This window comes from Actinomadura miaoliensis (assembly GCF_039536785.1).
In the GTDB taxonomy this organism is placed as follows: domain Bacteria; phylum Actinomycetota; class Actinomycetes; order Streptosporangiales; family Streptosporangiaceae; genus Spirillospora; species Spirillospora miaoliensis.
This window is the reverse complement of sequence record NZ_BAAAZG010000010.1, coordinates 1-107,730: the sequence shown is the minus strand read 5'-3', so window position 1 is coordinate 107,730 and position 107,730 is coordinate 1. Positions and strand designations below refer to the sequence as shown.

Annotated in this window: 101 protein-coding genes and 2 pseudogenes; 30 read left to right on the top strand and 73 right to left on the bottom strand. The window is 72.6% G+C overall.

The features are described from left to right. Positions 1-60: 60 nt before the first annotated feature. Complete coding sequence (locus ABD811_RS10380) at positions 61-2,649, top strand: FtsX-like permease family protein (protein WP_344944477.1); 2,589 nt, start codon at positions 61-63, stop codon at positions 2,647-2,649. Positions 2,650-2,661: 12 nt separating this feature from the next. On the opposite strand, the gene ABD811_RS10375 is transcribed toward ABD811_RS10380, so the two are convergent. The 3 genes from ABD811_RS10375 to ABD811_RS10365 form a co-directional block, all read right to left on the bottom strand. Continuing rightward, on the bottom strand, positions 2,662-3,237 hold the full coding sequence (locus ABD811_RS10375; protein ID WP_344944475.1) for a DNA-3-methyladenine glycosylase I: 576 nt from the start codon (positions 3,235-3,237) through the stop codon (positions 2,662-2,664). A gap of 74 nt (positions 3,238-3,311) precedes the next feature. After that, the gene (locus ABD811_RS10370; protein ID WP_344944472.1) at positions 3,312-3,758 is read right to left on the bottom strand and encodes an SRPBCC family protein; all 447 of its coding nucleotides are present in this window, start codon (positions 3,756-3,758) and stop codon (positions 3,312-3,314) included. After that, positions 3,755-4,261, bottom strand: a complete 507-nt coding sequence (locus tag ABD811_RS10365; RefSeq protein ID WP_344944469.1) for a hypothetical protein — start codon at positions 4,259-4,261, stop codon at positions 3,755-3,757. Before ABD811_RS10365 ends, ABD811_RS10370 begins: the two co-directional genes overlap by 4 nt. Before the next feature lie 55 nt (positions 4,262-4,316). Between ABD811_RS10365 and ABD811_RS10360 the strand changes: the two genes are divergently transcribed. Next, positions 4,317-4,643 carry a hypothetical protein gene (locus ABD811_RS10360; protein WP_344944468.1) on the top strand — a complete coding sequence of 109 codons (327 nt, stop codon included), beginning with the start codon at positions 4,317-4,319 and terminating at the stop codon, positions 4,641-4,643. A 59-nt stretch (positions 4,644-4,702) separates the two neighbouring features. On the opposite strand, the gene ABD811_RS10355 is transcribed toward ABD811_RS10360, so the two are convergent. The 3 genes from ABD811_RS10355 to ABD811_RS10345 form a co-directional block, all read right to left on the bottom strand. Next, positions 4,703-6,016, bottom strand: coding sequence for an alkaline phosphatase PhoX (locus ABD811_RS10355; protein ID WP_344944466.1), 1,314 nt, complete (start codon positions 6,014-6,016; stop codon positions 4,703-4,705). A gap of 189 nt (positions 6,017-6,205) precedes the next feature. Further along, positions 6,206-6,820: an LOG family protein gene (locus ABD811_RS10350; protein WP_344944463.1), complete on the bottom strand. Its 615-nt coding sequence runs from the start codon at positions 6,818-6,820 to the stop codon at positions 6,206-6,208. After that, a complete protein-coding gene (locus ABD811_RS10345; RefSeq protein ID WP_344944460.1) occupies positions 6,820-7,629 on the bottom strand; it encodes an LOG family protein in 810 nt (269 codons plus the stop codon). The genes ABD811_RS10350 and ABD811_RS10345 overlap by 1 nt, the downstream gene beginning before the upstream one ends. Positions 7,630-7,816: 187 nt before the next feature. On the opposite strand from ABD811_RS10345, the gene ABD811_RS10340 reads away from it, so the two are divergent. Both ABD811_RS10340 and ABD811_RS10335 read left to right on the top strand, forming a co-directional pair. After that, positions 7,817-8,269, top strand: a complete 453-nt coding sequence (locus ABD811_RS10340; protein ID WP_344944457.1) for a hypothetical protein — start codon at positions 7,817-7,819, stop codon at positions 8,267-8,269. Positions 8,270-8,273: 4 nt separating this feature from the next. Continuing rightward, the gene (locus ABD811_RS10335) at positions 8,274-10,442 is read left to right on the top strand and encodes a bifunctional polysaccharide deacetylase/glycosyltransferase family 2 protein (protein WP_344944455.1); all 2,169 of its coding nucleotides are present in this window, start codon (positions 8,274-8,276) and stop codon (positions 10,440-10,442) included. On the opposite strand, the gene dapE is transcribed toward ABD811_RS10335, so the two are convergent. Beyond that, on the bottom strand, positions 10,432-11,490 hold the full coding sequence (gene dapE / locus ABD811_RS10330) for a succinyl-diaminopimelate desuccinylase (protein WP_344944453.1): 1,059 nt from the start codon (positions 11,488-11,490) through the stop codon (positions 10,432-10,434). The two genes, ABD811_RS10335 and dapE, sit on opposite strands and share 11 nt — an antisense overlap. A 10-nt stretch (positions 11,491-11,500) precedes the next feature. Then, on the bottom strand, positions 11,501-12,337 hold the full coding sequence (locus tag ABD811_RS10325; protein WP_344944451.1) for a 2,3,4,5-tetrahydropyridine-2,6-dicarboxylate N-succinyltransferase: 837 nt from the start codon (positions 12,335-12,337) through the stop codon (positions 11,501-11,503). Between the two features lie 44 nt (positions 12,338-12,381). Between ABD811_RS10325 and ABD811_RS10320 the strand changes: the two genes are divergently transcribed. The 3 genes from ABD811_RS10320 to ABD811_RS10310 all read left to right on the top strand — a co-directional run bounded on the left by ABD811_RS10320 (position 12,382) and on the right by ABD811_RS10310 (position 16,162). Beyond that, entirely contained in the window at positions 12,382-13,281 is a 900-nt protein-coding gene (locus ABD811_RS10320) for a hypothetical protein (RefSeq protein WP_344944448.1), read from the top strand. A 74-nt stretch (positions 13,282-13,355) separates the two neighbouring features. Continuing rightward, positions 13,356-15,224, top strand: a complete 1,869-nt coding sequence (locus ABD811_RS10315; RefSeq protein WP_344944490.1) for a protein kinase domain-containing protein — start codon at positions 13,356-13,358, stop codon at positions 15,222-15,224. Between the two features lie 113 nt (positions 15,225-15,337). Next, positions 15,338-16,162: an SAM-dependent methyltransferase gene (locus ABD811_RS10310; protein WP_344944445.1), complete on the top strand. Its 825-nt coding sequence runs from the start codon at positions 15,338-15,340 to the stop codon at positions 16,160-16,162. On the opposite strand, the gene ABD811_RS10305 is transcribed toward ABD811_RS10310, so the two are convergent. Next, positions 16,163-17,302 carry an acyl-CoA dehydrogenase family protein gene (locus ABD811_RS10305; RefSeq protein ID WP_344944443.1) on the bottom strand — a complete coding sequence of 380 codons (1,140 nt, stop codon included), beginning with the start codon at positions 17,300-17,302 and terminating at the stop codon, positions 16,163-16,165. It abuts the gene before it with no gap. An 88-nt stretch (positions 17,303-17,390) separates the two neighbouring features. Between ABD811_RS10305 and ABD811_RS10300 the strand changes: the two genes are divergently transcribed. Next, positions 17,391-18,188: a MerR family transcriptional regulator gene (locus ABD811_RS10300; protein WP_344944440.1), complete on the top strand. Its 798-nt coding sequence runs from the start codon at positions 17,391-17,393 to the stop codon at positions 18,186-18,188. 108 nt (positions 18,189-18,296) lie between these two features. Here ABD811_RS10300 and ABD811_RS10295 read toward each other — a convergent pair whose 3' ends face one another. The 7 genes from ABD811_RS10295 to fdxA form a co-directional block, all read right to left on the bottom strand. Further along, positions 18,297-19,841 carry a polyamine aminopropyltransferase gene (locus tag ABD811_RS10295; RefSeq protein WP_344944487.1) on the bottom strand — a complete coding sequence of 515 codons (1,545 nt, stop codon included), beginning with the start codon at positions 19,839-19,841 and terminating at the stop codon, positions 18,297-18,299. A gap of 41 nt (positions 19,842-19,882) precedes the next feature. Then, positions 19,883-20,308, bottom strand: a complete 426-nt coding sequence (locus ABD811_RS10290) for a DUF350 domain-containing protein (RefSeq protein ID WP_344944437.1) — start codon at positions 20,306-20,308, stop codon at positions 19,883-19,885. A gap of 10 nt (positions 20,309-20,318) precedes the next feature. Continuing rightward, positions 20,319-20,762 (bottom strand): DUF4247 domain-containing protein, encoded by a 444-nt coding sequence (locus tag ABD811_RS10285; RefSeq protein WP_344944434.1) that lies wholly within the window; start codon positions 20,760-20,762, stop codon positions 20,319-20,321. Continuing rightward, positions 20,759-21,268 carry a DUF2617 family protein gene (locus ABD811_RS10280; protein ID WP_344944431.1) on the bottom strand — a complete coding sequence of 170 codons (510 nt, stop codon included), beginning with the start codon at positions 21,266-21,268 and terminating at the stop codon, positions 20,759-20,761. Before ABD811_RS10280 ends, ABD811_RS10285 begins: the two co-directional genes overlap by 4 nt. A 4-nt stretch (positions 21,269-21,272) precedes the next feature. Continuing rightward, the gene (locus ABD811_RS10275; RefSeq protein WP_344944429.1) at positions 21,273-21,899 is read right to left on the bottom strand and encodes a DUF4178 domain-containing protein; all 627 of its coding nucleotides are present in this window, start codon (positions 21,897-21,899) and stop codon (positions 21,273-21,275) included. Between the two features lie 213 nt (positions 21,900-22,112). Further along, positions 22,113-23,204 carry a succinyldiaminopimelate transaminase gene (gene dapC, locus ABD811_RS10270; RefSeq protein WP_344944482.1) on the bottom strand — a complete coding sequence of 364 codons (1,092 nt, stop codon included), beginning with the start codon at positions 23,202-23,204 and terminating at the stop codon, positions 22,113-22,115. Positions 23,205-23,508: 304 nt separating this feature from the next. Beyond that, positions 23,509-23,832, bottom strand: a complete 324-nt coding sequence (gene fdxA, locus ABD811_RS10265) for a ferredoxin (protein WP_344944426.1) — start codon at positions 23,830-23,832, stop codon at positions 23,509-23,511. Positions 23,833-23,945: 113 nt separating this feature from the next. Between fdxA and ABD811_RS10260 the strand changes: the two genes are divergently transcribed. After that, complete coding sequence (locus ABD811_RS10260; protein ID WP_344944422.1) at positions 23,946-24,194, top strand: putative acetyltransferase; 249 nt, start codon at positions 23,946-23,948, stop codon at positions 24,192-24,194. 79 nt (positions 24,195-24,273) lie between these two features. Here the strand turns inward: ABD811_RS10260 and ABD811_RS10255 are convergent, their stop codons facing one another. From ABD811_RS10255 to ABD811_RS10245, 3 genes are all read right to left on the bottom strand, one after another. Beyond that, positions 24,274-25,146, bottom strand: a complete 873-nt coding sequence (locus ABD811_RS10255) for a polysaccharide deacetylase family protein (protein ID WP_344944419.1) — start codon at positions 25,144-25,146, stop codon at positions 24,274-24,276. Positions 25,147-25,216: 70 nt separating this feature from the next. Continuing rightward, positions 25,217-26,092: a crotonase/enoyl-CoA hydratase family protein gene (locus ABD811_RS10250; protein WP_344944417.1), complete on the bottom strand. Its 876-nt coding sequence runs from the start codon at positions 26,090-26,092 to the stop codon at positions 25,217-25,219. A gap of 71 nt (positions 26,093-26,163) precedes the next feature. Beyond that, positions 26,164-26,520 (bottom strand): hypothetical protein, encoded by a 357-nt coding sequence (locus ABD811_RS10245; protein ID WP_344944414.1) that lies wholly within the window; start codon positions 26,518-26,520, stop codon positions 26,164-26,166. A 136-nt stretch (positions 26,521-26,656) separates the two neighbouring features. Between ABD811_RS10245 and ABD811_RS10240 the strand changes: the two genes are divergently transcribed. Both ABD811_RS10240 and ABD811_RS10235 read left to right on the top strand, forming a co-directional pair. Beyond that, positions 26,657-27,451, top strand: coding sequence for a class I SAM-dependent methyltransferase (locus tag ABD811_RS10240; protein ID WP_344944411.1), 795 nt, complete (start codon positions 26,657-26,659; stop codon positions 27,449-27,451). A 9-nt stretch (positions 27,452-27,460) separates the two neighbouring features. After that, positions 27,461-28,114, top strand: coding sequence for a hypothetical protein (locus ABD811_RS10235; RefSeq protein ID WP_344944408.1), 654 nt, complete (start codon positions 27,461-27,463; stop codon positions 28,112-28,114). A gap of 8 nt (positions 28,115-28,122) precedes the next feature. On the opposite strand, the gene ABD811_RS10230 is transcribed toward ABD811_RS10235, so the two are convergent. Beyond that, positions 28,123-30,498 (bottom strand): TNT domain-containing protein, encoded by a 2,376-nt coding sequence (locus ABD811_RS10230; protein ID WP_344944405.1) that lies wholly within the window; start codon positions 30,496-30,498, stop codon positions 28,123-28,125. A 114-nt stretch (positions 30,499-30,612) separates the two neighbouring features. Here ABD811_RS10230 and ybiA point away from each other — a divergent pair, with 114 nt between their 5' ends. Together ybiA and ABD811_RS10220 are read left to right on the top strand one after the other, a co-directional pair. Continuing rightward, positions 30,613-31,146 (top strand): riboflavin biosynthesis intermediates N-glycosidase, encoded by a 534-nt coding sequence (gene ybiA / locus ABD811_RS10225; RefSeq protein ID WP_344944402.1) that lies wholly within the window; start codon positions 30,613-30,615, stop codon positions 31,144-31,146. Positions 31,147-31,165: 19 nt separating this feature from the next. Then, entirely contained in the window at positions 31,166-32,344 is a 1,179-nt protein-coding gene (locus ABD811_RS10220; protein WP_344944400.1) for an alpha/beta hydrolase, read from the top strand. Here the strand turns inward: ABD811_RS10220 and ABD811_RS10215 are convergent. The 4 genes from ABD811_RS10215 to ABD811_RS10200 all read right to left on the bottom strand — a co-directional run bounded on the left by ABD811_RS10215 (position 32,334) and on the right by ABD811_RS10200 (position 35,906). Further along, positions 32,334-33,230, bottom strand: a complete 897-nt coding sequence (locus ABD811_RS10215) for an LLM class flavin-dependent oxidoreductase (protein ID WP_344944397.1) — start codon at positions 33,228-33,230, stop codon at positions 32,334-32,336. The two genes, ABD811_RS10220 and ABD811_RS10215, sit on opposite strands and share 11 nt — an antisense overlap. Continuing rightward, positions 33,230-34,165 carry a zinc-binding dehydrogenase gene (locus ABD811_RS10210; RefSeq protein ID WP_344944394.1) on the bottom strand — a complete coding sequence of 312 codons (936 nt, stop codon included), beginning with the start codon at positions 34,163-34,165 and terminating at the stop codon, positions 33,230-33,232. The genes ABD811_RS10215 and ABD811_RS10210 overlap by 1 nt, the downstream gene beginning before the upstream one ends. 77 nt (positions 34,166-34,242) lie before the next feature. Beyond that, positions 34,243-35,022 carry an ABC transporter permease gene (locus ABD811_RS10205; RefSeq protein ID WP_344944391.1) on the bottom strand — a complete coding sequence of 260 codons (780 nt, stop codon included), beginning with the start codon at positions 35,020-35,022 and terminating at the stop codon, positions 34,243-34,245. Then, positions 35,019-35,906 carry an ABC transporter ATP-binding protein gene (locus ABD811_RS10200; protein WP_344944388.1) on the bottom strand — a complete coding sequence of 296 codons (888 nt, stop codon included), beginning with the start codon at positions 35,904-35,906 and terminating at the stop codon, positions 35,019-35,021. The genes ABD811_RS10205 and ABD811_RS10200 overlap by 4 nt, the downstream gene beginning before the upstream one ends. Positions 35,907-36,068: 162 nt before the next feature. Here ABD811_RS10200 and ABD811_RS10195 point away from each other — a divergent pair, with 162 nt between their 5' ends. Further along, positions 36,069-36,662, top strand: a complete 594-nt coding sequence (locus ABD811_RS10195; protein WP_344944385.1) for a hypothetical protein — start codon at positions 36,069-36,071, stop codon at positions 36,660-36,662. Then, positions 36,656-37,420 (top strand): hypothetical protein, encoded by a 765-nt coding sequence (locus ABD811_RS10190; RefSeq protein WP_344944382.1) that lies wholly within the window; start codon positions 36,656-36,658, stop codon positions 37,418-37,420. Before ABD811_RS10195 ends, ABD811_RS10190 begins: the two co-directional genes overlap by 7 nt. A gap of 123 nt (positions 37,421-37,543) precedes the next feature. On the opposite strand, the gene ABD811_RS10185 is transcribed toward ABD811_RS10190, so the two are convergent. From ABD811_RS10185 to ABD811_RS10165, 5 genes are all read right to left on the bottom strand, one after another. Continuing rightward, complete coding sequence (locus tag ABD811_RS10185; protein ID WP_344944379.1) at positions 37,544-38,140, bottom strand: HDIG domain-containing metalloprotein; 597 nt, start codon at positions 38,138-38,140, stop codon at positions 37,544-37,546. 10 nt (positions 38,141-38,150) lie between these two features. Then, complete coding sequence (locus tag ABD811_RS10180) at positions 38,151-38,441, bottom strand: VOC family protein (protein WP_344944376.1); 291 nt, start codon at positions 38,439-38,441, stop codon at positions 38,151-38,153. Between the two features lie 65 nt (positions 38,442-38,506). Further along, positions 38,507-40,546 carry a M6 family metalloprotease domain-containing protein gene (locus ABD811_RS10175; protein WP_344944373.1) on the bottom strand — a complete coding sequence of 680 codons (2,040 nt, stop codon included), beginning with the start codon at positions 40,544-40,546 and terminating at the stop codon, positions 38,507-38,509. Positions 40,547-40,854: 308 nt separating this feature from the next. Continuing rightward, a complete protein-coding gene (rraA, locus tag ABD811_RS10170) occupies positions 40,855-41,337 on the bottom strand; it encodes a ribonuclease E activity regulator RraA (RefSeq protein ID WP_344944371.1) in 483 nt (160 codons plus the stop codon). A gap of 16 nt (positions 41,338-41,353) precedes the next feature. Next, a complete protein-coding gene (locus tag ABD811_RS10165; protein WP_344944368.1) occupies positions 41,354-41,833 on the bottom strand; it encodes an Lrp/AsnC family transcriptional regulator in 480 nt (159 codons plus the stop codon). A gap of 163 nt (positions 41,834-41,996) precedes the next feature. Between ABD811_RS10165 and rocD the strand changes: the two genes are divergently transcribed. From rocD to ABD811_RS10150, 3 genes are all read left to right on the top strand, one after another. Further along, the gene (gene rocD, locus ABD811_RS10160) at positions 41,997-43,208 is read left to right on the top strand and encodes an ornithine--oxo-acid transaminase (protein ID WP_344944479.1); all 1,212 of its coding nucleotides are present in this window, start codon (positions 41,997-41,999) and stop codon (positions 43,206-43,208) included. Positions 43,209-43,385: 177 nt separating this feature from the next. Beyond that, entirely contained in the window at positions 43,386-44,009 is a 624-nt protein-coding gene (locus ABD811_RS10155) for a PadR family transcriptional regulator (RefSeq protein WP_344944364.1), read from the top strand. After that, positions 44,006-45,619 (top strand): DHA2 family efflux MFS transporter permease subunit, encoded by a 1,614-nt coding sequence (locus ABD811_RS10150; protein WP_344944362.1) that lies wholly within the window; start codon positions 44,006-44,008, stop codon positions 45,617-45,619. Before ABD811_RS10155 ends, ABD811_RS10150 begins: the two co-directional genes overlap by 4 nt. A 49-nt stretch (positions 45,620-45,668) precedes the next feature. On the opposite strand, the gene ABD811_RS10145 is transcribed toward ABD811_RS10150, so the two are convergent. The 4 genes from ABD811_RS10145 to ABD811_RS10130 form a co-directional block, all read right to left on the bottom strand. Next, the gene (locus tag ABD811_RS10145; protein WP_344944360.1) at positions 45,669-46,214 is read right to left on the bottom strand and encodes a flavin reductase family protein; all 546 of its coding nucleotides are present in this window, start codon (positions 46,212-46,214) and stop codon (positions 45,669-45,671) included. A gap of 12 nt (positions 46,215-46,226) precedes the next feature. Next, positions 46,227-46,874 carry a DUF6113 family protein gene (locus tag ABD811_RS10140; protein WP_344944357.1) on the bottom strand — a complete coding sequence of 216 codons (648 nt, stop codon included), beginning with the start codon at positions 46,872-46,874 and terminating at the stop codon, positions 46,227-46,229. Positions 46,875-46,954: 80 nt separating this feature from the next. Then, entirely contained in the window at positions 46,955-47,860 is a 906-nt protein-coding gene (mshB, locus tag ABD811_RS10135; RefSeq protein ID WP_344944354.1) for an N-acetyl-1-D-myo-inositol-2-amino-2-deoxy-alpha-D-glucopyranoside deacetylase, read from the bottom strand. 136 nt (positions 47,861-47,996) lie between these two features. Continuing rightward, positions 47,997-49,508: a serine/threonine-protein kinase gene (locus ABD811_RS10130; RefSeq protein WP_344944352.1), complete on the bottom strand. Its 1,512-nt coding sequence runs from the start codon at positions 49,506-49,508 to the stop codon at positions 47,997-47,999. Positions 49,509-49,863: 355 nt separating this feature from the next. Between ABD811_RS10130 and ABD811_RS10125 the strand changes: the two genes are divergently transcribed. Continuing rightward, positions 49,864-51,957: a S9 family peptidase gene (locus ABD811_RS10125; RefSeq protein WP_344944350.1), complete on the top strand. Its 2,094-nt coding sequence runs from the start codon at positions 49,864-49,866 to the stop codon at positions 51,955-51,957. 1 nt (position 51,958) lies between these two features. Here the strand turns inward: ABD811_RS10125 and ABD811_RS10120 are convergent, their stop codons facing one another. Together ABD811_RS10120 and ABD811_RS10115 are read right to left on the bottom strand one after the other, a co-directional pair. Continuing rightward, the gene (locus ABD811_RS10120) at positions 51,959-53,737 is read right to left on the bottom strand and encodes an ABC transporter ATP-binding protein (RefSeq protein ID WP_344944348.1); all 1,779 of its coding nucleotides are present in this window, start codon (positions 53,735-53,737) and stop codon (positions 51,959-51,961) included. Positions 53,738-53,802: 65 nt separating this feature from the next. Then, entirely contained in the window at positions 53,803-55,500 is a 1,698-nt protein-coding gene (locus ABD811_RS10115; protein WP_344944345.1) for an ABC transporter transmembrane domain-containing protein, read from the bottom strand. A gap of 298 nt (positions 55,501-55,798) precedes the next feature. Here ABD811_RS10115 and ABD811_RS10110 point away from each other — a divergent pair, with 298 nt between their 5' ends. From ABD811_RS10110 to ABD811_RS10085, 6 genes are all read left to right on the top strand, one after another. Then, a complete protein-coding gene (locus ABD811_RS10110; RefSeq protein ID WP_344944343.1) occupies positions 55,799-57,043 on the top strand; it encodes a PP2C family protein-serine/threonine phosphatase in 1,245 nt (414 codons plus the stop codon). Between the two features lie 214 nt (positions 57,044-57,257). Further along, positions 57,258-57,947, top strand: coding sequence for a succinate dehydrogenase cytochrome b subunit (locus tag ABD811_RS10105; RefSeq protein WP_344944340.1), 690 nt, complete (start codon positions 57,258-57,260; stop codon positions 57,945-57,947). A gap of 1 nt (position 57,948) precedes the next feature. After that, on the top strand, positions 57,949-59,892 hold the full coding sequence (locus tag ABD811_RS10100) for a fumarate reductase/succinate dehydrogenase flavoprotein subunit (RefSeq protein WP_344944339.1): 1,944 nt from the start codon (positions 57,949-57,951) through the stop codon (positions 59,890-59,892). Between the two features lie 2 nt (positions 59,893-59,894). Then, complete coding sequence (locus ABD811_RS10095) at positions 59,895-60,647, top strand: succinate dehydrogenase/fumarate reductase iron-sulfur subunit (protein WP_344944336.1); 753 nt, start codon at positions 59,895-59,897, stop codon at positions 60,645-60,647. A 425-nt stretch (positions 60,648-61,072) separates the two neighbouring features. After that, the gene (locus tag ABD811_RS10090) at positions 61,073-61,924 is read left to right on the top strand and encodes a methyltransferase domain-containing protein (protein ID WP_344944334.1); all 852 of its coding nucleotides are present in this window, start codon (positions 61,073-61,075) and stop codon (positions 61,922-61,924) included. A gap of 220 nt (positions 61,925-62,144) precedes the next feature. Beyond that, positions 62,145-62,762, top strand: a complete 618-nt coding sequence (locus tag ABD811_RS10085) for a hypothetical protein (protein ID WP_344944331.1) — start codon at positions 62,145-62,147, stop codon at positions 62,760-62,762. A 44-nt stretch (positions 62,763-62,806) separates the two neighbouring features. Here ABD811_RS10085 and ABD811_RS10080 read toward each other — a convergent pair whose 3' ends face one another. The 7 genes from ABD811_RS10080 to ABD811_RS10050 form a co-directional block, all read right to left on the bottom strand. Beyond that, positions 62,807-64,051, bottom strand: a complete 1,245-nt coding sequence (locus ABD811_RS10080) for a M14 family zinc carboxypeptidase (protein ID WP_344944329.1) — start codon at positions 64,049-64,051, stop codon at positions 62,807-62,809. A gap of 170 nt (positions 64,052-64,221) precedes the next feature. Beyond that, positions 64,222-65,220 (bottom strand): LysR family transcriptional regulator, encoded by a 999-nt coding sequence (locus ABD811_RS10075; protein WP_344944327.1) that lies wholly within the window; start codon positions 65,218-65,220, stop codon positions 64,222-64,224. Positions 65,221-65,299: 79 nt separating this feature from the next. After that, positions 65,300-66,880 carry an FG-GAP repeat protein gene (locus ABD811_RS10070; protein WP_344944325.1) on the bottom strand — a complete coding sequence of 527 codons (1,581 nt, stop codon included), beginning with the start codon at positions 66,878-66,880 and terminating at the stop codon, positions 65,300-65,302. Positions 66,881-66,997: 117 nt separating this feature from the next. Next, the gene (locus tag ABD811_RS10065) at positions 66,998-67,729 is read right to left on the bottom strand and encodes a Crp/Fnr family transcriptional regulator (RefSeq protein ID WP_344944323.1); all 732 of its coding nucleotides are present in this window, start codon (positions 67,727-67,729) and stop codon (positions 66,998-67,000) included. Positions 67,730-67,991: 262 nt separating this feature from the next. Beyond that, the gene (locus ABD811_RS10060) at positions 67,992-68,762 is read right to left on the bottom strand and encodes a succinate dehydrogenase/fumarate reductase iron-sulfur subunit (RefSeq protein ID WP_344944320.1); all 771 of its coding nucleotides are present in this window, start codon (positions 68,760-68,762) and stop codon (positions 67,992-67,994) included. Further along, the gene (locus tag ABD811_RS10055; protein ID WP_344944317.1) at positions 68,759-70,708 is read right to left on the bottom strand and encodes a fumarate reductase/succinate dehydrogenase flavoprotein subunit; all 1,950 of its coding nucleotides are present in this window, start codon (positions 70,706-70,708) and stop codon (positions 68,759-68,761) included. Before ABD811_RS10055 ends, ABD811_RS10060 begins: the two co-directional genes overlap by 4 nt. A 139-nt stretch (positions 70,709-70,847) precedes the next feature. Continuing rightward, a complete protein-coding gene (locus tag ABD811_RS10050) occupies positions 70,848-71,678 on the bottom strand; it encodes a hypothetical protein (RefSeq protein WP_344944314.1) in 831 nt (276 codons plus the stop codon). A gap of 462 nt (positions 71,679-72,140) precedes the next feature. Between ABD811_RS10050 and ABD811_RS10045 the strand changes: the two genes are divergently transcribed. Further along, a complete protein-coding gene (locus tag ABD811_RS10045) occupies positions 72,141-73,949 on the top strand; it encodes an LCP family protein (protein ID WP_344944312.1) in 1,809 nt (602 codons plus the stop codon). A gap of 29 nt (positions 73,950-73,978) precedes the next feature. On the opposite strand, the gene ABD811_RS10040 is transcribed toward ABD811_RS10045, so the two are convergent. Next, positions 73,979-74,587, bottom strand: coding sequence for a prepilin peptidase (locus ABD811_RS10040; RefSeq protein WP_344944309.1), 609 nt, complete (start codon positions 74,585-74,587; stop codon positions 73,979-73,981). Between the two features lie 274 nt (positions 74,588-74,861). Between ABD811_RS10040 and ABD811_RS10035 the strand changes: the two genes are divergently transcribed. Beyond that, a complete protein-coding gene (locus ABD811_RS10035) occupies positions 74,862-76,310 on the top strand; it encodes a DUF2079 domain-containing protein (protein WP_344944306.1) in 1,449 nt (482 codons plus the stop codon). On the opposite strand, the gene ABD811_RS10030 is transcribed toward ABD811_RS10035, so the two are convergent. The 11 genes from ABD811_RS10030 to ABD811_RS09980 all read right to left on the bottom strand — a co-directional run bounded on the left by ABD811_RS10030 (position 76,283) and on the right by ABD811_RS09980 (position 86,493). Next, positions 76,283-77,581 carry a glycosyltransferase 87 family protein gene (locus tag ABD811_RS10030; RefSeq protein WP_344944303.1) on the bottom strand — a complete coding sequence of 433 codons (1,299 nt, stop codon included), beginning with the start codon at positions 77,579-77,581 and terminating at the stop codon, positions 76,283-76,285. The genes ABD811_RS10035 and ABD811_RS10030 overlap by 28 nt on opposite strands. After that, on the bottom strand, positions 77,578-78,588 hold the full coding sequence (locus ABD811_RS10025) for a phosphatase PAP2 family protein (protein WP_344944300.1): 1,011 nt from the start codon (positions 78,586-78,588) through the stop codon (positions 77,578-77,580). Before ABD811_RS10025 ends, ABD811_RS10030 begins: the two co-directional genes overlap by 4 nt. A gap of 109 nt (positions 78,589-78,697) precedes the next feature. Further along, positions 78,698-80,173, bottom strand: coding sequence for a hypothetical protein (locus ABD811_RS10020; protein ID WP_344944297.1), 1,476 nt, complete (start codon positions 80,171-80,173; stop codon positions 78,698-78,700). Positions 80,174-80,300: 127 nt separating this feature from the next. Beyond that, positions 80,301-80,699: a hypothetical protein gene (locus ABD811_RS10015; RefSeq protein ID WP_344944294.1), complete on the bottom strand. Its 399-nt coding sequence runs from the start codon at positions 80,697-80,699 to the stop codon at positions 80,301-80,303. 65 nt (positions 80,700-80,764) lie between these two features. Beyond that, positions 80,765-81,406, bottom strand: coding sequence for a hypothetical protein (locus ABD811_RS10010; protein ID WP_344944291.1), 642 nt, complete (start codon positions 81,404-81,406; stop codon positions 80,765-80,767). Between the two features lie 13 nt (positions 81,407-81,419). Then, a complete protein-coding gene (locus ABD811_RS10005; RefSeq protein WP_344944288.1) occupies positions 81,420-81,818 on the bottom strand; it encodes a DUF3592 domain-containing protein in 399 nt (132 codons plus the stop codon). 27 nt (positions 81,819-81,845) lie between these two features. Further along, entirely contained in the window at positions 81,846-83,297 is a 1,452-nt protein-coding gene (locus ABD811_RS10000; RefSeq protein ID WP_344944286.1) for a hypothetical protein, read from the bottom strand. A gap of 93 nt (positions 83,298-83,390) precedes the next feature. Further along, positions 83,391-83,897 carry a DUF3592 domain-containing protein gene (locus ABD811_RS09995; protein WP_344944283.1) on the bottom strand — a complete coding sequence of 169 codons (507 nt, stop codon included), beginning with the start codon at positions 83,895-83,897 and terminating at the stop codon, positions 83,391-83,393. Further along, complete coding sequence (locus ABD811_RS09990) at positions 83,894-84,304, bottom strand: hypothetical protein (protein ID WP_344944280.1); 411 nt, start codon at positions 84,302-84,304, stop codon at positions 83,894-83,896. The genes ABD811_RS09995 and ABD811_RS09990 overlap by 4 nt, the downstream gene beginning before the upstream one ends. A 42-nt stretch (positions 84,305-84,346) precedes the next feature. Continuing rightward, positions 84,347-84,919, bottom strand: a complete 573-nt coding sequence (locus ABD811_RS09985) for a hypothetical protein (protein WP_344944278.1) — start codon at positions 84,917-84,919, stop codon at positions 84,347-84,349. Continuing rightward, positions 84,892-86,493 carry a hypothetical protein gene (locus ABD811_RS09980; RefSeq protein WP_344944276.1) on the bottom strand — a complete coding sequence of 534 codons (1,602 nt, stop codon included), beginning with the start codon at positions 86,491-86,493 and terminating at the stop codon, positions 84,892-84,894. Before ABD811_RS09980 ends, ABD811_RS09985 begins: the two co-directional genes overlap by 28 nt. 365 nt (positions 86,494-86,858) lie before the next feature. Here ABD811_RS09980 and ABD811_RS09975 point away from each other — a divergent pair, with 365 nt between their 5' ends. Further along, on the top strand, positions 86,859-88,073 hold the full coding sequence (locus ABD811_RS09975; protein WP_344944273.1) for a C40 family peptidase: 1,215 nt from the start codon (positions 86,859-86,861) through the stop codon (positions 88,071-88,073). Positions 88,074-88,209: 136 nt separating this feature from the next. Here the strand turns inward: ABD811_RS09975 and ABD811_RS09970 are convergent, their stop codons facing one another. The 6 genes from ABD811_RS09970 to ABD811_RS09945 form a co-directional block, all read right to left on the bottom strand. Beyond that, positions 88,210-88,758 carry a hypothetical protein gene (locus tag ABD811_RS09970; RefSeq protein ID WP_344944270.1) on the bottom strand — a complete coding sequence of 183 codons (549 nt, stop codon included), beginning with the start codon at positions 88,756-88,758 and terminating at the stop codon, positions 88,210-88,212. A gap of 103 nt (positions 88,759-88,861) precedes the next feature. Further along, complete coding sequence (locus tag ABD811_RS09965) at positions 88,862-89,257, bottom strand: hypothetical protein (RefSeq protein WP_344944267.1); 396 nt, start codon at positions 89,255-89,257, stop codon at positions 88,862-88,864. Positions 89,258-89,271: 14 nt separating this feature from the next. Beyond that, positions 89,272-90,732 carry a hypothetical protein gene (locus ABD811_RS09960; protein ID WP_344944264.1) on the bottom strand — a complete coding sequence of 487 codons (1,461 nt, stop codon included), beginning with the start codon at positions 90,730-90,732 and terminating at the stop codon, positions 89,272-89,274. A gap of 335 nt (positions 90,733-91,067) precedes the next feature. Then, positions 91,068-91,403, bottom strand: coding sequence for a DUF3592 domain-containing protein (locus ABD811_RS09955; RefSeq protein WP_425549389.1), 336 nt, complete (start codon positions 91,401-91,403; stop codon positions 91,068-91,070). Between the two features lie 75 nt (positions 91,404-91,478). Then, entirely contained in the window at positions 91,479-91,874 is a 396-nt protein-coding gene (locus tag ABD811_RS09950; RefSeq protein ID WP_344944258.1) for a hypothetical protein, read from the bottom strand. A gap of 13 nt (positions 91,875-91,887) precedes the next feature. Further along, positions 91,888-93,162 carry a hypothetical protein gene (locus ABD811_RS09945; RefSeq protein WP_344944255.1) on the bottom strand — a complete coding sequence of 425 codons (1,275 nt, stop codon included), beginning with the start codon at positions 93,160-93,162 and terminating at the stop codon, positions 91,888-91,890. Positions 93,163-94,145: 983 nt separating this feature from the next. Here ABD811_RS09945 and ABD811_RS09940 point away from each other — a divergent pair. Together ABD811_RS09940 and ABD811_RS09935 are read left to right on the top strand one after the other, a co-directional pair. Beyond that, positions 94,146-95,687 (top strand): RNase A-like domain-containing protein, encoded by a 1,542-nt coding sequence (locus ABD811_RS09940; RefSeq protein WP_344944253.1) that lies wholly within the window; start codon positions 94,146-94,148, stop codon positions 95,685-95,687. Between the two features lie 20 nt (positions 95,688-95,707). Beyond that, positions 95,708-96,337, top strand: a complete 630-nt coding sequence (locus ABD811_RS09935) for a hypothetical protein (RefSeq protein ID WP_344944251.1) — start codon at positions 95,708-95,710, stop codon at positions 96,335-96,337. Positions 96,338-96,414: 77 nt separating this feature from the next. On the opposite strand, the gene ABD811_RS09930 is transcribed toward ABD811_RS09935, so the two are convergent. From ABD811_RS09930 to ABD811_RS09870, 13 genes and pseudogenes are all read right to left on the bottom strand, one after another. Continuing rightward, on the bottom strand, positions 96,415-97,032 hold the full coding sequence (locus tag ABD811_RS09930) for a hypothetical protein (protein ID WP_344944248.1): 618 nt from the start codon (positions 97,030-97,032) through the stop codon (positions 96,415-96,417). 144 nt (positions 97,033-97,176) lie between these two features. Further along, on the bottom strand, positions 97,177-98,694 hold the full coding sequence (locus tag ABD811_RS09925; RefSeq protein WP_344944245.1) for an OmpA family protein: 1,518 nt from the start codon (positions 98,692-98,694) through the stop codon (positions 97,177-97,179). Positions 98,695-98,818: 124 nt separating this feature from the next. Further along, entirely contained in the window at positions 98,819-99,055 is a 237-nt protein-coding gene (locus tag ABD811_RS09920; protein ID WP_344944242.1) for a hypothetical protein, read from the bottom strand. Positions 99,056-99,199: 144 nt separating this feature from the next. Beyond that, positions 99,200-99,946, bottom strand: coding sequence for a response regulator transcription factor (locus ABD811_RS09915; RefSeq protein ID WP_344944239.1), 747 nt, complete (start codon positions 99,944-99,946; stop codon positions 99,200-99,202). Further along, entirely contained in the window at positions 99,947-101,152 is a 1,206-nt protein-coding gene (locus ABD811_RS09910; protein WP_344944236.1) for a sensor histidine kinase, read from the bottom strand. Further along, on the bottom strand, positions 101,152-102,030 hold the full coding sequence (locus ABD811_RS09905) for a type II secretion system F family protein (RefSeq protein ID WP_344944233.1): 879 nt from the start codon (positions 102,028-102,030) through the stop codon (positions 101,152-101,154). The genes ABD811_RS09910 and ABD811_RS09905 overlap by 1 nt, the downstream gene beginning before the upstream one ends. Then, positions 102,030-102,956, bottom strand: coding sequence for a type II secretion system F family protein (locus ABD811_RS09900; protein WP_344944230.1), 927 nt, complete (start codon positions 102,954-102,956; stop codon positions 102,030-102,032). Before ABD811_RS09900 ends, ABD811_RS09905 begins: the two co-directional genes overlap by 1 nt. Before the next feature lie 302 nt (positions 102,957-103,258). Further along, positions 103,259-104,575, bottom strand: a pseudogene (locus ABD811_RS09895) (TadA family conjugal transfer-associated ATPase); the annotation flags it as partial. Between the two features lie 4 nt (positions 104,576-104,579). Beyond that, a complete protein-coding gene (locus ABD811_RS09890; protein ID WP_344944227.1) occupies positions 104,580-104,927 on the bottom strand; it encodes a TadE/TadG family type IV pilus assembly protein in 348 nt (115 codons plus the stop codon). After that, positions 104,924-105,358, bottom strand: coding sequence for a TadE/TadG family type IV pilus assembly protein (locus ABD811_RS09885; RefSeq protein WP_344944224.1), 435 nt, complete (start codon positions 105,356-105,358; stop codon positions 104,924-104,926). The genes ABD811_RS09890 and ABD811_RS09885 overlap by 4 nt, the downstream gene beginning before the upstream one ends. After that, positions 105,355-106,569 carry an AAA family ATPase gene (locus tag ABD811_RS09880; RefSeq protein ID WP_344944221.1) on the bottom strand — a complete coding sequence of 405 codons (1,215 nt, stop codon included), beginning with the start codon at positions 106,567-106,569 and terminating at the stop codon, positions 105,355-105,357. Before ABD811_RS09880 ends, ABD811_RS09885 begins: the two co-directional genes overlap by 4 nt. After that, complete coding sequence (gene cpaB, locus ABD811_RS09875) at positions 106,566-107,318, bottom strand: Flp pilus assembly protein CpaB (RefSeq protein ID WP_344944218.1); 753 nt, start codon at positions 107,316-107,318, stop codon at positions 106,566-106,568. The genes ABD811_RS09880 and cpaB overlap by 4 nt, the downstream gene beginning before the upstream one ends. A 34-nt stretch (positions 107,319-107,352) precedes the next feature. Continuing rightward, positions 107,353-107,730 (bottom strand): annotated as a pseudogene (locus ABD811_RS09870) (hypothetical protein); the annotation flags it as partial.

The window sequence follows — 107,730 nt, the reverse complement described above, 5'->3', positions numbered from 1 at the left end:
CTGGCCGCCCCGACCATCGACGCCGTGCACGCCCGCATGCGCGCGATGGAGGGCTGAGCCGTGTGGCTGATCGCGCGGCGCTCGTTCGCCGAGGGCTGGATGCGGCTGGCCGCCACCCTGCTGGCCGCGCTCGGCGCCATCGCGCTGATCGCGGGCTCGCTGCAGTTCACGCTGCGCGCGCAGGAGGCGGTCTCGGGCAGCGACGCCAGCGAGTACGCCCGCGCCGACGTGCTCGTGCAGGGCGGGACGATCGACGCCGACGACCTGTACACGCCGCCGGACGGCCGGGTGCGGCTGGACCGGGTCGCGTCCCGGCCCGGCGTCGCCGCCGCCGCCGGGGACGCCATGGTGCCGGTGACGGCCGCCCGGCCCGACGGGAAGGCGATCACCGCCCCGGTGGAGGGCGGCACGCTGCTGCGTCCGTGGATCTCCGACCGGCGGCTGAACCCGTACCACCTGGAGGCCGGACGCGCCCCGGCCGCCGACGGGGAGGTCGCCGTCTCCCGGCACGTCGCGCGCGCCGGAGAGCTGGACGTCGGCGACACCCTGACGCTGCTGCTGCCCCGCGAGACCCGGCGGGTGCGGATCGCGGGGATCGTCACCGTCCAGGGCCGCGGCTCCGTGGCCGCCGGCGACCTCGTGCTGGCGCCGCCCGCCACCGTCGCGCGCACCGCCGGGCTGCCCGCCGGGACGTGGCAGAGCGTCTGGGTGAAGACCGCCCCGGGCGTGCCCGCCGACCGGCTGCGCGCCGAGCTCGCCCGCGACCTGGGCGGCGAGGTGACCGTGCGGACGGGCGCGTCCGTGCGCGCCGCGATGCGCGCCGACACGCAGTCGGCCGGGGCCTCCATCGGCGGCGCGATCGGCATGCTCGCCTCCGTCGCGATCTTCGTCGGGCTGTTCGTCGTGGCCAACACGTTCGGCACGCTGGTGCGCCAGCGCACCCGGCGGCTGGCGCTGCTCAGCGCGATCGGCGCGACCCCGCGGCAGATCAAACGGCTGATCCGGTTCGAGGCCCTCGCGGTCGGCGCGGTCGCCTCGGCGGGCGGGGTGGCCGCGGGCTATCCGGTGTCGGCGCTGCTCACCCGGCTGTTCGCGCAGGACGGCTTCGACATCTCCGCCGCCGACGCCCAGTTCGGCTGGGTGGCGCTCCTCGTGCCCGCCGCGGCCGGGATCCTGGTCACCCAGCTCGCCGCGTGGCGGGCCGCGCGCCGCGCCGCCCGGATCTCGCCCATGCAGGCGCTGCGCACCACCGCCACCGAGACGCCGGGCCGCCGCTGGCCCCGGCTGCTGGGCGCGTTCGCGGTGTTCGCCCTGGCGGGCGGCTGGTACGCGCTGTCGTTCGCGGTGCGCCTGGAGGAGCCGCCCGGCCCCGAACGCACGGTCGGCACCGCATTGATGATCATGTTCGCGACGATGACGGGCGTGGCCGGCCTGGCGCTGCTCGCCCCGTTCTTCGTCGGCCCGCTGGGCGGCCTGGTCGGCCGCGTCGGGATGCTGGTCAGCGGCGAGACCGGGCGGTTGGCCCGCGCCACCATCACCCGCAGCCCGCGCCGCGTCTCCTCGGCCGCCTCGTCGCTGATGCTGGGCGTCGCGCTGGTCGCCTCCACGGCAATGGTCACGCTGTCGGTGCAGTCCCGGTTCGACGAGGCCGGACGGCAGGTGCTGGCCGCCGACCACGCCGTCACCGCCACCGGCGTGAGCTCCGACGGCGCCGCCGCACCGCTGCCGCGCGACGTCGCGGCCCGCGTGGCGGCCCTTCCCGGAGTGACCCGCGCGACGGCGCTCACCCAGACCGACGTCAAGCTCGTCTCGCCCGCGCCGCGCCGCCCGTCCCCCGAGGACCCGCCCGAGGCGTTCCACATCCTGGTCAGCGGCGCGGACCAGAACGGCCTGCGCGACGTGCTGCGGCTCGGCGGCCGGCTGCCCGCGCTGCGTCCCGGCGAGATCGGCCTGACGTCGGCCGTCATGGAGGCCCAGCGCCTGCACCGCGGCCAGCGCATCACCGTGCGCGGCTCGGCGGGCCGGGTCACGCTGACGGTGGCGGGCGCCTACCACGACCCGTCGCACCTGTTCGCCGACCAGGCCCTGGTGGCGCCCGCGACGATGGAAACGCTCGACCCGAACGCCGTGACGCAGGCCGTGCTGGTCCGCGGCGGCTCGGCCGACGCCCTGACCCGGACCGTGGCGGACGTGCCCGGCGCCGAGGTGTACGACCGCGCCGGCTACGTCGACGCCGTCGCCGGAAGCCTCACCCGGGGCCTGCGCGTGATGTACGGCTTCCTCGGCATGGCGCTGGTGCTGGCCCTGTTCGGCATGGCCACCACCGTGTCGATGAGCGTCGCCGAACGCACCCGCGAGTTCGGGCTGCTCGGCGCGGTCGGCACGACGATGACGCAGATCCGCTCGATCGTCCGCTGGGAGGCGGCCACCGTGGTGCTCCTCGGCACCCTGCTGGGCGTCGGCACCGCGCTCGGCACGATCGCCCTCCTGCACGTGACGACCGGCAGCTCGTTCCTGCGGCCGCAGTCGCCGTGGTGGCTGTTCCCGCTGGTGGCGGCCGGTGCCGCCGTGGTCACCCTGGCGACCTCGGCCTTCCCCGCCCGCCGCGCGGCCGACATCCCCATCCTGGAGGCCACCAAGGCGGAGTGATCCGCCTGGGGGCTAGCGGTAGGCGCCGCGGCGGTGGCAGCCGGTGAGGTGGTCGTCGACCAGCCCGCAGGCCTGCATGAGGGCGTACGCGGTGGTCGGGCCGACGAACCGGAAGCCGTGCCTCTTCAGCTCCTTGGCCAGGGCCTTGGAGCCGGGGGTGAACGCGGGGACGTCGGCGGTGGACTCCGGGGCGGGGGCCCCGGGGTCGGCGTACCGCCAGGCCGTCGCGGCCAGGCCGCCGGGCAGGTCCAGCGCGGCCCGGGCGTTGGCGATCGCGGCCTCGATCTTCGCCCGGTTGCGGACGATCGCCGCGTCGCCCATCAGGCGTTCGACGTCGGACGCGTCGAACGCCGCGACCTTCTCGGGGTCGAACCCGGCGAACGCGGCCCGGAAGCCCTCGCGTTTGCGCAGGATCGTCAGCCAGGACAGGCCCGACTGGAACGCCTCCAGGCACAGCCGCTCGTACAGCCCCCGGTCGTCGCGGACCGGGCGCCCCCATTCGTCATCGTGGTAGGCGACGTAGTCGGGCGCCGACACACCCCAGGGGCAGCGCGCCCGACCGTCCTCGCCGAGGATCGCCGTGCTCATCGCCCCCGTTTCTACCGCACGGCTCCGACAGTTCCGGCCGCCCCGAGGCCGTCAGGCCGATCCGGCGACGCCCGTCAGGCCGGCCGGGCGGTGCGCGAGGCGAGGCGGGCCAGGCGGCGCAGGGCGAGGGTCATGAAGCCGCGGACGACCGGGCCCGCCACCAGCCAGGCGGTGCGGCCCAGGGGCCCGAGAGGCAGGTCCAGGTGTTCGGCCCAGGTGACGCGGCTGCCGCCACCGGGCAGCGGGGCGACCGCGAAGAACGCCTCCCCGCGGACGATCCGGCCGGTGTGGCGGACGGTGACGCGGCGTCCCGGGCGCCATCCGGTGATGACCATGGTGTCGGTGAAGCCGACCGAGCCGACGCCCGTCCAGGCCTCCAGTTCGGCGCCTTCGCCGTGCCCGCCCCGGGCGCGCGTGAACGGCATCCACTCGTCGTGCCGGGGCCAGTCGGTGAGGACACCGAAGACGTCCTCGGCCGCCACGGGCGCGGCGGCCTCGGCGTGCACGGCGACACGGCTCACGGCTTGTCCTCGTCGTCGCGCCGTTTGGCCAGGTCGATCGGGTCGTCGACGGAGTCGTCGCCGGGCCGGACGGGGTCGTCGCCGGGGTGGGCGGCCTGCTCGGGGTCGTCCCAGGACACGCGCTCGCCCGGTCCGTAAAGTTTTGGTTCGATCTCGCGGTCATACGGGGCATACGGGTCGTCCACGGCGTCCACCTCCGCATCGCCGAGGCGGTTCCGCAGCACGTCGACCTGCCGTTCCAGTTCGGCCACGCGGACGTCCCGCTCCGACAGCGCGTACGCCAGCCGATGCAGCGTCTCGTCGGCGACCTCCACCTGGTAGCCCCACAGGCCGCGCGGCAGCCGCAGCAGCGCCACGTCCGGCGCGGTGAGGGCGTGCCCCGGCGGCAGCCGGAACGGCGCATGGTCGGGACGGGCCGGGGCCAGTTCGCCCCCGCGTCCCATGGCGAGGACCACGACGGCGCCCAGGACGGCCAGGCCGGCCAGGACGAGCACCACAACCACGATCTCGCTCCGATCTGTCTACGCCTCCGCATGACGATCGTGCCACGATCTGGGCATGGACGTGCAGGAGCAGCGTGTCGTGCCGCTCGCCGCGGCGGTCCCCGAGGACGTCGCCGACGCGGGCGTGGCGCCGCCCGCCGACCGGGTCGAGGCGCTGGTGGCGGCCGGACGGCCGATGCTGGTGACGCTCGTCCCCGACGACCCGGGCAGTCCCGAGCCGGACGCGGGACTGCTGGCGGCCGCCGCCGTGTACGCGTGGCTGGGCGTGCGGACGCTGCGGGTGCCCGAGACGCAGGAGGCGGCCGTCCGGCAGGTGGTCGACATGGTCGCCTCGATCCGGGGGACCCGCCCGCCCGCGCTCACCCGCCGCGGCCTCGCCTGAACGCACAAGCCGCGCCCCGCCGAGGATGCCGGCAGGGCGCGGCCCGGGAGGGTCTGGTCTCAGGCGCGCAGGCGGTGCCAGGGACCGGTGATGGCGAAGGTGACGCCGGGCTCCTGCCGGTTGGCGAACAGCGTCCGGCCGTCCGGGGAGAACGTCACGCCCGTCATCTCGCTGTCGTTGAAGGCGTTGCGGGCGAAGGCGAACGGCTTGCCCTTGCGGGTGGTGCCGACGAGGTACTGCTCGCCGTCGCCGTCCTCGGCCAGGATCACGCCGCCGCCGTACGGGGAGACGGTGATGTTGTCCGGGCCGTCGAACCGGCCGCCCGGCTTGAACACCAGCTCCAGTTCGATCGTCTGGCGGTGCGGGTCGTACTTCCACACCTGCCCGGCGTGGTCGGCGGCGGCGCCGTCACCGGTGCGGGAGTAGCTGGCGACGAAGTACGCCTTGCCGTGGCCCCACCAGGCGCCCTCCAGCTTCTGGCTGCGGGTGATCTTGTCGAACTGCTTGCGGGTGGAGGTGGCGGCCGCCGACGGGTCGGGCACCTTCACCCACGTGACGCGGAACGTGGCGCCCGGCTCCTGCACGACCGACAGGTCCGGCAGGTCGGGGACGTACATCGCCTCCAGCAGCCCGCCCGCCATGTAGCTGTGGTAGCCGCCCCGGTGCACCTTCGGGGTGAACCGGTAGAACAGGCCGAACGGCTTGCTCGCGTCCTCGGTGAGGTAGGCGATGTTGGTGCGCGGGTCGACCGCGACGGCCTCGTGCGCGAACCGGCCCATGCCCGTGATCGGCTCGGGCTTGGTGAGCCGGCCGGACGGGTCGACCTCGAAGACCCACCCGTGGGACTTGGTCTGCCCGCTGAAGCCCTCGGTCTCCTCGCAGGTCAGCCAGGTGCCCCAGGGGGTGCGGCCGCCGGCGCAGTTGGTGGACGTCCCGGCGAGGCTGATGTACTGCGAGACCAGCTTGCCGTCGCGGTCGACGTCCAGGGTGGTGGTGCCGCCGTAGGCGGCGGGGTCGTACACCAGCCCGGCGGGGGCGACCGGCTTGACGCCGCTGCCGGTCTGCTCGTGGTTGCGCACCAGGCGGGTGACCCCCGGGCGGGGGCCCTTGAACGTGGCGGTGCCGTCGTGCTTGCCGGGAACCAGCACGCCGTCCTTGATCGTGTCGCCCTGGGCGGAGATGGTCGTGTACGAGAAGCCCTTGGGCAGGTCGAGCTGCCCCTTGGGGTCGGGCACCAGCGGGCCGTAGCCGTACGCCTCACCGGCGTCGGCTCCCGCGGAGGTCTGGAAGATCGTGTCGAGGCTGCCGGCCAGGGCGATGGACAGCGCACCGGCGGCGCCGCCCTTCACCACCCCGCGACGGGACACGGACATGGGCTCTCCTTCGTGTCTGCTCAGGCCACGCGGGAGCCTGGTCGGCGCCGGTGAACCGGCGGTGAACCGGTGCGGACGGGCCCGGAAAAACCGCAGGACACCGTCCGCCCGGCGGGTCGCGACGGCCCCGCCGGGCGGATATGGATCACGGTTCCCGGGGGCGGCGCGGGCCGCCTGCCGGACCAGCGGTCACAGCTCGGCCTCGGCGTAGTCCTCCGGGGTGGCCTGGATGCGCGGCTGGGACCGCTCCAGCAGGTCGAACGCCTCGGCGACCGAGCCCGTCCAGCTGATCGCGTCGAAGATCTTCGGGCGGGCGAACCCCTGGTCGGCCAGGCCGCGCATGAGGTCGCGCAACGGCTCGTACACGCCGTACGGGTCGAGCAGCACCAGCGGCTTGTCGTGCATGCCGAGCACCCGGGCGGTCCAGATCTCGAACAGCTCCTCCAGCGTGCCGATGCCGCCGGGCAGCACCAGGAACGCGTCGCTGCGGCGGTCCATCTCGCCCTTGCGGCTGCGCATGTCCGGCGTGACGATCAGCTCGTCGCTGTCGTGGTCGGCTATCTCCAGACTGGCCAGGCCCTCGGGGATCACCCCGACGGTGCGGGCGCCGCCCGCCCGCGCGGCGCGGGCCACCGCGCCCATGCACGACACCTGGCCGCCGCCGCTGACCAGGCTGTGGCCGCGGCGGGCCAGCTCGGCGCCGACCTCGGCGGCCAGCTCGACGAACTTGCGGTCGATCCGGCCGCTGGAGGCGCAGAACACGCACACCGCCATGCCGGAGTCCGCGGACTGGGGCCGGCTCATCAGGTGCCGTCCACCCCCGCCTCGGCCGCCGCCGCGCGGGCCGCCTCCTCCTCCTGGATCCGCCGCTCCTGCAGCCGGTGCGCCTCGACGATGACGCGCACGACCTCGTCGGGGTCGTCGGTGAGGTGCACCAGGTCGAGGTCCTCGGGGGAGATCTTGCCGGACGGCAGCATGGTCGCCTTGATCCACTCCAGCAGGCCGCCCCAGAACTCGGTGCCGACCAGCACGATCGGGAACCGGGTGATCTTGCGGGTCTGGACCAGGGTGATGGCCTCGAACAGCTCGTCCAGCGTGCCGAACCCGCCGGGCAGGACGACGAATGCCTGTGAGTACTTCACGAACATCGTCTTGCGGACGAAGAAGTAACGGAACTCCAGCCCGATGTCGACGTGGTCGTTGAGCTTCTGCTCGAAGGGCAGCTCGATGCCCAGCCCCACCGACAGACCGCCCGCGTCGTCGCAGCCCTTGTTGGCCGCCTCCATGATCCCCGGCCCGCCGCCGGTGATCACCGCGTAGCCCGCCTCGTGCAGCCGGGCGCCGATGTCGACGGCCAGCTCGTACTCCTCCGAGCCGGGCTTGGTGCGGGCGCTGCCGAACACGCTGACCGCCTGCGGCAGCTCGGCCAGCAGCCCGAAGCCCTCCACGAACTCCGCCTGGATCCGCAGCACCCGCCACGGGTCCGCGTGGACCCAGTCGACCGGCCCGCGGCCGTCCAGCAGCCGCTGGTCGGTGGTCGTCTGTGGTACGGCGTTGCCCCGCAGCACCGCGGGCCCCTGCCGTCGCTTCCGGGGACTCACATCCGATGTCATGCCCTCACCGTAACCAAGGGCCCCGGGCGGGACCCCCCGATTAAAACCGAGGTGTGACGGCCGGGGCAGGCGCGACGCTTATGCAGAAGTGGCAAAGCATGCTCGTGTTCACCCCGGGGACCGGAAGGTCGCCGTCCGGCACGCCCGCGCGGAGCGCCCCGGCGGCCCGACCGCGACGACAGGGGAGGTGACGGCCCCGGCGAAGCCGGTGTTCCTCGACGTCTCCGGGCGCCGGGCGCGCCTGGTGCGGCGGCTCGGGCTGGTGGCCGGTGCCCTGCTCACCGCGTACCTGACGGTCCTCGGCGTGAACCTGGTGGCCGGGGCGGACGTTCCGTACACCCCGTGGCCGGCGGTCAAGCCCGGCACCAAGGCCCCTCAGACGGAGAACGAGCGGCACGGACGCGCCACCGTGCGGCCCACCGCCGTGCCGCAGGAGGCCGTAGCGACGCCGCCCAGTGGACGGCCCGCGCCCGGCACCGGCGCCTCGCCCGCCTCCGACGGCGGCGCGGCACGACCGGCGACCTCGACGACGTCGCCCCCCACCGCACGGACGCCCGGCGGGTCCCCGCCGGCCTCCGCGCCGGGCCGGGCGCCGAGCGCGCCCCCCGCCAAGGGCCGCGACAAGCGCGTGGACGGGTGACGTGGTGCGAACTCGCACACCCCGAGGCCATTGGGTTCTGTTCCTGCTGAGCGGTCTGGTCCTCGCCGCGGCGCTGCTGCTGAACGGATTCGCCCACGGGGCGATGGGCGAGGGCCATGGAAGCCATTCCAAGGCCGCCGGACTTCCTCCCGAGGAGGCCACCCGGGCCGGTCCCGTGCTCAGGCCCGGCCCCGGGCCCGTCCGCAGTGCCCGTCCGGCGAGCGGCACGATCGCGCTGACGTTCGACGACGGCCCCGACCCCACGTGGACGCCACGACTCCTGGACGTGCTGCGCAGGCACCACGCGCAGGCCACGTTCTTCACCGTCGGGGCACGCGTCGCCGAGCACCCCGAACTGGCCCGCCGGATGGTGCGCGAGGGCCACGAGATCGGGTCGCACACCTACACCCATGCCGACATGGGCGCGGTCCCCGGATGGCGCCTGCGGCTGGAACTGGACCTCACCCAGCGCGCGCTCGCGGGCGCCACCGGACGCACCACCAACCTGGTGCGCCAGCCGTTCTCGGCCACGCCCGCGTCCCTCACCGGCGCCCAGTGGGCGGCCGCCGAGGCGGCGGCGCGCCACGGTTACGTCACGGTGCTCGCCGACAGGGACACCGGGGACTGGCGGCGGCCCGGCGTGGAGCGGATCGTCGAACGGGCGATCGGCCCGGCCCCGGGCAAGGGGGCGTCCCCCGGCGGCCGTGCCCGTCCCGGCGCGATCGTGATGCTGCACGACTCGGGCGGCGACCGGGCCCAGACGGTCGCGGCCGTGGACCGGCTGCTGACCCGGCTGTCGGCCCGGGGCTACCGGTTCACCACGGTGTCGCGGGCGGTGGGGCTGCCCCCGGGCGACGTGCCCGCGTCCGCGACCGACAGGGCCGTCGGCGGGGCCCTGATCATGAGCCAGCGCCTGGCGGGCTGGCTCGTCGGCGCGATGACCGTGCTGTTCGGCGTGGTGACCGCGCTGACGCTGCTGCGGCTGGCGTTGATGGTCCTGGCCGCCCGCGTCCACGTGCGGCGCACGCGCCGGGGACGGCGCGGGCGAGGCCGGCCCCCGACGCGCCGGACGCCCTTCACCCCGCCGGTGTCGATCGTCGTGCCCGCCTACAACGAGGAGGCGGGCCTGGCCGCGACGGTCCGTTCGCTGCTCGACACCGACTACCCGGCCCCGGTCGAAGTGATCGTCGTGGACGACGGCTCCACCGACGGCACCCCGCGGATCGCCCGGGAGCTCGCGCGGCACCCGGCCGTCCGGGTGGTGCACCAGGTCAACGGGGGCAAGCCGAGCGCGCTCAACACCGGCCTCTCCCACGCCCGCGCCGAGATCGTCGTGCTGGTCGACGGCGACACCGTCTTCCAGCGCGACACGCTGCGCCGGCTGGTCGCCCCGCTGGCCGACCCGCGGGTGGGCGCGGTGAGCGGCAACACCAAGGTCGCCAACCGGGGCGGCGTGCTGGGCCGCTGGCAGCACCTGGAGTACGTCATCGGGTTCAACCTGGACCGGCGCCTGTTCGACGTGCTGCAGTGCATGCCCACCATCCCCGGCGCGATCGGCGCGTTCCGCCGGCAGGTCCTCGCCTCGGTCGGCGGCGTGCCCGCCGACACCCTCGCCGAGGACACCGACCTGACCATGGCGATCGGCCGGGCGGGCTGGCGCGTGGTGTACGAGGAGAGGGCCCTGGCCTGGACGGAGGCGCCGTCGTCGCTGCGCCAGCTGTGGCGGCAGCGCTACCGCTGGTGCTACGGCACCCTGCAGGCGATGTGGAAGCACCGCCGTGCACCGGCGCAGCGGGGCCCGTCGGGCCGCTACGGACGCCGCTGCCTGCCGTACCTGACCGTCTTCCAGGTGGTGCTGCCGCTGTTCGCCCCGGCGGTCGACGTGTTCACGCTGTACGGGCTGGTGTTCCTGAACCCGCTGAAGTACGTCGTCGTCTGGGCGCTGTTCTCCGGGGTCGCGGCACTGGTCGCCGCGTACGCGCTGCGCCTGGACGGCGAGTCGCTCGGCCCTCTGTGGACCCTGCCGTTGCAGCAGGTGGTCTACCGGCAGCTGATGTACCTGGTGGTCTTCCAGTCGGTGGTCACGGCGCTGCTGGGGGCGCGCCTGCGCTGGCACACCATCCGGCGCACCGGCACGTTCGGCACGCCCCGGGTGGACTCGCTCAGGACGTGAGCCAGGTGCGCATGCGGCGCTCGCACTCGCCGATCAGCGGGATCTCGACGTACTCGTCCTTGGTGTGGGCCAGGGTGGGCTCGCCGGGACCGTAGTTGACGGCCGGGACGCCGAGCTCGGCGAACTGGGCGACGTCGGTCCAGCCCAGCTTGGCGCGCACCGGGGCGTCGGTGGCCGCGACGAAGGCGGCGGCCGCCGGGTGGTTGAGGCCGGGGCGGGCGGCGGGGGCCGCGTCCGTGACCGTCACGTCGAACCCCGCGAACAGGTCCCGCAGGTACGCCACGGCCTTGTCGAGCGACTTGTCCGGGGCGAAGCGGTAGTTGACGGTCACGACGCACTCGTCGGGGATCACGTTGCCGGCGACGCCGCCCCTGATGAACACCGCGTTGACGCCCTCGTGGTACTCCAGGCCGTCCACGACCGGACGCGCGGGCTCGTAGGCGCGCAGCACGTCCAGGATCGTGCCGGCGGAGTGGATGGCGTTGGAGCCCATCCAGGCGCGCGCGCTGTGCGCCCGCGCGCCCGTCGCGGTGACCTCGACGCGCACCGTGCCCTGGCAGCCGCCCTCGATCTGCCCGGCGGTGGGCTCCATCAGCACCGCGAAGTCGCCCTCCAGCAGCTCCGGGCGGACCGCGGCCAGGCGGCGCAGGCCGTTGCGGTCGGCCTCGACCTCCTCGCACTCGTAGAACACGTAGGTGACGTCGCGGCTCGGGTCCGGCACGGTGGCGGCCAGCCGCAGCGCCACGGCCAGGCCGGACTTCATGTCGGTGGTGCCGCACCCGTACAGCCGGTCGCCCTCCACCCGGGACGGCAGGTTGTCGTTGAGCGGGACGGTGTCCAGATGTCCCGCGATCACGACGCGCTCGGCGCGTCCCAGGCCGGTGCGGGCGACGACGGTGTCGCCGTCGCGCTCCACCGACAGGTGCGGCAGGGGCCGCAGGGCCGCCTCGACCGCGTCGGCGAGGGCGCGCTCGGCGCCGCTCACCGACTCGATGTCGACGATCGCCGCGGTCAGCTCCGCCACGTCCGCGTGCAGGTCGAGCCGCATGCCGCCGTCCTCAGGTGTTGATGCCGTGGTCGCGGAGGATGTCGTTGAGCTCGGCCTTGTCATGCCGCCGCCCCTCCTCCAGCCGCTTGAGGACCAGCACGGCGGGCAGGCCGAACGTGCCGCCCTTGAACTCCTTGATCCGGGTGCCGCCGACCGCCACGCACCAGTCGGGGATGCGGCCCCGGCTGATCTCCTCGCCCGTCTCCACGTCGATGACCGGCATGGACGCCGACAGGTTCGTCCCGGAGCCGACCACCGCGCCGCGGCCGACCCGGGCCCCCTCGACGATCATCGACCGGCTGCCGATCATGGCCTCGTCCTCGATGACCACCGGCACCGCGTTCGGCGGCTCCAGCACCCCGCCGATGCCCACGCCGCCCGACAGGTGGACGTTCTTGCCGATCTGCGCGCACGACCCCACGGTCGCCCAGGTGTCGACCATGGTGCCGGAGTCGACGTAGGCGCCGATGTTGGTGAACGACGGCATCAGCACCACGCCGGGCGCCAGGTAGGAGCCCCACCGGGCGATCGCGCCGGGCACCACGCGCACGCCGTCCAGGCGGCTCTTGAGCGGGATGCGGTCGTGGTACTGGAAGTCGCCCACCTGCGACCGCACCATGCCGAGGACCTTGAAGCTGAGCAGGATCGCCCGCTTGGCGCGCTCGTCGACGACGACCTCGTCGGTCTCGGGGTCCACCTGGGCGACCCGGGCCTGGCCGGTGTCGATCTGGTCGACGGCGGCCACGATGGCCGCGCGGGCCTCGGAGTCGTCCGGAGAGAGATCGGCTCGCCGCTCCCACAGCTCGTCGATGACGCCGGAGATCGGGCTGGTGAACGTTTGGGTCATGGCTCCTGAGCTTACTGGGGGCCATTCCCCGGTACGGTCGTCGCGTGACCGCATGGGCGAGGAGGCTGACGACCACCCGGTGGCGCTGGGCCGCCGTCACACTGGCCGTGGTGGTGGGGCTGGCCGCGGGCGGGTACGCGCTGTACTCGCGGGCCCGCCCGTACCTGCACGGCTCCAACTGCGAGGTGCGCACGACGCTGGGCAAGATGCCGCTCGACCTGGAGCAGGCCGCCAACGCCGCCACCATCGCCGCGGTGGCGTACCGCAAGGAGCTGCCCGAACGGGCGGCGGTGATCGCCTACGCCACCGCGATCCAGGAGTCGCACATCCGCAACCTGCCGGACGGCGACCGCGACTCGGTGGGCATGTTCCAGCAGCGCCCGTCGCAGGGCTGGGGCACCCCGGACAAGCTGCGCGACCCGGTGCAGTCCACCAGCAAGTTCTTCGACGCGCTGGTCAAGGTGAAGGACTACCTGGACCGCGACCTGCACGACGCGGCCCAGCGGGTGCAGCGCAGCGCCGACGGCCGCGCCTACGCCCAGCACGAGCCGGACGGCAAGCTGCTGGCGCGGGCGTTCACCGGCCGTGAGGCGGCGGCGGTGCGGTGCTGGTTCTCCCCCGACAAGCGCACCTCGCCCCGGCGCCCCGAGGCGATCCGCGAGATGCGGCGCGCGTTCGGCAGCCGCCTGCAGGTGGACACGGCGGCGCAGCGCACGGTGGGCGGCGCGAACGGGCAGGCGAGCGCGGCCGGGCGCGACTTCGAGGCGATCCGCGTCTCCGGCGCCCGCACCGGTTGGGCGGTGGCCTCGTGGGCGGTCACCCACGCCCAGGTGTACGGACTGACGGAGGTCCGGTACGCGGGTCGGCACTGGACCGTCGACGAGGGCCACGACGGGTGGACCGAGGACGCCAAGGCCCCCTCGGGCAAGGTCATCATCCGCTGATATCCGGTCGGAATCACATTGTGCGAACCTTCGCGACCTCCGCGTGATCTCATGTCGGGGATTCGGAGGTGGCCATGGTGGACGAATGGCGGATCGACGGCTTCGACGAGGTGCGCGAACTGGGGCGCGGCGCCCAGGGACGCGTGGTCCTCGCCAGGCACGCGGGCAGCGGGACACCCGTGGCCATCAAGTACCTGTCGCGCGCCGCGAACGTGGAGCGCCTGCGCGAGGAAGCCGTCCTGCTGGGGCGGGTGTCGGACCCGCATGTGGCGCGCCTGTACCGCCTGGTGGAGAGCGAGCACGGCGCGGCGCTCGTCATGGAGGCCGTCAACGGCGTCTCCCTGAAAAGGGTGCTGGCGGAGCACGGCGCCCTCGGGCCGGAGGCGTCCCTGACCGTCCTCAAGGGGTCGCTGCTGGGCCTGGCCGCCGCCCATGCCGCGGGCGTGGTGCACCGCGACTACAAGCCCGCCAACGTGGTGGTGCAGGCCGACGGCCTGAGCAAGCTCATCGACTTCGGCATCGCCGCGCTGGAAGGCGGGGGCGACCGCTCGGGGACGCCTGCGTACATGCCGCCCGAACAGTGGCGCGGTGAACCCGCGACCCCCGCCGCGGACGTGTACGCCGCCACGTGCGTCTTCTTCGAGTGCGTCACGGGCCGCCGCCCCTACGAGGCCGACAACCCGGTCGCTATGCAGGCGCTGCACCTGAACGCGGCCGTTCCCGTGGAGTCCGTGCCCGAGCCCTTGCGGAACCTGCTCGCCCGGGGGATGGCCAAGGACCCCACGCACCGCCCCTGGGGCGCGGCGTCCTTCGTGGCCGAACTGGAAGAAGCGGCGGTCGCCGCGTACGGCCCCGGCTGGGAGACGAGCGGCATCCGCGTCCTGGCCGGAACCGCCGTGGCCCTGGCCGCCCTCTTCCCCTTGGTCGCCGCCGGGATCACCCCCGCCGCGTCCGTCACGGCGGGAGCCGCCGCCTCCGGCGCGGCCGGCGCCGCAGGGGCCTCGGGCGCGGGCGCGGGCGCGGCAGGAGCCTCGGGGGCCGCCGGTGCCTCGGGGGCTGCCGGTGCCTCCGGCGCCGCCGGTGTCTCGAGCGCGTCGGGGGCAGGGGGTTCCGGCATCCTGGCGGGCGCGGGCGCGAAGGTGGCGGTGGCCGTGGCGGGCACCGCCGTCGCGGCGAGCGCGGGCGGCGTCGCCGTCTACGCGGGCATGGACGACGAGCCCACACCGGCGGCACGCCCGGTGTCGGCGACCGTGGCCGTCCAGAACCAGACGCTCACCGACGCCCCCGTGGCCATCCAGAACGCCCAGTACGTGCAGATCTCCGGGCACCGCGACCCCGCCTTGCAGCGCCGCATCAACCAGGAACTGCGGGCGCCCCTCGATCGCGTCATCACCTGGATGCGCGGCAACACCAAGGCGTCGGTCTGCGGCTCACGCAGATCGACGCTGAGCACCACCGCGCAGATCGGATTGCGCGGCCCCGCACTCATCTCCGTCGTCTACACACCCGACGTCAAGTTCTGCGCGCCCGCCGACGGCATGATCCCGGCCGGGGCCGTGACGATCGACCTCAGAAACGGACGCGTGCTCACCGCCGACGACGTCTTCCGGCCCTCCACCCTGACGCCCTCCGGCATCAGAACCCTCTGGACCCGGCTGACCAGCAGCAACCGCTACATGTGGGGCCCGCAGGGCTGCCGCAGGATCGACTCGATCACGCCCGGCGAATTCGCCCCGAACCGAACCGACTCCGGCCCACCGACCCTGGGGGCCGCCTTCACCGCCTTCCCCACCCCCGACCGGTTCGAGCTGAACTACTCGGTCTTCGGGAGCGACTGCCCGCGAGACCGCCTGACCGCCCCCTACGCCAAAGTCCGCGACCTGCTCAAACCCGAATTCCTCGCCCTCGTCGAGGCCGAATCCCCCACCCCGCGGCGAACGTGACGCCGAATTGGCGCGCACTCCTTACGGGGAGTGGGGCGTGTCTTTTATGCCGGATCTGCCGGGAGAAGTAACATCGCACCGTCAACAACTGGACAGTAGGAGTTAAGTCCCCCATGGCGGAACGCGTACAAGGCTCCGAGGCGCCCCGGACGTCGAAGATCGACAGCAGCGTGCCGCATTCGGCGCGCATCTGGAACTACTGGCTCGGCGGCAAGGACAACTACCCCGTGGACCGGGAGGCGGGCGACCGGTACCGCGAGCAGGCGCCCGGCGTCGTCGACATGGCCCTCGCCTCCAGGGTGTTCCTGACCCGCGCCGTCCGGTACGTCGCCGCCGAGGAGGGCCTGCGCCAGTTCCTCGACATCGGCACCGGGCTGCCGACGATGGACAACACCCACGAGGTGGCCCAGCGCGTCGCCCCCGACGCCAAGATCGTCTATGTGGACAACGACCCCCTGGTGCTGGTGCACGCCGAGGCGCTGCTGACCAACACCACCGCCGAGGGCGTCACCACCTACGTCGAGGCCGACCTGCGCGACCCGGACACGATCCTCGCCGAGGCCGGCAGGACGCTCGACCTCGGCGAGCCGGTCGCGCTCATGCTGATGGGAATCCTCGGGCACATCCAGGACTGGGACGAGGCCAAGGCGATCGTGCGGCGGCTGCTGGACGCCCTTCCGTCCGGCAGTTTCCTCCTCCACTACGACGGCACCTACGAAGTGCAGGGAGAGGCGCTCCAGCAGGCCCAGGAGGAATACGACGACACCGGCGCGGTGCCCTACGTGCTGCGCGAACCCGCCCGGCTCGCCGAGCTCTACGAGGGTCTCGAACTCGTCGAGCCGGGCCAGGTGTCGTGCCTGAAGTGGCGGCCGGAATCCATGGCCTTCGGCGAGCCGGAGGACGTCGACGTCTACGGAGCCGTCGCCCGCAAGCCGTGATCAGAGCAGACTGCGGCCGATGATCTCCTTCATGATCTCGGTGGTGCCGCCGAAGATCGTCTGGATGCGGGCGTCCTGGTAGGCCTTGGCGATCGGATATTCGGTCATGTAGCCGTAGCCGCCGTACAACTGGACGCACCGGTCGACGACGCGCTTGAGCAGTTCGGTGTTCCAGTACTTGAGCATCGCGGCCTCTTCGACGCTCAGTTCGCCGCGCGATTCCTTGTCGACGCATTCGTCGGTGAACGCGCGGGTCACGGTCAGCTCGGTCTTCATCTCGGCCAGCGTGAAGCGGTTGTGCTGGAACTTGCCGATGGGGCGGCCGAACGCCTCGCGGGTGCGGCAGTACTCGAGGGTCTGCTCGAACGCCGCCTCCGCCCCGGCCTGGGCGCTGACCCCGATGGACAGCCGTTCACGGGCCAGGTTCTGCATCAGGTAGATGAAGCCCATTCCCTCCTCGCCGAGGAGGTTCTCCTTGGGCACCCGCACGTCGTTGAAGAACAGCTCGGCGGTGTCCTGGGCGTGCATGCCGACCTTCTCCAGGTTGCGGCCGCGTTCGAAACCCTCCATGCCGCGCTCGACGACCAGCAGGCTGACGCCCTTGTGCCCGGCGTCCGGGTCGGTCTTGGCGACGACGATCACCAGGTCGGCGAGGATGCCGTTGGAGATGAAGGTCTTGGAGCCGTTGAGGACGTAGTGGTCGCCGTCGGGGATCGCGGTGGTGCGGATGCCCTGCAGGTCCGACCCGGCGGCGGGCTCGGTCATCGCGATCGCGGTGATGATCTCGCCGGAGCAGTAGCCGGGCAGCCAGCGCCGCTTCTGCTCCTCGTTGGTCAGGCGCAGCAGGTAGGAGCCGTTGATGTCGTTGTGCACGGCGAACCCGGGCCCGGACACGCCGGCGCGGGCCAGCTCCTCGTTCAGCACGACGTAGTAGCGGTAGTCGGTGTTGCCGCCGCCCCCGTACTCCTCGGGGACCTCGATGCCGAGCAGACCCTGCCGTCCCGCGGCCAGCCAGACCTCGCGGGAGACGATGCCGTCCCGTTCCCACTGCTCGTGGTGGGGGGCGATCTCCTTGGCGATGAAGGACCGCACCATGTCGCGGAACGCCTCGTGCTCCTCGGTGAAGATCTCGCGCGCCATCCGTGTCCCCGGCTTCCTCGATAAGTGCCTGCTGATACGACTTCAATGTAACACTAGAACTGTCACATAGGGGGAGGGGTCCCGGGCGGTGAACAACGAGGAGCTGACGGTCGACGAGCTGGCCGCGCGGGCCGGGCTCACGGTCCGGACCGTGCGGTTCTACGCCGGTCGCGGGATGCTGCCGCCGCCCCGGCTGCGCGGGCGCACCGGCCTGTACGGGCCCGACCACCTGGCCCGGCTGGAGCTGATCCGGGAGCTGCAGTCGCTGGGGCTGACGCTGGCGGCGATCGAACGGCACCTGGCGCGCCTGCCCGACCACGCCTCCCCCGAGGACCTGGCGCTGCACCGGGCCCTGCTGTCGCCGTGGGCCCCGGAGGCGCCCGAGGAGGTCGACCGGCACGAGCTCGACCGCCGCACGGGGCAGCGCCTGGACGACGCGGCGCTCGAACGGCTGCAGGCCCTCGGCATCGTCGAACCTTCGGGGGACGGCCGCGTGCGCGTCGTCAGCCCGGCGCTGCTGGGCATCGGCGCGGAGCTGGCCAGCCTGTCCATGCCCCTGGAGACGCTGCTGGCCACCCACGAGGCCGTCGAACGGCACACCCGGGCACTGGCCACAGAACTGCAGCAGGTGTTCCAGGACACGGTCGTCCGCCCCTACCGCGAACGCGGCCGCCCGCCCGACGAACGCCAACGCCTGATCGAGCTGTCGGGCAGGCTCAAGCCCCTGGTGATCCAGTCACTGGTCACCGCCTTCCGCCGCGCCGTCGACGACGCCATCCGAGGGCAGGTGACCGCAGCGGAGCGCCAGCGGAGTGAGGATCACCTGCCCCGGAGGGCGGGCGACCGCAGCGGAGCGCAGCGGAGCGAGGATCGTCCGGCCGACTGACGGGGGGCGTAGGGGGGTCGTCCCCCCACATAAACAACGTGACCGCAGCGGAGTGAGGATCGCCCGCCCGACTGACGGGGGGCGTAGGGGGGTCGTCCCCCCACAGGACTACCCGTCGCGCCATTCCTGGTTTTCGTAGTCGACGAGGCGGGGGTGGGTGAGGGTGTTGACGTCGACGTCGCGGTGGCGCAGGTCCTTGCCGAAGACGGTGGCGGCGCGCAGGACGTCGGGGTCCAGGAAGCGCAGCGGCGGGACGGCGGGGGCGAGGGTCAGCGGCGGACGGGCCGTGCCGGGGGCGGCCAGGACGAAGCCCCAGTCGCCGAAGCTGGGCACGTCCACGTGGTAGGGGGCGGTGGCCAGCCCGGCGGCGCGGATGGACTTCTCGATGCACCAGAACGAGCGGGGCGCGAAGTACGGCGAGCCGGACTGCACCACCATCCGTCCGCCCGGCGCCAGCACGCGTTTGACGAGCCCGTAGAACTCCACCGAGTACAGCTTGGCCGTGGACACGTCGTCGGGGTCCGGCATGTCCACGATCACCGCGTCGTACTGCCGGGACGCGCCGCGCAGCCAGGAGAAGGCGTCGGCGCCGACGGTGCGCACGCGCGGGTCGGTGAAGGCGTGCCCGTTGAGGTCGGCCAGGTCGCGGTAGGTGCGGGCCAGGCGGAGCATCTCCGGGTCCAGCTCGACGAGCGTCACCTCGCGCACGTCCCGGTAGCGCAGCACCTCGCGCAGCGCCAGGCCGTCGCCGCCGCCGAGCACCAGCACCCTGCCCCGGCCGCCCGACAGCGCCGGATGCACCAGCGACTCGTGGTAGCGGTACTCGTCGACGGACGAGAACTGCAGATCGCCGTTCAGGAACAGCCGCAGGTCGGGACGGCCCGACACCGCGACCTTCCGGGTGATCACGATCTCCTGGTACGGGGTGCGCTCGGCCAGCGCGATCGGGTCGCGGTACAGGGCCTGCCGCGCGGTCACCTCGAACCCGTCCGCCAGGGCGTAGGTGGCGCCGAGGACCGCCAGCACGCCCGCCATGCCCGCCCACAGCCCGGCGCGCACGCCGCGTCCCACCTGCCGCCGGAACAGCCACAGCACCACGGCGATGCCCGCGACCGCGTTGACCACGCCGACGACCAGGGCGCCCTTGATGTGCCCGAACATCGGCAGCAGCACGAACGGGAAGGCCAGCCCGCCCACCAGCGCGCCCACGTAGTCGGCGGCGAACAGGTCGGCGACCGCGCTGCCCGCGTCCTGCCGCCGGATCCGCTGCAGCAGCGTCATCAGCAGCGGGATCTCCGCGCCGATCAGCGCGCCCACCGTGAAGGCGACCACCACCAGCGCCGGGACGTACAGGTCCAGCCAGGCGAACGCGGCGTACAGCGCCAGCACCGACAGTCCGCCCGTCAGCGCCAGCGCCGCCTCGACCAGCGCGAACGCAGCGACCGGGCGGCGCTGCAGGGGCTTGGCGGCCAGTGAGCCGACGCCCATCGCGAACACCATGACCGACAGCACGATCGACGCCTGGGTGACCGAGTTGCCCACCAGATAGCTGCCGAGGGCGACGAGCGCCAGCTCGTACACCAGCCCGCACGCGGCGCAGGTGAACACGGCCGCCAGCACCAGGGCGCGCGCGGCCCGGGCGGGCAGCCGCAGCCCCCCGCCGTCAGCGTCGGCCCGGTCCGGGTGGACGGCGGTCAGGAGACCGCCCCGGCCACGATCGCCGCGACGGCGAGGTCGGCGGCGGCCACCACCCAGCCCGCCGGGTGCACCCCCGCGCCGTCCACCAGCGTCGCGCCGAGTTTGCCGGGGGTGAGCAGGTCCAGCAGGTAGAACGCGACGACCATCAGCACGATGCCGAGCAGCCCGTAGACGGCGGTGTCGACCAGGCCCTGGCCGAGGTCGTCGTCGCTGGTGACGATGGCGGTGGTGACGATCGCGCCGACGCCGAGGAGCTTGACCGACAGCAGCAGCGCGGCGCCGCGGTTGCCCTCGCTCCAGATCTGGTGGCCGAGCCGCCCGGGGGTGGTCACCTCGACCACCAGGTAGCCCAGCGCCATCAGCGCGATGCCGAGCGCCCCGTAGGCGAGCGTGGCGCCGCCCTCGTGCAGGATGTCGTTCAACGGTTGCTCCTCACTTGCCCGACCCGGGGCCGCCGCCGCGGAAGGACGCGCTGCCGCTGCTGGTCCAGCCGTTGCTGCCGGGGCTGGACCAATGGCTGCCGACGTGGCTGTGGTACCGGCTGTAGCCGGCTCTCGCGTCGTCGACGGTGATCCGGCTGCCCGACCCGTCCGGCAGGACCCCGACGACGAGCTTGGGGTAGCGCAGGAAGATCCCGCCGTCCCGGCCCAGCGCGGTCATGTCGTCCACCCGGTCGATGGCCTTGTGCTTGGCGTTGATCTCGCGGGCGACGGCCTGCGGGGGCTTCGGCGAACGGTAGGTGTCGGTGTAGAGCCGCGTGTACCGGTCGGCGATGAAGCCGCGCGGCCCGCCGTCCCGCGCCAGCACCGCGACCAGCACGATGACGCCGACGACGGCCGCCGCCACGCCGCCGATCACCCAGTACCTGCGTCTCACGATGACCTCACCAGCCGGCTGCGCGTCATGACGATCTCCCGGGTCTGCGGGTAGGCGTGCCAGGTGCGCCAGCCGACTTCGCCCCCGGGCGTGCCGGTGTCGTCGAGCGCCAGCGCGGTGATCGCGTGGTCCGATCCCGGGAACGTTCCGGTCAGCGCGTCGGGGCGGCCGGCGAGCCGGTCGCGCAAGGCGTCGACGGCGCGGGCGAACGCGGCGTCGTCGTCGTGGACGGCGGTGCGCGCGGCGAAGTCGTAGGACCATCCGGGCAGGGCGTCGCGCATCCGCGCGGGCAGCGGGCGGGCGCCGTCCGGCAGGTCGCAGGCCACGGTCTCGCTGAGCGGGCCCGCGATCACCTGGTGGGACGCGCCGAGCAGCCGCATCTGCACGCGCAGGCCGGCGCGCTCCAGGGGCAGGACGGCCAGGGCGTCGCGCGGCGGCAGCCCGACCGCGAACGACAGGGCGTCGGCGCGGGTGTCGGCGTAGGGGGTGTCGAGCGTGGCGAGCAAGGCGTCAGCTTCCCGGGTAGATGGTCAGCGTGCCGTTCGGCACCCGCTCGCCGGTGCCCATCTCCCACTCGGCGCCGCCGAACCGCTCGAACGACAGGTAGCGGCCGCCGGGGGCGGCGTAGTCGACGTACTCCACCCGGCCCCGGTCGCCGAGGCCCGTGGTGCCCTCGCTGCCGTACTCGGCGGTGCCGTGCTCCTCGCGGTGGTACTCCACGCCGTCCACCGTGAGCGTCCGGCGGTCGGGGCGCAGGTCGCCGGGGTCGCGGGCGGTCCACCAGACGACCTCCAGGTCCGGGTCCTCCTCGACGGAGATCCAGATCTTGGCGCCCTCGGCAGTGTCGGCGTCCAGCAGGTGCTCGCTCCAGGTGAACCCGCCCTCGCGCATGCGCAGCGAGCCCCGCACGAAGTACCGGACGCCCAGGTACTCGATCATGTCGCCGGCCTTGATGGCGCGCGGGTCGCCGCCCACCGCGTCGGCGGCGGCGAACGGGTCGCGCGGAACGGCGGGCGCGGCTCCCGGCGCCGCGGACCCCGGGCCGCGCCGCCGCAGCAGCACCACCAGCAGCACGCCGATGACGAGCAGGGCGGCAAGGATCAGGACGAGCAGGACCGCGACCGCTGCTCCGCCCATGCGGACCTCCACGGATTCGACTACAGCGCCGGGATGGACCTGCGGATCCTATCGATATCGGTCACGCAGGAACATCGGCAGCATAGACGTCACCGCCGTCCCAATGGTTTCAATCCGCGCGTAACAGATGCGTCCCGGCGCGAAGCGCCGTGCACGGCCGCGCGTCAGAGGCGGCAGACCACGGCGGGCCGCGTCAGATGGCCAGCCGAGGTGTCAGAGGCGGGAGGCGGCCGCGGCGACGCGTTCGTCGGTCGCGGTGAAGGCGATGCGGACGTGCCGCGCCCCGCCCTGGCCGTAGAAGTCGCCGGGGCCGACGAGGATGCCGAGGCCGGCCAGGTAGCCGACGGTGTCCCAGCAGGGCTCGTCCCGGGTCGCCCACAGGTACAGCGACGCCTCGGAGTGGTCGATGCGGAAGCCGTGCCGCTCGAACGCCTCGCGCAGGGCGGCGCGGCGGCGGGCGTAGCGCTCGCGCTGGGCGTCCACGTGCGCGTCGTCGTCGAACGCGGCGGTCATCGCGGCCTGCACCGGCGCGGGGACGATCATCCCGGCGTGCTTGCGGACCTCCAGCAGCCGCTTGACCAGCGCCGGGTCGCCGGTGACGATCCCGGCCCGGTAGCCCGCCATGTTGGAGCGCTTGGACAGCGAGTTGACCGCCAGCAGCCCCTCGTGCGAGCCCTCGCACACGTCCGGGTGCAGGATCGAGATCGGCCGCCGCTCGGGGTCGGCGTCCCAGCCGAACTCCAGGTAGCACTCGTCGCTGACCACGATCGCGCCGCGGCCGCGCGCCCAGGCCACCACCTTGCGCAGGTGCTCGGTGGGCAGCACCCGGCCCGTCGGGTTGGACGGGGAGTTCACCCAGACGATCTTCGGGTTGACCGGGCCGAGGGACAGCAGCCCGTCGGCGGGCACCGGCTCGGCCCCGGCCAGGCGGGCGCCCACGTCGTAGGTCGGGTAGGCCAGCTCGGGGAACACGACCCGGTCGCCGGGGCCCGCGCCGAGCAGGGTCGGCAGCCACGCCACCAGCTCCTTGGTGCCGATCACCGGCAGCACCGCGTCGGGGTCGGCGCCGGTCACGCCGAGCCGGCGCCGCAGCCACCCCGCGACGGCCTCGCGCAGCCGGGGCGTCCCGTAGGTCTGCGGGTAGCCGGGGGCGTCGGCGGCCTCGGCCAGCGCCGCGCGCACGGGTTCGGGCGTGGGGTCCACGGGGGTGCCGACCGACAGGTCGACGAGCCCGCCGGGGTGCGCGGCGGCGCGTTCCCGGTAGGGCTGCAGCCGATCCCATGGGAAGTCCGGCAGCGTGAACACCACAGATGGCTCCGTTTCTGCGACAGGCGTATGGGTCAGCCGGGCACCGTCCCGGCGGCCCCGGCATTCGGGGCGGCGGCGCACGGGAGGACGGCGTCCCCGGTCAACACGAAGGCCGTGGCCCCGATGTCGGGGCCACGGCCTTGAGCGTACGCGACCGGTGCCGGTCCTGCGCGCAGGAGTCCCGCGCCTCCGGCCCCTGTCATCAGGGTTTCCGGGGGTTCGTCCCCGGGCGGACGCTCCGGGCCCCGGCGAAGGCGGACGGACCGCCGCGCCCCGGTCGGCCGCACGGCGTCGGCAGGGGTTACTCCTCGCCCTGCGGAGGCAGGGCGGCCACGATCGGGTGGTCCCTGTCGATCTTGCCCACCTTGGAGGCGCCGCCGGGCGAGCCGAGCTCGTCGAAGAACTCCACGTTGGCCTTGTAGAAGTCCTTCCACTGCTCGGGGGTGTCGTCCTCGTAGTAGATGGCCTCCACCGGGCAGACAGGCTCGCACGCACCGCAGTCGACGCACTCGTCGGGGTGAATGTAGAGCATTCGCTTCCCCTCGTAGATGCAGTCGACAGGGCACTCCTCGATGCACGCCTTGTCGAGCACGTCCACGCAGGGCTGCGCGATGACGTAGGTCACGTTAGTGACTCCTCTCGGATCCTTCGGCCCCGCCGTACGCCACGGCTCACCGCAAGCTCGCTGTGAATAGTATTGCCACCACGGCGTAGTCGATTCGACATGGGGGTCCTCACATGTCAGACCGTCGCGCCGCGCGGCCGCTGGTGTCGATCACACCGGCCGACGCGGGGCAGCGGATCTCGCTGCGCCGCCGGCTGCCCACCGGAGAGTACAGCGACGTGGTCGGCGTCCTCGAGTCGTGGTCCGGTCGTCTGCTGCGGGTCCGCCGGCGGCACGGCGAGGTGGTCGAGGTGCCCGAGGACATCGTGGTGGCCGCCAAGGTCGTCCCGCCCGCTCCCCCGCCACGCCGTCCCCGCACCTGATCGTTTCCGCGCCGTGCCGGGCTGCGACACGCCGTGGGGCGCAGGGCACGGCAAAACCTCGGTGAAGCGGTCCCGGGGCTCAGCGTCCGGCGTACCGGTGGCCGGGCGTGAGGGTGCGGCCGTCGAACAGCTCCGAGACGGTCACGAACGTGAAGCCGCGTTCCCGCAGCCCCTCCAGGACGCTCGGCACGGCGGCGACGGTGGGCCGGTGGATGTCGTGGAACAGCACAATGCCGCCCCGGCGGGGCTGGCGGACCCCGACGATGATGTTGCGGCGGACGTCGCGGTGCAGCCAGTCCAGGGAGTCGACGCTCCACAGGACCATGGGCATGCCCACGGCGTCCGCCACCCGTCCGTCGACGGCCCCGTACGGCGGGCGGAACAGCACGGGGGCGACCCCGGTGACGTCCTGGACGGCCTGCTGCGTGCGCCGCACCTGGGACCGCACCTCCCAGGACGGCAGCGTCGTCAGGTCGGGATGGGACCAGCTGTGGTTGCCCACCTCGTGCCCCTCCTCCACCATCCGCCGCACCAGGCCGCGGTGCCCGGCCACGTTCTGCCCGAGCAGGAAGAACGTGGCGTGCACGTGGGCGGCGCGCAGCTGGTCGAGCAGCCGGCCGGTGTAGGCGCCGGGACCGTCGTCGAAGGTCAGCGCGACGCACTTGCGCAGGGAGCAGTCGACGCGGGAGGACGGCAGCACGGGCGGCTCCGCCGTGGGCGGCTCGGGCTCGGGCTCGGGCCGCTGCGGCGCGACCTCGTCCTCCTGCGAGGCGGGCGACGTGGACGGGTCGTGACCGGGCTCGGTGGAGGCGGAGGGCTGCGGGTCGCCGGTGCGGTCGCCGGCGTCCCTCGTCCTGGACGGTTCGGCGCGCTGGGTCGTGGAGTGCCCGCATCCCGCGGCGAGCATCAGCCCGAGCAGGGCGAAGACGACACAACTCCTGCCGCGCACCACGCCCCCCGGTAGATCCCGCCCTGCCGCTGGGCGCTGCATACCCCGTGCCGGGCCCAGCACACCCCGGCATCTAGGCCCGAACCGGCCACTCCGGGACCTCGGGCGGCAGATCGGTCGTGACCTTCATGGGGAACGCGGCGGCGCGCTTCTCCAGGAATGCCGTGACGCCTTCGCGGGCGTCGGCGGCGCCGCCCAGCGCGGCCATCAGCCGGGAGTCGGCGGCGTGCGCGTCCCAGGGGGACGGGGCCGACAGGCCCGACCACATCAGGCGGCGGATCGCGGCCACCGAGACGGCGGAGGTGTTGTCGCGGATCTCGGCGGCCAGCTCGTAGGCGGCGGGCAGCAGGTCCTCCGGGGCGACGACCCGCGAGACCAGGCCGCCGCGCAGGGCCTCGTCCGCGTCGAACACCCGTCCCGTCACCGCCCACTCCATGGCCTGGGAGATGCCGACCAGGCGCGGCAGGAACCAGCTCGACGCGGCCTCGGTGACGATGCCGCGCCGGGCGAACACGAACCCGAACCTGGCGTTGCCGGCGGCCAGCCGCACGTCCATGGGCAGCGTCATGGTGACGCCGACGCCGACGGCCGCGCCGTTGAACGCGGCGATGACCGGCTTGAGGCAGCGCGCGACGCGCAGCGCGACCGTGCCGCCGCCGTCGCGGGGCGTGCCGTCCTCCAGGACGTCGTCCTCGCCCGCGAACATCTCCTGGGACTTGCCCCGGTCGAAGGTGTCGCCGCCCGCCTCCAGGTCGGCCCCGGCGCAGAACGCCCGGCCCGCCCCCGTCACCACGACCGCCCGCACCTCGTCGTCGGCGTCGACGCGGTCGAAGGCGTCCAGCATCTCGTTGCGCATGGTGTAGGTGTAGGCGTTCATGCGTTCCGGACGGTTGAGCGTGAGCGTGGCGATCCCGTCCCGCACCCGGTAGTCGATCTCGCTGTACGGCACCTGCGACCCCTCTCCGGCGATGTTTCCGAACAGGATTCTAGAAAGCCGCCGGTACGGCTCGGGCGGGGGCGTCAGGAGCGGGCCGACGGGAACAGCCGCAGGACGACCTCGCGCCGCCACTCGTCCGCCGCGCCGGTGAAGCCGCCGGGCGGCCCGGGGACCAGGTGGTCGCCGTCGGACGTCAGGCGGAACGCGACGTCCGGCGCGAGCTCCACGTCGCCGGCGGGCGGGCCGCCGGCGGCGGCGACGCGTGCGGCCAGCGCCGCCAGGATGCGCGCCCAGCCCTGCCCGAGATAGGGCGGCAGGCCGCCGGCGCGCAGCTCGGGCAGCCCGCGGAAGGCCAGGCCGCGGGTGCGAAGCTCCAGGCCGTCGGGGCGTTCGGCACCCACGACGCGCACCTCGCCCGGTGTCCCCGCGCGTTCGTCCATGCCACGACCGTACGCCGCCCGCCGGACGGCACACGCTGTGGATCGGTGCGTCGCGGTCCGTGAAGCTGATCACTGTAGCCGTCCGCCTGGTGGAACGCCACCTCGCAACTGGCGGTTTGTCGGATAAATTACGACGGTGCAATGGGCCGTCACGACGTACGACTCCGTCTTCGGGTACGTCTCCGCGCACGGCGCGCCTCTGGTCGATCTGCTCGACCCCCAGCCCGGTGAGCGGATCATCGACCTGGGGTGCGGCACGGGCGCGTTCACCGCGGAGATCGCCGAACGCGGCGCCGAGGTGCTGGGCATCGACGGCAACCCCGAGATGGTCGCCCAGGCCGCGGCGCTGAATCCGGGGCTGTCGTTCGTGGTCGGCGACGCCCACACGTTCACCACCAGCGAGCAGTACGACGCCGTCGCCTCCAACGCCGCCCTGCACTGGATGAACCGCGACCCGGACGCGGTGATCGCACGGGTGCACGCGGCGCTGCGGCCCGGCGGCCGGTTCGTCGGCGAGCTGGGCGGGGCGGGCAACTGTGCCGAGCTGATCGCCGCGATGCAGACCGCCTGGCGGGTGTTCGGGCTCGGCGAACCCGAGCTGCCCTGGTACTTCCCCAGCCCCGCCGAGTACGCCACCCGCCTGGAGGCGGGCGGCTTCACGCTGCGGCTGCTGGAGCACGCCGACCGTCCCACCCGCATGACCGAGGGCCCGGACGGCGCCGCCGACTGGGTGCGCACCTACGCCGCGGCCGCCCTGGCCGACGTCCCCCCCGACCTGGTCGAGCCGCTGCTGGCGCGCATCAACGAGCTGGCCGCACCCGCGCTGCGCCGCGAGTCCGGCTGGGTCGCCGACTACGTGCGGCTGCGCTTCGCCGCCGTCCGCAAGGCCGACACGGCGGCCGCCGCGCCCGACATGGCGCCCGGCTTCTAGCCTGGGGTCATGCTGCGGCTGTACGACCATCGCACCGGACGGCCCGAGGAACTGGCGCGGGGCCCGCTGCGCGTCCACGTCGCCGCCGGGGCCGACCGGGCGCTGATCATCGCCGACCTGCTGCGGCGGGTCGCCGAACGCACCGGCCGCCGCCCGGCCGTGGTGACCCGCGCCGAGGGCGTCGAGCCGTCCGCGCACGGCTTCTCCGACCTGCGCCTGCCGGACTTCCCCGTGGCCGACGCCCCGGCCCCGGACGGGACGGTGTTCATAGGCCCCTCACCCGGGCCGGGGCACTCCCTGCTCGTCCCGGACGCCGCACCCGCAGGCGACGACGCTCTGTGCCTTCGGCTCGCGGTGCTGCGCGTCCACTACCGCGAACCGGCCGAACTGGAGGACCTGAGCAGGCGCGCGGGGGCGGACCTCTCGCGCTGGCGCGCGCTGATGGCCGATTGGGCCCGCTCCCCAGGCCGTCCCATGGACCGCTCGTACGCGACGCGGGCGCAGGCGGCCCTCGCCGACGACCTCGACAGCCCGACCGCCCTGGCGACGCTCGACCGGCTGGCCGAGGACCCGGACGTGGCCCCCGGCGCCAAGCTGGAGACCTTCATCCACCTCGATCTGCTGCTCGGCCTGGACCTGGTCTCCCGGATCGGCTGGGCCTGACACCCGGCTCAGCCGGGCGGGGGCGGCGCGTCCCGCACCTCCACCAGGACGCCTTCCGCGACGAGTTCACCCAGCGACCGCCGGAACACGTACGCCGTCCCGCCTCCGGGCTGGTCGAACCAGGGGATCGCGACCCCCGCCAACGCCCGCACCGGCCGCTCCACCCGGTACAGGTGGTACGGACGGTTGGCCCAGTCCGGCGGCAGTGACCGCTGCCCGAACGGAATCCGCGCCGTATAGGCCACGTTGCCGTCGGCGTCACCGAACCGGTCCACGGTGTCGCCCACCTGAAGCTCGACTTCCGCCGTGTCGCGGAACAGGCTCAGCGGCGGCTCCCCCGCCGACGGTTCGTACGGCGACTCCACCGTGGTGGGCGGCGCGTCGCCGATGGGCGGCGGCACCGGAACGTCGGCCGCCGGGGCTGGGGCATTGAGCGTTGGGGCCGGAGTATCGGCCGGCGGGACAGGGGCGTTGGCCGGCAGGGCCGGGGTGTCGGCCGACGGGACAGGAGCGTTGGCCGGCGGCGTCGGGGCGTTGAGCGTGGGGGCAGGGGTGTTGGCCGGCGGGGCAGAGGCGTCCGGCTGACGGGGCGCGAGCAGCAAGGCGCCCAGCAGCTGTGCGGCGGCCTGTTCGCCGGTGTCGAAGACGACCTCCTTGCGGCGCTCGCCGTCCTCGAACCGGAACACCGCCCAACGCAGCCCGTCCCGCACCAGGCACCAGGCGCCCTCGGCCGTCTCCTCCAGCCGATAGGAGCCGGGGTCCACCCCGAACTCCTCAAGCCGCCGCCGCACCCGCGCGATCCACACCTCACCGGCCGGCCGAAGCTCGAACGTCCGCCACCGGTATCCCCCGGCGGCCTCGTCCCCGGCGGCTTCGTCCGTTCCCTGGGCGGGCACAGCCCCATGCGCAGGGTTCGGGGCGCTCGCAGGCCCGGACGCGGGCGCCACCCCCGGCGCCGGGTCGGAATGCGCAGGGCTCGGCGGAGAAGGCGCCTCGTGCGCTGAGGGCTGCGCACCGGGCACGGGCCCCGGCTCCGGTGTGGCCGCCACGGGGGGAGCCGGGTCCGCAGCGGGGGGAGGCGGCGTCGCGGGCCCGGGAGCGGGGGGCGGGGTCGGGGCGGGCTTGCTGGACAGGGCCGCGGTGGCGGCCTGCAGGGTGGGTTCGTCCACCTCGGGGATGCGGAAGCCCTGGGCGCGGATGTGGGCGACGAGGTCGGGTTCGGGCGGGAGACCGTGCTCGCGCAGGTAGTAGCCGACGGCGCCGGCCCAGATCCAGGTGCCGTCGGTGTGGAAGGTCAGCGGTACGCGGTCACCGCGTTCGGGGGCGAGCTGGTCGGGGGCGTAGGAGCGGGCGGCCCGTACCAGCGGCGCGTTGTGCAGGTAGTCCGCGAGGCGTTCGGCCTCGTCGGGGGCCACGGGCGGACGGGACACCGAGGGCGGGGCGCCGTCCGATCCGGCGTGGTCGAAGACACGGGCCTTGCGGAGCGTGCGCGTCGCGGTGCCGCCCAGGCGGCGGCTCATCCAGTCGGGGACCTTCTCCATGGGGAAGCGCTGCAGTTCCCGGCGGACGTCGTCGACGGTGGGCTCGGTGTTCCAGGCGGGTTCCGCGTCGCGCGAGTAGCTTCCGTCGACGAGCACCCTGCCGTTCTCCAACCTCACCTGGAACTCGAAACGCGACCAGGTGCTGCCTTCGAACGCGTACATGCCCGCGCGCAGCCGGTCCAGCAACGGCCCGGCGGCGGCGGGGGGCGTCCAGGGGCGCATGGTGCCGTCGTCGAAGAAGACCATCACCGGCGGCAGCTCGACGTGGTCCCCCACCGCCTGGTAGTGGCCGTGCAGCCTGCGCCACAGCGCCGGGGCGTGGTCGGCCAGCAGCACGGCCAGGTCGTGCGTCATCAACTCCATCTGCTGGACGGGGTTGAGCGGCTCGGGGGCGGGGTCGGGGCGGTGCTCGGGTTCGCGTCCCTCCAGGCGCGCCGCCAGCCACGCGGGCATGTGCTCGGCGGCGCGCGGCATGACGACCTGGTCGCGCTGGTAGCACTCCACGGGGATCGGCGGGTCCCAGAGGGGGTCGAAGTCGCGGTTGTAGAGCCGTTCGACGAGCCCGCCGGGCTCGATGAGGAACAGCACGGAGAACCAGGTGCCGCGTTCGGGTTCGTAGTGCGCGCGGCGCAGTTCCATCAGCAGGTCGGTGAGCTGGGACGGTACGCCCTCGGACGGGACGGCCGTGCCGTCGGCGGTGAGGACGGTCGCGGTCACCTCGCTCACCGCCACCGTGGCCGCGCAGCGAAGGTCGATGCGGCGCCATCCCGGCGGCGCCGTCCGCTGGACGAGCTCGACGATCTGGCCTTCCAGCTCGGCCACCCGGTCACCCGACACGGACATGTCCCCTCATCGTCTACCGTTGCACGACCTTGGGCAGCGTATCGGGCCGCACCCACACCGACGTCCGGGTAAAGGCGTTGCCCGGACGCGGTCATGTGCCGGATGCTCGGAGGCATGCGGATCGAGCAGTTGATCGAACTGGAGGAACGCGGCGAACTCCCGGAGTTCGTGCTGTTCTGGGGTGGCACGAAGCCCAAGGGGTGTCTCAGCCAGTGGTATCCGTCGCCCTTCACGCTCGACGGCGTCACCTACGACACGGCCGAGCACTACATGATGGCCGAGAAGGCGCGCCTGTTCGGTGACGCGCAGGCGGTCGAACGCATCCTCGCCGACCCCGACCCCGCGCGGGCCAAGGCGATGGGGCGCCGCGTCAAGGGCTTCGACGAGGACACCTGGGTCAAGCACCGGTACGACATCGTCGTGACGGGCAACAAGGCCAAGTTCGGCGCCCACGAGAAGCTGCGCGGCTTCCTGCTGGGGACGACGGGCAAGGTGCTGGTGGAGGCCAGCCCGCACGACACCATCTGGGGCATCGGCCTGGGCGAGCAGCAGCCCGAGGCGCGGCGCCCGTCCCAGTGGCGGGGGTCGAACCTGCTGGGGTTCGCCTTGATGGAAGTGCGTGAGTCGCTGCGAGACTACTCGGCCTGAGGCAATACGGTCGGGTCTCGTGTCGAGCGAAGCCGTCTCCGTCTCCGGGCCCACCGTCACCCCTCCCCCGCCGCGTCGCCGCCGCCGGGGGCGCGTCCTGCTGACCGTGGTGCTGGCCGTCGTCGTCGTGCTGGGCCTGGGGACGGGAGGGGTCGGCTGGTATTTCTCCGGCGTCGCCACCGAGGTGTCGCACGAGGAGGAGTTCCCGCTGACCGTGCTGGGCGTCGGGGACGGCACCGTGACGCTCCCCCGCGACGAGGCCACGGTACGGCCGGGCACGTGGGCGCTGGCGTGGAAGGGCGGGCGTGCCCTCCTGGGTCCAGTGGTGAGCCGGGACGGGCGCGGCGTCGTCCGCAGGGTGACGAACGTTTCTCAGGGCACGCTTACCAAGGGCTTGCGCGTCTACCTCGACCATTGGGTGTACGCGGGGGATCCCCGGCGCGCCCTGGGCCTGGAGTTCCGCGACGTCACCTATCCCACGCAGGTGGGGGCGATGCCCGCATGGTTCCTGCCCGGCAGGACGAACCAGACGACGTGGGTCATCGCGGTGCACGGACGTAACGCCGACAAGGCCGAGACGTTCCGGGTCATGCCGGCCGTGCACCGCTTGGGTCTGCCCATGCTGTCCATCGCCTACCGCAACGACGTGGGCGCGCCCCGCTCACCGGACCACCGCAACCACCTGGGCGACACCGAATGGCGCGACGTGGCCTCCGCCGTGGCGTACGCCCGGTCGCAGGGCGCCACGGGGGTGGTCCTCTACGGATGGTCGATGGGCGGGGCGATGGTGATGACCGCCCTGCGTCACTCCGACGACCCCGGGTTCGTCCACGGCGTGGTGCTCGACTCCCCGGTGATGGACTGGAGCGCCACCCTCGACAAGCAGGGCGCCGACCGCAACCTGCCGGGCTTCGTCACGGCCGCGGCCAAGCGCATCCTGCAGTGGCGTACCGGCATCGCTCTGGACGACTACGACCAACGCCGGTACGCCCCCGGCCTGAAGACTCCGACGCTGATGTTCACCACGGACACCGATTCCATGGTGGACAACGCACCGTCCCTGGCCTTCGCCAAGCGCGCGCCTCAGGGCCTGGTCACGCATGTCCAAGCCCAGGCGGACCACACCGAGGCGTGGAACGTGGACCCCGCCGCCTACGAGCGCGCGTTGCACACGTTCCTCACCGGCCTCAAGGTGTGAGCAGGCGCGCCGTCTCCCCCAGCAGTTCGGTCTGGCGCAGCGAGCTTCCCGCGAACGGCAGGCCGATGACGCGGTGCGCCCCCGCGTCCGCCAGCGCGGCAAGGCGTTCGGCGGCCTGCGCGGGGCCTCCCACGGCCAGCGCGTCACGCGCGTCCTCTTCCGACATCCCGTACTGCGTCAGCCCCCGCACCTGGGCGTCGACCACGGACGCGGGCAGGTCGCCCAGGCCGAGGCTGACGCTGGCGGTCAGCTTCGGTGCCGGGCGGCCCTGCTCGGCGGCCAGCTCCGCCAGCCGCGCCGCCGCGTCCCTGAGCGCACGCGGCGTCGGGAATCCCGCGTACCACTCGTCCCCGAACCGCAGAAGACGGCGTGTCGTCGCCGCGCCGAGCCCCCCGCCGACGAGCACCGGCGGCATGGGCGCGCCCGGCTCAAGCGTGACCTCCTCGCCGTTCACGACAGTGGGCCTGCCCTCGACCAGGTCCGGCAGGATCTCCAGCGCGGCGTCGGTGCGCCTGCCGCGTTCGGCGTAGGGGACGCCCACCGCCCGCCATGCCGCCTCACCGTGCACGGCCCCGCCCGTGCCGACGCCCAGCAGCACCCGCCCGCCCGACAGGTGCTGCAGGGTCGCGACCTGCTTGGCGGCCCACGCGACGGGACGCAGCGCCAGCACCATCACGCCGAAGCCGAGCTTGACGCGTTCGGTGGCGGCCGCAGCGGCGGCCAGCCGCAGGGTGCTGTCGAGGAACGGCCGCACCGCGATCAGGTGGTCCCCCGACCACACCGACTCCAGTCCGGCCTCCTCGGCGAGCCGGGCCTGCGGGGCGACCCCCGCCGCGTCCTGCGGGTTCGCCGACGACAGGCCGATCCCCACCTTGAGCCGCCCCATCACCGCACCTCCAGCAGCGTCTTGCCGACGGTCGCGCGCGACTCGATGGCCGCGTGCGCGTCGGCGGCCCGTTCCAGCGGGAACCGCTGGCCGATCAGCGGACGCAGCCGTCCGGCGGCGGCCTCGGCGAGCGCGCTCTCGGTGCACTCGCGCATCAGCTCGGGCGTCGGCGCCGGCCTGACCAGCGTCACGCCGCGCCCGGCCGCCTCCTCCTCGGTCACGTCGGACCACTCGCCGCTGGCCAGGCCGTAGCTGACCATGCGTCCCCCCGGGCGGAGCAGCCGGAACGCGGCGCGTCCCACGGCGCCGCCGACGCCGTCGAAGACGACGTCCACCCCGTCGATCTTCTCGGTCCAGTCCGGTTCCAGGTAGTCGACGACCTCGTCGGCGCCGAGCTCCCGCGCCACCTCCAGCTTGCGCGGACCGCCCGCCGCCGCGACGACCGTCGCCCCGGCCGCCTTGGCGAGCTGCACCAGCAACGACCCGACACCTCCTGCGGCCGCCTCCACCAGCACGCGCTCCCCCGCACGCGGCGCACCGGCCCGCAGCTCGAACGTGGCGGTACGCCCGTCGGCCAGCAGCGCGACCGCCGCGTCCAATGCCAGCGCGTCGGGCACCGGGTACAGACCCGCCGCGTCCACGACGGCCCGTTCGGCATAGCCGCCCGAACCGCCGGTGGAGCTCACCACCCGCCTACCCACCAGCCCCGGGTCCACGCCGTCGCCCACCGCCGCCACGACACCGCCGACTCCGTTGCCGGGAATCATCGGCAGCCGTGCCTTGAACGGCCCGCTGCCGGTCGCGCGGAACTGCGTCTCCACGAACGTGATGTTGGCGAACGCCACGTCCACGACCGCCTGCCCCGGCCCCGCCACCGGGTCCGGCGCGTCACCGGCGACGAGCACCTCCGGCCCGCCGAACTCCCTCAACCACACCGCTCGCAATTCACAGCCCTCCAGTACGAGAAAACGTCCTGGACGAGGCTGCAACCTCAAGCGCGCTTCAGGTCAAGTCAGGTGATGTCGCGGCGGACCGTGGTGACCATCGCGATCACCGCGAACACCAGCCCGTAGCCCAGCAGCACCAGCGTGCCGCCCCAGGCGGGCAGGGTGTCCAGCTCGCCCGCGCCGCCGAAGCCCCCGGTCGTCCGCGTGATCGCGCGCACCGCCCCGGCGGGGAGCCACTGCCCCACCTGCGGCAGCGCCACCGTCAGGATCGCCTCGACGAGCTGCACCCAGCCGACCGCCACCAGGATCGCCGCGATCTGGTTGCGGATCAGCGCGCCCAGCCCCAGCCCGACGAGCGCGTACAGGCCCATGGCCAGCACCGTCCCGCCCAGGATCATCGGCACGTCGTTGTCGAGCAGCGACGTCGGGCCGCCCCGGATCGCCAGCGCGGGCAGCGCCACCGCCACCGTCACCAGCACCGTCGCCAGTCCGAACCCCAGCCCGAACACGAAGTAGGACACCAGCTTGGCCGCCAGCACCCGGCCCCGCCGCGGCGTGACCAGGAACGCCTGGGTGATCGTCCCGTGCCGGTACTCGCCGGTGATGCCGATGACGCCGAGGATCATCATGAACAGCACGCCGCTGCTGGCGGTGGCGTAGAAGGCGCGCACGGTGTCCGGGTCGGTGACCGGCGGCAGCGCCTGCCGCCCGTCCATCTCGACGCCCGCCAGCGCGATGTAGAACGCCAGCCCCATCACCGTGAACCCCACGCTGAGACCGAGCATGCCCAGCCACATCCGGGTGGACCGGATCTTCAGCAGCTCCGCCTGGATCAGCCGGATCATCCCGTCTCTCCCATCTCCGCCCGGGTCAGCTCCAGGAAGACGTTCTCCAGCCCGGACCGCTCCTCCACCAGCTCCGTCAGCACCGCGCCGGCCTCCAGCGCCGCACGCCCGACCCGCTCGGCGTCCACCCCGCTCACCCAGAGCCGGTCGTCCTCGGACCGCACGGTCGCGCCCGCGTCCTCCAGCGCCCGCCGCAGCTCCTCCGGCTGCCGCGTGCCCACCTTCAGCTCGCCGCCGCGGACCAGCTCGGCCAGCGGCGCGTCCCGCAGCACCCGGCCCCGCGCGACGATCACCACGCGGTCGGCGACCTGCTCGACCTCGGCCAGCACATGGCTCGACACCAGGACGGTGCAGCCGACGTCGGCCAGGTGCCTGAGGAACTCGCGCAGCCAGTGGATCCCGGCGGGGTCCAGGCCGTTGGCCGGCTCGTCCAGGATCAGCACGCGCGGCTCGCCCAGGGTCGCCTCCGCCAGCGCCAGCCGCTGCCGCATGCCGAGCGAGAACCCCAGCACCCTGCGGTCGGCCGCCTCCTTGAGCCCGGTCGCCTCCAGCGCCTCGTCCACCCGCCGCGTCGGCAGCCCGGCCGCCGTGCACACGACCTTCAGATGGTCGCGCGCGCTGCGCCCCGGGTTGAACCCGGTGGCCTCCAGCGCCGCGCCCACCTCCACCACGGGCCGTTCCAGCTCGGCGTACCTGCGTCCGTTGATCAGCGCCCGTCCGGACGTGGGCGCCACCAGCCCGAGCAGCATCCGGAGCGTCGTCGTCTTCCCCGCCCCGTTCGGCCCGAGAAAACCCGTCACCTCCCCGGGCCGGGCCGCGAAGCTCACCCCGTCCACGGCCCGGACCGTCCCGAACCTCTTGGTCAGTTCCTCAACCTCAATCACGGACACATCGTGCCAGCCGCGACAATCCCCCCGCATTGCCCCAATCGGCGGCCCGAGCGCGCCCGCCGACTCTCCCCACGAAGCTCTTTTCTGCTCACAAGCTCCTCTGTAAGCTTTGCGCCGTACTCCACCCCCGTCGTCGGCTAATGATCAGGGATGGCGATGAGCGCCCGGTTGATCGGCCTGTGCCCCGGCTCCGGGCCCGCCCGCCGCGCACGCCTCGCCGTCGCCCTCACCGCGATCACCGCGACGGCCTCCTGCGGCTCGTCCTCCGGCGGCGCCTTCCAGCCGAGCGGCACCTTCGGCGGCCCCTCCGCCCCGCCCGCCACCACGGCCGCCCCGCCCCCGTCGGCCCTCCCCACCGCCCAGGTCGACCAGACCGTCCTGCAGCGCTACCGCGAGTACCAGCGCGTCTACAAGCAGGTCTACGAGACCAACGACCCGGCGCCCCTCGCCGCCGTCGCCACCGACCCCCTCCTCACCAACGTCACCCAGGACGTCGAGAAGACCAGATCGAAAGGCGAGATCTGGCGCTTCACCAACGTCCTCAACCCGAAGATCCAGGGCCGGAGCACCGACGGGACGCAGGTGATCGTCCTCGACTGCGTCCGGACGCTCGGCGCCTACCGCTACTCCGCCAGGACGGGCGAACGGCTCGGCAGCCTGCCCGGCGGCACGGCGCTCTACCAAGTGTTCATGAGGTACGACGCGGGCACCTGGAAAGCCTCCAAAGCCACGCTGGGGAAGAAATGCTGACCAAACCGATCAGGCCGACCGTCACCGCCCTCGCCCTGAGCCTGCTTCCTGCCGGTGCGCTGTTCCTCCTCCCCGAGACCGCCTCGGCCGCCCCCTGCCCGGTCGGTCAGGGCGATGGCTCGGTCAACGTCTGCGCCGGTGGCGGCAATACCCGGCCAGGGTCGGGCGGCGGAGGCGGCGGTGGCGGTGGCGGCGGCGGTGGGGCCGCCCCCACCACGGAAGAGGACCTGGGCTGCCCGGAGGCGGACGGCGGTTTCGCCTGCAACCTCACCGAGGACGGCCCCGAGCCTGCCCCCGCCGTCCCCACCGTCACCGTCGCCAGCATGGCGCGCGACCAGCTGACGATCCCGTCCCCGACCATCCACACCGCCCCCAGCCCGCGGACCTATGTGAAGGTCCGCACCTCCCTGTGGATCGACCAGGCCGACTTCACGACCCGCACCGCCCAGGCCTCGGCCGGCGGTCAGACCGTCACCGCCACCGCGAAGCCGACGTCGGTCACCTGGAACATGGGAGAGAACACGGTCACCTGCACCACGGCCGGCTCACCCGACGGCAGCGAGTGCGGCTACACCTACAACCGCTCGTCGGCGGGCCAGCCCGGCGGCAAGTACTCGATCACTGCCACGACCACCTGGCAGGTGACCTGGACCTGCACGGGGGCGTGCGACCAGCCCGGCGGAACGCTGGACGACATGTCCTCGGCCGCCACGTTCCCCCTCGCCGTCGGAGAGATCCAGACCAACACCAGGAACTGACCGGCGGCGCGGCTGAGGCACCCGGCGTGCGGCGTGCGGGCCAGGGCCTGCCGCCCACGCCGCCATGCGTTCTGCGCGCCCCGGCACGGTGCCGGCCGTGCTCACGAGTCGTCGCCCGGGCCGTCACACCACGGTGTGCCCGTGGGCGGTGGCGAGGGGGGTTAGGTCGGGGTCGCCGTAGTGGGCGCGTAGCTGGGTGAATTGCCGGGCCTTGGCGTCGCCGAAGCGGCGGATTTTCTGGGTGTAGGTGGCGGGGGTGACGAAGGTCGGCGGTGTGGTCTTGCTGTGGAACTTGTCGGCGTACATCACGAGCTGCTCCTCGCCGCTCTCGGCCAGGTAGTCGGCTGCCGGGATGGGCAGGGACTGGGCGCGGACGTCGTCGCGGGTCAGGCCGACGCCGGTGTGGCAGGAGCAGAAGCGGCAGAGGAACTCGGGGAAGCCGAGGTCGCGCAGGAGTTCGTGGCCGAGGACGCCGTGACGTATGTAGCTCGCGTGGTCGAGTTCCCCGGACGGGGTGTACAGGAGATAGACGCCGATGTCGTGCAGGAGGCTTCCGGCGCGTACGAGTTCCGCGTCCAGGTCGAGGGTGTCGCGGGAGAGGAACTGTTCCGCGATTTCGCAGACGATCTGGCAGTGCGTGTAGACGAGTTCGAACGCTTCGGGTGTGGGCGCGTATTTCTCGTGCAGGGCTAGGATCTCTCGGTCTGACGGCAGTCGCATGGAGGACGTCCTATCGAACGTGTACCTCGACCGCCCGGCCGCCGGGATCGTGCAGGACCCGGTGGCCGGGGTTCAGGGAGGTTGACGCGGCGTCGACGGTGAATGCCAACCGCAGGGAATCGGTCCGGCGGTCTGATGTCGCGGGGTAGAGCTCGAAGACGGTGCCGTCGGTCATGACCGCCGCGTAGTGTTCGGGGCCGTTGCCGTGTTGTTCCGGTTTGAAGGTCAGGCCCAGGGAGTCGTAGAAGCGGCGTGTCTCGTCCAGCAGCGGGGTGTAGATGACCAGCAGGCGCAGTCGCACCGTCTGAGTGTAGGAGGCGCCTGAGACGGCCGGGATCGCCCCGCCGCCTCAGGCGCCTTGGTGGTTCAGCGGATCCGGCAGGTGGCGGTGGCGGTCTTGGTGGTGTCGCTTTCGGAGGTGGCGGTCAGCGTCACGTCACCCTTGCGGGCGCCGTTCGACGGCTTGGCCCAGACGTCCACGGTGGTGGCGCCGCCGACCTTGGCGGTGGCCAGGGCGTTCGGGAGCCAGGTCTGCCAGCCCTTGGCGCCGGCCTTCAGGCGGTAGACGTCGGCCGCGCTGTGGCCGGTGCCGCCCTTGCCGGTGTTGCGCAGCGGCAGCGTGCACTTGACCCAGCCGGAGCCGGCGGAGCGGACCGTGGCGGAGTTGAGGCGGACGCCGCGGCGGGCCGGGCCGGCGCCGTCCAGGGACCGGATGGCGACGGTGTAGGAGAGGATGCCCTTGTCGTCGCGCTTGAGGTCGAGGACGTAGAAGTGCAGGCGGTTGGCCTCGTCGACGTACTCGTACTCGCTGCCGGAGTCGGTGCCGGCGTGGAACAGCGCGTCCGACAGCTGACGGTAGTCGCCGATCGTCATCTTCTGCGGCTGCCCGTTGGGCAGGACGAAGTCGACCTTGTCGATGTCCTGCGGGTTGGCGTCCTTCACCCAGATGAACGGCTCACCGCGCGGTTCGGTGTCCTTGGTCTTGGCGAGCAGGACGCCGGAGTCGGGCGTGAACGAGTCGAAGCCCATGCGGTCGACGACCTCGACGGTGTAGTTGTGGTAGCCGCCGCCGTCGCACAGCGGGTCGGTGGAGACGTTGCAGGCGGGGCTCTTGTCACCGTCCGCGCCGAGCTTGACGTTGATGCCCGCCAGCTCGTTCTTGCCGGGCTGCGCGGCGCGCGCCGTCACCTTGGCGACGACGACGCCGGACGCGGCCAGGGCCTCGCGGCTGGTCTGCAGCACCTTGGAGTCGTCGACGATGCCGAGCTTGAGCTTGTTGCGCAGCATGTGCTGGGCACCCATCGAACCGCCGCCGGTGGCCGGGATCGTCCACCGGCTGTGCGGGCCGCCGGGACCGTTGAACGAGCCGCGGCTGAGCATCTCCCACGGACCCGAGTACGCGCGGCGCGGCGGGTTGCCGTACGGGTTGTTGTAGTTGTCGCCGATGCCGAGGATGTGGCTGAACTCGTGGGCGAACACGCCCATGCCCGAGCTCTCCGCCTGCGTGGAGCTGCCCGTGACCGCGTTCGGCCAGATGGTGGAGCCGGCGGCCCAGGACGTCCAGTCGACGTAGCGGGTCTTCACCCAGTTGGGCAGGTTCGGGTCCTGCGGCCCCCACTCGGGCGGGACCTCCTCCTTGGAGTTGAACTTCATCTGCCCGAATTCCTGCCATGTGGACGACTCGTCCTGGCCGGCCGAGAGGTAGAAGACGAAGTCGAACTCGGCGGCCTTGGCCTCGCCGACGTCGGCGATCCAGGCAGCGCGGGCGTCGCGGCGGATGTCGCGGCCGCAGGTGTCGCCGGAGGGGCAGCCGGTGCCGCCCTGGAAGGAGTCGATGCCGTACTCGTGGGACTTGCCGGGCATCCGGTAGCCGCCGAACGCGGTCAGGTCGACGCCGTACCGTCCGCCGGAGTCCTCCATCCAGTACTCGTGCAGCGTGTGCCCGCGGTTGAGGGCCTGCGGCTTGTTGAGGAAGTCCTGGTAGAACTTGGCGACCTGGTCGCGCGGGACGCCGCCGACGAGGGTCGGGTTGCCGAAGATGGTGGAGTTCTTCGGCTGGGTCACCACGAACGGCTGGTTGGGGTAGTCGACCAGCACCACGGCGCCCTTGAAGTTCTTCACCGACCCCTTGCGCGACGGGTCGGCCCAGTTCGTGCCGGGGACGGGCTTGTAGTCGTCCCAGGTCATGGTGTCGGGCAGCTCGTAGTTCTGCGGGTCGACCGGCCGCGGCTGCCCGGCGGCGTAGGTGCGCGTCCGCTGGCTCTCCTGCCACGGCTGGGTCTTCGGCCAGTGGCGCATCTGCCAGGGGTTGGGGGTCGGCTCCGGTATGCGCGGTCGCGGTTGCGCCGCGGCCGGCGCCGCCGCCAGGACGGTCGCCAGCGCCAGCCCCGCCGCGGCGGACACCATGAGTCTCTTTCGGGCGAGCATGTCTCCCCTGTCTCTCAAAGGTCGGTGAGACGGTAAAGACGCGCGAATCGCGGTGCAACGGCCGACTTAGACGATCTTGTCTGGGTCGGCCTGGCAGCTCACGCCAGCATCTCCGCTGAGCTGGGACGAAAACGGTCAGAGCGTCGTCAACCGGCCGCCGAGCAGGCGCTCGAACCGCGCGACGAGGGCCCGACCCGCCTCGCCGCCCGCCGCGTACCGCGCCTTCGCAAGGCGGGAGCGTGCCCAGCGTTCCGGTTTCGGCCCGGGGGAAGCCTCCCCGGCCGCGCCTACGCCAGCAGGTCGCGGGTGGCCAGGACGATGCCGTCCTCGTCGCTGTAGAGCCAGTCGCCCGGGCGGAACTCCACGCCGCCGAACGTCACCGGGACGTCCACCTCGCCCGCCGCGTCCTTGGCGCTCTTGCGCGGGTTGGAGCCCAGGGCCTTGATGCCCAGGTCCAGCGTGCGCAGCGTGGCGACGTCGCGCACCGCGCCGTTGATCACCACGCCGGCCCAGCCGTTGCGCACCGCCGCCCCGGCGATCAGGTCGCCCATCAGCGCCGACGCCAGCGAGCCCGCGCCGTCCACCACCAGCACGCGCCCCTCGCCGGGGGTGTTCAGCAGCCGCTTGACCAGGCCGTTGTCGCGCAGGCAGCGCACCGTCGCCACCGGGCCCGCGAACGCCGCGCGCCCCCCGTAGTGGCGGAACTGCGTCTCGCAGCTGCGCAGCTCGTCCCCGAAGTCGTCGATCAGGTCGGCGGTCGCGAACTCCATGCCGGGAGCCTACCGTTCAGTAATGCGACGCCGGGCGCTCGGGGCGCTCGGGGGAGTCGGTGGGACGGCCGATCAGCCGGGACAGCACGATCGCGGTCTTGGTGGCGGTGATGTTGTCCTCCCGCCGCAGCCGCTCCAGGGCCTGCTCCAGATGCTGGATGTCGCGGGCGCGCACGTGCACCAGCGCGCTGGCGTCACCGCTGACGGTGTAGGCGGCGACGACCTCCGGATGCTTGCGGATGCTGGCGTAGATCTCCTCCGGCGACGTCGCCCCGGTGCAGAAGATCTCGATGAACGCCTCGGTGGTCCAGCCCAGCGCGGCCGGGTCCACCACCGCGGAGAACCCGGTGATCACGCCGTCCGCCCGCAGCCGGTCGACCCGCCGTTTCACCGCCGGGGCGGACAGGCCCACCGCGTCACCGATCTGCGCGTACGAGGCGCGGCCGTTCTCCAGCAGCTGCGCAACGATTCGACGGTCCAGCTCGTCAAGACGCAACAAACATCTCCCTTGAAGTGCACTTTCTTCAATGGTCGGCGGGTTCATCCCGAACATACGCTGTGAGGGGACCACCGGCCACCGTCCGGCGCCCCGGCATGCCGCATCGCGTCCACACCGCTGTTAAGGAGCTTGCGTGTCTCGTACCGAACGGCTGCGGGCCATGTCCGAGGAGCACGGCGCGCACACCTACCACCCGCTCCCGGTCGTCATCGCCGAGGCCGAGGGGGCGTGGGTGACCGACGTGGAGGGCCGCCGCTATCTGGACATGCTGGCGGCGTACTCCGCGGTCAACTTCGGGCACCGCAACCCGCGGCTGGTGGCCGCGCTCGCCCGGCAGCTCGAGCGCGTCACGCTGGTCAGCCGGGCCTTCGACCACGACCAGTTCGGGCCGTTCGTCGCGGAGCTGGCCGAGCTGTGCGGCAAGGACATGGTGCTGCCGATGAACAGCGGCGCCGAGGCGGTGGAGAGCGCGCTCAAGACCGCCCGCAAGTGGGGCTACGAGGTGCGCGGCGTGCCCGCCGACCGGGCCACGATCATCACGTTCGAGGGCAACTTCCACGGCCGGACGACGACGATCATCAGCTTCTCCACCGACCCGGAGGCGAAGAACTCCTACGGCCCGTACACGCCCGGCTTCCGCACCGTCCCGTACGGCGACGTGGCGGCGCTGCGCGCGGCCATGGACGACACCACGGTGGGGGTGCTCGTCGAGCCGATCCAGGGCGAGGCCGGGGTGAACGTGCCGCCCAGCGGGTTCCTGACCGCGGTGCGCGAGCTGTGCACCGAGTTCGGCGCGCTGATGATCGCCGACGAGATCCAGTCGGGGCTGGGCCGCACCGGCACCACGTTCGCCGTCGAGCACGAGAACGTCGTCCCCGACATGTACCTGCTGGGCAAGGCGCTGGGCGGCGGCATCCTGCCGGTGTCGGCGGTGGTGGCCGACGCCGACGTGCTCGGGGTGTTCCGGCCCGGCCAGCACGGTTCCACGTTCGGCGGCAACCCGCTGGCGTGCGCGGTCGCCCGGGAGGTGATCGCCATGCTGCGGACCGGCGAGTACCAGGAGCGCTCCCGCGAGCTGGGCGCCCACATGCACCGGCGGCTCGGCGAGCTGCCGTCCGACCTGGTGCGGGAGGTGCGCGGGCGCGGCCTGTGGGCCGGCGTGGAGCTGCGCGGCAAGGCGCGGGCCGTCAGCGAGCGCCTGATGGAGCTGGGCGTGCTGGCCAAGGAGACCCACGACACCACGCTGCGGCTGGCCCCGCCGCTGGTGATCGACCGCGCGGACCTCGACTGGGCCCTGGACCGGCTGGCCGTGGCGCTGTCCGCCGCCTCCCCCGCTCCCGTGGTGGCTCGCGAGGCGATCGGGCAGGCGTGATCGTGTAGACCGCGAGCTTGACGAGGGCTTCCCACAACGGCGTGGGGAGCCCTCGTCGCGTTGTGCGCCCGCGTTGTGCGCCCGCGTTGTGCGTCAGGTTCGCGGCGCTACGCGTGACATGGGACGTCCACGCGGAATAGTCTATGTGGACTATTCCGCAAGGATCAGGAAACCCGCATGTCGAGACCCATCACACCGCTGGCGCTCACCGTGCTGCGGATGCTGTGCGACGGGCCCATGCACCCGTACGAGATGCAGCAGCGCATCCGCAAGCACGCCTACGACCACGCCGTCAAGGTCACCCACGGCGCGCTGTACAACTCGGTCGAGCGGCTGGCCGGGCAGGGGCTGATCGAGCCGGTGCAGACCAGCCGGGAGGGCCGCCGGCCGGAACGCACCGTCTACCGCATCACCGACACCGGCCGCGACGCCGCGCACCGGCGGCTCGCCGACATCCTGTCCGCGCCCGTCGAGGAGTACCCCCTGTTCGACGCCGGGCTGGCGTTCATCAACCTGCTGCCGGAGGACGAGGTCGCCCAGCACCTGGAGACCCGGCGCAACGCGCTTGAGTTCCTGCTGGGCGGGCACCAGACCGCCTATGAGGCGCTGCGCGAGCGCGGCGTCGAACGTTACAAGCTCCTGGACATGGAGCTGAACATCGCCCGCGTCCGCACCGAGCTGGAGTACGTGCGGGCGCTCGTGGACGACCTCGCCGAGGGGCGGATGACCTGGGCCGACGACGACCGACTGACCATCTGTCACCCGCACGGTGACACTCCCGACGAGGAGATCTCCGCATGACGCGCTGGCGCGGCAACCCCTGGGCGATCCTGCTCACCCTGTCCCTCGGGTTCTTCATGACCCTGCTGGACCTGACCATCGTGAACATCGCGATCCCCAGCATGATCGACAAGCTGGGCGCGTCGCTGGACGAGACGCTCTGGGTGCTGAACGCCTACGTGCTGGTGCTGGCCGTGCTGCTGATCACCGGCGGCCGGCTCGGTGACCTGGTGGGCAAGAAGACCCTGTTCATCGCCGGCGTGGCCGTGTTCACCCTGGCCAGCCTGGCGTGCGGGGTGGCCCAGGACCCGGCCTGGCTGATCGGCGCCCGGGCGGTGCAGGGCCTGGGCGCGGCGCTGCTCATGCCGCAGACCATGGCGATCATCATCGACACCTTCCCGCCGCAGCGGCGCGGCGCCGCGCTCGGCCTGTGGGGCGCGGTGGCCGGGGTGTCCACGATCGCCGGGCCCACCGTCGGCGGCCTGCTGGTCACCACCCTGGACTGGCGGTGGATCTTCTTCGTCAACCTGCCGATCGGCGTGCTGGTGCTGGCCATGGCGGTGCCGATCCTGCCCGCCCCCACCCGCACCGTGCGGCACCGCTTCGACGTGACCGGGGTGCTGCTGGCCTCGGCCGCGTTGTTCTGCCTGACCTTCGCGCTCACCGAGGGCGAGAAGTTCGAGTGGGCCCGGTGGATCTGGGCGATGATCGGCGCGGCGGTGGTGCTGTTCGCCGTCTTCCTGGTGCACCAGCGCTCCCGCCAGGACCGCGAGCCGCTGGTGCCGTTCACGCTGTTCCGCGACCGCAACTTCGCCGTGCTGACCTTCGTCGGCGCCACCGTGTCGGTCGGCATGATCGGCCTGTTCCTGCCGATGACGATCTACCTGCAGTCGGTGCAGGGCCACAGCGCCCTGGCCGCCGGACTGATCATGGCGCCGTCGGCGGTGATGTCGATGCTGCTGGCGCCGGTCGCCGGACGGCTGACGGACCGGATCGGCGGCAAGTTCCTGCTGATGGGCGGGCTGGTGCTGTACGCGGTGGGCACGGTGTGGCTGGTGGCCGTCGTGGAGGTGGGCACCTCCTGGCCGACGTTCCTGGCGCCGCTGGTGGTGTCGGGCGTGGGCGTCGGCGGGGTGTTCGCGCCCATGACCACCGAGGCGACGCGCAACGTGCCGCCCCGGCTGGCGGGCGCGGCCGCGGGCGTCAACAACACCGTCCGGCAGGTCGGCTCGGTGCTGGGCAGCGCGGTCGTCGGCGCCGTCATGCAGAACCGGCTGGCCGCGGCGCTGCGGGACGAGGCCGTCGCACGGTCCGGCGCGGTGCCCGCGCAGCTCCGTGAGGGGTTCGTCGCCGGGTTCGCCAACGCGGCCAGGGGCGGGCTGGAGGTCGGGCCCGGCCAGACGGGCGCGCACCCGCTCCCGTCGAACGTGCCGCCGAGCGTCGCGCACCGGGTGCAGGAGGTGGCCGCCCAGGTGTTCGGCCACGGGTTCGTGCACGCGCTCAAGCCCACGATCGCGGTGCCCGTCGTGGCCGTCCTGCTGGGCGCGGCCGCCTGCCTGGGCGTCCGCAGCTACCGGGCGCCCGCCCGCGCCGTGGACGCCGACACCACCCCCGCGCCGCTGGCCGGATGAGCCGGACGCCCCGCGCTCCGGGCCGTCCCGGCGCTCCGGGCCACCGGGGTCAGGCGATGCCCCGGTACTCGCCCTCGTAGAAGATCAGCGGCTTGCCGGACGGGTCGGGCACGTCCAGGGCGAGGACCTCGCCCACCACGATGCTGTGGTCGCCGCCGTCGTGCACGGCGTGCGTCCGGCACTCCAGCGCGGCCACCGCGCCCGCGAAGATCGCGGCGCCGGTGGCCGCGCCGCGCCGGTGCTCCCAGTCGCGCAGCGGGTCGTCCAGCGGCCGTCCCCGGGTGGCGAACCAGCGCGAGGCGTCCTCCATGTCCTCGGTCAGCACCGACACCGCCCACACCCCGGTGTCCAGCACCACGTCGTGGAACCGCGCCGTCCTGTCCACGCAGAACAGCACCAGCAGCGGGTCCAGGGACACCGAGGTGAACGCGTTGACGGTCATGCCGTGGTCGACGCCGCCCGCGACCGTGGTGACGACGGCGACGCCGGTGGCGAACCTGCCCACCACCTGCCGGAACCGCAGGGGGTCGACCTGCGGTGCGGCGACGTCGGGATCGGCGCACCGCGCACGGGGGTCACTGGGGTCACTGCTCACGACGCGACCACTTTAGGGCCGCGACTGGCGCTCGCGCGCCTGCCCGTGTCCCATCTCACGCGGCCCGGCGTCCGGTGCCGCCTCCGGCTCCGCGCCCGGGCCCGCGTCCGGTCGGATGTCCGCCTTCGGCGCGGGCATCGGGCCCCGGACGAGCCACTCCCCCGGCGGACGGCGGCCCGGCTGCAGCGCCGCCGCGATGACCGCGCCGACGACCCCGCCCAGGATGAAGACGTATCCCGCCGCCGTGCCCGGGACCACCAGGTCGCCCTCGGCCCGCTTCATCGACATCAGCAGCACCACCACGCCCCACGGCACGGCGAACACCACGCCGCCCAGCGGCGACCGCATCGCCCAGGCCGCCAGGCGCACCGCGGCGAAGTTCACCGCGGTCAGCAGGATCGCCGCCACCGGCACCGAACCGGCCAGCCATCCCTGGGCGAACGACCCGAGCACCCCGAACAGCAGCCCCAGCACACCGAGCGCCGCGTAGGCGGCCCCGGCGGCGACCGCCTCGGCCGACGACTCGCCCGGCGGCTCGGCCGACGGCCCATCCGGCGGCCCGCCCTGCGGCCCGTTCTCCGCTGCGGCGGGCTCGGCGTCCGCGTCCCGCACCGGGGGCGTCCCGGCCTCGGACGGCCGCTGGTCGTCGTCCCTGTCCACGCCCGTCAGCGTAGCCCCGCGCCACCGTCTCGGCGAAACGACCGAACCCCCGGCCGGGGACCCGGACGCCCGGCGAGCGGTCAGGCGGATCCGGCGCGTCCGGCCGGTTCGGCGAACAGGTCGGTCTCGCGGCCGTTGGGACCGGCCGGGCCGAGCTCCCCCGCCAGCAGGATGAAGTACTCGGTGCCGAACGCCTGCTGTCCCAGGTTGTTCGACAGCGCGAAGAACGGGCCGACCTCGTCGGGCGCCACCGTGATCTGGGTGTGGTGCGCGCGCAGCGCCGCGATCTTGGCGGGCAGATGGGCGCGGGCGTCCACCTGCGTGGTGACCTGGTGGTCGGGGATGCCCGAGCCGAGGTCGTCCAGGCTGGCGACGCGCGGGAACGGCAGCCGCGCCTCGCGCATCACCGCGACGGCGCGCGCCAGCACCGACCGGGGCATGGCGTAGGCGTAGAACTTGGCCACCTGCCAGGGCTCGCCGCCGTCCTCGTACCGCGGGTCGGCGGCCAGCTCGAAGGCCCGCCAGGTCACCCGGTGCGCCTGGATGTGGTCGGGGTGGCCGTAGTTGCCCCGCTCGTCATAGGTGACGATCACCTGCGGCCGCACGTCCCGGATGATCTTCACCATCTCGGCGGCGGCCTCGTCCACGTCGGCCCGCCAGAAGCAGCGCGGGTCGTCGTTGGACGGCGTGCCCATCATCCCCGAGTCGCGCCAGCGGCCCGGTCCGCCCAGGTAGCGGTGGTCGCGCACGCCCAGCGCGGCGCACGCCTCGGCGAGCTCGCCGATGCGGTACTCGCCGAGCCGGTCCTCCTTGTCGGCGGCCAGATGGCGCAGCTCGCCCGGGATGACCTCGCCCTCCTCACCGAGCGTGCAGGTGACCAGGCAGACGTGGGCGCCCTCGGCCGCGTACTTGGCCATGGTCGCCCCGGTCCCGATGGACTCGTCGTCCGGGTGGGCGTGGACGAACAGGATGCGCGGCTCCTTCATAGGATCCGAGCCTACTCAGGACCGACACGTTGGTCGCGAGCCCTCCAGGGGTGATGCGGGGCACGCCCGCGCGGAGCGTCACCGCCGGGCGCCCTGCCGCCGTCTCGCGCGCCGCGTCCGCGCGGCGCGCCGGGTGCTACTCGCCGGTTCCCTGGTCGCCCCCGCCGCCACCACCGCCGCCGCCACCGCCGGTGCCGCCACCGCCGCCACCGGTGCCCCCGTCGCCGCCGTCACCGCCGTCGCCGGTGCCGCCGCCTCCGCCGGGAGGCTCGGTGTCGGGCGTGGACGGGGAGCTCGGCGGCGTGAACGTCGGCCGGGTGGGCCGGATCGGCGTGGTCGGCTCGACGCTCGGACGGGTCGGCTCGGTGGTGCGCGGGCGCGTCGGCAGCTCGCGCGTGGGCTCGGGCTCCTCGGTCTGCTGCGGCTCGTCGGTCTCGGTGTCGGTGACCGACTCCGACGCGGGCGGGCTGCTCGGCGAGCCGGGCTCCTCGTCGCCGTTGGACATCATCACCATGCCGACGACCAGCGCCAGCACCGCGATCGCCGCGACGGCGGCCAGGATCGGCCACCGCGAGGACCGGTCGTCGTCCGGGTAGCCGCCGTAGCCGCCCCCCGCGGAACGGTGCCGGCCCGGCGGGCGGCCGGGCGGCGGGCCCATCGGCTGCACCGGCGGCAGCGCCTCGCGGATCGCCTGGGTCTCGCTCACCGGCTGCATCGGCCCCGTCCGGCCCATCGCCCGGGTGGCGTCCGGGGGCGGCGGCGCGCCGTGGCCCGCGGCCATCTGCGACCCCTCGGCCAGCAGCGTGGTGGCCTGCGCCGGGTCGTCCATCCGGGTCTGCGCGGCCGGGCCGCTGCCGATCAGCCGCATCATCAGGTGCTGCGCGGTGGGCCGCCGGGTCGGCTCCTTGGCCAGGCACGCCGCCAGCAGCGGCTTGAGGTCGTCGGGGACGCCGTCCAGCGTCGGCGGCTCGTGCATCACCCGGTTGATCACGGCGACCACGGTGTCGTCGCCGAACGGCGGACGGCCGGTGGCGGCGAACACCATGGTGGCCGCCCACGCCCAGATGTCCACCGCCTCGGTGAGGGTGGCGCCCGCCACCTGCTCGGGCGCCATGTAGGAGGGCGTGCCGATCGCCTTGGTCGCGGCGGTCTGCCCGGTGTCCAGGGCCCGCGCGATACCGAAGTCGATCACGCGCGGCCCGTCCGGCGCCATGATCACGTTGTGCGGCTTGAAGTCGCGGTGCACGATCCCGGCCTGGTGGATGGCCACCAGCGCGGTCGTGGTGCCGATCGCCAGCCGCTCCAGCGCCGCCCCGTTGAGCGGACCGTCCTCGATGATCTGCCGGTGCAGCGACTTGCCCGGCACGTACTCGCTGGCGATGTACGGCTGGTCGCCCGCGACGTCGGCCTCCAGCACCTGGGCGGTGCAGAAGCGGGCGACCTGCTTGGCGGCCTGCGCCTCCCGGACGAACCGGTTGCGCGCCGAGGCGTCCCCGGCCAGGTCGGCGCGCAGCAGCTTGATCGCGGCCTGGGTGCCCGTGGACGGGTCGACCCCGAGGTACACCACGCCCTGCCCGCCTTCTCCGAGTCGTTCGACCACGTCGAACGAACCCAGCCGCCGGGGATCTCCCGGCTGCAGCTCCGGCATGGACCACTCCTTACAGCCCGCGACGACATGTGCGATGGGGAAGCTTTGAGCTTACGCGAGCCCGGTGACGGGCACGGGCCGTTCTCGCCCGTCGCGATCGCCGGCCACCGGCCGGTGCCCTCGCGTCCGGGCGCGTGTCGGCAACCCCGTCCTGTCTAGAGCACTGCCCGCCCCGGTTCAACCGGCATGCCGGAATCCACCCGGGTTACCCGTCACGTCACCCGCCGCGCCCGCGCCCGCGCGCGCCCGGTGCGGGGCACCCGTCACGCGGGATGTCCGGCGCGGCTGGCAGACTCGTTACGCGTGGGCGGCGCCTGAAGGCGATCTGCAGGGCTAGTGGTGGGAGACAGGGCAATTGAGCATCAGCTTTCCGCGGCAGAGCGCGCGTACGCGGCGGTTCACCCTCGGCGTCCCACGGGCCTTCCAGGTGGCGCCGGACGGGTCCCGCGTGGTGTTCCTGCGCACCCGGGCGGGCGACGACCCGGTGACGTGCCTGTGGACGCTCGACCCCGCGACCGGTGAGGAGCGGCTGGTCGCCGACCCGGCGGCGCTCGACCTGCCCGGCGAGCAGAGCCTGCCGCCCGAGGAGCGCGCCCGCCGCGAACGGGCCCGTGAGCAGGCGGGCGGCATCGTCGGTTACGCCGTGGACCGCGACGTGCGCCAGGCCGTCTTCACCCTGGCCGGGCAGCTGTTCCTCGCCGACCTGGAAACCGGGCAGGTCCGCGGCCTGCCCGCCACCACCCCCGTGTTCGACCCGCGTCTCGACCCGGCCGGGCGGCGCGTGGCGTACGTGTCCGGCCGCACCCTGCGCGTGCTGGACGTGGCGAGCGGCGAGGACGCCGCGCTGGTGACGCCCGAGTCCGAGCAGGTGTCCTACGGGCTGGCGGAGTTCATCGCGGCCGAGGAGATGAACCGCATGCGGGGCCACTGGTGGGCGCCCGACGGCGAGACGCTGCTGGCCGCGCGGGTGGACGAGACGCCCGTGCTGCGCTGGCACATCGCCGACCCCGCCAACCCCGAGCAGCCCCCGGTCGAGGTGGCCTATCCCGCCGCCGGCACGCCGAACGCCATCGTCTCGCTGGTGCTGCTGAAGCTGGACGGCCGCCGCACGGCGGTCGCCTGGGACCGCGGCGAGTTCCCCTACGTGGTCACCGCCGTCTGGGACGGGCACGGCCTGCTGGTCGTGGTGCAGACGCGCGACCAGCGCGTCCAGCGGCTGCTCAAGGTCGACCCGTCGTCCGGCGAGACGGCGCTGCTGCACACCCTGCACGACCCGGTGTGGACCGAGATCGTGCCGGGCGTCCCGGCCCGGCTGGGCAACGGCGAGGTCGTCTGGATCGTCGACGACCGGGAGAGCGACACCCGGCGCCTGACCGTCGCCGGGAAGCCCGTCACCCCGGCGGGGCTGCAGGTGCGGTCCGTGCTGGGCGTGGAGGGCGAGACGGTGCTGTTCACCGCCTCGCAGGAGCCGACGGAAGCGCACGTGTGGTCCTACGGCCCGGACGGGGTCGTCCGGCTCACCGACGACCCGGGGGTGTTCACGGGCGTCCGCTGCGGCGAGGTGACCGTGCTGACCGGCTCCCGGCTGGACAGTCACGGCGTGTCCACTGAGGTCCGCGGGCCCGGCGGCGCCGTCCACCCGATCGCGTCGCGCGCCGAGACCCCGGTGGTGACGCCGCGGGTGGAGCTGCTGCACGCCGGGGAGCGCGCGATCCGCACGGCCGTGGTGCTGCCGGCGGACTGGAAGCCCAGCGACGGGCGGCTGCCGGTGCTCATGGACCCCTACGGCGGCCCGCACGCCCAGCGGGTGCTGGCCGTGCGGCGCGCCTACAACGAGGCCCAGTGGCTGGCCGACCAGGGCTTCGCCGTGGTGATCGCCGACGGCCGCGGCACCCCGGCGCGCGGCCCGGCCTGGGAGCGCGCGGTCGACCGCGACTTCACCGGGCCGGTGCTCGAGGACCAGATCGCCGCGCTGGAGGAGGCCGCCCGCCGCCACCCCGGCGCGCTGGACCTGGGCCGGGTGGGCATCCGCGGCTGGTCGTTCGGCGGCTGGCTGGCCGCGCTGGCGGTGCTGCGCCGCCCCGACGTGTTCCACGCGGCGGTGGCGGGCGCCCCGCCCACCGACTGGCGGCTGTACGACACCCACTACACCGAGCGCTACCTCGGCCACCCGGACGAGGAGCCCGAGAGCTACGCCGCCCACTCGCTGATCGAGGACGCGCCGCGGCTGGAGCGTCCGCTGCTGCTGATCCACGGCCTGGCCGACGACAACGTGGTGGCCGCCCACACGCTGCGCCTGTCCAGCGCGCTGCTGGCGGCCGGCCGGCCCCACACCGTCCTGCCCCTGTCCGGCGTCACCCACATGACCCCGCAGGAGGTCGTCGCGGAGAACCTGCTGAACCTCCAGGTCGGTTTCCTGAAGGACGCGCTGGCCGAACGCAGGGCGTGAGTCACCGCGAGGGCTCCCTGTCACCGTGCCGGGACGAGTCACCGTGCCGGGACGAGTCGCCGTGCCAGGAGGACCAGAGGGCGGCGTAGGAGCCGTCCGCGGCGATGAGCTCATCGTGGGTGCCGAGTTCGGTGACGCGGCCGTTCTCCACGACGGCCACGCGGTCGGCGTCGTGCGCGGTGTGCAGGCGGTGCGCGATCGCCACGACCGTGCGGCCGTCCAGCACGGCGGCCAGGGTGCGTTCGAGGCGGCGCGCGGCGCGCGGGTCGAGCAGGGACGTCGCCTCGTCCAGCACCAGCGTGTGCGGGTCGGCCAGGACGAGCCGGGCCAGCGCGAGCTGCTGGGCCTGGGCGGGTGACAGCGCCTCGCCGCCGGAGCCCACCAGCGCGTCCAGGCCGGGGCCGTCCCAGTCGACGGCCCGCAGCGCCGCCTCTGCCTCGGCGTCGGTGACCGGCCGCGCCATCACCAGGTTGTCCCGGACGGTGCCGCGGAACACGTGGTGGTCCTGGGTGACCAGGGCGACGTGGCCGCGCAGGTCGTCCAGCGGCAGGTCCACCAGCGGGACGGCGCCCGCGCCCTCGCCCACGGTGACCGTGCCGGCGCGCGGCCCGTCCACCCCGGCCAGCAGGCGTCCCAGCGTGGACTTGCCCGCGCCGCTCGGCCCCACCACGGCCAGCCGCTCGCCGGGACGCAGCGTCAGGTCGACGTCGTGCAGGACGTCGTGGCCGCCTCGGTAGGCGTAGCGCACGCCCCGGGCGGCCAGGCGTTCCCCGTCGGGCCGGGCGCCGCCCGGCGAACGGTCGGGCGGGACGTTGCCGACGCCCAGCAGCCGGGCCAGCGACGCGCGGCCGAGCTGCAGCTCGTCCAGCCAGGTGAGCAGCACGTCCACCGGGCCGATGAGCTGCTGCACGTACAGGGTGGCGGCGGTCACCTGGGCCAGCGACGCCATGCCGTGGATGTGGAACAGGCCGCCGACGAACACGGTGGCCGCGACCGGCAGCACGAAGGAGAACTCCGCCACCGGGAACAGCACGGTGCGCAGCCGCAGCGTGTAGCGCTCGGCGCGGTAGGAGCCGGCGATGTCGTCGTCGCAGCGCCGCATCCGCCGCTCGGCCAGGCCCAGCGCGTCGACGGTGCGGGCGCCGTGCACGGTCTCGGCGAGCCCGTCGGTCATGTTCGCCCAGGCGACCATCTCGCGCTCGTAGCCGGCGCCGGCGCGGCGCAGGTACCAGCGCATCACGCCCCACAGCAGCGGGACGACGACCAGGCACGGCAGCGCCACCAGCGGCCCGGTCAGCGCCAGCGCGCCCAGCGTGAACGCGATGGACAGCAGGGAGATGAGGATCTCCGGCGCGGCGTGCCGGACGGTGTTCGACAGCGTGTCGACGTCCCGGGAGGTGCGGCTCAGCAGGTCGCCGGTCCCGGCGCGTTCGACGCGCGACAGCGGCAGCGCCAGCACCCGGCCGACGAACTCCTCGCGCAGCTCGGCCAGGATCCGCTCGCCCAGCCGCGCGGACGCGTAGTAGGCGTACCGGACCAGGACGCCCTGTGCGACCACGAAACCGGCGATGGCCAGGGCGACGGTGTCGATGTCGGCGTCGCCGCGTTCCACCCCCTCCACCAGGTCGCCCAGCAGCCGCGGGGTGACCAGCCCGGCCACCGCGGCCAGCGCGTGCAGGGCCAGCGCGCCGAGCAGGGCGCGGGGGTGGCGCAGCAGCAGGCGCCGGGCGTGCGCGCGCACCTGCGCCGACGTCGCCACGGGCAGGATCTCGGTGCTCACGGCCGGTGGTCCTCCTGGGTCGTCGTGGGCGGACGGCCGTCTCGCCGGGCGCTGTCAGGGGTGTGTCAGGGTGCGGCCTCGCCGCGGGTGACGGCCGCGGCGTAGCGGGGCTCGGACGCCAGCAGGTCGCGGTGGCGTCCCTCGGCGGCCACCGCGCCGTTCTCGACGTACGCGACGTGGTCGGCGCGGTCGAGCATGAGCGGGCTCGTCGTGCACACCACGGTGGTGCGGCCCGCGCGGGCGGCGCCGAGCCGGTCGGCGATACGCGCCTCGGTGTGCGCGTCGACGGCGCTGGTCGGCTCGACCAGGACCAGCACCTCGGGGTCGGCCACCAGCGCGCGGGCCAGCCGCAGCCGCTGCCGCTGCCCGCCGGAGAACTCGCGTCCGGCCTCGGCGACGTGCGCGTCCAGGCCGATGGCCTCGACGATGTCCTCGGCACTGGCGGCCCGCAGCGCCGCGTGCAGCGTCGCGTCGTCCACCGGGCCGCCGAAGCCCGGGGTGAGGGCGTCGCGCAGCGTCCCGGAGAACAGGCGGTCCTCGTTGACGGCGACGACGATCCGTTCGCGCACGTCGGCGATGTCGCGCAGCGGGACGCCGCCGTAGGCGACCTCGCCGTCGGCGTGCCGGCCGAGGCGGTCGGCGATGGCCTGGGCGTCGCGCGGGTCCGACGCGGCGAGCGCGGTGAGCCGTCCGGGCCGCACGACCAGGCCGGACGCCGCGTCCGCCAGCTCGGCGGGCCCGTCCGGGACGATGCCGCCGGAGTGCGGGAGGTCGGGTTCCGTGCGCAGCACCCGCACGACCCGTCCGGCCGCGACGTGCCCCCGGGTGAGCTTGCCCGCCATCTCCCCGATCGTCTTCAGCGGCGCGACCAGGAACACCGCGTACCCGTAGCCCGCGACCAGCTCGCCCACGCTGATGGCGCCGGACTGGGCCAGCCGGGCGCCCACCCAGGTGACCACGGCGAGCAGCAGTCCGAGCAGCAGCCCCTGGGCGCCCATGAGCCGCGAGTCGGCCCACGCCACGGCCACGCCCGCCCGGCGCACCCGCTGCGACTCGTCCCGGTAGCGGTCGGCGAACAGCGCCTCGCCGCCGATGCCGCGCAGCACCCGCAGGCCCGCCACCAGGTCGGTGGCGCGGCTGTTCAGCTCGCCGACCAGCTCGCGGTGGCGCTGCTCGCGCTCGCGCAGCGGCCGCAGCATCGGCCCGCCCACCGCAAGGATCACCGGGACGCCGACCAGCACGACCAGGCCGAGCGGCGGGGAGGTGGCCAGCATCAGGCCCGCCACCACGACGAGCGCGGCGACGGCGCCGCTGCCGCGCGCCAGGATGTCCAGGGAGTCGCCGATGTCGTCCACGTCCGACACGCCGACGCTGACCGCCTCGCCCGCGCCGATCCGCCGCGGCAGCGTGCCGCCGAGCCGGGTCGCCTGCCGGGTGACGAGCTGGATGGTGCGATAGGCGGCGGACAGCCAGTTGTAGATGGCCATGCGGTGCCGCAGCACCCCGGTCGCGGCGACGCCGACGCCGAGGCCGAGCAGCGCGCCCGACCACAGCGCCAGCGCGGACGCGTCGCGTGCCGTCACACCGTCGTCCACCGCCCGGCCGATCACGGCGGGCATGAGCGCCTGGCAGAGCATCCACACCACGCCGAGGGCCGCCCCGGCCAGCACGGTGCGCCACTGCAGGCGCGTCAGCCACAGCAGGTAGCGGCCGGGCGAGCGCACGTCGGGGATCCCGGGGTCGGCGACCGGTAAGCGCTTCACATGGCCGAAGAGTATGCGGCGCGGATCCGGAGTTCGACTGGTTTTTCCGGCGCGCGAGGCCCGTTCCGAGGGCTCTTGCCATGATGCCGGGGTGCGGGCGGTCGATCGAAGACGCTAAGGTCAGGGTGTACGGAGCGGCCCCGCACCGCTCCCCTGAGCCGCGATCCGCCGCCCGCCGCGATCCGCCGACCGCGATCCGCGCGCGCCGCGGTCCGGCCCGTGGTCGCGGGACGGTCGTCGTCCGTCGGAGCACCGCGGGTGCCCCGTGCCGTCAGACCGCCGAGAGTCCGGAACCTCAGTGAGCACGATCAGCCAGCACACCCGTCCCGCGGCGCCGCCGGGCACCGAGGACAGGATCGACCTGCTCCTCATCGACGACGACCCCGGCAACGTCCGCGTGGTCGAGAAGATGCTCGTCGAGGCCGGGCTGGACATCAGCATGGCCGTGGCCGACAGCCTGGACGCGGCGCGCCGCCGGCTGACCCGCCGCATCCAGTGCATCCTGGTGGACCTGTCCACCCCGGGCATCGACCACCTGGAGGGGCTGCGGCAGGTGCTGGGCATGTCCGAGCACGCCGCGGTGGTGGTGCTGACCGGCCTGGCCGACGTGCACCTGGGGGTGCGGGCGGTCGCGGCGGGCGCCGAGGACTACCTGGTCAAGCAGGAGGTGGACGGGCCGCTGCTGGCGCGCGCCATCCGCTACGCCATCGAGCGCAAGCGCGCCGAGGAGAGCGAGCGGCGGCTGGTCGAGGCGCGCATCGTGGGCCGGGAGAACGCCCGGCTGGAGCGCGGTCTGCTGCCGGTGCCGCTGATCGACGACCCGTCCATGCGGCACGACACCCGCTACCGTCCGGGCCGCCGCCGGGCCCTGCTGGGCGGCGACTTCTACGACACCGTGCAGACCGAGGGCGGCGCGGTGCACCTGATGATCGGGGACGTGTGCGGGCACGGCCCCGACGAGGCCGCGCTCGGCGTGCAGCTGCGCATGGCCTGGCGGACGCTGGTGCTGGCCGGGCACACCGGCCAGCAGCTGCTCGGCATCCTCGACACCGTCCTCGGCCACGAGCGGCGCAGCGAGGAGCTGTTCACGACGCTGTGCATGGTGACGGTGGCGCCGTCGCGCCGTACCGCGCGTATGCACCTGGCCGGGCATCCGCCGCCGCTGCTGTTCCGGCACGGCTCCGGCGAAGCCGACTCCGGCGGTTCCGACTCCGACGTGGAGGTGGCGGCGCTGCCCGACTACGCGCACGGCCCGGCGCTGGGCCTGGCGCCGGGCGCCGAGTGGCCCACCACCGAGATCGACCTCGGCGAGTCGTGGGAGCTGATGCTCTACACCGACGGGCTGATCGAGGGACGGGTCGGCACGGGCCCGGCCCGGCTGGGCACCGAGGGCCTGGTCGACCTGGCGCGCAGCGCCCGCCGCCGCGGCTTCACCGGCCGCGCGCTGATCGACGAACTGGTCAACGAGGTCGAGGCGCTGAACGGGGACGCGCTCACCGACGACCTGGCCGTCCTGCTGCTGTCGCACACGCGGTCCGGCTGACGGTCTCCGGCGGGGCCGAGGGGGGTCGGCGAGGCACGGAACGTCCCCGCACACCAGGGCCGAAGTTCCCTTACCGCGTGTGAAGTCCCTCACGTTCCCACCCGTGTCGAATGGGCGAAATGCCCGGTCCCGCATGGGCTATAGCCATGGGCTATGGAAACAAGGCCCGTGATGACTTGGAACTCTTTCCGCAGGCAGGCGTAGCGTCACGCGCGTGGCTATAGCGATACCCGCGATCTACCGGACGACCGTCGGCAAGAAGGCCGTCATGGCCGTCACCGGCGCCGTGCTGGTGCTCTACCTGATCGCGCACATGATCGGGAACCTGAAGATCTTCTTCGGGGCGGAGGACTTCAACCACTACGCGCACTGGCTGCGCACCATCGGGGAGCCCGCCGTCCCGCACCGCACCGTGCTGACGCTCATCGAGGTGGTGCTCGCCGCCTCGGTCGTCCTGCACATGTGGTCGGCGGTGTCGCTGGCCCGGCGCGCGTCCGCCGCCCGGCCGGTCAAGTACCAGGCCAAGCGCAAGTCGCACGCGCAGGGCTACGCCACCCGCACCATGCGGTACGGCGGCGTCATCATCCTGCTGTTCGTCATCTGGCACCTGCTGGACCTGACGTTCTTCGTGGTCAACCCCAAGGGCTCCGACGCCACCCCCTACGAGCGGATGGTCGCCGACTTCGCCCCCGAACGCTGGTACATCACGCTCTGGTACGTGCTGGCCGTGGTCATGGTCGGACTGCACCTGCGGCACGGCATCTGGAGCGCCTTCCAGACCCTCGGCCTGCGCACCCCGCGCGGCGACGGCGCACTGCGCGGCCTGGCCACCGCCCTGGCCGCGGTGGTCACCGTGGGCTTCGTGGCCGTGCCCCTCTCGATCACCTTCGGATGGGTGAGCTGACATGACCGACGACGGTTTCTTCACCACCGGCGACCCCATCGCCGACACCAAGGCCCCGGCCGGCCCCATCGAGGAGCGCTGGACCAAGCGCCGCTTCGGGGTCAAGCTGGTCAACCCCGCCAACAAGCGCAAGAAGACGATCATCGTGGTGGGCACCGGGCTGGCCGGCGGATCGGCCGGCGCCACCCTCGCCGAGGCGGGCTACCACGTCATCCAGTTCTGCTTCCAGGACAGCCCGCGCCGCGCCCACTCCATCGCCGCGCAGGGCGGCATCAACGCCGCCAAGAACTACCGCAACGACGGCGACAGCGTGCACCGGCTGTTCTACGACACGGTCAAGGGCGGCGACTTCCGCTCCCGCGAGTCCAACGTGCACCGGCTCGCCGAGATCTCCACGCAGATCATCGACCAGTGCGTGGCGCAGGGCGTGCCGTTCGCCCGCGAGTACGGCGGCCTGCTCGACAACCGCTCCTTCGGCGGCACCCAGGTCTCGCGCACCTTCTACGCCCGCGGCCAGACGGGCCAGCAGCTGCTGCTCGGCGCGTACCAGGCGATGATGCGGCAGGTCGACGCGGGCAACATCGAGCTGTACCCGCGGCACGAGATGCTCGACCTGATCATGGAGGACGGCCGGGCCCGCGGCGTCGTCGTCCGCAACCTGCTCAACGGGGAGATCAAGCACTACACCGCCGACGCGGTCGTGCTGGCCACCGGCGGGTACGGCAACGTGTTCTTCCTGTCCACCAACGCGATGGGCTCCAACGTCACCGCGACGTGGCGGGCGCACAAGCACGGCGCGTACTTCGCCAACCCCTGCTACACGCAGATCCACCCGACCTGCATCCCCTACAGCGGCGAGCACCAGTCCAAGCTGACGCTGATGTCGGAGTCGCTGCGCAACGACGGCCGCGTCTGGGTGCCCAAGAAGGCCGGCGACAAGCGCAGGCCCGCCGACATCCCCGAGGACGAGCGCGACTACTACCTGGAGCGCATCTACCCCTCGTTCGGCAACCTGGTCCCCCGCGACATCGCCTCCCGCGCCGCCAAGAACGTCTGCGACGAGGGACGCGGCGTCGGCCCCGGCGGCCAGGGCGTCTACCTGGACTTCGCCGACGCCATCAAGCGCCTCGGCCGCAAGACCGTCGAGGCCAAGTACGGCAACCTGTTCGAGATGTACGAGCGCATCACCGGCGAGAACCCCTACGAGACGCCGATGCGCATCTACCCCGCCGTCCACTACACGATGGGCGGGCTGTGGGTGGACTACGACCTGCAGTCCAACCTGCCCGGCCTGTTCGTGATCGGCGAGGCCAACTTCTCCGACCACGGCGCCAACCGGCTCGGCGCGTCCGCGCTGATGCAGGGCCTGGCGGACGGCTACTTCGTCCTGCCGATCACCATCGGCGACTACATCGCCCGCAACAACGACCTGCCGCCGGTCGACACCTCGGCGATCAGCGAGGCCGAGACCCGCGTCCAGGACCAGATCGAGAAGCTGCTGTCGATCGACGGCGACCGCACCGTCGACTCCTTCCACCGCGAGCTCGGCCACATCATGTGGGAGTACTGCGGCATGGAGCGCACCGACGAGGGGCTGCGCAAGGCGCTGGAGCTCATCCCCGCCCTGCGCGAGGAGTTCTGGACCCGCGTCAAGGTCACCGGCAAGGGCGAGGAGCTCAACAAGGAGCTGGAGAAGGCCGGCCGCGTCGCCGACTTCCTCGAACTCGCCGAGCTGATGTGCATCGACGCGCTGCACCGCACCGAGTCGTGCGGCGGTCACTTCCGCGCCGAGAGCCAGGACGAGGACGGCGAGGCCAAGCGCGACGACGACAACTTCTCCTACGTCGCCGCCTGGGAGTGGGCCGGCTCCGGCAAGCCGCCCGTGCTCCACAAGGAGCCCCTCGAATTCGAATACGTCAAGCCCACTCAGAGGTCGTACAAGTAATCATGAAGGTCACACTGCGCATCTGGCGCCAGAAGGGCCCTGAGGACAAGGGCGGAATGGTCGAGTACAAGCTCGACGACATCTCTCCCGACGCCTCGTTCCTGGAAATGCTGGACGTGCTCAACGAGCAGCTCATCCAGAAGGGCGAGGAGCCGGTCGCCTTCGACCACGACTGCCGCGAGGGCATCTGCGGCATGTGCTCCCTGGTCATCAACGGGACCCCGCACGGCCCCGAGCGCAACACCACCACGTGCCAGCTGCACATGCGCAAGTTCAAGGACGGCGAGGTCATCGACGTCGAGCCGTGGCGCGCCAAGGCGTTCCCCGTGGTCAAGGACCTGGTCGTCGACCGCTCGGCGTTCGACCGCATCATCTCCGCCGGCGGCTACATCACCGCGCCGACCGGCACCGCCCCGGAGGCCCACTCGGTGCCGGTGCCGAAGCCGGACGCCGACAAGGCCTTCGAGGCCGCCGAGTGCATCGGCTGCGGCGCCTGCGTCGCCGCCTGCCCGAACGGCTCGGCGTCGCTGTTCCTCGGCGCCAAGGTCACCCACCTGGGCCTGCTCCCCCAGGGCCAGCCCGAGCGCTGGGACCGCGTCGTCAGCATGCTCGACGCCCACGACGCCGAGGGCTTCGGCGGCTGCACCAACACCGGCGAGTGCACGGTCGCCTGCCCCAAGGGCATCCCGCTGGACGTCATCGGCCGCCTCAACCACGACTACCTCAAGGCCACCGCCGGCGGCAAAAAGAAGTAACCCACGACAAAGCGCGCGTCCCGGGTGCCGGGACGCGCGCTTTGCGCTATCAGAACCCCCATCCACCCGCCGCAGGCCACGGCGGCCTCCACCCAGCACTCCTCCCACCGGACGGATGCCGCCCCCGCCCGCACCCAGCTTCTGCCCCTCGCCGACAACGGCCCTGCCCTCCCTGACGTATACACATCAGCGCATTCACTGGATGCCGACGTCTATCCACCAAGGGACATCCGCGGCATGGGCGCCGCCGTTAGGTTGGGCCGTGATTCGTCTCTCGGCGAGAAAGGCGACGACCCGATGGGCAAACACGCCAAAAAGGAAGAATGCAACGCGTGTAACGGCGCCAAGGGCCAGTGGGTGACCGACAACGGGCACGAGAAACGGCGGTGGGAACCGTGCGTGGTGTGCAACGGGACGGGTGAGCAGTGAGGTCTCCGGCGGAGGCCCTCGCAGCGATCCCTCGTGAGCAGTTCATCCCGGACGTGGTCTACGTCCCGGGGCCTGACCACTGGCTGGTCCCGCTGCGGCGCTCGGAGCAGCCCGTGCGGTGGCGGGAACTCGTGGACGATGACGACGGGGCGGTGATCACCAAGGTAGGTCCCCACCCCGGCGTTCCGGTGGAGGTGAGCGACCCCGCAACCGGCCGGGGACTGGTGGCCACCAGCTCCAGCAGCTCCCCACGGGTCATCGCCGCGATGATCCAGGCGCTGGACCCGGCCCCCGGCATGAAGGTCCTGGAGATCGGCACGGGGACCGGATACAACGCGGCCGTGCTGGCGTACGTGCTCGGCCACGACAACATCACCAGCATCGAGATCGATCCCGATGTGGCCGAGCAGGCCCGGACGGCTCTGCACAAGGCCGGGCATCCCGTCGAGGTGATCGTCGGCGATGGTGAGAACGGCCACCCGCCGCGTGCGCCCTACGACCGGATCATCGTCACCGCCGCCGCGCACACCGTGCCCTACGCCTGGGTGGAACAGACCACGCCAGGCGGAACGATCGTCGTCCCCTGGGCCCCCACGATCCATCCGGACTGGCCACTCGCACGGCTCACCGTCCGGGCCGACGGAACCGCCGTGGGCCGATTCATCGGCAGGGCGGGATTCATGCCCCTGCGCGCGCAGCGCCTGCTGCCCCGAGTCATGCACGAGGCCGAGGAGAGGTGGATCAAGGCCGGTCGGCCTCACTACTCGCGGTATGGAGTGACCGTTACTCGCGAGGGGCAGAGCGTGTGGCTGGATTCGCCCGCGAATCCTGTTGATCCGGCGCAGTAGGCGGGGGGCGGGGTCGGTCCTGGAAGGATCGCTGGACTTCGCCGACTACGCCGACTTGGCCGACGAGTCCGGTGCGTTTCGCGGCTTGGACCGGCCGTAGCCGGTCGGTTCCCCCGTACGGGCGAGGTGGTTCCCTCCCGCGGAGGGTGAGCGCGTGGCGGTCTCGCTGCGATCTTCGTAGGTGCCGGGCACGCTGTGCCCCCGCACAGGAGGAACGCAGATGACCACTCTCATGGAAGCCGCGCCGGCCGGTCGGTTGCGCACCGCGTGGCGGGCGGCGCACGACCCGGTCGCCGGGGTACCGCGATGGGCCCGGATCGCCGCCTACGCCGTCCCGTTCACGGTGCTGCCCTCCAGCGTCTGGCGGATAGCGGTGTGCACCTTCCACGCGCCGATCGTTGACGGCGTGGACGCCCAGGGCTCGGGGAATCTGCCGTGGTGGCTGCCGCTGGAGGTGTACGTCATCCTGCTGTCGATCGTGTCGGAACTGGCGGCGTTCACGGCGGTCGGGCTGGTCGCCGCGTGGGGCGAGACGTTTCCGCGCTGGGTGCCCGTGCTGCGCGGCCGGAGAGTGCCGACCGCGGCCGCCGTCGTCCCGGCCGCCCTCGGCGCCGCCGTCCTGACCCTGATGTGGACGGCTTCAGTGGTCAACGCGCTGTTCCAGCGTGATCTCTACGGCCGCCCGATCGACGATGACTTCTCCTCCCTCTTCGATCCTGGCCACTGGCAGGGCGTGCTGGCCCTGGCCGCCTATCTTCCGTTGCTGCTGTGGGGGCCGTTGCTGGGGTTGCTCACCGTCGCCTACTGGCGGCGCAGGCGGGGCGTCCGAGCGCGGTGAGGCCGCCGGTTCGCCGGCGGACCGGCGGCCTCATGACGATCGCGTCAGTCTTCGAGGGCGGCCGTCGACTGCTCCTCGGCGGTGCCGGGGAGTTGTTCGAAGGTGTCGGGGTCGATGGTGCCGACCTCGCCGGACGCCACGTCGCGCAGCATGGCGGTCAGGCCCGCGGTGACGGCGCGGATGAAACGTTCGGACTGGTAGTGGCCCATCGTCTGGGTCTGGCCGCGGACCTCGAACAGCACCGTGCCCGTGCCGATCAGGCCGAAGGAGGAGCGGGCCTGGCCGGGCAGGTCGCGGGTCGGCGGGTGCGGGTAGCGGGCGGGGATGTAGCCGCGTTCCTCGATGCCGCGGAACGCGCTGATCGCCAGTTGCTTGGACAGCGTCTTGGCGTAGGTCCGGGCGTACGGGGCGTACTTCTGGCCCGGCTCGAAGAAGCGGTCGGGCAGCGGCGGGTAGTCGACGGCGACGTCCAGCAGCCGGTTCTGGGCGTCCTCCCGGACGCAGGCGCCCTGGTGGTGCAGGTCGACGTAGGTGTGCACCTTGCCCTTGCGGGCGGTCCAGTACTTGTAGATGTCGCGGAGCGTCTGCGACTCGGGGTTGAGGAACCAGCCGGGCCTCGACCCGTCGCCCGGCACGTCCTCGGGCTTGGGCCGGTAGTCCAGGTCGGGGTTGAAGTCGCGGTTCAGGTCGAAGCCGGGCCTGGTGGTGTAGTCGTCGCCCTGCAGCCGCGTGTTGAGGTAGTTCCAGGCGGGCGGACGTCCCGCGAGCTGCGGGAAGTCACGCTGGACCTCGGCCCAGGAGTTGTCGTTGCCGCGCCGGTCGAGTTCGGCGCCGTCCGGATTGATCTTCGGGACGGCGACGAACGTGATCTCCTTGCGGATCCGCGCGGCCTCGGGGGAGCCGGACGTGCCCAGCCAGTTCAGGATGCGCAGCAGCGCGGTGGTGCCGGTCTTCTCGTTGCCGTGGATCTCGGAGGTGACGATGAACACCTTCGGCCCGGTGCCGACCGTCGCGGTGTGGATGGAGCGGCCCCGGTTGGACTTCCCGGCGACCTTCACCTCCACGCGGCCGTGGCTGACGCGTTCGAGCCGGGCCAGCTCGGCGCGCATCTCGTCGTAGTCGATGAACTTCCAGGTGGGCAGGTCGCGCGGCTCGTCGCTGCACTGCTGCGGCGCGGCCGGGGCGGGCGACGCGGAGGCGGGCGGGGCGGCGGTCAGGGTGAGGGCGAGGGGCGCGGCCAGCAGGGAGGCGGCCAGCGCGGTGCGGTGGCGGCGGGGGGACGGACGCATACGGCCTCCGAAAAAGGGGTCGGACGGTCAGATCGGACCCTAGATGCGCAGGCCGCACGACGGACGGTCAAGATCCACTGATTCGCCGTCCGGTGTATCGGTGACGGTTGTCCTTGACGTCAGGCGATCACGGACGTCAGGCGGTGACGGACGTCAGGCGGTGACGGGCGTCAGGCGGTGACGAGGGCTTCCACGCCCGAGGGCAGGCTGCCCGCCAGGGCCGCCTCCGCCAGGAAGGTCTCCAGGGTCTCCTGGAAGGCGCGGGCGGCGTGGGTGGGGTCGACATCCTTGCGGTGCGCGAGCGCGATCGTCCGCAGGAGGCCGGGGTGGTGGCCGCGGCGGGACGCGTCGGGGTCGGAGTCGTCCAGCACGAGGGGCGTGCCGCGCAGGCCGGGGCGTCCGGCGAGCACCATGCTCGGGACGACGGCGATGCCCAGCCCGGCCTCGACGAACCGCAGCACCGCGTCCATCTCGCCGCCCTCGACCGCGAAGCTCGGCTCGAACCCGGCCGCGCGGCAGGCGCCGATCGTCGCCTCGCGCAGGTCGTAGCCGGAGCGGAACATCACCAGCGGACGGTTGCGCAGGTCCTCGATCCGCAGGTAGGGGCGGCGCGGCAGCATCCCGCGGTGCGTCCGGTCGGCGTTCTCCGGGTCCGCGGGCGACGCGACGACCAGGTTCTCGCGCAGGATGGGGACGGTGTCCAGCGGCGGGTCGCCGTGCAGGGGCAGGATCACCAGCGCCAGGTCGAGGGAGCCGCGGGTGAGTTCCCGGACCAGGTCGCGGGAGCCGCCCTCCTCGACGATCAGCCGGATGCCGGGGTAGGCGTCGTGGAAGCGGCGCAGGACGTCGGCCAGCAGCCCGGCGCACAGCGACGGCGTGGCGCCCAGCCGCACCCGGCCGCGCCGCAGGCCCGCCAGCTCCTGCACCTCCAGCCGGGCGGTGTCGACGTCGGCGAGGATCCGCTTGGCCAGCGGCAGCAGCGCCTCGCCCGCCGGGGTCAGGGTGATGTTGCCGCGCGCCCGGCTGAACAGGGACGCGCCCAGCTCGGTCTCCAGCGCGCGGATCTGCTTGGACAGCGACGGCTGCGCCACGTGCAGGATCTCCGCCGCGTGGGTGAAGTGCCGGACCTCGGCCACCGCGACGAAGTAGGCCAGCTGCTGCAACTGCACCCTGCACAGGGTACGGCCCGCGGGAGCGGCGGTCGGCGGCCACCCCGCCGGGCGCCCGCCGGCCGCCCCCGCGCACCGGTCAGGCGAGCCCTGCGCCGAAGCGGACCGCGTCCGCCGGGACGCCGTCGCGGCCCGGGACGAACAGCGGGCCGGGCGTCGGCGTGCCGAACACGGTCGGCCACGCGATCCCGTGGACGACGCCCCTGTCGTAGGTCGCGTCGTCGGGGGCGCCGCTCAGCAGGTGGTCGTAACGGCTGGTCAGCGCGGCGCCGAACCGGTCGCCCGGCTGCGGGACGGCACCGGCGGCGGACTGGGTGAGGTGGACGTCCCCGTTGCCGGGGGTGCCGGCCGCGTCGCCGAAGACGTGCATCGCACCGGCGTCCGCCGCGCTGCCGACGTCCTCGCCGGGGACGCCGGCGACCACGGGCTCGCCGAAACCGTCCCGCCACGGCCCGCCGACCGCAAGGACGGCGCCGAACCGGTCGCCCGCCTCGGCGGTGTCGGCGACGTCGGGCGCGTCCTGGGTGGCGCTCCACCGCTGCGGGAGCGGAAGCTCGTCGTCGTCGGTGGCGAACAGGTGGGCCATCCCGGCGTCCGCGGCGGCGCCGACGTCCTCGGCCGGCACGCCGACGGCGAGCCGCACGTGCGACGGGCCGTCGTGCTCGCAGTACGAGCTGAGCGCGAGGGCGGCGCCGAACTGGTCACCGGTCTCCGCGCTGCCGTCCACCCCGGGCGTGTCCTGCGACAGCGGCGTGTCGGTGGCCAGGTCGCGGGCCAGGTGCAGCATGCCCGCGTCGCGCCGGTCGCCCAGGTCCTCGCCGGGCGCTCCGGCGACCAGGGTGAGGCCGCGAACGCCCGAGACCGCGCAGCCGAAGCCGCCGGGCCCCTGGAACAGCTCGACCGCGGCACCGAACCGGTCGCCCGCCTCCGCGGCGCCGCCGATGCCCGTGCTGTTCTGCGTGATCGTGGCGGTGGCCGCGACGGCGCCGGTCCGCCGGTCGAACGTCACGACGCCCGCCGAGCCCGCGTCGGCGACATCGCCGACGTCCTCACCGGGCGAACCGAACGCGACGGCGGGCGCGGCCCCGTCGGCGACCGTGGTCCGGTTGACGGCGATCGCCGCGCCGAACCGGTCGCCCGGCTCGGGGGTGCCGCCGATGCCGCCGGCGCCCTGCCGCAGCACGAGGCCCGGGCGGCCACCGCCGAGCCCCGCGGCCGACCCGTAGATCACCTGGATGACGCCCGCGTCATCGCCGCCCGCCACCGATTCCGACGGCACCCCCACCACCAGGTCGGCGTGACCGTCGCCGTCGAGGTCGGCCGCCCGCACCGCGGTGCCGAACCCGTCGTCGGCCTCCGGGGCGTCACCGACGCCCGGCTGCCCCTGTGTCAGCGACGCGGCCGTGGCGGCGCCGCCGTACACGATGTTGATCCGTCCGGCGCGCGCCTTCCCGGACACCGTGGCGTCCGGGTCGGCGATCGCCACGTCGGCGCACCGGTCGCCGTTGAAGTCGGGGCCGTGGGGGGAGCACTCCGCCGCCGCGCGAGGAGCGGCTCCCGCCGTGCCCGTGCCGAACGCGGCGACAGCGCCCAGCGCCGCGACCACCGCCGTGAGTCTGCCGAATCGCAACCGCTCCCCCGTCCTCCGTGTGACGTTCATCACCCAGATGACGGTGCGCGTTCAGAACGGGTTTACCGAAACGTTCCACGCCGCTGTGGCCGCATCGCGCCACCCACCGGCGGAACGGCCCGGACGCGGCGCGGCGGCGCGCTCTCGTCAGCGGGCGTGGCGGCGCAGGGCCTGCAGGTCGTGGACGATGACGCGGCGGCGTCCCGTCTCGATCCAGCCGTGGCGGCGCAGCGTGCGCAGGGCCTTGCTGACCGCCTCGCGGGAGGCGCCGACCCACCCGGCCAGCTCCTCCTGCGACAGGTTCAGCGTGATGCGCACGCTCTGGCTCCCGTTGCCGCGTCCGGCCGCGGCGTCGGCGGCGGGACGGCCCCGGCCGGTCGGCTCGTACGGGACGCCGAACCGTTCGGCCAGCTCCACCAGGCGCTGGGCGACCCGGCCGGTGGCGTCGAACATGCCGAACTCGACGCGTTTGCGGTCGGCGTCGCGCCACCGCTGGCACAGCATCCGCATCATCAGCAACGACACCCTGCCGTTGTCCTGCAGGAACGCCATGAACTGCGGGGCGGTGAGGGTCAGCGCCCGCGCCGGTTCCAGGGTGGCGACCGTGGCCGAACGCGGGTTGCCGTCGATCGCGGCGACCTCGCCGAGCAGCGCGCCCGGCCCGCGCACCGCCAGCAGCGCCTCGCCGCCGTGCTCGCGGTGCGAGTACGCCTTGACCCGTCCCGCGAGCAGGACCGCCACCCAGGTGGACGGCTCCCCCTCGGCGAACAGCACCTCGCCGCGGGCGAAGACGCGGACCCGGGCGCGCCGTTCCAGCTCGGCGCGTTCCGCGGACGTGAGCTCGGCGAGAAACGAACCGGGCTCCAGGGGGGCGTTCATATCTCCACGCTAGAGCGAACGGCCCCACCTTGTGAGCAGTCGCCAAATCACGAATGCGTCACGCGTTGTGTGTACTTCTTCCTATTCAGCGCGCCCGTCCCCGGGGGAGGCTTGGACGCGGCGTGCGCGGCCAGGTGCCGCTCCGCGAACGTTCATGGGGAACGGCGGGCACGGCGGGCGGCGGCGACGGGGGCACGCCGCCCGCCGACCTCGCGAGGCGAGCCGCGTCGAGAAACGACGGACGTCCCCGGCCGGTCCGCCATCAGGCCGAGGGGGTGTCCTGTCCCTTCCTGACGATGCCGAGCTTGGAGCCGAGCCACACCACCGGGTCGTACCGGCGGCCGACCACGCGCTCCTTCATCGGGATCAGCGCGTTGTCAGTGATCTTGATGTGCTCGGGGCAGACCTCGGTGCAGCACTTGGTGATGTTGCAGAAGCCCAGCCCGTGGTCCTCCTGCGCGATCGCGCGCCGGTCGGCGGTGTCGGCCGGGTGCATCTCCAGCTCGGCGATGCGCATCAGGTACCGCGGCCCGGCGAAGCCCGGCTTGTTCTCCTCGTGGTCGCGGATGACGTGGCAGACGTTGTTGCACAGGAAGCACTCGATGCACTTGCGGAACTCCTGCGAGCGCTCGACGTCAACCTGCTGCATCCGGAACTCGCCCGGCTTGGTGTCGCCCGGGTCGAACGACGGGATCTGCCGCGCCTTCTCGTAGTTGAACGACACGTCGGTGACCAGGTCGCGGATCACCGGGAAGGTGCGGACCGGGGTGACGGTCACGGTCTCGTCCGGCGCGAACGTCGACATCCGCGTCATGCACATCAGCCGCGGCATGCCGTTGATCTCGGCCGAGCACGAGCCGCACTTGCCCGCCTTGCAGTTCCACCGCACCGCCAGGTCGGGCGCCTGGGTCGCCTGCAGCCGGTGGATGATGTCGAGGACGACCTCGCCCTCGTTGACCTCGACGGTGTAGTCGCGAAGCTCGCCCTCGCCCGCGTCGCCGCGCCAGACCCGGAACTTGGCCTCGTAGCTCATCGGTCGCTCTCCTCGTCCTCGTCACCGGCGGCGGCCCTGACCTCGGCCGGCAGTTCCTCGGCGGTGAGGTACTTCTTCAGCTCGTCGGTCTCGAACAGCCCGATCAGGTCGTCGCGCATCGGGTCCATGGGCTGCCGCTTGAGCTCGACGCGGGGGTCGTCGGGGTCGCCCGCCAGGCGGACGACCAGGTTGAGCTTGCGCCACTCGGCCGACATCTCCGGGTAGTCGTCGCGGGTGTGCCCGCCGCGGCTCTCCTGCCGTTCCAGCGCCGCCTTGGCGATCGCCTCGGACACCAGCAGCATGTTGCGCAGGTCCAGGGCCAGGTGCCAGCCGGGGTGGTAGCCGCGCCCGTCGTTCACCGCGACCGGGTCGACGCTGACGTTGCGGACGCGTTCGCGCAGCTTGTCCAGCGCCTCCAAGGCCCGCTTGAGCTCCTCCTCCGTGCGGATGATGCCGACCAGCTCGTTCATCGTCTGCTGCAGTTCGGCGTGCACCGCGTACGGGTTCTCGCCGCCCTCGCGCTCGAACGGCGCCAGCGCCTCGGTGACCGCCGCCTCGACCGCCTCGTCCGTCACCACCGGCTTGTCGGGCAGCGAGTCGACGTACTCGGCGGCGCCGAGCCCGGCGCGGCGGCCGAACACCAGCAGGTCGGTCAGCGAGTTGCCGCCCAGCCGGTTGGAGCCGTGCATGCCGCCGGCCACCTCGCCCGCCGCGAACAGGCCGGGGACCAGCGCCGCGGCGGTGTCCGGGTCGACCTCCACCCCGCCCATCACGTAGTGGCAGGTCGGGCCGACCTCCATCGGCTCGGCGGTGATGTCGACGTCGGCCAGCTCCTTGAACTGGTGGTACATCGACGGCAGCCGCCGCTTGATCTCCTCGGCGCCGCCCGGCATCCGGTCCACCACGGTGAGGAACACCCCGCCGTGCGGTGAGCCGCGCCCCTCCTTCACCTCGGAGTTGATCGCGCGGGCCACCTCGTCACGGGGCAGCAGCTCGGGCGGGCGCCGGTTGTTGTCCGGGTCGTCGTACCAGCGGTCCGCCTCCTCCGGGGTGGTGGCGTACTTGTCCTTGAAGACCTCAGGGATGTAGCGGAACATGAACCGCTTGCCCTCGGAGTTCTTCAGAATCCCGCGGTCGCCGCGCACCGACTCGGTGACCAGGATGCCCTTCACCGACGGCGGCCAGACCATCCCGGTGGGGTGGAACTGGACGAACTCCATGTTCAGCAGCGTCGCCCCGGCCAGCAGCGCCAGCGAGTGCCCGTCCCCGGTGTACTCCCAGGAGTTGGACGTCACCTTGAACGCCTTGCCGATGCCGCCGGTCGCCAGCACCACGGCGGGCGCCTCGAACACCACGAACTTCCCGGTCTCGCGGACGTAGGCGAACGCGCCGCAGATCCGGTCGCCGTCCTTCAGCAGCCGGGTGACGGTCGTCTCCGCCCACACCTTGATGCGGGCCTCGTAGTCGCCGAGCTCGGCGTGGTCCTCCTGCTGCAGCGCCACCACCTTCTGCTGGAGCGTGCGGATCAGCTCCAGGCCGGTGCGGTCGCCGACGTGCGCCAGCCGCGGGTACTCGTGCCCGCCGAAGTTGCGCTGGCTGATCTTGCCGTCCTTGGTGCGGTCGAACAGCGCCCCCCACGCCTCCAGCTCCCACACCCGGTCGGGGGCCTCCTTGGCGTGCAGCTCGGCCATCCGCCAGTTGTTGAGGAACTTGCCCCCGCGCATGGTGTCGCGGAAGTGGACCTGCCAGTTGTCGTTGGGGTTGACGTTGCCCATCGCGGCCGCCGCGCCGCCCTCGGCCATCACCGTGTGGGCCTTGCCGAACAGCGACTTGGAGATGACCGCGGTCTTCTTGCCCTGCATGCGGGCCTCGATCGCGGCGCGCAGCCCGGCCCCGCCCGCGCCGATCACCACGACGTCGTAGGCGTGCCTTTCGATCTCACTCATGACCTGCTCCCCGGTCCCGTCCGGTCGCCTCGGCGGCGCGCCGTCGCGCCGCCCTTCCTCCGCGCGCGCGTCCCGCTCGCCCGCCGCGCTCCGGCGCGGCGTCCCGCGGTCGTGCCCCTGCTCGTCTCCATGCCCGTCCTCAGTTGAAGAACCGCAGGTCGGAGATGGTGCCGCTGGCCACGAGCATCACGTAGAAGTCGGCCACCACCAGCGAACCCAAGGTGATCAGCGCGTACTGGCCGTGCCGCTGGTTCAGCTTGGAGACCTGCCCCCACATCCAGTACCGCACCGGGTGCTTGGAGAAGTTCTTCAGCCGTCCGCCGACGATGTGCCGGCAGGAGTGGCACGACAGCGTGTACCCCCACAGCAGGATCACGTTGGCGAGCAGGATCAGGCTGCCCAGCCCCACGCCGAACCCGCCGTCGGCGCCCTGGAAGGCGCGGATCGCGTCGTAGGTGTTGATCAGCGAGATGACCACGGCGGCCATCCAGAAGTAGCGGTGCAGGTTCTGCCCGACCAGCGGGAACCGCCGCTCGCCGCTGTACTTCTTGTGCGGCTCGGCCACCGCGCACGCGGGCGGCGAGGCCCAGTACGAACGGTAGTACGCCTTGCGGTAGTAGTAGCAGGTCAGCCGGAACAGCAGGAGGAACGGCAGAGACAGCGCCGCGAACGGGATCCAGCCCCGGGTCCCGGCGGGCAGGAACGTGCCGAACTCGGCCGCGTCCGCCGTGTGCCCGTTCAGCGTGACGTCGTTGCAGATCTCGTTCAGGCACGGCGAGTAGAACGGCGTCAGGTAGTGGTACTCGGGCACGAAGAACGCCGCGCCCCAGAACGCGCGTACCGTCGCGTACACCACCCACGCCGTGAAGATCACCAGCGTGGTGATCGGATACACGCGCCAGTTGTCCCGCCGGAGGGTCCGTTCCTTGATCTTGGCGCGCGCTTTGGCGGGCGCCTCCACAGTGCTCATCGCTCGCGCTCCTGAGTTCGGGTCATCGGGTCCCCGTACCACGGCCGCGCGCACCCCTGCGGCCGCCGCGCCTCGGCCGCGACAGGCGGTGACGCCTCGTGCGCGCTTTCCGGTCAGGCGACCTTACGCCACCACACTGGCACTGTGACATACATAACAGCCAGCCCTTGATGTGAGCCTGACCACAGATTTTGGAAGGCCGCAACCCCCGGACCCATAACCAGGAGTTATGGCGCACGGGAATCGAGACGAGCGCGAATGAGCATCGCGTCACCGCCCCCTCACCCGCCGCCATGCCGGTGCCGCGGCGGCGTGCACCGCGCCCGGCCGTTCCTGGCCGCGCAATTGCGCGGCCAATTGGGGACGCCCGCCACTTTGGACACGCTGACATCCACCGCACCTGCATAAACTGGCAGCCATTGACAATCCAACGCCCTGGCAGGGCCTGCCGAAACGGGACCGATGAGCGACGACGACCCCGGCCGCGACGACCTCGCGGAGGACCCCGCCACCCGCAAAGCCCCAGACGCCACCACCGCCAAAAGCTCCCCAGGTGACGCTCCCCAGGGCACAGACAAGACCGCGCCCGAGGACAAGACGGCCGACGACAAGACGGCCGCGCCCTCCGAGACGGCCGAGGACGATGGCACGGCCGTTGACCGGGGACCGGCCGGCAAGGCGGCTCCCGGCGCCGCGACCGGGGGCAGCGGTTCCACCCCCGACGCCGGCGAGGCGGCCGGTGATTCCCCGGCGACCGGCGACGCCCAGACGGCCGGCGGCGGTGCGACGGCCAAGGAACCGTCCCCTGCGGCGGCCGACGCCACCGGGGACGAGGCGGAGAAGGCGGCCGCCGCGACGGCCGACGCCCCGGGTGACGACGACGGCCCGGGTGACGACGGCGGCCCCGCAGAAGGCACCGCGCGCAAGGGGCGGCGCCGTGTGTGGCGGCGGGTCGCCATCGGGGCGACGGCGCTGGTGGCGGTGGCGGCGATCGGGGCGGGCTGGCTCTACGCCGACCTGATGGGCGGCATCGAGAAGCAGGACGTCACCGAGGAGCAGCTCGGCACCGACCGTCCCAAGAAGCTGAACAAGTCGCTGAACATCCTGCTCCTCGGGTCCGACAGCCGCGACGGGGACAACGCCCGCTACGGGGCGGCCGCGGGCATGGCGGGGGCGCGGTCGGACACCGCGATCCTGCTGCACCTGTCGCCCAACCGCGACCAGGCCGTGGGCATCAGCTTCCCCCGCGACTCGATGGTGCACATCCCCGACTGCAAGAAGGACAAGGGCGGCACCGTCCCGGGCCGGTTCGGCATGCTCAACACCGCGTTCGCGTTCGCCGGGCCGACCTGCACGTGGAAGACGCTGGAGAAGCTGACCGGCATCCACATCGACCACTTCGTGCAGGTGGACTTCGCCGGGTTCAAACGGGTGGTGGACGCGCTGGGCGGCGTGGAGATCTGCGTCGACCGCCCCGTCAACGACCCGCGCGCCGAACTGGTGCTGAAGGCCGGAAAGCAGACCGTCAAGGGCGAGGAGGCCCTCGGCTACGTGCGGGCCCGCTACACGCTGGGCAACGGCTCGGACCTGGAACGCATCGAACGGCAGCAGCGGTTCATGGCGTCGGTCGTCAACAAGGCCACCAGCGGCGAGGTGCTGACCGACCCGGCCAAGACCTACAAGTTCCTCAAGGCCGTCACCGAGTCGGTCACCACCGACGACGACCTCGACCTGTCGGCCATGCGGAAGCTGGCCGAGGGCGTGCGCGGGATGAACGCGGGCCAGGTGCGGTTCGTCACGGTGCCGGTGGAGGGCTACGCCCCCGACCCCAACCGCGTCCAGTGGAACGACGAGCTGGCCAAGCCGCTGTTCGAGGCGATCCGGCACGACAGCGAGCTGCCCGCCGAGCAGCCGGCGGCGCCGCGGCCCGCGGTGCCCGCGCCCAAGGAGGTGAAGGTGACGGTGGTGGACGCGGGCGGCAAGGACGTCGGGCGCGTCGCCCGGCAGCTGAAGAACCGCGGTTTCGACGTCGAAGAGAAGATCGAGAAGAGGTCCGAGGCCGCGGAGAGCCGCATCGCCTACCACCCGTCCGCCGAGGCGCAGGCGTCCGCGCTGGCCGCCGCCGTCCCCAACGGCGTGCTGACCGCCGACGACGGCGTCCCCGCCGGCCACGTCACGCTCGTCGTCGGCACGAACGGCGTCCGCCTCGCCCCGCCCGCCATCGACAAGATCACCGGCGGGGTCGAGGCGGGCAAGAACCTCTGCGCCTGACGGGGCGGGCGACTCCGCCGGCGGCGGCGTCAGGCGTGCGCGAGCACGCCGGCGAGCGTCCCGAGGAGCATGAACGGTCCGAAGGGGATCGTCGCGCCGCGGGCCGCGCGCCTGAGCACGATGAGAGCGACCGAGTACAGGCCGCCGAGGACGAACATGGCCAGGACGCCGAGGGTCCAGGCGTCCGACCCCAGCCACCCCAGATACAGGCCCAGCACGCCCGACAGTTTCACGTCACCCAGGCCGAGCGCGCGGGGAAGCACCACCCATTGCAGGGCGAACAGTCCCCAGAGGACGCCGAAACCGATGAGAGCGTCCACGAACCGGTCGCCGCCGTCGGCGGTGAACGGTGCCGCCGCCCCCAGCAAGGCCGCACCGACGGGGTAGGACGGCAGCGTCAGGGGGTCGGGAAGGCGCCGCAGGCTGATGTCGACGGTGCCGAGCACGGTGCCGACACAGGCGAGGTAGGCGAACGCGACGAGATCGGCCCGCAGACCGATCCGCCAGACCAGCAGCGCCAGCACGGCGACCCCGGCGAGCAGCACCGGCACCGGGTGCCGCCTGACCGGTTCCGTCCAATCCGCACGAAGGGACCAGGCGCTTTCGGTGGGGGATTCAACGGACGCGTCGCTGCTCACCTGGGCATCCTCCCATCTTTCCGTTCCCCCTCCCAAGCCCCGATCATCGGTGTGAAGTCGTCTCCCATCGGCCGGCGCCGGCCGGCGCCGGACCCGTCGGCGCGCATTCGGTCAGGAATGGCGTCGAGAATGTGACGTGGGCGTGATGGGGCCGCCTTGTCCGGCGCGGCCGGCCGCGGATAAGGTCGGCAATGTGCCTGACGATAATGGGGGGAACGCGTCTATCGCGGCGCGAAATGACGCCCCCGCGGACGAATCCGCGAAGAATTCGGGGGTGGCGGAGTCCGCCGCGGGCGCCCGGGAAGAACTCGCCCGCCGGTCGGCGTACGCGATCGCGGCGGCATTCTTCGTGCTCTACTCGGGCTACTCGCTGAGACGGCACCACCTGCTCAGGACCACCGGCTACGACCTGGGGATCTTCGAGCAGGCGGTGCGCGCCTACTCCCGGTTCCAGGCGCCGATCATTCCCCTCAAAGGGCCGGGCGTCCATGTGCTGGGCGACCACTTCCATCCCATTCTGGTGACGCTGGCGCCCTTCTACCGGATCTGGCCCGGCGCGCAGACCCTCCTGGTGGCGCAGGCACTGCTCATCGCCCTTTCCATCGTGCCCGTCGCCAGGCTGGCCGTCGGCCGGCTCGGCGTCGGCGTCGGGCTGTGGCTGTCGGCCGCCTACGCGCTTTCCTGGGGGATCCAGGGCGCGCTGGGATTCGACTTCCACGAGATCGCCTTCGCCGTTCCGCTGCTGGCGTTCGCGATGGTGGCGCTGGCCGAACGGCGCTGGCGCGCGGCGGTGGCGTGGACGCTGCCGTTGCTGCTGGTCAAGGAGGACATGGGGCTCCTGGTCGCGGCGATCGGCGGATATCTGATCTGGCGCGGGCAGCGCCGGTCGGGCGCGGCGCTGGTCGTCGCCGGACTGGCCGCGGTGGCGCTGACGGTCAAGGTGGTCCTGCCGTTCTTCAACGACGGCCGGTTCAGCTATTCGGCCTATCTCGATCCGGACAAGGATCTGTGGTCGCTGGCGCTGTCGTTTCCCGCGGGGCTTTTCGAGAACCCGCGCAAGCTCGTCCTGCTGGCATTGCTGCTGTTGCTCACGGGAGGCGCCGCGCTGCGCACCCCGCTGGCGCTCGTCGCCGTTCCCGTGCTGCTTTCCCGGCTGGTGTCGACGAACCCGGTGCACTGGGAGGTCGGACGGGTCCACTACAACGCGGTGCTCATGCCGATTCTTTTCGTGGCGCTGATCGAGGTGCTTCCCGCACTGCGGGCCGACGGACGACTGCGCATGCGGATATGGCGGCGAACCGCCATCGTCTTCCCCGGGATTTTCGCGCTCATGATGCATCTGACCCCCTGGGGGATCACCAATCCGAACAACTACGCCGACACCCCGCACTACGCGGCGGCGCGGCGCGTGCTGGCGAAGGTGCCCGACGGCGTCGCGGTGGCGGCCGGGAACTCCGTGGCGCCGCACCTCACCGGCCGGTGCCGGGTGGTGATCTTCCCGCCCTCGCACGGGGAACGCGTCGACTGGGTGGTGACGGACACACGGGTCAGGACGATCGCGCCCAAGACGCTGGACCAGGAGAGCGCGGCACGGGCCGGTCTGTGGCCGCCGACGGCCGAACAGGTGCAGGCCGCCCTGCGGGCACTGCCGTCGCAGGGGTTCACCAAGGTGGCCGAGGACGACGGCGTGGTGCTCTACCGGCGGACGGCCGCCGCACCCTGACGAGGAGCCCCCTCCCGTGGCCGCCGCCACACGGCCCGGACGGCGAGCACCGTGGCCACCACCAGCAGCACGTTGCGGAGGGTCAGCACGGCGATCGGCGGGAACCCGCCTTCCTTGAGCAGCGCCACCCACAGGATGGGGAAATCCAGGTGCGTCAGCGCGGCCGCCACCAGCACCAGCGCCGCCGCGGGCCGCTGCCGGGTGCCCGCCGTCGCCAGGCACGCCGCGGCGACCCCCAGCACCCAGATCAGGTACTGCGGCGACAGCACCCGGCCGCCCACCACCAGGACCAGGACACCGGCCAGGACGGCGTCGGCGCCCGCGGCCGGGGTCCACTCCCGCGGATCGCGGCGCAGCACCGGCACGGCCAGCAACGCCAGGCCGGCGAGAGTGATCACGAAGCTCGCCGCCAGGGCGGCGTCCACCCCCGGCCCGACGAGTTCCCAGGACCCGTACCGGTAGCGGACCTGCCCATCCCAGCCGAACCAGCGCGCCACGTTGATCGGGGTGGCGGCCACGGCCTCGATCTGCGCGCCGCGGTCGCGCTGGGACCGCAGGAAGCCCCACGCTCCGTCGCCCGCGATCGTGACCGCGCCCGCGACCAGCGCCCCGGTCGCGGCGCACGCGGCGGCCACGCGGATCATCGTGCGGTCGCGGCGCAGCGCGAGCGCCAGCGCCACCGGCCACGCCTTCATCAGCGCGCCCACCGCCATCAGGACGCCGAACAGGCGATGGCGCCCGAGCCACAGCAGAGCCGCCACGACCGGGACGGTGACGAACAGATCGAAGCGGAACAGGCAGGTCGGGCCGAGCAGGAAGATCCCGGCGATCCAGCACCACGCCCCCGCCGGCGAACGGTCCGCGCGCCGCAGCAGGTACAGGATCGCGAAGTCGGCGGCCAGCGCGCACAGCATGAAGGTGATCCCGTACATGCCGCCCAGGAACCTGGGCAGCAGGATCGGCACGGCCGCCAGCGGCGGATACTGCCAGCGCACGTCGTCGTCGGGGAATCGCCCGTCGGCGAGGGCGGGGCCCCACTCGTGGTAGAGCACCGCGTCGCTCATGGTGCTGCTGAGCGGGTAGCCGGGCGCGAAGCAGATGACCAGCATGAGCAGCCGGGTCAGCACCCATGCCCAGATGAGCCGGCCACCGGTCCATCGTCGGCCGGGGCCGGTCGTCCGCCGAGGCGTCGTCTCGCGCCCGGCCCGGGGAGCGGCGGCCGCGTCCTCATGGGCGCGCACGGAGACCTTCGGGCCTGCGTCGTCGCTCATCCTGCCGCGGCCTCCGGTTGCGTGGCCCCGGCGGGCGACCCGCGGGAGCGGCGTCGCCGCAGGCGGGCGAACACCAGCATCGTCACCGCGTAGGCGGCGGCCGCGTAAAGGGCCCCCAGGATGAAGTCGATGACGTAGTGCTCGGCGAAGTAGACGATGCCCACCCAGACCGAGATGGGGTAGAAGGCCAGCCACCAGACGCGCCGCCAGCCGAAGCATCTGCCCATGAACAGCAGGAACAGCGTGGGGTACGCGGCGTGCAGCGAGGGGATCGCCGCCACCGGGTTGGGCGAGATGCGGTCGTAGATCGAGCCGTAGCCGTGCACTCCCAGGGACGCCCAGACGTCCCCGGCGATCCTGGCGACGGGCGCGATGTCCCCCTGTTCCGAGGCCATCCACGGCGGCGCGGCGGGAAAGGCCGCGTACGTGATGAACGCCGAGAACGACAGGACCACCAGGCTCGCCACGAACGGACGGTAAAGCGCGGGGCGCCGCCGCCACAGGTAGAGCGCCAGCGCGGCGGGCATCGGGAAGTGGAGTATGTACAGCAGGTAGAAGTAGTAGTCGAACCAGCTCACCTGCCCGTCCCACAGGTGCGACTGGAGCCAGACCGTCGGCAGCGTCCCGCCGAACAGCCACTCGTCGACGTTGATCATCTCGTGGACGTGCACGTTGCCGCTGAGGTCGTCGGCGATCGCGCGGAACGAGTCGTAGACGGCCACCAGCCCGATGAACGGGCCGAAGTGCGTCAGGTAGGAGCGCGCCTCGCCCAGCAGCGTGAACACGGCCAGCAGGAGGAAGAACAGCACCTCGGGGTGCCAGAAGGGGAACTGCGCGAGCACGGCGACGACCAGGAACGTCAGCGCGGTGAGCCGGGCGAGGGCCCGCAGCAGCGCGGTGACGGCCAGCTGTTCGGAAAGACGCGAGGGCGTGCCGCGGTGGCGGCCGGAGCGGCGGGCCTCGGACCGGCCGTCCGCGTCGGTACCCGATCCGGCCATGGTCCCCATGCCGCGCAACGCTAACCTCGCGGAGGGCCGAAACGCAGGGCCCCCGGCCCTCAAAGCGCCGTCCGCGGGCATTGGGCCCACGGGCCCAGCACGGACCGTCCGGCCGCGGTCAGCGGCGGACGAGGACCGTCGCCAGGCGGTCCCGGTAAAGCACGCGCCACGACGGGCTCGCCGAGAGGATCTCGGTGAGCGAGGCGCCCGTCTCCCACACCACGACCTCCACCCGGTACCGCTCGAACGTCGCCCGCCAACGCGCGTCGCCGTGCCGCACCTTCCAGTAGTTCACGGTGAAGGCGGTCGGATACATGTCGAAGCGGTCGTCCATGAAGACCCGCTGCCGCGGCCAGTACCGGTGGATGACGTAGCCGCTCCACGCGGGCGTGGTGAACAGGCGGCGTCCGAGCAGGCCCTGCCCTTCGACGGCGCGCATCGCCGCGACCGGATACTTGCTCAGGTCGAACGGCGGCTGGGCCAGGTCGCCCCGGGTCAGCGGGACGACGAGGAGCACCACCGCGGTGATGAGCGCGACGTCCAGGCGCGGGCGCCGGGCGGGCGGCGGGGCCGCGGGCAGCAGCCGGGCCGCGATCGGCAGGCCGACCAGTGAGGCGACGGCCGCGTTGCGCATGGCCCACAGGCCGAGCAGCAGGAAGGGCAGCGACACCAGGACGTCGCGCCTGGTCGGACGGGCGCGGGCCAGCGCCAGCACGGCGACGAAGACGACGATCCAGGCGGCGAAGGCCATGCCCGCCAACGTGCGGAAGTCGGGCGACTTCCACTCGTGGACGTACTGGAGGGCCTCGCCGCGCGTCAGCAGCTCCACGGGGAACAGCACCAGCCCGGCCCCGTACGGGTTGAGGAAGCAGGCCGCGAACGCCAGGCCGGTCGCCTGCAGGAGCCGGCGTTCCCGGTCCTTCCAGGGCGCGTGGCCGTCGGCCCAGCGGCCGAGCAGGTGCAGGGCCAGGTAGGCGAACCCGAGCGCGAAGCTGCCGTGGGAGTTGACCCACAGCCACATCAGGACCGGGAGCGCGATCAGCGGGCGGCGGCCCGCCGCCAAGTCCGGGATCTCCACGATCCACACCAGCGCCAGGAACGCCAGGACGCCCACGAACAGGGGCCGCTCCACCCAGTACAGCGACGAGACGTACAGCGCCGGAACCAGCACCACCACCGTCCGGCCGCGGCCTCCGGCGGCCCGGTCGGCCAGCCGGTAGGCCAGGTACGCGCTGGCCGCGCCGAGCATCCCGCACAGCACCCGGATCCCGGTCGGCCCCACCGATTCGGCGATGCCCGCGTAGAGGACCTCCACCAGCCAGGACTGCGCCACCCAGCGCGTGCCGGGGACGGTGTAGGAGTAGATGTCGGAGTGCGGAACGCCGTGGTCGAGGATCCAGCGTCCGGTGCGCAGGTGGGTGAGGAACGAGTTGTCGTCGAGCCGTTCCATCCCCGCCGTCCATCCCAGAACCACCCAGATGAGCGCGGTCCGGGCACGTGCGAGCGCGGACCGTGTCGCGGTGGCCGTGGCGGCGGGTGCGGTGTCGCCGGGGCGTGAACGCGGATTCTTCTCGTCGGCGTAGGAGGTGTTCACCTGACCGCGTTTCCCCCGTCGATGGTGGAGGACGTCCCCTGTTCGTCGTTCGTCCCGGTGTAGGCCGGACCCTAGTGGGGCGGCCGTCCGTCTCTCCAGGGCCCCGGGACCCAACCGCCGCCCCGGCTCAGCCGGGCGAGCGAAGGCGGCGCGCCACGCGGAGCAGGCCCCAGCCGCTCGCGGTCCCGGCGAGTGCCCCCACGAAGCCGCTCCACGCGGACAGCGCGGGCCCGTTGAACAGGCCGTACACCAGTGCCAGGGGGATGAGCGCGGCGGGCACCGCGAGCGTCGCCACGGCGTGGCGGCGCGTGTCGAACCGCTGCGGCCGGGGATGCGCCGCCCCGCCGAGCGCCGTCATCGCGGCGAACGTGAGCAGCATGGGCACGGCGTTCCACGCGATCCGGTCGGCGGTCGTGTCGTTCAGGCCGTCGACGGCGGCGTCCGACCCGACGGCGGCCACCGTCGTCACCATGCTCGCCAGCACGAAGACGACCATGGCCGTCACCCACGCACGCAAGAGATCCACGATTCCCCCCTGATTTCGTGTCGCTTACCGTTCGGCCGCGCCGTTCAGCCGCCAGGCCGCGCCGTTCAGCCGCCGGGGCCGGGCACCACGGTGACGGTGCCGACGATCTGGTCGACCACCGCCGGCGGCAGCGTGGCGGGCCGTCCGGTGATCCGGACGACGGCCGACTCGCCCCGGCCGTACACCAGCACGACGTCGGTGCCCTTGGCCGGCTCCCCGGCTCCGGGGCCGTCCAGATAGGTGTAGTCGACCCGGACGGCGTCGCGGGCGCCGGGAACCCGCAGGTCCCGCCGGGGGCCGCGGTCGTAGCGGGTGACGGTCAGCCGCAGCGCGGTGTCGACCGCGGCGGCGACGACACCGGCGTCGGCGTCGGCGTCGGACGGGCGCGGGACGGCGCGGATCACTCCGACCCGCGCGTGGACCCGCGAGCCGTCGCGCAGTTCGGCCGCGAAGGGCCACCCCTCCGGCGGCTCTACCGGCAGCCAGCCGCTCGGGTGGGCGAGCGTCACCCGCCCGGCGGACGCCGCCGCGAAGCCCGAGGGCGTGCTCCGGGGCGCCGCGGCGCGGGCCGTGTCGGCGTCGTCACCGGATCCGCCGCAGCCGCCGGCCGATCCGGCGGCCAGCGCGATCGCGAGCGCCGCGCGCCAGGCGCGGGCACGCCGGCGTCGCGTGAGGCGCGGCCGGGCGGGACGGCGCGCCACGGTCATCTCCGGCCTCCTCTCACAAGTCCAGCAGGGCCGCGACGGCGATGGCGGCGCCGATCGCCACCACCAGGGGGTACACGGCCAGCATCAGGACCAGGTGCACCCCGGCCCGTTCCGCACCCCGGTACGGCCGGGCCGGGTCGTACACCACCGTGATGCGCTTCCCCGGACGCGGTCCCGGGAAGGAGTACACCGAGCTGGTCACCTCTATCTCCCGCCCGTCGGGCGTGCGAAACCGGAACATCCCGGAGCGGCCGGCGATCCCGGGGGCCGTGCCCGCCGCGTCCGCCCGCCCGACGATCACGCCGGGGGCGCGGGCGCCGCGCAGCTGCAGGCGCACCCGCTCGGCCAGCGACCACACGCCCGCACCGCAGACGAACAGTCCGAACAGCACGCCGACCACAGGCCTGATCATCGTTCCTCCGCACCGCCGGGCATCGGTTCACCGGCACGCCTCGAGGTCCTTGTAGAGCCGTCTGCCGTCGGCGGTGGGGGCACCGAGGTACTGCGCGTTCTGCGCGGTCCGATCGGTGGTGGAGATCGCGAGGTTGGCGCCGAGCTGGAGACCGAGCTTGATCGAGGCCCCGTAGCCGGCGTCGTTCCGCCGGTGCGCGTACTCCACCCGGGAGGTGGTGCCGTTCTGGAAGATGTTGCGCCGGAACGGGTGCGCGTCCGGCCCGGGATCCTGGGTGGGAGCCATGTCTTCCCAGGTCAGCGAGAGGTTGCGCCATGCGGTGCCCGCGATCGGCACGGCACCCGACAGGTAGTCGGCGGCGTCCCGGCGCTGCTGCTCGGTGGTGATGGGCACGGTGGTGGTCGTGACGGTGGCGCGGCCGTTGACCACATGCGTCTGGGCAAGGGTGACCTTGGTGAGCTTCCCGTTCCGGTCGGTGGTCAGCGACATCGCGCCCATCGAGGTCAGCTGACCCTGGTTGCCGCCGACGACGTGCTGCTCACCGTAGTTGGCCTCGCCGCGCAGCATCAGGGTGGTGGTGGTCTCGCCGGTGCGCTCGTTCTCCTCGACGATGAGCTTCTCGTTGCCGTCGACGCCGACCCAGGCGCGCAGGTTGGGCGAGATGCTGTCGGTTCCGCGCGAGTCGGGCAGCCGGTCCTGGAGGGTGGGCTTGCGGTGCCGCCCCTCGGGCTCGCTGGAACGGTCCGGGCTGCGGTGCCGGCCGGTCGGGGCCGGCCAGCCGATGCTGAGCCCCGCACTCAGCGACCCGAAGGCGTCGATCTCGGTCTCATGGCGGCGGATGTTCGCCTCGGGGATGTCCGGGCCCGCGACCGCGTCGTAGATGTGGCCGCCGATGTAGCCCAGGAGCCCGCCGTTGTTCTTGACCTCGTCGATGGTGTACTGCTCGACGAGGTCCCTCCGGAGCGCGTCGGCCTGTTCGTCGGCGTCCGGCCCGGTGAACTCCCAGGCGTCGCCGTTCCCCAGCCGCAGGTTGGCGCCCACGCTGGCGTCGGCGCCGATGTTGACGAGGTTGCCGCCGTTCACGCCGATGCCCAGGCCGGTGCCGACTCCGATGGAGCTGCCGCGGATCCCGGTGATCCGGACGACGCGTTCGCCGGTGCGCGGGTCGATCGAGGTGGTGCGCATGAACGCCCAGTCCCTGCCGACCGAGAAGATGAGCGCCTCGACGGTGCCGGTGTAGCCGTCGACGGCCAGTTCGACGGTGCAGGTCGGTTGCATCACCAGGTCGGCGGGTGAGTGACACTTGCTCTCGTCGCCGCCGCCGGCGGCGACGCAGACGGCGTAGCCGATCCAGTCGCTGATCCGCGTGCCGAGCCCCGAGAGCGCGATGGCGCCCGTGCACGCGGCGATGAGCAGGACGACGAGGAAGTAGCTGAGACTGCCCTCGCCGGCATCACGACACTTTACTGAGACATTCACAAGATCTTCACCCAGCGACCATCCAAAGCGTCATGTCGCCGGAACGCGTGAGCCCACAGGCCCAAGATCGGACCCAAACCGGACAGCGGGGCGTCAACCGCTCAGGTGGTGGCTCCACAGCAGGAAACACAGCGCGGCGCCCACCGTGAACATCAGCACGGCGCCCGCGACCTCGGTCACCGGGTGGGCGTAGAGGCGCGCGTCGGAGGGATCGCGGGCGTCGTACATGACGCGCACGCGCCGTCCCGGGGGCCGGCGGCGGCCGCTGTAGGCGGTGAACACCCGCTCGCGCGCGTCCAGGTCGGCGAAGCGGATCGTCAGGTCGTAGCCCGCGTCGCCGACGAGGGCGTCCGCGCACATCTCCACAACGCCCTCGGTGACCTCGGCGCGTCCGCGGAACCGGTAGGCGGCCACGAGCGCGACGGGCGCGGCCAGGACGAGCCCGGGTCCGCCCACGGCCAGCACCGCCGTCTCCAGCCACCCCGCGGGCACCAGCGACAGCGCCCCCGACAGGGCGTCGAACAGCACCAGCACCGCGGCGACGAGACCGGCCAGGAGCAGCAGGCGGCGCAGCCGGCCGCGGGACGTGCCGCCGCTCACGACGCCAGACGGGATCGGCGTGCGATCGACCAGCCCCCGGTCAGGGCGCCGCCGCAGGCGGCGCAGACCGCCGCCAGAGCGACCGCCGCGCGGCCGTCGCCCAGCGCGCCCGACTGCGTCACGACGGTGGCCAGCACGGGCCCGGCGCACACCAGCAGGTGGAACCGCACCGCTCCGCCGCCGCGCCCGCCGTCCAGCCGGCGGGCCGCGATCCGCCCGCCGGCCAGGCCCAGCGCGCCGTGCAGCGTCACCGCGACGGCCGACGACGTCCAGTAGAAGCCCGGCCCCTCCGCGACACCGGGCGCCGCGACCGCGACGACGGTGACGGCGACCGCGGCCGCCGCCGCGCCCGCCAGCGTGACGAGGCCGCCCAGCAGGACGGCCCCCAGACCGCTTCGAGACCGCACCGGGAAGCTCCGTTTCCGGTCGTGCCGGTTATGCCGATCGGGCTAGTGATCCAGCCGGAAGGAATCGAATATCACCGGCAGCCGGGATCGCGCGGAACCGTTCTGGGGCGAACGCAGCATGAATTCCAGGAGAACGTCGTCGTCGGTGAGCACGTAAAGACCCAGCAACGTGAACGGGACGCTCGCGCCGTTCTGGTCCTGCATTTCGTAGGTCGCCTCGAAACGATGGGCGCGGTCCGCGCCGTCGATGTCGACCGGCCGGTCCGCGGTGAGCCGGTAGCGGTGCATCGTCGCCAGCGCGCGGAACTGGCCGAGCTGGACGCCCAGGTCCTGCCGGTAGCCGTCGACGCGTCCCACGTGGATCTGGCCGTCGACGGCGCCGGAGGGCAGCCGCGGCCCCACGAACATCAGCGTGGGGCGGCCGCGTTCGTCCTGGCCGTCCCGGCGCTGCCATCCGCTGGGGTAGGCGAACGAGTACGCGCCGGCGCGGTACTCGGTGAACCCCGCCGGGACGCGCGGCCGCTCGCCGCCGCCGCATCCCGCCAGCACGGCGCAGGCCAGCAGGACCGCCACCATCGGCGCGTACCTCACCGGCAGCCCTGCCAGGGCACCCATCCCTGTCCCTTCCTGTAGTAGTGCGCGCTCTGCAGCGAGTGCCGTTCGGCCTCGCGTCCGATCTCGACGAATCCCAGGCGGCGCCGGGGGGTGGACCCGCGGCCCTCCAGCTTGGTGGTGTCGCCGGTGTTGTCGTAGGTCAGCCGGCTCATGGTGCCGGCGCCGCCCTCCCACGCCCGTTCGACGGCGTCGGTGTCGCCGTCCCGCAGGTATCGGTCGATGACGGCGCGGTCCTCGGCCGACGAGTAGTCCAGGTTCTTCTCCGTCACGGTGCGCTGGGCGAACAGGATCCACTGGCCGCCCACGGTGAGCTGCCCTCGGTCGCCGACGCCGTTCTGCCCCGAGGCCCTGCCGTCGACCCGGACGTAGACGATGTCCTGGCCGTTCTGGATCTGGTTGATCCCCACGATGTCACCGTCGCGGTCGTAGGTGACGCCCCACTGCGTGCCGCCGCGGTGCTTGTAGTTGAACCCGACACTGGGGTTGATCTTGATCTGCGCCCTCATCTGCGCGCGCTGCTCGGGCAGCAGGACGAAGCCGTTCCCGTACTGACCGCGCAGCTGGCGCTCGATCATGTCGAGGACCACGTCGACGCCCTCGTCCAGGCCCTGCTGCACCTGCCGCCGCACCGACGCGGGCAGCGTCCGCACCAGCCGGCTCACGTCGACCTGCACCGCCGCCTCGAACTCGCCGCGCTGGGTGAAGTAGTGGGTGGTCTGGCCGTTGGTGTTGTTGACGCGGCTCCCGGTCAGCAGCCAGCCGCGGCCCTTGAACGGCAGCTTCAGCTGGGCGGGCCCGACGCTCAGATCCAGGTCCGCGCGGAAGCCGCCGGTCAGGCCGCCGTCCATGTACTCCTCGGTCGGCTCGCGGTCCGGCTCGCTGCCGCCCATGAACCTGTCGATGTCGTCGCCGACCCACGGCAGCCTGCTGCCGAGCCACACGAACCCGCCGGTGAGGGGGTTGGTCCGCAAGGTGAACTTGACCTCGTTGCCGATACGGTGGTCGCGCAGGTCGTCGAAGAACTCGCGGGCCTCCTTCTTGCTGGTGAAGCCGCCGTACACCTTCCCGTTGGTGATGGTCAGGCCGCCCCAGACCCCGCCGCCGACCGGGCCGGCGCGCAGGCCGTCGGGAGTGCCGACCCCGCCCTCGCCCCAGGTGAAGTCCACGACCTCCCACGTGCGCCTGCCGTCCGGCCCGATGCGTTCGATGAGCTGCAGGGTGCCGCGGCTGTTGGTGCGGACGTCGACGTAGCGCAGGGGGATGCCGACCGTCTCCTCCAGGTAGTGGCTCTCCATGAAGGGGACGCAGCCGGTAGTCGGCTCGTCGGGGTCGCGCTGGGCCTGCCCACGGCCGCCCCCGCCCGGCGGCCGGCAGTCCTGGACGAGCCCCGCCGACTTTCCGATCTGGCAGACCGCGGCCGCGATGCTCGAGACGACCCGGCCGCCGATGCCCGACAGCACCAGCGCCAGCGCCAGCGCCGCGCACAGCAGCGCGACCACCAGGTAGCTGAGCGGCCCCTCGCCCGCGTCGCGGCGCCCGGCCGTCCGCGCCGCCCCCCGACTCCATTTGCGCACGGCCGCCAAGTTGCCAGCGAAAGGCCGAAATCAATTGAGCCCGCGGACCCATTCCAAGGCCCAAAGAAAAGGCGAAACCCGGCCGTCACATTCCATTTCCCGGCCGTTGTTCGAGAATTAACTCCGAATGCCGGGAGAAAGTCGGAAGGATATGCGCCGCGGCGCCGCCGGGCAATATCCGGCCCGCCGGCGGGGCGGTGTGCGCGGGCCGCGTCCGCCGCGGCGGCCGGGCGCCCGCCGCGCCGCCGCACCCGCGCATCGGGCGATTTGGGTCCCCGGGCCCTGTCGCCGCGGCGCCGGCGTCCATAGAGTCCTCACCGGTCCTTTGTGATCTCATGTGGTCTCGATCCCGACTGGGGGACACGGTGAGAGCTGGACGATGGCGTGCGGTCAGCCGCGACGAGGGCTCGACGCAGATCATCCTCCTGGTCGCGATGGTGTGCGCGTTCGGCCTGACGCTGATGGCCATTCAGGTCGCCCGCGCCAACGACCTGCGCTCGCAGGGACAGATCGCGGCGGACGCCGCCGCGCTCGCCGCGGTCACCCCGATGCGGGACGCCGTGCTGGACGCCGCCCGCAACGGGCAGCTGCCCAGCGGCATCGGCCTGTGGACGATCGCCGACAACGTCAACGCCGACAACACCCCCTTCGCCGAGGCGGCCCGCGACTACGCCGGACGCAACGCCGCCGAGCTGCGCGGCGACGTCGAGCCCTCCGGCGCGCTCGGCCACACCATGAAGGTGTCGGTGCAGACCAAGGACTGCGTCATCAAGGACGAGGACGAGCTGACCGCCAAGGACCGCCAGGACCTCGCCAACCGGCGCAACCTGTGCACCGACAACCGCGGCCGCACCGGAATCATCAAGGGCCGCGGCACGGCCGACGCGATCGCCGAGCTGCGTCTCCCCGAGTGCGAGTACCGGAACACCGGCGGCCGCGGCTCCGAAGAGGCTCCGTTCTTCGACGAACTGTGGTGCGACAACGTCCGGGTGTGGAGCAGCACCCAGGGCCCCGCCCCGCGCGACCGGGTCATCCGGCTGTTCAAGATCCGGCTGGTGGGCAAGGAGGACCCGGTCAAGTACACGGGGATGCCCGAGAACGGCCTGCCCTCCGGCCCCTACGTCAAGGGCGAGTGCGCCAAGGACAAGCAGCCGGACCCCAGCATGCCGTTCGGGCACCGTGTCATCGCCTGGGCGCGCTGCTGGTTCGGCACCCCCTACTCGTGGGGCGGCGGCACCCCGGCCGGTCCGAGCAAGGGCATCTGCTGCTCCCCCGGCGGCTACAGCGGCGCCAACACCGTGGGCTTCGACTGCAGCGGCCTGACCCTGTACGCGGTCTACCAGGCGTCCGGCGGCCGGATCACGCTTCCGCACTACACGCTGTCGCAGCTCAGCGACCCGCGCGGGCGCAGGGTCTCCCAGAGCGAGCTGCAGCCGGGCGACCTCGTCCTCCCCAACCCCGGCCATATCGGGATATATGCGGGCGGAGGAAGATTCATCGAGGCACCACAGACGGGTGACGTCGTCAAGGAGTCGACCCTGGCCGGGCGAGGCTTCTACGGCGCGGTGCGGTTCGGCTGACGGCACCTTCCAGGCCGCGCTCGTGCGCGCGGCGTCCGACGGTCACGACGGACGCCCGCGCCCTGTCCGGCCGGCACCCGAGGCTTCCGGCAAGTCCCGGCGCTTCGGGCTCAGGCCCGGCGGGCGCGGGCGCGCCTCACCCGCGGACCCAGAACGAGGACTCGACCTTGGGCATGCCCACCGCGTCGAACTCCTCCTGCGGGGCGCGCACGGTGAGGTCGAGCATCGTCCCGCCGCTGGTCAGCGCGTAGATGTCGATGCTGCGCACCCGGGCCGTGGCACCGGTGGAGGTCTTCTCCTCGTACGCGGTCTCCAGGCGCCACGCCTGCTCGGCGCCGGGCACCTTCACATCGCCCTGGCGCACGATCCGGCGGCCGTTGAGCTGGTTCAGTCCGCGCGCCTGGGCCTTCATGGCGTCCATGCCCCCGCCGAAGCGGTCGGTGCGCGACACGATGACCTGCCCCCGGTACGCACCGCTCGCGGCGGCCGGTCCATGGACCTCCACCAGCGGAGCGCCGCGCTCGTCCTTGTCATGGGTGACGTTCCAGCCCTGCGGATACGCGAAGCTGTAGACGTCGCCCTTGTAGGTGGTGAATCCGGCCGGGGGCTTGGGAGGCTCCTCCTTCCCGGAGCACCCCGCGAGCGCCACCAGCAGGGAGCACGCCAGCGCGGTCAGCCGTACCACCGGATCACCCTCCTTCGTTTCCGGCCCACCGGCACGATCGGGGCCGAGATCAGCATCGCCGAGCCCAGCGCCCCGAGCAAGATTTCACAAAGGTCTCCGCCGTCTACGACCGTTCCCCGCGCGTGGTGAACCGGGCGGAACCGAACACCCCGGCGACGCTTCCCGCCAGGGTCAGCACAAGGTAGAAGGCTCCCCCGATCCAGTCGTCGCCGAACAGGGAGGGGACCGCGAGCAGCGACACCACCAGCAGCGGCCCCGCCGGAGCCAGCACCCGCCGCCGGCCCGACGGCGGCAGCCGGCGGGCGGCCAGCCCGCCCGCCGCGGCCGCGCCCAGGGCCAGCACCAGCCCGCCCACCAGCGCGTACCCCCAGAAGAACCGCCCGCTCAGCAGCGTGCCGGTGGACAGCGAACTGATGACCACCACGCCCAGCATCAGCACCACGAGCGTGACGACCATGACCAGCGCCCCCTCGACGACGGCCCGCACTGGGGAGTTCACCGCACCACGTCCCATCAACGATGACAGTCGGTCCACGGAACCCATCCCCTGCCGTTCTGCCAGATCTCGGCGCCGGTCAGCGTGGTCCGGCTGTTCTCTCCGTCGTAACGTATGGCCCCGCCGAGCTTCCCGACGAGGTTCTCCAGGCCGCCCGACCGGCCGGAGACGAGCTCGTCGTAGGTCAGCCGGGTCATGGTGCCCCTGGTCCGGAACAGGGAGTCCACGAGCTGTGCCTGACGGTGCGAGGACAGCCCGACGGCCCCGACCCGTTGCAGCACCCCGGCGGTGAACAGGGCCGTGGCGGCGCGCCTGTGCATGGGGTCGGACAGATCCAGCGAGGAGGTGCTGACCTGGCGTCCCCCGTCGATCGGTATCTGGCCGGTCGCCGGGATTTTCACTTTGCTGCCGCCCCCGCCGAGGTTGATGTTCCCCCGGCCCCGCAACGTCCACGACGTCGTGACCTGCCGCGTGAACCTGACCGGGGTCCCCTTGGAGTCCAGCATGTACTGGTAGTCGTTCTGCGCGATGAGTTCCACGGTGGCCCCGAGTTTCACGCCGTTGGCCACGCTCCGGTTCACGTAATCGCGCAGCTTGGCGGGGATCTCGAAGTGGGGGCCGAAGTGGGTCATCCCGAGCAGTTCCAGCTCGTTCAGGACGGCCTGGGCGCCCCGCCGCGTGACCTGCTTCGGCAGCTTGCTCAGATCGACGGTGAGGGTGGGATCCGACAGCACCCTGTCGCGCATGTTCACGATCCAGTTGCCGTCCCTGTCGTGCTGGACCCCGAGCAACGACCAGCCGCGGCTCGCTGCCGAGAGGTCCACGGCGCCGATGTTCAGCCCGGGGTTGAGGCCGCCCGCCGGTCCCATCTCCACCGCCGTGCGATCTGCCTCCGGCAGATGGCCGCCGATCAGGTCGCTGAGCCAGTCCCCCACCACCGGCACGCTCAGCAGGGGGAGCACGACAGGGTGGTACCGCACAGCCTGCCTGGCCCGTTGCTCGGCGTACCGCCGCGGGAAGTCCCGGGCCTCCTGCTCGTTGTCGAAGCTGTAGTACTGGGTGCCGGTGACGTTGCCGCCGAGCCACATGCCGCTGACGAGCGGCAGGTCGGGCGTCTGCACCCCGCCCTCCGTGAAGGCGCCCACGGACACCACCCACCGGTCGCGCTTCCCCGGAGCGACGACCTTGCCGATCGTGTAGAAGACCCGGATGCTGCCGCGCAGGTTCAGCACCTGCGCCGGCACCACCACCGTGAGGTCGTGGTAACCGCCGCTGCCGTCGGCGGTGCACACCGGATCGGGACGCGTGACGGGCTGGACCGGCGGACCGGGCGACGGTCCCGGCGGCGGCCACGGCCCGTGCTCCTCGCAGCCGGCGACCAGCCCCCCGGCTCGGGCCACGTTGCAGACGGCGAGGCCGATGTCCCGGGACACCCGGCCGCCGATGCCCGACAGCACGACCGCCAGCACCACCGCCACGATGAGGAGAATCGCGGCGAGATAGCTGACAGGCCCTTCCCCGAGTTCGCTTGATCGTCCGGCTCGCTTCACCTGAAGGCCACTTGGCAGCACGCCGCGAACGTTATGATCATTTTGATGTGCAGGCGTGAGCCCCCGGACCCCAATAGGGGACCCTGACCGGTACCGCGATCGCAGCCCGGGCGCCGCGCCGAATCCGGCGGACTCCCGCGCCCGAGGGCGTGCGCACCGGCCCGGCCGGCTGTTTCCTCACCGCCCGGGGCATGCGGCTGACGGGCTCGTGCACCCCGCGGCGGCTGACGCCGGGGACGAGGGGTCGCCGTCCTATCCCGCGTTCACTGCGACCACGGCTGCCACACGAAGATGACCAGCCAGGTGACGACGGCGCCCAGCACCAGCAGGACGGCGGACTCCACCCAGGCACGGGCGGCCGTGAATTCCAGATGGGCGTTCTCGGGCCGGGACGGGTCGTACAGCACCCGCACGACGGCACCATCGTGGTGGCGGCTCTGGCCGCCTTCCTTGAACGTGAACTCCCGGCCGTCCGGGACGCGGTAGCGGATCTCCAACTCGAAGGACCCGCCGCTGCCGTCGTGCGTGCGTTCCTCCCGGCTGCCGATCACCACACCCCGCGTCGGCACGGCCGACCGGCGGAAACGCAACCGGTGCATCAACCTGATCGGAGCCGAGAGCACAAGTGCCGGGCCCATCACCACGAGCAAGATCTTGAAGAAGGTCTCCACCGTCTACGACCGTCCTCCGCGCGTGGTGAACCGGGCGGAACCGAAGGCCCCTGCGGCGCTCCCCACCAGGGTCACCACAAGGTAGAGGACTCCCGCGCCCCAGTCCTCGCCGAACAGCGACGGGACGGCGACCAGCGACACGACCGACAGCGGCCCGGCCAGAGCCGGCAGGGTCCGCGCCGACCCGGACGGCAGCCGGCGGGCGGCCAGCCCGCCCGCGGCGGCCGCGCCCAGGGCCAGCACCAGCCCGCCCGCCAGCGCGTACCCCCAGAAGAACCGCTCGGTCAGGAGCGTGCCGGTGGACATGGAGCTGATCACCACAACGCCGAGAATGAGCACCACGAGGGTGGCGACCATGACCAGCGCCCCCTCGGCGACGGCCCGCACCGGGGGGCTCACCGCCCCCCGCCGATCAGCGATGACAGTCGTCCCACGGCACCCATCCCATACCGTCCTGCCAGATCTCGGCCTTGGTCAGCGTGGTCTGGCTGTTCTCTCCGTCGTAACGTATCGCCCCGCCCGTCTTACCGACGTTCTCCAATCCGGCGGACAGTCCGGAGACGCCCTCGTCGTAGGTCAGCCGGGTCATGGTGCCCCTGGTCCGCAGGAGGTTGTCCATGATCGCCCCGGCAGGGGTGAACTGGGCGGCCACCGAGCCGGCCCCGGTCTGCTTGGTGAGCATCCCGCTCGCGAACAGGGCGATGGCGGCGTTCCTGTGCGTGGGGTCGGACAGATCCAGGGAGGAGGTGCTGACCTGACGCCCCCCGTCCAGCGGTATCTGGCGGGTCACGGGAACTTCCACCTTGCCCTTGCCGTCGAGCGTCACGTTCCCCCGGCCGCGCAACGTCCACGACGTCGTCAGGTTCCGGGTGAACTTGACCGGCTTCCCGCTGGAATCCAGCATGAACTGGTACTCGTTCTGGCCGATGAGTTCGACGGTGGCCCCGATCTTCACGCCTTTGGCCAGGCTCCTGTTGATGTAGTCGCGCAGTTTGTCGGGGATCTGGAACTCGGGACCCAGCTTGGCCTTCCCGGCCAGTTCCAGCTCCTTCAGCACGGCCTCGGCGCCCCGCTGCGTGACCTGCTTGGGCAGCTTGCTCAGATCGAAGGTGAGGGTCGGGTCGGACAGGACCCTGTCGCGCATGTTCAGGATCCAGTTGCCGTCCTTGTCACGCTGCACGCCGCTCAGCGACCAGAGGCGGGTGGCGGCCGAGGCGTCGAGGCCGCCGAGCTTCAGCTTGGGGTTGAGGCCGCCCGCCGGACCGGCCTCTACCGAGTCGCGATCGGATTCCGGCAGCCCCTGGCCGCCGAGCAGATCCTTCAGCTTGTCCCCCAGGAACGGCACGTTCAGCAGAGGCGCCACGAGAGGGTGGTGGCGCAGGGCCTGCTTGGCCCGTTCCTCGGCGTACCGCCGCGGGAAGTCCCGGGCCTCCTGCTCGTTGTCGAAGCTGTAGAACTGCATGCCGGTGACGTTGCCGCCGGCCCACAGGCCGCTCAGGAACTTCAGGTCGGGGGCCTGCACCCCGGCCTCACCGAAGGCGCCCACGGCCACCGTCCACCGGTCGGGCTTGCCGGGGGTGACGATTTTGGCCATCGCGTAGAAGACCCGGATGCTGCCGCGCGCGTTGACGTAACGCACCGGCACCACCACCGTGAGGTCCTTGTAGCCGGCGCTGCCGTCGGCCACGCACACCGGCGCCGGGCGGTTGACCGGGCGAACCGGCGGGCTCGGAGACGGACTGGGACTTCCCGACGGACTCGGGCCGCCCGTCCCGGACGGGCTCGGGCTTCCGGACGGCCCCGGGCTCCCGGAGGGCCCCGGGCTCCCGGACGGCCCCGGGCTTCCGGAGGGGCCTGGGCTCCCGGACGGACTTGGACTCCCCGACGGGCTCGGGCCGCTGGACGGGCTGGGTTCACCCGTCCCCGGCGGACTCGGGCTGCCGGACGGGCCGGGGCTCCCGGACGGGCTCGGATCACCCGTCCCCGACGGACTCGGATCACCGGATGGGCCCGGACTGCCGGACGGGCCCGGGCTTCCGGACGGGCCTGGGCTCCCGGACGGGCCTGGGCTCCCGGTGTCCGACGGCCCTGGGCTGCCCGACGGGCCCGGGCTGCCCGACGGGCTCGGGCTCCCGGAGGGGTTGGGGTCGCCCGTTCCGGACGGGCCGGGGCCGGTGGACGACGGTGAGGGGCCGGTCGGCCCGCCCGTCGGCGTGTCGCGGGCCTCGGGCCGTCCGCCTCGGTCGCCGTCCTCGCAGCTGTCGACCAGCCCGCCGGCCTCGCCGATCTTGCAGACGGCCAGATCGATGTACCGGGTCACCGTTCCGCCGATGCCCGACAGCACGAGCGCCAGGACCACCGTCAGGATCAGGAAGGTGACGGCGATATAGCTGAGGGGGCCCTCACCGAGTTCGCCGGTTCCTCCGGCTCGATTCACCTGACGGCCACCTGGCAGCACGTCGCGAACGCTATGATCAGTTTGTCCTATGCGCGTGAGCCCCTAGGCCCAAAATTGGGCCCAATAATGGGCCCCGAGCCCGTATCGCACTACCATTACGCGCGCCGAGCCCGACCCGGCCGATTTTTGGGCCCGAGGGCCCGTGCGCATCGGCCCGCTCACCTGCTTACCTGGCTGTTTCGGGGGATGGCGTTCGACCGACGGGATCGTGCATGCTGCGACGGCTGGGTGACAGGGGCGAGGGGTCCCTCTCCTACATCGCGGTCGTACTCCTCATCGGCGCGATCGCCGCGGCGGTGACGGTGGTGGCGCTCCCCGACACGGTTCTGGGAGACATCCGCGCCGCCGCGTGCCGGGTCAGTGGCGGTGAGCGGTGCGAACGGCACAACGGCGGCAACGACCGGACGCAGCCGTCCGCGACCCCCACGGCCTCCCCGGCGGTGGCAAGTGCGACGCCCACGCCCTCGACCGGTGACGGCGCCCCTCCCCCGGACGACAACTCCCCCGAGGCCCAGGAGTACCGGGCCGCGCAGGACGCGCTGAGCCGCGCCGAACAGGACCTGACGGGCCTGGAAAGCGAGTGGTCGAACTTCGACCTGCTCGCCGAGATCGGCAAGCTCGGTCTGGACTTCCTGGCCGGGGACATCATGAACTGCGTCAAGAAGCCGAACTTCAGCGACTGCGCCTGGGCCCTGATCGGCGTCGTCCCGTGGGGCAAGATCGGCAAGCTGCTGAAGTCGATCCCCAAGGTCGTCAAGCTCGTCGACCGGTTCCTTGACCTCAAGCGCCGCCTGGACAAGGCGCGCAAGGCCCGCAAGGACGCCCACGACCGCCTGGGCCGCGCGCGGGAGGCGTGCGAGCGGCGCAACGCGGCGGGCAACAGCTTCACGCCGGGAACGCCGGTGCTGATGGCCGACGGGACGCGAAGACCCATCGAACGCGTGCGGGTCGGCGACCTCGTCTGGGCCGCCGACCCGCGGACCGGCCGGGTCGGGCCGCGCCGGGTCACCGACCGCATCGTCGGCACCGGCGACAAGAGCCTGGTGGACCTGGTGGTGACCGCCGGCGGATCGCTCGGCGGGCCGACGGCACGGCTGACGGCGACCGCGAACCACCCGTTCTGGGTGGCGGGCTCGCAGGACTGGATCGACGCCGGCCGGCTGGTCTTCGGGGACATGCTGGTCACGCCGGACGGCCGGCGGGCCATGGTGGTCGACAAGCGGCTGCGCCGGCAGCGGCAGCAGGTGTTCAACCTCACCGTCGACGGCCTGCACACCTTCTACGTCGCGGCGGGCGGCGACGACCTGCTCGTGCACAACTGCACGGACCTGGACAAGCACGAGGAGCCGCCGCGCGGGCAGCCCCGCGGCGACCACCAGCTGGGCCACACGATCCGGGACCACGTCGACGTCACCGACCAGGACCTCATCGCCCACGCGCGGGATCCGCGCAACACCCGGGGCGTGGCGGGCCGCTGGAAGGACAAGGACACCGCCCAGCAGGCGATCAACGAGGCCATGGCCAACCCGAAGCTGCAGCCGCAGATCCAGAGGTGGCTCAAGGAGGGCAAGAACGGGCGGCAGACGCTGGAACTGCCGGTGCAGCAGTACGGGAACGGCTCGCTGGGCGACATCGCGAACAAGAACGGTCAGATCAACGCGGCCGGAAACAAATTCAAAATCATCCTGCACCGCGCCCAGGATCCCAAGCACAAACCGGGCTGGTATATTTACACGTCCTATCCGGTCCCCTGATCTCAGCGAGTGGTGGCGGCATGGAGGAAAGGGCGGACGACTTCGGAATCACCGCGCTCGCCGCGGGCCGCTTCCACGCCGTGTGGTGGTCGCGTCACCCGACGTCCGACGAGATCATCGCGGCGGCCGTGCGGGAGGAGAGCCCCGTCCCGGTCATCGAGCAGGACGTGCACGACGCGACGCTGCTGGTCGAGTCGCCCCTGACCGGCGGGCAGCTCGCGGCGCTCTGGACGTCCGCCACCGACGGCTACCACGACGTCACCGCCGAGGGGCGGGACGGCCGCCAGTGGTTCCGGCGGATCATCGAGATCCTGACCCCGGCGCTGGACGCCGCAGGCGTGCGCGTCTCGACCGAGGGCGCGCTGGATTTCCGTCCCGAGGTGGCGGACCCGGTGGCGCGGGTCGTGCGGCGTTTTTCGATTACCTCGAACTTCGCCCGGCCGGTCGAGGAGGATTTCCTGCGGCAGGCCCTTGAGGACCTGGTACGGGCGGGGCTGCCGGAACTCGCCCTGCGATTCTTCATCAGCCTGGCGCAGACGCACGACACGCCGATAACGCGGGACCTCTACGCCGAAATAGAGCGGGCGTCCGTCCCGTTCGGCTACGGCGTCTTCATCCTCCAGCGTCTGGAGCACCTCATCACCGACTGACCGGCGTCCGCGACGGCCGCGGGCCCCGGAGGCACGAGGCGCGGCCTCGCCGGGCGAGGCCGCACCCGGCGAGACGATCAGGGGAATTCGAACCAGTTCGGCGGGAACCAGTCCTGCTTGGCGAACCAGTTCCGTCCGCTGATCTCCACGGTGTCGAGAACGCGCGGCAGCTGCGCCTGCGTCCGGTCCCTCTCGGGGGCCTCCGCGGTGATGGTCAGCAGCATCCCGTCGTCGGAGACGGCGAACGTCTCGGAGCCGCGCAGACTGAGGGGGGCGCCCGACAGGGCCTTGATCTTCCGCACCACCTCGAAGCGGTGCGCCTCGGCGGCCCCCTCCACCGTCACCGGGAGGGACCGGACGATCTCGTAGTGCTCGACGGCGGCGGCTGTCTGGAACTGTGTGAGCTTGTCCTGCAGGCGATGGTTCCAGCCGTCCTGGCGGACGACGCGGACCTGCCCGGAATACGCCCCCTCGGGCGTCGCCGGTCCGTTGAACTCGACGTAGCCGTGCCCTTCTTGGTTCGTTCCAGTGCGGGTCTGCCAGTTCTCCGGATAGGCGAGGCGGTAGTCATCGGCCCGGTACAGCCGGAATCCGTCGGCGACCCGCATGGCCTCCAAGGGGCCCTGCCAGGGAGACCACCACACCAGCCCCCCGAGAACGGCGACCAAAAAAACAAAGCGGGGAAAGTAACGCACTCATCACGTATATAACCGGCCTGGATGTCCTGTATGGGGCCCGCAGACCCATTCCCGGCCCCAAGAACCCGCGGATGACGACGCCCGAGGCCGGGAGCGCCATGACGCTCCCGGCCTCGGGCGATCGGATCCGGTGACGGCGGATCAGCCGATCGCGAGATTCTCGGCCTTGTCGAACCCGGGAATGTCCAGGGTGACCGTCGTGACGTCCGAGGGCACCTTGATCATCGTGTACAGCCGGAGCTGCTCGCCCTTGACGAGCCTGATCACATCAAGGGGCATGAGCGGGAACTGCGGACCGATCGCGTACCTTTCGCCATTGCGCGCGGCGCGGAACCGCCGGTCGCCCGATACGAGCGACACGCCACTCGTACCGCCGTTGATGTAGCCGTCCTGGGACGGGGCGTTGAACATCAGCCCCATGTCGGCCTCCTGGTCGCCGTCGTTGCGCACGGTCCAGGACACGGTGGTGAAGCCGTTGGAGTCGCGGTGCAGGCCGTCCACGTGGACGGTGACGCCCTTGGGCGCGCTCGTGGGGTTCAACGTGCGTCCCGCCGCGGGCACGCTCGATCCACCGGGAGCCTGCGCCGGAGCCGGCTTGGGCCGGGCGAACGATATGACGACCCGGCGGTTCTTCTTGCGTCCTTCCTCGTCCTTGTTGGAGGCGATGGGGCGCTTCGAACCGAAGCCCTGGGAACGGTAGGTGATGCCCTGCCTGGTCACCATCCCCTTCAGCGCGTCCTCCACGCTCTTGGCGCGGCGTTCCGACAGCGGCTGGTTGATGGCGTCGTTGCCGGTGCTGTCGGCGTGCCCCTCGATCGTGACCGTGTTGCCGGGAGAGTTCTGGATCTTTCCGGCCACCTCGCGCAGCGTCGCCTGGGCCGCGGCGTTGAGGTCGGCCTTGTTCACCGCGAACAGCACGTCGGTCGAGATGCGCACGTTCAGGTTCGTGCCGTCGTCCTCTTCGGCACCGGCGTTGTTCTCGGTGATGGTGGTCACCGGAAGGATCCGCGTCGGCCCCTTCTGCGCCGTGACGGGGTCGACACCGCGATTGTTCGGGTCAATGTCGATCTTGGTTCCGGGCCGGTTGCCGACCGGGACGTCGGTGAAGGGCAGCACGCCGGGAAGGAGCAGGCCCAGCCGCGACACTCCGGCGGGCGGGGCGGGGAACGCCGCGTTCAGCGTCAGCGTCCCTCCCGCGGGGATCCTGAGGTTGAAGCCGCCCGTCCGGGTGCACAGGCATTTGCGGCCGGGCTGGACGTAGGGGTAGTAGAGGCGCGCGCCCGCACCGTCCAGCAGTGCCGCCCCGCCGATCGAATTCGGATCGAACTTGTTCACGTTACCGAGATCGCGGGTCGTGGGAGCCATGATCCGGTCGAGTGAGATCTCCGACCGGGCGGTGTTGCGCGCCCGCACCTTGGCGACCACCACCTGGTCCGACACCCGGTCCAGTGCCAGCAGGTCGAATTTGACGTCGCCGGTCGGCAGGAAGGGCTGAGTCTGCAGCACCTTCTCCTGGCCCTGCGGGCCGGACGAAGAAGGAGTGGAGGGGGACGGGCCGCCGCCCTCGGATCCGCCGGAAGAACTGCAGGAGCTGAGCATGATGGCCGCGGCGACCGCGCCCACCGCGTATCGTCCCCGCCCCGTCACGGCTGTCTTCACTCGCCGATCTCCCTTCGCGACCCCTGACCGGAGAAAACTCTACTTGACATGGGAAATGCCTGCACGGGGGACAGGAATCCTGTCCCCCGTGCAGGCGGAATGCCGTCTTTTCCGGAGAACGGCGTCAGCCGCTGCTGCCGGCCGCGCTGCCCCGGGTGAAGATGTTCTGGACCGCCGTCTGGATCTGAGAGACGATCGTGTCGCCGACACCGCTGGCGGCGACCGCGACGGCGATCGCAGCGATCAGCAGGGCCACCGCGATGTAGGAAAGGGGCCCCTCTCCGCGGTCCCGGTCGCCACGGGTGGTGTGTGCGGCAATCAGCGCAGTAACTCGGATGCTCGCGTTCCGCAGAGGCGTCATGGTTTTTCTCCCGCGTTTTCGACTCCCCATCTATTGAAAGAATGTACGGAGTCGGCGCCATTCGCCCCAGGGTCCGCAGGCCCAACCTGGACCCATTGTTCAGGCCCATGTCCGGGCCCATCGCGCGGCCGCCGCCCCGGCCGGTCAGCGTGGCTCCACGGCGGTGCCGAGCCAGCGGGCGATCGCCGCCGCGCGGTTGGTCACACCGAGCTTGGCGAAGATGCGGTTGACGTGGTTCTTGACGGTCTTCTCGGTGAGGAACAGCCGTTCGGCGATCTCCCGGTTGGTGCGGCCCTGCGCGATCAGGTCCATCACCTCCGCCTCACGGGCCGACAGCCCGTGCCCGGGCCGCGCGGCGGCCGTCCTCCCGCCGGAGCGTTCCCGCGGCGGCGGGGCGGGACGGTCCTCCGCCCCCTGCACGGCGGCCATCAGCGCGGCCACCGCGGCCGGCGACAGGGGGTTGTTGGTGCCCGCCACGGTGTCGCGGACGGCCGCGGCCAGTTCGTCGGCGGTGAACGTCCCGTGCACCAGGTAGCCGGCGGCGCCGTTGCGGATCGCCGTCCGGATCACCTCGTCGTTGTCGGTGTAGGTGAGCATGAGGACCTTGGTGACGCCGCTCAGCGTGCGCAGCGCGGTGATGCCGTCCATGAGCGGCATCCGCACGTCCAGCAGGACCAGGTCGGGCGCGAACCGCCGGGTCAGCTCGATGGCCTCGCCGCCGTTGGACGCCTGCCCCAGCACCCGCACCTCGCCCGTCGCCTCCAGCAGGGCCACCAGCCCCGAGCGGACCACCGGGTTGTCGTCGGCGACCACCACCCTGATCTGGCGGGCTTCGCCGTCTCCGCTCTCTCCGCCGTCTCCGTCCGGGCGCCACTGCGTGCCGACCGTCATTCAGGCCACCTCCAGGTCCACCGACCCAGCCGACTCCAGACCCGGATCGGGCACGACGACGGTGATCGTCGTGCCCGCGCGCGGGGCGGAGTCGACGTCCAGGGACGCGCCGGCGTTGTGCGCGCGCTCCCGCATCCCGACCAGCCCGTAATGGCCGCCGCTCAGCAGGCGGCCCAGGTCCTGTCCGCCGTCGAAGCCGCAGCCGTCGTCGCGCACGCGCAGGACCGCGTGGCCCGCGTCCTGGGACAGGCAGACCTCCACGGCCGTGGCCTGCGCGTGCCGCTGGACGTTCTCCAGCGCTTCCTTGAGAATGGCGATCACCTCGTACCGTGCCCGCAACGGCAGGTCGATCCCGGTGTCGACCCGCTGGGTCACCGCCGTCCCGGTCTCCTCTGCCCAGGCCGTCGCGACGTCCGCGACCGCCTGTCCCAGGGGCTGCTGGAACACCTCGTCCCGCAGGTCCTCGATGAGCTGCCGCGCCTCGCGGGAGGCGACCTCGGCCGCGGCGGCGATGCGGTGGGCCTCCTCGACGGCACGCGCCGGGGCCCTGTCCACCCACAACGGCAGCGCCTGCGCCGACATCGCGATGCCGCGCAGCGTCTTGGCGAGGGAGTCGTGCATCTCGCGGGCCAGGCGGCTGCGCTCCTCGGCCGCGGCGGCCACCACCTCCGCCGCCCGCCGCGCCGTCTCCAGCTGGGACTGCTGGTCGTACAGGTGGCGCAGCCTCGCCCCGGCGAACCCCGCGACCAGGTAGAACGCCGGCATCGCCACCACCGTCTGGAAGTTGATCAGCTCGCGGGCGGCGCCGAACTCCGTCGCCGCCGTGAAGTACAGGAGCACCTGCATGCCGCAGACCGCCAGCAGCCACCGGCCGACCAGCAGCAGGCCCGCGAGCATCGAGGTCACCACGGTGAACAGGAAGAACGGCCCGGTCACCCCGCCGATCTCCAGCACCGCGTAGGCGACGAACACGTCGAAGCCGATGAGCACCGGGTACTTGAGCAGGGACGGCACGATCTGCTGCCAGGAGAACAGCACGAGCGCCGACAGCGATCCCACCCCGCTCAGCAGCAGCAGGGTGTCGAGCGTCATCCGCTCGCTCGGGACCAGCGCGAGTGTCAGAGCGGTGATCAGGATCCGCAGCTGCATCAGCAGGCGGAACGTCGCGCCCATCCGCGCGGCGCCGACCGGGTCGTCCCACGCCATCAGAACAGCGTCCCCTCGGCCGTCGAGAAGTACAGCACCCCCACGATCAGCAGCATCATCGCCGGGACCATGAGGAAGGTGACGATCAGCGTGATCTGCGGATCGGCGCGCTGGGCGCGGCGCCGCGCGTGCTGGAAGGCGTCGCGTCGCATGTCGGTGCTGATCTCGGTGAGCGCGCGGGCCAGCGGGGCGCCCAGCTCCTCGGCCTGCAGGATGGCGGTGACGAAGCTGGCCAGCGCCGCGCTGTCGTTGCGCTGGCGCAGTTGCTCGAACGCGTCGCGCAACGGGGTGCCCAGCTCCATCTGGCGCAGCGCGTTGTTCATCTCGTCCGCCAGCGCCCCCGGCATGCTCTCGGCGACCCGTACCAGCGCGTGCCGGAAGCCCAGCCCGGCCGAGACGGTGACGGTCAGCACGTCGAGGAAGTCCGGAAGCGACCGCTGGATCTCCTCCTGGCGCTCGCGGCTGAGGTTCCACAGGACGATGTCGGTCTGCACCAGGCCGACCAGCAGCAGGATGACGCCGATGAACGCCTGGTCGGCGAGTATCACCACCAGGCCGGTCCCGCCGTAGAGCAGCGCGCTGCCGGCCTTGTTGGCGGCGTATCCCTCCACGGTCAGCCCGGCGGGGCGGCCGGCGCGCTCGATACGGCGGCGCAGCCGGGTCCGCCCGGCGCCGCTCATGGCATTGACGACCAGCCCGGCGAACGGGCGTCCGAGCGGGTTGATGATGGAGCCGAGCGGGCCGAACTCCTCGGTCTTGGCCTTCTTGACCGGTACGTCCAGATCGGCGGGTGCGGGCTGGCCGGCGGCCCTGAGGTGATAGCCCCAGACGAACAGCGGCACCATCAGCCCGGCCGCCAGGGCGATCAGCACGGGCATCAGACGTCGATCCTTGTCATCCGGCGGACCAGCAGTAGCGCGACGCTGAACAGGACCAGCACCACCAGCAGGATCCCCTGCCCGATCAGCGAGGAGGTCATCTTGTCGAGGGTGTCCGGCTGCAGGACGCCTATGCCGACGAACAGCGCGGCCCCCATTCCGCCGATGGCCCACCCCGCGACCACCGACTGCCCGAGGATCGTCTTGACCTCCCGGCGGGTCTCCTTGCGCTCCTCCAGGGTGGTGGAGATCTTGCGCAGCGCGGTGATCAGGGAACCGCCCGACTTGCCCGCCACCACCAGCGTGCTGATCAGCACCGCCAGCTCCCGGGACGGCAGGCGCTCACGCAGGTCGTTCATCGCGTCGTCGAAGGACTGGCCCAGCCGCAGGGCCTCGGCGGTCCGGCTCAGCTCGGTGCGGGCCGGGTCGTCCAGCTCCTCGGCCGCCATCTCGATGGCGGTACGGATCGCCAGGCCCGCCGCCGCCGCGTTGCCCAGCACACGGGCGAGCTCGGGCAGCTGCCCGACGAACTCGTCGCGGCGCCGGTCCTCCTGGTGCCGCATGTAGGCGAAGACGGCGCCGCCGACGCCGACCGCGATCACCAGCCCCAGGAACGGGGACAGGAGGCGGCCCATCACCACCACCACGACCAGGGCGCCGGCCGCCATCCCGAAGACGAAGACCGACAGCCGGATCCGCAGCCCCGCCGCCAGCAGGCGACGGGAGACCTGGCGTCCCAGCGTGGTGCGGCGCAGCCGGGCGTCCCAGCGGTCCAGCGCCGTGGCCATGCGGCGCTCGTCATAGCCGCGTCCCCCGCGCATGACCAGTTCGCTGCGCTGGTCGAGGCCGCGGCCGAACTCCCAGGCCGCCCAGACCAGCAGCGCCAGGACCACGACCAGCATCAGCAAGATCAGAGGAAGGCTCATTCCGTCTCCCCGTTGTCGTCCCAGGCACCGAACGCGGGCGGCGTCGGCCCGGCCGGCGTCCCCGTGTGCCCCGGCGGTTGCGCGACCGCGCCCGTCGTCGTCCCGGTCGTCCCGGTGGTCCCGTTCGCACCGGCCTGCGGCACAGGCGCGGGCGCGGGCTGCGGTGCCGCCTCCTGCGCCGGTGGCATGTGGCCGCCCCGCGGCGCGGGCACCTGCCCGAATGCGACCCCTGAACCGGGCTCGGCCGCGGGCGGGGATCCGGCTGTGGGCGGGTGCTGCCCGGCCGTCGGAGCGGGGGGAGTTCCGGGCGCGGGCCCGGGGGCGGCCGTGCCGAAGACCGCGGGGACCGCCTCGCCCGCGTACATCAGGCGGTTCACCAGGAGCTGCGGCAGCGGCCGGTGCGTGAAGCGGCCGCGGACCTGGAGATCCAGGCCGACCGGCTCCTGAACGAAGCGCATGACCGTGTCCAGCTGCAGCGACTCCCGGCGCTCGGAGGACGTCACCCCGATCTCCCTGACGCGGCGTGATCCGTCCGGGCCGCGTTCCAGGAACACGATCACGTGCACGGCGTTGGCGATCTGCGAGCGGATCGCCTCGTAGGGCATCTTCACGTCGCTCATCGACGCCAGGGTCTCCAGCCGGTAGATGGCGTCCTCGGCGGAGTTGGCGTGCACGGTCACCAGCGAACCGTCGTGACCGGTGTTCATGGCCTGCAGCATGTCGAGCGTCTCGGCGCCGCGGACCTCACCGACGATGATGCGGTCCGGGCGCATGCGCAGCGAGTTGCGCACCAGGTCGCGGATGGTCACCGCGCCCTCGCCCTCGATGTTGGGCGGGCGCGACTCCAGCCGGATCACGTGCTCCTGCTGCAGCTGCAGTTCGGCCGAGTCCTCGATGGTGACGATGCGTTCGTGCGGCGGGACGAACGCCGACAGCGCGTTGAGGAAGGTCGTCTTGCCGGTGCCGGTACCGCCCGTGACGACGATGTTGAGCCGTGCCCGCACCAGCGCGGCCAGCAGCACGGCGGTCGCCTCGTCCAGCGACCCCATCTGCACCAGCTCGTGCATGGAGTAGGCGCGCGGGAACCGCCGGATCGTCATGACCGGGCCCACCAGCGACAGCGGCGGAATGATCACGTTGACCCGCTCGCCGGTCGGCAGCCGCGCGTCCACCATCGGGCTGGACTCGTCCACCCGCCGGTTGACCTGCGCCACGATCCGGTCGATGGTCTGGTAGAGCTGGGCCTCGCTGGCGAAGCCCAGGTCGATGCGCGTCAGCCGGCCGGCGCGCTCGACGTACACGTCGTCGGGGCCGTTCACCATGATCTCGGTGACCGTGGGATCGGCCAGCAGGGGCTCCAGCACGCCCAGGCCCAGCGCCTCGTCGACGATGCGGCGGATGAGCACGGTCCGCTCGCGCGTCGACAGCACCGGACCCTCGCGGGTCAGGATGTGCCCGACGACCTTCTCCAGCCGCGCCCGCCGCTGCGCCATGTCGAGCATGGCGAGGTCGTCGAGGTTGACCTCCTCCAGCAGGCGCTTGCGCCAGTGCGCCAGGTTCTCCCCGGCCGCCTGGCGGTCGCCGCTGTTGTCGGCGTCGAGGCGGTTGCGCAGTCCCACGAGTTCACCCTCCGACCGGCATATGGACCTGGCGGGTCACCGAGATGTGCATCGGGACGCCCTTGGCCAGCAACGGCACCTTGGCCCATATGACGCACTCAACGTCGTCTCCGTTCTGCCGCACCTCGACCCGGTGCTCGTTCAGCCATCCGGGCAGCGCCCGGCGCGCCGCGGCGTCCCCGGCCCCGGCGCCGCTCATGCTGCCGACACGGGCGCCGGTGCGGGCCGCCTCCTCGACCTTCTCGATCGTGCTGAACGCGACGTACGCCTCGAAGCACACCATGAGCACGAACAGGAAGAGCCCGATGGTGGCCGCGTACTCGGTGGCAGCCGTACCGCGGTCCCTGCTCACCCTTCCCCCTCGTAGATGACCCGGGCCCGGGAGCTGACGTCCATCGGCAGCAGCACACCGGGGAACAACAGGGGCGGCTTGATGGTGACGCGCACGTAGCCGCAGTCGGGGTCCACCCGGACCACCTGGTCGGGATCGCACGCCCGGCCCGTGGGGTAGTGCACCTCGATGTTCTCCTCGTCGGCCCACGCCCCCGACACGCGTTCCACCGCGGCCTTCTTCACCTCGCCGTAGCCGCCGTGGACCGCGGCCACGCGGGCCCCTTCGTTGGCGGAGTGACCGGCGTAGGTGGCGGCCATCCCGACCAGGAACGCCTCCCACACCAGCAGCACGGTGACCAGGATCAGCGGCAGCATCGCGGTGAACTCGAGCATGCCGGCGTCGCGGCGCCGGGGGGTACGACGGACGAGTCGCCGTGTCAGTCGTCTCATACTGCCTCCGCCTTGGCCTTCTTGGGGCCGCCGCGCGGTTCGGCCGCCGCGACGGGAAGGACGCCCAACTCCTCTCCGAGCTGGCGCATCGCCGTGCGGAACCCGTCGTGCTCCACCCTGATCGGCGCGCCGTTGTTGACGGCCTTCTCCAGCGCGCGGAACGCCGGGGGCACGGTGGTGCGCAGGGGGGTCATCCCGAGGATCCGCGCGGCGAAGTCGGGCTGGATCTCGTTCTTTCGGGACTGCCGGGTCAGCACGATCGAGACGTCCTCGGGCTTGCGCACGTCCAGCCGCCGCCACAGGTGGCTCATCCGCTTGGCCGCGCGCAGGCAGGGCAGGTCGGGGGTGACGGTGATCACCGCGCGGTCGGCGATCTCGATCGCGGTGACCGAGCCCTCGGTCATGAACGCGCCGCAGTCCACGATGATCACTTCGTAGCGGGAGCGGAGCACACCGAGGATCTGCCGCGCCGCCGAGGAGGTGACGTCCTCGGCCCGCTCCCCCTCCTGGGGGGCCAGCAGCACGTGCGGCCCGGCCTCGTGGATGAACAGCACGTCGGCCAGCACCGCGCCGGTGATCTCGCTGGCGACGCCGACCAGGTCGGCGACGCTGCGCCGGTGCACCATGTCCAGGTAGGTCGCCACGTCGCCGGTCTGCAGGTCCATGTCGACCAGGCACACCGACCGGCCGGCCCGCGCGGCGCCCAGCGCGAGCTGCACCGCGATGGTGGTGGCACCCGTGCCGCCCTTGGCGCCCGCCAGGGCGATCACCCGGCCGCGGCGTCCGCCCAGCTCCGGTCCGGCGGCGCGGCCGGTGCCGAGCAGGTCGCGCATCCGCCGGGACCACTCCGCCACCGTGTCGAGCCGCGCGCTCAGCTCCTCCAGGCTGGGCGAGCGGCCGAGCACGCCGCGGGCGCCGACCTCCAGCGCGCGGCTGAGCACCTCCTCGCCGAGCTGCTCGCTCACCAGCACCACCGCCACGTGCGGGGTGCGCAGCGCGATGTCGCGGATCAGGTCGTGGCCGGGCTGCGGGCCGATGTTCTCGTCCAGCAGGACGATGTCGACCTCGTGGTGGGTGCTGACGATGCCCAGCAGGTCGGTGGAGTTGTTCTCGACGCCGAGCAGCTGCACCTCCGCCAGCTCGGCGATCATGGTGCGGAGCTGGGTCGAGAGAGCCTGGTCGCCGGTGCCGACGAGGACCTGGATGCTCATCGTCCCGCCTGCGGGGTCTGGCACAGCCGGTTGAACGGCGGCTTGGCGTCCTCGGCGCCGCCGACGAGCGCCAGGCGCACCTTGCGGGCGAAGCTCTCGGCGTAGGTCAGGCGCAGCGTCTCGTCGGAGTTGAGCGCGAACGTCACCGGAAGCACCGACCCGGAGGTGTTGCTGGCCTGGGTGCCGTTGTTGTTGTTCTGGCGGCCGGAGCCGCCGCTGGCCGGCTGCACCCGTCCGACGTTGATGACCTGGACGCGGTTGAGGATGCGCACCGCGCAGGCCGCCGTCGTCCGGTTGCCGTTCTGGGTGGAGTCGAAGGTGGCGTAGACGTCGACGATCGAGCCGTTGACGACCTTGCCCGCCACCCCGGTCTCCGCGTCGATCATGATGGCGATCTCGCGCTGGCCGGAGCGCAGGGCGGGGGCCTCGACGAGCATGCCCTGCTGCAGGTAGGCGCCGCTGGGGATGGGCCCGGCGGCCACCTTGCCCTGCAGGTCGGCGATGTTGGTGATGAAGGCGCCGGTCGCCCACTTCTTGGGCACCTGCGCCTCGCGCACCGCCGCCGCGGTGACCGGCTGGTACGCCTCCAGGTTGGACTGGACCTTCAGCACGGTGGTCATCTCGCCGACCGCGGCGTCCGCGTCGGCCTGGATCTTGCCGACGTATCCGATGACCGTGACGAACACGAACACCGCGCCGACGGCCGCGAGGATCATCAACAGGACGCCGCGTCGCTGTCGGGGGTTCATCTGACTCCGTTTCCTCGGATCGGGGAGGCGCCGGTCAGGTGCGCCGGGCGGGCCGGAACACCACGGTGTCGCTCCGGTGCGGGTCGGGGTTGTCGGCCGGTTCGGGGGCCGGCCCGTGATTCTGGTCGGGTTGTTCGCGGTGCCGCTCGGGCGGCCGTCGCGGAGCCGCCGGGTCCGGCGGCCGGTCGGGCCCCGGCCCTGCCACCGGGGCGTCGGGCCCGTGCCCGCCCGGCGGCACCGGGGCCTTCCGCAGCGACGGCGGTCGCGCGTCCGGCGGCACCGGGGGCAGGTCGGGCAGCGTCTGCTCGGCGGGCGGCACCTCCGCCGTCGAGAAGTCGTAGTCGCCCGGCACAGGAGCCGACAGCACGGGCTCGGGCCGGGCGGGCTCCCGCGTCGGCGCCGCCGGCTCGCA

What these genes read in the sequence shown, in the direction of transcription:
- ABD811_RS10375 (WP_344944475.1), bottom strand. Translation starts at nt 3,237, where the DNA reads ATGAGCACGGCGATCCTCGGCGAGGACGGTCGGGCGCGCTGCCCCTGG.
- ABD811_RS10360 (WP_344944468.1), top strand. Translation starts at nt 4,317, where the DNA reads ATGGACGTGCAGGAGCAGCGTGTCGTGCCGCTCGCCGCGGCGGTCCCC.
- ABD811_RS10355 (WP_344944466.1), bottom strand. Translation starts at nt 6,016, where the DNA reads ATGTCCGTGTCCCGTCGCGGGGTGGTGAAGGGCGGCGCCGCCGGTGCG.
- ABD811_RS10350 (WP_344944463.1), bottom strand. Translation starts at nt 6,820, where the DNA reads ATGAGCCGGCCCCAGTCCGCGGACTCCGGCATGGCGGTGTGCGTGTTC.
- ABD811_RS10345 (WP_344944460.1), bottom strand. Translation starts at nt 7,629, where the DNA reads ATGACATCGGATGTGAGTCCCCGGAAGCGACGGCAGGGGCCCGCGGTG.
- dapE (WP_344944453.1), bottom strand. Translation starts at nt 11,490, where the DNA reads ATGCGGCTCGACCTGCACGCGGACGTGGCGGAGCTGACCGCGGCGATC.
- ABD811_RS10325 (WP_344944451.1), bottom strand. Translation starts at nt 12,337, where the DNA reads ATGACCCAAACGTTCACCAGCCCGATCTCCGGCGTCATCGACGAGCTG.
- ABD811_RS10315 (WP_344944490.1), top strand. Translation starts at nt 13,356, where the DNA reads ATGGTGGACGAATGGCGGATCGACGGCTTCGACGAGGTGCGCGAACTG.
- ABD811_RS10310 (WP_344944445.1), top strand. Translation starts at nt 15,338, where the DNA reads ATGGCGGAACGCGTACAAGGCTCCGAGGCGCCCCGGACGTCGAAGATC.
- ABD811_RS10305 (WP_344944443.1), bottom strand. Translation starts at nt 17,302, where the DNA reads ATGGCGCGCGAGATCTTCACCGAGGAGCACGAGGCGTTCCGCGACATG.
- ABD811_RS10275 (WP_344944429.1), bottom strand. Translation starts at nt 21,899, where the DNA reads ATGGGCGGAGCAGCGGTCGCGGTCCTGCTCGTCCTGATCCTTGCCGCC.
- ABD811_RS10260 (WP_344944422.1), top strand. Translation starts at nt 23,946, where the DNA reads ATGTCAGACCGTCGCGCCGCGCGGCCGCTGGTGTCGATCACACCGGCC.
- ABD811_RS10245 (WP_344944414.1), bottom strand. Translation starts at nt 26,520, where the DNA reads ATGGACGAACGCGCGGGGACACCGGGCGAGGTGCGCGTCGTGGGTGCC.
- ABD811_RS10235 (WP_344944408.1), top strand. Translation starts at nt 27,461, where the DNA reads ATGCTGCGGCTGTACGACCATCGCACCGGACGGCCCGAGGAACTGGCG.
- ABD811_RS10230 (WP_344944405.1), bottom strand. Translation starts at nt 30,498, where the DNA reads ATGTCCGTGTCGGGTGACCGGGTGGCCGAGCTGGAAGGCCAGATCGTC.
- ybiA (WP_344944402.1), top strand. Translation starts at nt 30,613, where the DNA reads ATGCGGATCGAGCAGTTGATCGAACTGGAGGAACGCGGCGAACTCCCG.
- ABD811_RS10215 (WP_344944397.1), bottom strand. Translation starts at nt 33,230, where the DNA reads ATGGGGCGGCTCAAGGTGGGGATCGGCCTGTCGTCGGCGAACCCGCAG.
- ABD811_RS10205 (WP_344944391.1), bottom strand. Translation starts at nt 35,022, where the DNA reads ATGATCCGGCTGATCCAGGCGGAGCTGCTGAAGATCCGGTCCACCCGG.
- ABD811_RS10195 (WP_344944385.1), top strand. Translation starts at nt 36,069, where the DNA reads ATGAGCGCCCGGTTGATCGGCCTGTGCCCCGGCTCCGGGCCCGCCCGC.
- ABD811_RS10190 (WP_344944382.1), top strand. Translation starts at nt 36,656, where the DNA reads ATGCTGACCAAACCGATCAGGCCGACCGTCACCGCCCTCGCCCTGAGC.
- ABD811_RS10185 (WP_344944379.1), bottom strand. Translation starts at nt 38,140, where the DNA reads ATGCGACTGCCGTCAGACCGAGAGATCCTAGCCCTGCACGAGAAATAC.
- ABD811_RS10175 (WP_344944373.1), bottom strand. Translation starts at nt 40,546, where the DNA reads ATGGTGTCCGCCGCGGCGGGGCTGGCGCTGGCGACCGTCCTGGCGGCG.
- rraA (WP_344944371.1), bottom strand. Translation starts at nt 41,337, where the DNA reads ATGGAGTTCGCGACCGCCGACCTGATCGACGACTTCGGGGACGAGCTG.
- rocD (WP_344944479.1), top strand. Translation starts at nt 41,997, where the DNA reads ATGTCCGAGGAGCACGGCGCGCACACCTACCACCCGCTCCCGGTCGTC.
- ABD811_RS10155 (WP_344944364.1), top strand. Translation starts at nt 43,386, where the DNA reads ATGTCGAGACCCATCACACCGCTGGCGCTCACCGTGCTGCGGATGCTG.
- ABD811_RS10150 (WP_344944362.1), top strand. Translation starts at nt 44,006, where the DNA reads ATGACGCGCTGGCGCGGCAACCCCTGGGCGATCCTGCTCACCCTGTCC.
- mshB (WP_344944354.1), bottom strand. Translation starts at nt 47,860, where the DNA reads ATGAAGGAGCCGCGCATCCTGTTCGTCCACGCCCACCCGGACGACGAG.
- ABD811_RS10130 (WP_344944352.1), bottom strand. Translation starts at nt 49,508, where the DNA reads ATGCCGGAGCTGCAGCCGGGAGATCCCCGGCGGCTGGGTTCGTTCGAC.
- ABD811_RS10100 (WP_344944339.1), top strand. Translation starts at nt 57,949, where the DNA reads ATGACCGACGACGGTTTCTTCACCACCGGCGACCCCATCGCCGACACC.
- ABD811_RS10095 (WP_344944336.1), top strand. Translation starts at nt 59,895, where the DNA reads ATGAAGGTCACACTGCGCATCTGGCGCCAGAAGGGCCCTGAGGACAAG.
- ABD811_RS10085 (WP_344944331.1), top strand. Translation starts at nt 62,145, where the DNA reads ATGACCACTCTCATGGAAGCCGCGCCGGCCGGTCGGTTGCGCACCGCG.
- ABD811_RS10080 (WP_344944329.1), bottom strand. Translation starts at nt 64,051, where the DNA reads ATGCGTCCGTCCCCCCGCCGCCACCGCACCGCGCTGGCCGCCTCCCTG.
- ABD811_RS10070 (WP_344944325.1), bottom strand. Translation starts at nt 66,880, where the DNA reads ATGAACGTCACACGGAGGACGGGGGAGCGGTTGCGATTCGGCAGACTC.
- ABD811_RS10065 (WP_344944323.1), bottom strand. Translation starts at nt 67,729, where the DNA reads ATGAACGCCCCCCTGGAGCCCGGTTCGTTTCTCGCCGAGCTCACGTCC.
- ABD811_RS10060 (WP_344944320.1), bottom strand. Translation starts at nt 68,762, where the DNA reads ATGAGCTACGAGGCCAAGTTCCGGGTCTGGCGCGGCGACGCGGGCGAG.
- ABD811_RS10055 (WP_344944317.1), bottom strand. Translation starts at nt 70,708, where the DNA reads ATGAGTGAGATCGAAAGGCACGCCTACGACGTCGTGGTGATCGGCGCG.
- ABD811_RS10050 (WP_344944314.1), bottom strand. Translation starts at nt 71,678, where the DNA reads ATGAGCACTGTGGAGGCGCCCGCCAAAGCGCGCGCCAAGATCAAGGAA.
- ABD811_RS10045 (WP_344944312.1), top strand. Translation starts at nt 72,141, where the DNA reads ATGAGCGACGACGACCCCGGCCGCGACGACCTCGCGGAGGACCCCGCC.
- ABD811_RS10030 (WP_344944303.1), bottom strand. Translation starts at nt 77,581, where the DNA reads ATGAGCGACGACGCAGGCCCGAAGGTCTCCGTGCGCGCCCATGAGGAC.
- ABD811_RS10025 (WP_344944300.1), bottom strand. Translation starts at nt 78,588, where the DNA reads ATGGGGACCATGGCCGGATCGGGTACCGACGCGGACGGCCGGTCCGAG.
- ABD811_RS10010 (WP_344944291.1), bottom strand. Translation starts at nt 81,406, where the DNA reads ATGACCGTGGCGCGCCGTCCCGCCCGGCCGCGCCTCACGCGACGCCGG.
- ABD811_RS10005 (WP_344944288.1), bottom strand. Translation starts at nt 81,818, where the DNA reads ATGATCAGGCCTGTGGTCGGCGTGCTGTTCGGACTGTTCGTCTGCGGT.
- ABD811_RS09985 (WP_344944278.1), bottom strand. Translation starts at nt 84,919, where the DNA reads ATGGGTGCCCTGGCAGGGCTGCCGGTGAGGTACGCGCCGATGGTGGCG.
- ABD811_RS09955 (WP_425549389.1), bottom strand. Translation starts at nt 91,403, where the DNA reads ATGCACCGGTTGCGTTTCCGCCGGTCGGCCGTGCCGACGCGGGGTGTG.
- ABD811_RS09940 (WP_344944253.1), top strand. Translation starts at nt 94,146, where the DNA reads ATGCTGCGACGGCTGGGTGACAGGGGCGAGGGGTCCCTCTCCTACATC.
- ABD811_RS09935 (WP_344944251.1), top strand. Translation starts at nt 95,708, where the DNA reads ATGGAGGAAAGGGCGGACGACTTCGGAATCACCGCGCTCGCCGCGGGC.
- ABD811_RS09920 (WP_344944242.1), bottom strand. Translation starts at nt 99,055, where the DNA reads ATGACGCCTCTGCGGAACGCGAGCATCCGAGTTACTGCGCTGATTGCC.
- ABD811_RS09915 (WP_344944239.1), bottom strand. Translation starts at nt 99,946, where the DNA reads ATGACGGTCGGCACGCAGTGGCGCCCGGACGGAGACGGCGGAGAGAGC.
- ABD811_RS09910 (WP_344944236.1), bottom strand. Translation starts at nt 101,152, where the DNA reads ATGGCGTGGGACGACCCGGTCGGCGCCGCGCGGATGGGCGCGACGTTC.
- ABD811_RS09905 (WP_344944233.1), bottom strand. Translation starts at nt 102,030, where the DNA reads ATGCCCGTGCTGATCGCCCTGGCGGCCGGGCTGATGGTGCCGCTGTTC.
- ABD811_RS09900 (WP_344944230.1), bottom strand. Translation starts at nt 102,956, where the DNA reads ATGAGCCTTCCTCTGATCTTGCTGATGCTGGTCGTGGTCCTGGCGCTG.
- ABD811_RS09885 (WP_344944224.1), bottom strand. Translation starts at nt 105,358, where the DNA reads ATGAGACGACTGACACGGCGACTCGTCCGTCGTACCCCCCGGCGCCGC.
- ABD811_RS09880 (WP_344944221.1), bottom strand. Translation starts at nt 106,569, where the DNA reads ATGAGCATCCAGGTCCTCGTCGGCACCGGCGACCAGGCTCTCTCGACC.
- cpaB (WP_344944218.1), bottom strand. Translation starts at nt 107,318, where the DNA reads ATGAACCCCCGACAGCGACGCGGCGTCCTGTTGATGATCCTCGCGGCC.